This is a genomic window from Kerstersia gyiorum (assembly GCF_004216755.1).
Taxonomy (GTDB): domain Bacteria; phylum Pseudomonadota; class Gammaproteobacteria; order Burkholderiales; family Burkholderiaceae_B; genus Kerstersia; species Kerstersia gyiorum.
This window is the reverse complement of the sequence record NZ_SGWZ01000001.1, coordinates 228716-344058: the sequence shown is the minus strand read 5'-3', so window position 1 is coordinate 344058 and position 115343 is coordinate 228716. Positions and strand designations below refer to the sequence as shown.

The following is a 115343-nucleotide window of genomic DNA, read 5'->3' as shown; positions in this document are numbered from 1 at the left end:
GCGCAGCTCGACATCGAAGTAGCGCGCGAACTTGTGCCAGCAAATCTGCACCGGCCCGCAAATCAGGTTCGGCTTGTCCGTCGATTTGCCAGCCGCCAGGCGTTTCTTGCGCCAGGCCCATTTCAGCGCCAGGCCGCCCAGCATCGCCGCTTCGGAAGAACCGGTCGTCGAGCAGCCCATGGTATTGGCGGCATCGGGCGAATTCCATAGATCGGCGATCATGTGCACGCAACGTGCCTCGATCTCCGCCGTTTGCGGGTATTCATCCTTGTCGATCATATTCTTGTCGATCGACTCGTCCATCAGCTTGTGGATTTCCTCGTCTACCCAGGTCTGGCAGAACGTCGCCAGGTTCTGGCGCGAGTTGCCATCCATCATCAGCTCGTCATGCACCACCTGATAGGCGTGCCGGGGGGCATGTTCCTTCGCGGGAAACTTGTACTTCGGCATGGACACCGAAAGATCCGTGGATGCATACACATCATCCAACAGCGTTTCGCGCACCGCATTCTTGTCATGCAAAGGCATAGCAACCTCTCAGCAAAATGGATTGAAAACACTTATCGCCGAACATCCCCCGGCATCTGGCGCCGGGTACTGCGACAACGGTCAGCGGACTACTGAAACAGCCCGAGCGCAGGGCTACGCACCCTGCAACCTCCCTCCGGGCCAGGTGAAACAACGGACTTACAGGGAACTTTTGTAAATTTTTCCGTCCTTCATGATCAGCCTGAGCGATTGTTCCGGCTGCGTCAGGAAGTCCAGGCTGGTGGCAGGGTCGCCATCGACAACCAGCAGATCCGCCATGGCGTCCTGGGCCAGGACACCGACTCTGCCCGGGTAGCTATTGCGGTCGCCGGACAGGCCGATCAGTTCGCCGTTCTGCCCGGTGGCGATGCGCAAGGCCTCGAGCGGCGCATAGAAGCGCGTCATCTTGGCCAGCATGTGGCCATGGCGAGGCAAGGTCGAGGGTGAGAACAGGATGTCGGTGCCCCACGCGGTGTTGACCTTCAGGTGCTGGGCGAATTCATAGGCGCGTACCGTGCCCTGCGCCACCATTACCTGCTTGGCATGGCTGCGGGGGTCCGCATGCGGATTGGCGTCCTCGTCGCCCAGGAAAGGCTGCAGGCTCCACCAGACGCCGTTATCGGCCATCAGCCTGGCGGTCTTTTCATCGGTCAACTGACCGTGCTCGATGGAACGGACCCCAGCCTGGATGGCGCGCTCTATACCCGCTGCGGTATAGACGTGCACCATGACATAGGTGCCCCAATCCCGGGCGGCCGCCACGCCGGCGCGCAATTCCGCTTCGGTGAACTGCAGGCTTTCCAGGGGGTCGTACACCGAGGTCACGCCGCCGCCCGCCATAATCTTGAGCTGCGTCGCGCCCAGCATCAACTGCTCGCGCGCACGACGCAGCACGGCATCCGCGCCATCGGCCAGCACGGACATGCCGGCGCGTTCGCCATGGCTGGGCAGCCCTGCATTTTCCGTGATGTCGTAGCGCATGCGAAAGTCGCCATGGCCGGAAGTCTGGGAAATCATGGCGCCAGACGGGAAAATGCGCGGCCCGAACACCACGCCTTCGTCGATGGCGCGCTTAAGCGCGAAGCTGGGCCCGCCGGCGTCGCGTACCGTCGTGAAGCCGCGCATCAGCGTATTCTGGGCTTCACGCGCCGCGACCAGATGCAGATAGGCCACGTCGGCCATCATGGCTTCCATCTGCGATACTCCGCACAGGGTGGAATGCCAGTGCGCGTCGATCAAGCCGGGCATCACGACACGCCCGCCGCAGTCTATGATCTCGACATCGTCGCCCAGGGTCTCGCCGGCCGGGACAATGGCCTGAACCCGGTCCCCTGCAATGCGGATGTTCACGCCGTCCTGCAAGGTGGCGCTGATGCCGTCGAACAGGCGCAGCTTGGTCAGCACTATCGGCCGCTGGCTCAACCTGGGGCTATCGGAGAAAGCGCTATCCGCACGGAAGCTGAGAAAAGGCGCTGCGCTGGCGGCAGGGCCGCCCGAGGACGCCCGCTGCGTGAGGTCGGCTGCCATGCGCCGGTAGGCCCAGTGCGCCACGGCACTGACGCACCCGCATCGACACGATCGGGAATGGGATGCCTGGCGTCCCCCCAGCCTCGAGGAGAATCCACGCCCATTGAACGCATGCGACAAATACATCAGCCCAACTCCTTGTCTATTCAGGCCTTGCATTGCAGATGGCGGCGTCAGCCGGCGGGCGTGGCGCGCTCATGCGCGATACCATGCAGGCACCAAACGCTGCGCGAGGTACCCGGTATCCATGACGCCAACGGCAACACCGGTGATAAGCAACAAAACCATCCGTGACGTCTTATTTCAAAATCTGACACTATCTCCAGCTTATCCTTTATTACCTCGAAGTATCTTGACAGATTGTTTCAGCGCTTCCGGCGCCCCTTTCATGACGCAGCACACCTGTTCTTCCTCGCTTGCCGCGCAGCCGGCACAACCGCTTCTGCAGGACTATTCCCTGGAAATGACTGCCAGGGAAATCCGCTCCCTGGCAGACATCCGGACGCTGGCAACGCCCGGCACCAGGGTCAACATCACCTTCCTGCCCAATGAACAGGATGCCGACAGGCTGCGTGCCGCGTCCCTGGTGCATGCGCAGGGCCTGATTCCCGTGCCGCACCTGGCGGCGCGCCGGATTCGCTCGGATACCGAGCTGCGCACCTATCTGGCCCGGCTGCGCGAGCAGGCACCGGCCCGGCACACCTTCGTCATTGCCGGAGATCCGCCGCGCCCGGCGGGGCTCTATGAAGATGCCCTGGCACTGATCCAAAGCGGCCTGCTGGCCGAATACGATATCCGCCATGTCAGTATCAGCGGCTACCCGGACGGCCATCCCGCCATCCCCGCCGACGTCCTATGGCGCGCCCTGCACGCAAAGCATCGCGCACTGGCGCTACAGGGCCATGACTGCGAAATCATCACGCAATTCGGCTTCGAGGCCGCGCCCATCCTGAACTGGCTGGAGCGCCTGCGGCAAGAAGGCATAGAGGTACCGGTGCGGATCGGCGTGGCAGGGCCGGTGGGCGTGCACAAGCTGCTGCGTTACGCTGCCGCCTGTGGCGTGGGGGCTTCTGCTGGTATTCTGCGCAAGTACGGCGTCTCGCTGGGCCGTCTCTTCGATACGGCCGGCCCGGGCATGCTGCTGCAAGACTTGCAGACTGGGCTGGAGCCAGCCCGACACGGCGTCGTACGGCTGCATTTTTTCCCGTTCGGCGACATGGAAAAAACATTGCGCTGGATTCTTGCGCAGGCGGCCTGACACAGGCGCCAACCAGGCTTGCGGCCTGTCGCCAGGCCATCCGGCGGCGCGGTCCCGGTCTGCTGCCTGTCCAGGCCCGCGCGTTCCACCACCAAGGAGACAAAGATGACAAAACAATCACTTCCGCCCCTGGATCAGTTACTGATCAAGACGGCATGCCGCGAGCTGCTGTTGCATACGGCAGCGCTGGCAGACCAGGGGGATTTCCAGGCGATGGCGGCGCAGTTCAGCGCCGATGCCGTCCTGCAACGTCCCGGCGGCGAGCCGCTGCAGGGCCGCCAGGCCATCCTGGACTCCTACCTGGCCCGGCCCGCAGAGCGCATCAGCATGCACCTGATCCTCGGCACCCGTTTCCTTTCGGTCCAGGCGGATCGCGTCAGCGCCATCACCCAGGTCCAGCTCTGGAATGCCCTCTCGACCGATAGCCCCGGGCCTTTCGGCCGCCCCGCACGGGGACGGGAACTGGTCGGTCATTTCAATGATGAATTCCGCCTGGAGGACGGCGCCTGGAAAATCCAGCGCCGCGAGGCCGGCTTCGACCTGTTTCTGGATATTCCCTGAGCAGCCAGGGCCGTTGCGCCACCCTGGCGCCACGGCCCATCATGCAAGATGCCCCTGGACCTGCCGGCAAAGTGCCGCAGGTCCAGGGGCATCTTGCGTCTTGGCGCAGTCCTACGGCCCATCGGGCCGGAGACTTGCGCCACCGCTGTGATTTACACCGCAGCCAGGGCTTGCTCGAGGTCGGCAAGCAGATCGTCGATATGCTCGATACCAATGGACAGGCGCACGGTTTCTTCGCGTACGCCAGCCTTGGCCAGCTCGTCGGGGTTCAGTTGGCGGTGCGTAGTGGAAGCCGGGTGCGTCGCCAGCGACTTGGCATCGCCGATATTGACCAGGCGCGTGAACAGCTTGAGCGCATCCTGGAAACGGGCGCCGCCATCGCGGCCGCCCTGGACACCAAAAGTCATCAGGCCGGGAACGCGGCCCTTGAGGTATTTCTGCGCCAGGGCGTGATCCGGGTGATCTTCCAGGCCGGCATAGTTGACCCATTCCACCTTCGGATGCTGCTTCAGGAAGCGGGCAATGGCCAGTGCGTTATCAACGATGCGGTCCACGCGCAGTGCGACGGTTTCGATGCCCTGCAGAATCAGGAAGGCATTGAAGGGAGAAATCGCGGCGCCGGTATTGCGCAGCGGCACGACGCGCGCGCGGCCAATGTAGGCAGCCGCCCCCAGAGCTTCGGTATAGACCACGCCGTGATAGCTGACATCGGGCTCGTTGAGGCGGCGGAAGCGTTCTTTGTGCTCGGCCCAGGGGAACTTGCCGGAGTCGATGATCGCACCGCCCAGCGAGGTGCCGTGGCCCCCCAGGTACTTGGTGAGCGACTGCACCACGATGTCCGCGCCGTGTTCAATAGGGCGCAGCAGATAGGGCGACGGCACGGTGTTGTCGACGATCAGCGGCAGGCCGTGGCTGTGCGCCACTTCCGCAATGGCGGCGATGTCGGTGATATTGCCCAGCGGGTTGCCCACGGACTCGACGAAGATGGCCTTGGTGCGCTCGTCGATCAGGCTGGCGAAGGAAGCGGGGTCGGCGCCGTTGGCGAAGCGGGTCGTGATGCCCAGTTGCGGCAGGGTATGCGCGAACAGGTTATAGGTGCCGCCATACAGCGTGGAAGCCGAAATGATGTTATCGCCAGCTTCGGCGATGGTCTGGATCGCATAGGTGACCGCAGCCTGGCCCGAGGCCAGCGCCAGCGCAGCAATACCGCCTTCCAGGGCAGCCACGCGCTGTTCCAGCACATCATTGGTGGGGTTCATGATGCGGGTGTAGATATTGCCCTTGACCTTCAGGTCGAAGAGATCCGCACCGTGCTGGGTATCGTCGAAGGAATAGGCAACCGTCTGGTAGATGGGGACGGCCACGGCATGCGTGGTCGGCTCCGGCGTGTAGCCGGCATGGACGGCAATGGTTTCAAACTTCCAGTTATCGGACTGCTGGCTCATGAAGGATAGTCTCCGGTCTATGCGAACACGGCTGCCATCCCCGCCTCATCCCTGACAGGGTTTCAGGCGACAGCTGCCGTACAAACCCGCATCTTGCTCAAAGCCAGGCCAGATGGCAACCGAAAGTGCCATATATGTACATAACAATTTTTCATTAAAGCCCGGCAATCCTAGAATTTCTGGGAATATCGCTTATCCCAGCCCATCCAGGCGCTTTCGTATCATTGCCGCCATCCGGGCAATTCTCGTCATTGGTACCAGCCTGGCATCCGGCGCCAGCCAATGCGGCAGGCGCGGAAACTCACCTCAGCCAGCGCTGCCTACCGCCTGCGCAATACGCTGCAGGCATTCCCTGGCATCGCCATGAACGATCTGGATGCGGCAGGCCAGCATCAGGTTCAGCGGCAGGCCGAAATCCTCGATGACATACCCTTGTGCGTCGATAGGCCGGCCAGCCTCGTCGGGCTGCCCGGGAATCTGCGCCAGCAAAGGCCCGGTCTCGTGGGTATAGCCCCAGACCGGCTTGCCTTGCGCCACGGCATAGCCTGTCTCGAACACCGTACCGGAATCCGGCTCATGACCACGGAAAGGGTTGAGATTGGCCATGACCATGTCGGCCGAGTCGATCAGGGCGAGATTGGCCGCGCAAATCCACTGCGCCAGCGCCAGGCCAGACAGGTCCCCGGGCGCCTGGTTATCCAGCGGATACAGTCCTTCCAGCCCAAGGTCGGCACATGCGGCCTTGAGGCTCGCCCCGTGCACCAGGGCATCGGGACGGAACACATCGAAACCTGCGAGATAGATTTTCATCACTACGGTCCTGCATTGCCGGGCGAGACACAAATGCCTCCCGGCACGACATCATCAACGGTGATGATAGTTGCCGGCGGGCCGAGGCGGCGCGCTGCGCTCGTCCTTGTGGCGGAAATTGATACGGCCCTTGGTCAGGTCATACGGCGACATTTCCAGCGTCACCCGATCACCAGCAAGAATACGGATACGGTGCTTGCGCATACGTCCGGAAGCATAGGCGGAAACTTCAACGCCATTGTCCAGTGTCACGCGGTAGCGGCTGTCCGGCAGGACTTCGCCCACGACACCATTCAATTCAATCAGCTCTTCCTTGGCCATGGCAGGACTCCTTCAGAAATAAAACGACTGCGACGGGCGCGCTATCAGCGCAGCCTTTCCCGGCATCAACGGCAAATACAGTGTTCGGCCAATGGCTACGGAATGCAAGGCAACAAACCCTACACCCGGCTCCAGGCCGTCACAGGCAGAAGAAAGTGGAAAACACGCCGACACCAGGAACTGGCGGACCGGCGCGGCTGGCAAACCCACGCGTGCGGCAACATGCCGCTGTCTGGTCGTCGCGGCGGCACGGTCGCAGTCAGCGCCACCGGAACAGAAGCCGAACGCATCGCAAGAAATACCCGGGGACTGCTCGCAGACTGTATCAGTTCCCCCTGGATGAGCCAGGGGATACAGGCGGCGCCCGGGCGAGCGATGCTCGATCAGACAAAAAGAATGCTTTTCAGGGTAACACGATCACGTGAAAAGGGCCAGGCCCTGACCATCCACGGCCAGCCCGGCCACACGCCCGCACGCGTGGCCCCCTGCTGATCCCGGCCAGCTGCCCGTTGGCCGGGCCGCAGGCTGTTGTTATTGTCGCCCTCGTTACAGCCCTCGTTGCAGCCCTCGTTGCGGCGTTTGTCGCGGCACCTGCTTCCCCCGGCACGGCGCGCCATCAGGCCTGCTGGTAACGCCGGCGCCATCCCAGCGCGGCCAGCAGGGGCAACAGCCCCAGGGCCAGGGCGCCGCCGTTGCCGCCATCGGGCTCGGGCGCCGCGGCAGCCACGACAACCCGCACCGTGGACAGGGCATTGCCACCTTCGCCCGTGCAGCGCAGCGTGTAGTTGTGCTCGCCTTCGGCAGGCTGGATCGACAACTCGCCCGCCGCCGCCTGCTCACCGCTCCACGCACCACTGGCCTGGCATTGGGAAGCATCACGGACGCGCCAGCGCAGCATGGTGGTGGCGCCCGGCTCAAGGCTGGCAGCATCGACGGCAAACTGCTCGATCACCGCAGGCAGCGTGATGCGGACCTGCACGCTTGCGTTGGCATCCGCCCCCGCACCCCGGCAATCCAGGCGGAAGGAGAATTCACCACCGGCAGACGGTGTCACGGTTTCACTGCCACTGCCGGGCTTGTCGCCGCTCCAGTCACCTGAAGCCGTGCAATCCAGGGCATCGACGGTTTTCCAGTCCAGGGTAATGCTGCTGCCCAACGGTGCCACGACTGGCGTGGCCGTAAACGCCTGGATCACGGCATCGGCAGGCGGCACCACCTCCACCGTCGCACTTTCCTGCACGGTGCTGCCATCATGGCCTGTGCAACTGAGCGTGAAAGTATTGAATCCAGGCGTGGTCGGCGTGATCACCTCCGTACCGTTGCTGCCCCGCTCGCCTTGCCAGGCACCGCCCGCCGTGCAGGCCGCAACATTGTTGGCCGCCCAGGCCAAGGTGGTGTATTGGCCCAGGTCGATGCGGTCCGGCGCCGCGCGGAACAGCGTAATGACCGGGGGGTCGGCAGGCGGCACGTAACCGGTATCCACAGCATAAACGGAGCCCTGGTACACCCCGCCCCACTCCCCGGCCGTATTGCCATACAACTTGCCGTCGTGGCCCAGCGTCAGGTTAAACGGCGTCTTGCCATCTACATCCGCCTTGAAGGCATGCAGGGACTCGAAGCCACCGTTTGGCTCATCCATCCGGGTCGTGACGATACGGAACAGCGTCCCGTCGCCATGGGCGCCGCCCGCAGCCGTCGTGCCATATATATTGCCGTCGGGCCCGGTCACCAACCCGCCCGCTGCAATCTTGCCATCCTGGCTGGCCGCATCATCGAAGCCATGCAGGATCTGGAAACCGGTGCCGTCCTTGCGGATGCGGTATAGCGCGCCATTGTCATGCGGCCCCTGCATCGAAGTGCTGCCGACCAGCCAGGCGCCGCTTTCCGCCAGGCCTGCCGCATTGCGTGGGCTGCCATAGTCAGGAATGACAGACCGGTATTGGGCAGGCTGCCCCTGCTCGGCGGTGAAATGATGCAGCACCTGGAAGTCCGCCCCATTGGGCCGCAGACGGAAAATCGTGCCCACATTGTTGTCTCCCCCCTGGCCTGCCACGCCATAAAGCCAACCATCCGAACCAACGATGACTACCGCCGCATTGCTGCCAGTCTCCGGGGTCATCTGATGCACAACCGTGAACGCCGATTGATCAGCCGACAGCCGTTTGATTGCGCCTTCGCGCAAACCGGTACCGACGGAACTCCCACGATCCAGCACATACACGTTGCCGGCGGCATCCACCGCCATATTGCCGGTTGCCTGACTGATTTTTGCCGGCCGGTCCACCTGGGTCGGCGCCAGCACTTCCGAGGCCGTGCCACTCTCATCGAAACGGAACATCAGCCCCATGCTGGTACCGCCACCGATATAAGTCGCGCCGTAAATATTGCCATTCTGATCTGCGACCGTCGAGGTCGCCATATTCGGCAAGCCATACTGATGCGTCATGATGCCGTCAGGCAACGCGTATGTCGTGTAGCCACTGCCATCAACGGCCATTTCCCAGACCAGCCCTTCGGCCAGACCATGCAGCTTGCCGTCGCGGCCCAGATGCACGCTGCCAACCGTCTGTGAGGCGCCACTTTCATGCTTGAAGGCATGGAGATGCGTGACGCTGACCTGCTGCGCCTGCACCACCGATGCGCCCACGATCCATGCGCAGGCGGCAAGTGCGGCGCAGGCAATGCGTAATCTCGTCATATCAATTCCCTGTCTATATTTACTCGGACCTGCGGCGACTACCGGTATGGCGCGTGGCCAGCGGGTTGCGATTGCCCGTCAGACCCAGCAATGCCAGCAGCAGCAGCACGGGCCAGGCAAGCGCGCCGCCACCGTTGCCGGCTTCGATGTGTTCGCCGGTCGTCGGTACCACATTCAGATACTGGGCCGCTGTGAAACGCTGCGTCGGTTCGGCGGTATTGCGGCAGGACACGACATAGCGGTATTCGCCCGGCGTGGCGGGCATGACTTCCAGCTCACCGCTGGCCGGAATCGCACCCGGCGCCGGCCAATCGCCGCCGCCTTCGCAGTCATCCGCCTGAACCGTGGCCCAGCGGAACTTGGCCCATTGGCCAGCCACAATCGTGTGCGGCTCCGGAAAGTTCACCACGGTGCTGTCTTTATCACCCGAGGCGACCAGCGTGAAAGTCAGCATCGGCGCAATGGCGTCGCCAGGTGTGACGGCGAACAGCGTTCCCTGGTCGAATTCGCCACCGGTGTCGGTCACTCCATACAGACGGCCATCCGGCGCCAGCGTCAGGCCTCCCCCTGGCGCAGCCCCTTCCAGCAACTTGCCATTGGACAGGCCTGCCAGCATATGAATGACTTCATAGGTGCCATCGCCCTTCAGGCGGAAGATAGAGCCCGTCCTGCTGGTTGCGCTGGCCTGGTTCGAGCCACCACTCGGAAATACGCCATAGAGATTGCCATCGGCCCCCGGCGTCAAACCGATGGGCATGATGCCGCCGCCGGGGTCATTGACCGGCAGGACATAATCCGTCTGCGTCATGCGCCGCTCCGCCGCGAGATAGCGGTTGAACGTCGCGCCGAAGCCATCCTGCCCGGCGTGCTGGGCATTCAAATGCGTAAAAACAAGATCATCGCTGCCAGCCTGGCGGTACAGGTTGGTGATGTAGCTGCGGCTGTCCGTGCGCGCCAGGCGCGTCAGGACACCAGTCGTGCGATCCACTGCATACAACGTGTCGCCAGCGTTGGCGACGGCATGGTTGCCGACCTCATTGCTGAACGCCCCGAACAGTGATTTGCCATCCTCCGACAGCACCAGCGTCCCGCCCAGCCGGATGGTGCCGAGATCCAGGACGGGATCACGTTCCAGGGTATGCAGCAGCTGCACGCCCTGCTCCGGCACGAACGCGAAGATCGTGCCGTTGCCGGCAGCACCGCCACGCGCCGTGGTGCCATAGAACGTGCCGTCCGGCGCCAGTGTCAGTACCGATTGGGGATAGCTGCCGACCGGGCTGTCGGCGGCAGCAGGGAACGAAAACACGGTTTCTATGCCCTGACCGGGCCGGTAGCGCAACAGCTGGCCCGCCTGTTCCGCGCCGCCGAAGAACGTGTTCCAGTACCAGTCGCCCCGGGCGTCTTCCACGGGTGCCGAACACATCGACCCAAGATCGGAACCGCGGCTGACCGGCAGACTGCCGCCATTGGCCTGAACACTGCCCAGCTCTTCCTGGACGCCACTGGCAGGGTCATGCCGGTACAGGGCGCAACTGACGAGAAGACGAACACCGCCTTCCGCCGTGCCTGAAAATTTGATTTTCAGCCCGTAGAGTTTGCCGTCGCGCCCCAGCGTCGGGGCCAGTGAACCCGTCAGTACACTACTGGCAGATGTGTTGGCAGCGTCGAAGTGATGACGGACTTCGTAGACAGTGGGCGCCGCGCTGGCAGCACCCATGCCGCCCAGCAACAGCGCCAGGCTCAGGCCGGCTACGCGTCCGGACCGGCGGCAGGATGACGTCGTGTCATGCATGATGGGGTTTCCTTGTTTGCGCATGAAGTGCCGGCCTCCACCCCTGCAGGGTGAAACCGGCACAGCGGCGTTTGGTCAGAAGTTGTAGGTCAGAGAGCCTTTGATGCTGCGTCCCGGCGAAGGCAGGCCATTGAAGTTCATGGCGCCGATGTAATACTTGTCGGCGATGTTCTCTACGCTGATGCCCAGCTTCAGGTGGCGCGTGGCGTCGTAGCTGCCGAACAGGTCGACGATTTCATAGGGTTTCCAGTACACGCCGTCGTTGTACTGGTTGGCATCGGTCATGCCGCGGCGCGTGTCGGCACGCAGGCGTGCGCCCAGCACCAGCTTGCGCTCCAGCAGCCGCACGCCCACGGTGGCGGCAATACTGCGCTTGGGCGGAATGAACGGCGTGGTGACGTTGATATTGTCGCGGCCCGGGTCGCTGCTGCAAACGCCGGCATCGCAGAACAGCATGCGGTCGAACTGGTTGAAACTGAATTCGGCGAACATATAGCCCAGGTCCAGCTGGGCCTGCAATTCGACACCGCGCAGCGTGGCCCGGTCGATGTTGGCGAACTGGTACGAATAGGCGTAATCAGCGCGATAGCGGAAGGCATTGCGCAGGATGTAATCGTCATAGCGCGAATCGAAGCGCGCCACTTTCAGCCGCAGCTTGCCCTCGCTGGGCAACCAGTCGTCCATGATCAGGTTCAGGCCGAATTCGTGCGTACGCGCCACCTCGGGCCGCAGATAGGGATTGGGCAGGTGATAGATGCCCCATACCGCGCCCCCGCCTGCCGTTTCCGACAAGGTCGGCGCCCGCTGGCCTTCCGCATAGCGCGCGAAGAACTGCACACCCTCCACCGGAGTGATGCCCAGTGCAGCGCTGGGATTTACCCGGCCACCACTGCGGTTCAGTGACAGGGTGTTCACGCCCTGCCCCACGTAGCGCGAAGCATAAGTGCCTTCGGAACGCAGGCCGAAGTAGTCGGCACGCAAGCCGGCGTCGAGCTGCAGCCACTCGTGATAGGCCAGGCTCGCCTGCGCGAACCAGCCACCGATATTACGTTTGCCGTTGGCCGTCAGGCCTTCCCGCCCCAGACCGGTTCTCGGGTCGGTCGTCGCGCCGCTGGAATGTGTATCGGCCTTGTCCTGGTAAAACTCCCCGCCGACGTTCAGCGTCAGCAGGTTGTCGCCCAGCGGAAGACGCGCCGTATTGCTGATCTCGGTACCCACGGTATGCATGTCGTAATGCTCGCCGAACATCTCGTAGGACGTCCGGTTGGCCGCCCGCCAGAGGTTGGCGCGGACATCCCACCAAGGGTTGTCCACCGGATTCCACTGATAGCGCAGCGACAACGTATTGGCACTGACATGCTGCTCGGGAAAACCAAGTTCTTCATCCGCCGCAGCCCCGCGCGCCCAGCTGACGAATTCGTTGCGGTAATACGTCGCACCGGCCTCCAGGCTGTGTGCCGCATTGATCCTGTACTGCGCCTTGAACAGGCCTGACACCATGTCCTGATGGGTCAGCGGGACTTCGCTGCTGCAATCGTCGATGTCCTGCCCGCGCGAGTTGCAATACGGATAGCCATCTTCCGGCACACTACGCGTGCCGGTATGGTAGTTGTCGCTCTTGCGGCGCGATACGCCACCCGTCAGCGCCAGACCGCTATCGAGCCGGATGGCACCAGCCACCATGCCGGCGGTGTTGTAGCCATTATCGCCATGAATGACGCGCAGGCGCCCGCCCCGGCTGGCATCGCCCTCAAGCAGGTCATCGGCATTCAGGGTGCGCAGGTTCACCACGCCGCCCGTCACTCCGGCACCATGCATGCCGCCGGTAGGGCCTTTCTCGATATCCACGCCGCCCAGCAATTCCGGGTCGATATAGACGCGCGACATCTGCCCGCCGTAGCCAGCGTAGTTCGATGCATTCTGGCGCGTGCCGTCGACCATCATATTGATGCGGCCCGGCCCCTGAATGCCACGGATGTTGATGTTGTTGATGCCGGGGTCCTGGTTGCCATCCATGACATAGACACCCGGCTCGCCCTGGAAAATATCGCGGGCGCTGGTCACCGGCACGCGGTCCAGCGCTTCACGGGTCACGACGCCCACCGAACCCAGGGCATGGAAAATCTCGTCCCTGGGGTCATAGGCAGCACCGGTCACCTCCACCGCACCCAGCGTCGTCACCGCGCCCTGTGGCAAGCGCCGCAAGGTATAACCATCGGCCGTCGGGATGGCTTCCAGGCCAGTCCCGCGCAAGGCGTCGCTCAGGGCGGCAGCGCCATCCCGCGCGCCCTGCACGCCCGGACTATGCACACCACTCACCAGCGCGGCGGGATACATCAGCAAAATGCGTGCCTCGCTGCCCAGGCGGGTCAGCACGTCAGCCAGTTGCCCGGCAGGAATGTCGTAGTGGCGTTCCGCCGCGATACCAGCTTCCTGGGCGGAAGCTGGCGCTGGCGCCAACGGCGCCAGCATCAACAGCAACAGCGTCGTCAGCAGCGTGGGCTGCCAGACACCCGGCACGACACGCGCACGGGCCTTCCGTGTGGCCTGAAAACCTGAGTCCATCGTCGATTTCCCTCGTTCATGGAAAATTTAAGAATTTGCGTTCTCATCTTCCATGCCACTCAACCCGGGAAAAAAGAAAACAGATTTCGGCTGCTGTTACAAAATCGTGTTCAGGCCACGGACCGCCCCCCCGCCAGGGATGGCATGCCGTCAGGCGGCCACGCCTGGGCCGCGCGCATACGGATCGCATCGGGGTCGCATGCAGGCTGCATATAGGCTGCATATGAACCGCATATGGCAGGCCAGGCAACATGGCGGAAGGTCGGTCAAGAGGGTGTGCTGCGGCAATGGGAGTGCTGCGTTACCGCCCCTCAGGCACGGCCGTATGTTTTTGCCTTGCCTGCCGGCAACGGCTGCACACGGACCCAGTATCTGGTCCAGCGCCGGACCTGGACCGGCAGCACCTGCTGCAACATGGCCAGCACGCGGTCCGTGTCGTCCAGCGGGAATGTGCCGGAAACGCGCAAATGAGCCAGCTCAGGGTCGCAATCCAGCTGGCCGGGGCGATAGCGCCCCAATTCTTCGATGAAGTCCGGCAGCGGCATGTCGGCAACCAGCAACATGCCGTTGGACCAGGCTGCATCGGTTGCCGCCGCAGGCCGGATCTCGCCATAGACATCCGCGGCAAACCGCAGACTGTGTGACGCATGCACCCGGACCGGCATGTCCGGGGCGTCATGGCGCCGCACGTCAACAGCACCATCCAGAACGTGCAGCAAAGTGTCCTGCTCGTGCCGGACGGTAAAGCGTGTGCCCAACGCCTGCATCTCACCGGCGCGGGTCTGCACACGAAATGGCCGAGCGGGCCGAACGCTGTCCGGCGCGGTTTCCACCAGCAACTCACCGTGATCCAGCGCCAACAAGCGCTGCACACCATCGAACCTGACCCGCACCTGCGTCTGTGTATTGAGCATCAGGCGCGAGCCGTCGGCCAGGTATTGCTCAAGCCGCTCCCCGGTGGCGGTCTGCAGCCGCCCGGGAGCGCCGCTACCGGCAGAGAGCTGCCAGGCACCCGCCCCCGCCACGCCAAACGCAGCGATCGTCAGCAATTGCCGCCGCGTCGAACGCGCCGGCAGCAGCGTGGCGCGCCCGAGACCGGCAGGCAGGGCGCTGGTCTTACAGGCCAGGGCCTCTACCTTGCTCCAGGCCAGGGCGTGATCGGGGTGCGCACTCAGCCAGCGCTGCCAGGCCTCGCGCCTGGCAGGCGTGGCGTCAGGGTCCTGCAGGTCGACCAGCCATTGGGCTGCTTGCCTGCGCACCGTCATGGGAATCTCGGACATGGCTAATCCGCGAAACTGCAATGGGCGATGGCCCGCACCAGATCGCGGCGCACCGTGGGCAGCGACACGCCCAATTCCTGGGCAATGGCCGCCTGTGTCATGCCATCGACCTGCGCCATCAGGAATACCTGCCGGGCACGATGCGGCAGACCGTCCAGCAGACGGTCGATTTCCAGCAGGGTTTCCAGCACCAGGGCGCAGGATTCAGGGTCGGGGTGGCTGGGCACCGGTAACGCCGCCAAGGCGTCCAGATAGGCCTGCTCCACTTTGCGGCGCCGCCGCAGATTGGACAGCAGCCCCTGCGCGACCGTCATCAGGAAGGCACGCGGCTCGCGCATGCCGGCGATCTGCTCACGCGCCAGGATACGCACGAACGTATCATGCGCCAGGTCGGCGGCATCCGGGGAACTGCCGAGTTTCTTGCGCAACCAGGCATGCAGCCAGCCATGGTGGTCGCTGTAAAGGACATGCGCAGGCGAGGGGGCAGGAGCAGACATGGCTGGGCGGATGGACACCCGCCCTCGGGCAAGTATCAAGAATGAAAATTAACCTCATTTTAGTAAATGAGGTTACCCGCCAGCAAGCCCTGTGTCGCTTGCAGGCAGCAACCGGGTCACCCCGGCCGCCCCCTGCATGACTAGCGCCTTATTGGAACGACACGGTACGCGAGGGATGGATATCCAGCGCGTTGTCTTCCCAGCCCTTCAGCTTGGGATTGACCAGGTTGCGCGATGCATACTCGTACACCGGCGCCACGGGCCAGGCTTTCGCCAGGCGCGCTTCGGCCTGTTGCAGCAGGCCGCGGCGGCGCGCCGGGTCGCGCTCCAGGTTGGCCTGTTCGTACAGCTTGTTGAACTCCTCGTCGCTGAAACCGCCATAGTTGTTGGTTGGCGTGTAGAGCAGTTGCAGGAAGTTCTGCGGGTCATCGTAGCTGGACAGCCACGCAGCGCGGCCCACGTCGTAATCGCCAGCACGCAGGTTGGCATAGTGGACATTGGCTTCGGCGTTGTTCAGCTCGGCCTGCACACCCAGCGGCTTCCATTGCGCGGCCACCGCCACGGCAATGCGCTGATGCTCGCTGCCACTGTTGAAGCTCAGCCCCAGCTTGAGAGGCTTGTCCGGCCCGTAGCCAGCCTGGCGCAGCAGTTCGGCCGCCCGCTTGAGGCGGTCAGGATAAGGTTGCGCCAGCACCCTTTCGTACTGCGGCTCGTAGTTGTCCAGCCCGGTAGGCAGGAAGGAATTCAGCGGCAGCACGGCATTTTCCAGCAACTGCTGCGCAATGACCTCGCGGTTGATGGCCAGGCTCAGCGCCTCGCGCACGCGCGCATCGCTGGTGGGATGGCCATCGCGCAGATTGAATGACAGGTAGTAGCTGCCCAGGCGCGGCGACAAATGCGTGGCGGCCGGCACTTCCTGCTTCAGGAACTCATACTGCGACGCCGGATAATCGCGCAGCACATCGAGATCGCCCGCGCGGAACCGCGTAATGCCGCTGTCGCGATCTTCGATCGGGAAGAAAGTCACGCCATCAATCTTGACCTCGGCGGCATCATAGTAATTCGGGTTTTTCTTGGTATTGAGTTCGCTGCCGGTGATCCAGCGCGTCGGCACGAAGGGGCCATTGACGACGATGTTATCGACTTCGCTCCAGTTCTTGCCATGTTTTTCAATAGCCTGGCGCGGCAGCGGATAAAACACCGGCAGGACCAGCGTGCTGAGGAAATAGGTGGAAGGCTCCTTGAGCGTGACTTCCAGTTTCTTGCCGCCATCCAAAGCGCGCACGCCCAGGGCCTCGGGCTTTTGCTCGCCCTTGGCGATCGCTTCGGCATTGGCGATGGGGTACAACCGGTGCGCAGTACTGACCGCGTTCTGCGGGTCCAGCACATAGCGCCAGGAATAGACGAAGTCATCCGCCGTCAGCGGCGTGCCGTCCGACCATTTGGAGTCGCGCAGGTCGAAGGTATAGGTCTTGCCATCGTCGGACAGGGTCCAGGCGGTCGCGACGCCCGGCACCACTTTGCCGTCCGCGGACACCTCCACCAGGCCGGCGAACAGGTCGCGCAACACGTCTTCTTCCCAGACACCGCCGGTAATGCGCGTGGGGCTGAGCGACGCGGGGTCGCCGATGATGCCGACTTTCAGAGTTTGCGCCTGCAGGGGCGCAGCCAGCGCGGCCAAAGCCAGCGACATGGCGGCAAGGGAAAAACGTTTCATCAGTCACCTCGTGATCGCATAGTGTTAAACACGGACCCAGGCCAGCCATGCGTACACGCCGAAGACCCAACCGATAGGCCACGCAAGTTCTGATTAACGCATGTATGCCGGGCGCCGGCCAATACAATTTCCGACTATCTTTACCAGTCCTCTTTATAACTGGAATTCCTGCCGCACGAAAAAAGCCGGTGCGCCTGACGCCAGGCGCACCGGCTCATCCCGCGCTCGGGTGCGGCTATTCCTTGCGCTCGCGCCCCAGGCCCAGGTAGCTTTCGATCACCCTGGGGTCGCTGGCCAGTTCGCGGGCCGGGCCATGCAGACTGATCTCGCCGGTTTCCAGCACATAGCCGTAGTCAGCCACCTGCAGGGCGGCCCGCGCATTCTGTTCGACCAGCAGGATGGCCACGCCGGTGTCCCGCAAGCGGGCAATGATGTGGAAAATCTCGCGCACGATGCGCGGCGCCAGCCCCAGGCTGGGCTCGTCGAGCATCAGCAGCGCGGGCCGCGCCATCAGCGCCCGGCCCACGGCCAGCATCTGGCGTTCCCCACCCGACAAGGTGCCGGCCTGCTGCGCACGGCGCTCGCGCAAACGCGGAAACAGGTCGAACACCTCGTCAAGCGTGCCGCGCCAGCCGGCCTCGCGGGCACGGTAACGCCGGAACCCGCCCAGCAGCAGGTTATCTTCCACCGACATGCTGCCGAACAGCTCGCGCCGCTCCGGCACCAGGGACATGCCGACCGCCACACGGCGCTCCACCTGCCAACCGGAAACATCCTTGCCGTCGTAGCGCACCACGCCAGCCGCATGACCGGTCTGCGGCAAGGCGCCCATCACGGCATTGAGCATGGTCGACTTGCCGGCGCCATTGGCGCCGATGACGGTCACGATGCTGCCCCTGGGCACCGTCAGGGTAGCGCCAGCAAGCGCACCGACCTTGCCATAGCGGGCCGAAAGATCACTGACTTCAAGAATGGGCGCAGTACTCATTGCACACCTCCGCCAGCCGGCGCGCCCTGGATATCCTCGGGCAAATCATCATCAATACCGCCCAGATAGGCCTCCAGCACGGCCGGGTTCTGCTGCACTTCCGCTGGCAGGCCCTCGGCCAGCTTGGTGCCAAAATCCATCACCACCAGGTGGTCGGTCAGGCGCATCACAAAATCCATATCGTGTTCCACCAGCAGGATGCTCATGCCCTGGCTGCGCAGGTTTTCCAGCACCTGCGCCAACTCCTGCTTTTCCTTGTAGCGCAGGCCAGCCGCGGGTTCGTCGAGCAACAGCAGCACCGGGTCGCAGGCCAGCGCACGCGCAATTTCCAGGATGCGCTGCTGGCCCAGCGCCAGATTGCCCGCCTGTTCATACAGGTAGTCGCCCAGGCCCACACGCTTGAGTTGCTCGGCAGCTTCATGCAGCAATTGGGCTTCGCGATCGCGGTCGGTATGCAAGGCACCCGCCATCACGCTGACATCCGAGCGCAGGTGCGCGCCCAGCGCCACGTTCTCGAGCACCGTCATGCCCGGCAGCAGCTGCACGTGCTGGAAGGTACGGCCCACGCCCATGCGGGCGATGGTCCGCGCAGGCTTGCTGTCTATGCGTTCGCCCAGGAAGCGCACTTCGCCGCGCGTCAGGGGCAGGACCCCGCTGATGAGGTTGAACGTGGTGCTCTTGCCGGCGCCGTTCGGCCCGATCAGACCCATGATTTCCCCGGCGCGCACAGTGAAGCTGATGTCATTGACCGCCACGAGGCCGCCGAACTGCTTGCGGATGGCATCAACCTCCAGCACCACATCACCGGCCTTGGGCTTCTCACGCCGGGGCAATTCGGGCGCGGCCGGCGGCGGCGCCAGCTGGCGCTGCGAACGGCTGGCGCCGGTGATCTGGCCCCACCATCCTGCCAGGATGGGCCACAGGCCATCACGGGCATATTGCAGCATCAGGATCATCAGCACGCCAAAGACGATCATCTCGAAGTTGACGTTGGTGTCCAGCAGGCGCGGCAGCCAGTTCTGCAACTGGTCGCGCAGCAGCAGGATGACCGCCGCCCCCAAGATGGCGCCCCAGACATAGCCGGCGCCGCCGATCACTGCCATGAACAGGTATTCGATACCGTAGTTCAGGCCAAAGGGGCTGGGGCTGACGGCACGCTGCATGTGTGCATAGAGCCAGCCGGAAATGCAGGCCAGCAGCGCCGCCCAGACAAAGATCACGACTTTATAGCCGGCCGTGTTCACGCCCATGGATTCCGCCATGCCGGCGCCGCTCTTCAGCGCCCGGATGGCGCGCCCCGGACGCGAGGACAGCAGGTTGCGCGTCGCCCAGAGCGCCAGCAGCACGACGACCCAGATCAGGTAGTACATGTAGCGCCCATTGGCCAGCGATACGCCGAACAGGCTGATGGGCTCGATGCCGGCAATACCGTCGTGCTTGCCCAGCGCGTCGATGTTGCCGAACAGAAAGTACAGCGACAGGCCCCAGGCAATCGTGCCCAGCGGCAGGAAGTGACCCGACAGGCGCAGGGTGATCGCCCCCAGCAGCCAGGCGACGGCCGCTGTCAACAGCAGGCCCACGGGCAGCGTCAGCCAGGGCGACCAGCCATAGGTCACGGTGAGCAAGGCGGTGGTATAGGCTCCCAGCCCAACGAAGGCCGCCTGCCCGAAGGAAGTCAGGCCGCCCACGCCGGTCAGCAGCACCAGGCCGAGCACGACCAGGCTGGCCAGGCCGATGTAGTTGAGCTGGGTAATCCAGAATTCAGGCGTCGCGCCCAGCATGGGCAGCGCCGCCAGCAGCACGAGGAAGATGGCAAGAAGAATGCGGTTCATGGCCTTACTCCTCATCATCCGTGTGGTGGCTGGAAAGCGAGCGCCAGACCAGTACCGGAATGATCAGCGTGAATACGATTACCTCCTTGTAGGCGCTGGCCCAGAATGACGAGAACGCTTCCAGCACGCCGACCAGCAACGAACCGGCGGCAGCCACCGGATAACTGGACAGGCCGCCGATAATGGCGCCGACGAAGCCCTTCAGGCCGATCAGGAACCCCGTGTCGTAGTACACCGTGGTGATGGGCGCGATCAGCATGCCCGACATCGCGCCGATGGCGACGGCCAACGTGAAGGTGAGGCTGCCGGACATGCTCGTGCTGATGCCGACCAGGCGCGCGCCACGCCGATTCACTGCGGTCGCACGCAAGGCACGGCCGTACAGGGTCTTGCCGAAGAAAAGCCACAGCGCCAAGATCAGCACCGCGCAGGTACCGACGACGAACAGGCTCTGCGCCGGCACCGTGGTGAAGCCCAGGTCCACCATGCCGTTGACGAAGGCAGGCGTGCGCCAGCCTTCGGCCCCGAAGAACACCAGCGCCAGGCCAGTCAGTGCAAAGTGCACGGCCACGGACACGATCAGCAGCACCAGTACCGTGGCTTCGGCCAGCGGCTGGTAGACAATGCGATAGACCATGGACCCCATGGGCGTGACCAGCGCCAGCGTCAGCAGCATGTTCAGCCACAACGAATTGTCCGGCCCGGCGTAGCTGAGGGTGAGCCACAACAGCAGCAAGGGTAACGCCAGGAAAGTGATGGCCGAGCGTCCCAGGCCGGCATAGTTGCGCGTACGCGCACTGCGCAGCAATTCGAGGATGAACGCAAGGCCCCCCAGCAAGGGCAGCAGATAGGCGGTACCCGGCACGCGGCCGTCGCCCAGCATGGCCAGCGTCAGCGCGCCAAAGGCCACGAATTCGCCCTGAGGTATGAAAATGACGCGGGTGACCGCGAACACGAGAACCAGCGCCATGCCCAGCAGGGCATAGATAGCGCCGTTGACAATGCCATCCTGCAACAGGATCAGCGCAATTGTGGAATCCATCTAGAACCACCTTGTGAAGCCCGGTGGCCGGAATTTGTCCTGACCACCGTGAAAACGACGCGCCCTCCCCGTTTCCATCGCAGCCGGATGCTCCGGCCATGATGACGGTGAACAGCGCGGCAGATGCGAGTCGGCAGGACCGCCGGCGCCACACCTGTTCAGCCAGTGAAGCCCGGCAACCCGCGAGCCGCCTTGCTTCGCCACCCGGCAAGGCTGTCCCCCGACGGCCTTGCCGGCGCACCGCTGGCGCCCTGCCTGTTGTACCAGGCCGGGCGCCGGACGCACGATGCCTTACAGATCGGGCTGGTACACCCACTTGCCGTCTTCGACCTTGACGATCACGCGGGCGCGCTCGTCGAAGCCTGCATGGTCGGTCGGCGACATGTTGAACACGCCTTGCGACACCGGCAGGTTCTTGATGTTTTCCAGCGCATCGCGCAACGCGGCGCGGAACTCCGCCGTGCCAGGCTTGGCACCGCTCTTGAGTGCTTCGGGCACGGCCGCGACGATCAGCTGGCCGGCATCCCACATATGGCCGCCGAAGGTGTTCGTCGTGCCGGCGCCATGCGCCTGCTCATAGGCCTGGGTATAGGCCAGCGCGGTCTGCTTGACCGGATTGCTGTCGGGCAACTGGGCCGCCACCAGCAGCGGGCCGCTGGGCAGCAACATGCCATCGCAATCCTTGCCGCAGACGCGCAGGACGTCATTGTTGGCTGCGCCGTGGGTCTGGTAGATCTGGCCGCCGTAGTTGCGGGTACGCAATTCCTTTTGCGGCAGGGCCGACGGCGTACCGGCGCCAGCAATCAGGATGGCATCCGGACGCGCGCCGACCAGCTTGAGTACCTGGCCCGTCACACTGGTGTCGGTACGGCCGTATTTCTCAACTGCCGTCAACTTGATGCCCTTGGCTTCGGCAGCCTGCTTCATCACGTCCAGCCAGCCGTCGCCATAGGCGTCGGCAAAACCGATGAAGCCCAGCGTCTTGACGTTGGCCTTGACCATGGCATCGGCCAGGGCTTCGGCCATCAGCGCATCATTCTGCGGCGTCTTGAAGACCCAGCGGCGCTTGTCATCCTGCGGCTCGACGATCTTGGCGCTGGCCGCCACGCTGATCATGGGCACCTGGGATTCGGCCGCCACATCCACCATGGCCAGCGAACCCGGAGTGACGGACGTACCGACCAGCACGTCAACCTTGTCTTCGGACACCAGCTTGCGGGAGTTCTTCACCGACTGCGTGGTATCGGTCGCGTCGTCCAGAACGATCCATTCGATGGTCTGGCCAGCCACTTCCTTGGGCAGCAAGGCCACGGTATTGCGCTCGGGGATACCCAGCGACGCGGCCGGGCCGGTGCTGGAAACCGTCACGCCCACTTTGACTTGCGCGCCTGCGATCATGGGCAGGCTCAGGAAAATCGCGGCAGCCGCCGCATGCATAGTGAAAGGCTTACGCATGGTTTTGTCTCCTGTACCGGCTGTTTACCTCTGTTTCCGAAGGCAACCGGCTGTTTTTTGATGTTGTTAATAGGTTAATCAGGCCCACTGGGTTTGGGAAGCGATATTTGACGGAAAATCGCTCCATTCCTCCTATCGGAAACACCTAGATGGGATAAAGATGCGCGAGGACGGCAACGCTGGCAGGAATATGCATTCCGCTGGTTTTTCAGTTATTTATCATGCTGCATCCGCAGCATGGCCCATCCTTCAGACCGTACAGGACGGCTGGGTCTGGTATTCCAGCCAGAGCAGCCATTGCATGGCTGCTTCGCGTGAATTGCCACACATTTGCGCGCTCGGCATCAGCGAGGCACAGACAGCCGGACGGCCGGGCTGTCCAAAAATCCGGCAGCGCTCGCGCTCGTCGAGCTGTACGCAACGCACGCCGGCGGGCTTGCCTTGCGGCATGCCGGGAATCGGGCTGCTGATGGAGGGCGCGGTGCAACACGCGCCGCAATCCGGGCGACATTCCATGGTTATTGCTCCTGTCCGGAAACTCGGTGTTCCTGCGCGCCGTCGCGCCAGAACGCGGCAGCCAGCAGGGCCTTCGTGTAGGCATGCTGGGGCGCGGCAAAGATTTCGCTGGCCGTCCCCTGCTCGACCACTGCGCCGGCACGCATGACCAGCAAGGTGTCGGCCATGGCGCGGACCACGGCAAGGTCATGGCTGATGAACAGGTAGGACATCCGGTAGCGCTGCTGCAGGTCGCGCAGCAGGTCCAGCACCTCGGCCTGGACGGAACGGTCCAGCGCCGAGGTGGGCTCATCGAGCAACAGGAATTCCGGCCGCAGGATCACGGCCCGGGCGATGGCAATGCGCTGGCGCTGCCCGCCCGAGAACTCATGCGGATAGCGATTGCGCATCGCCGGGTCCAGACGCACGTCGCTCATGGCCTGGGCAATGCTGCGCTCGCGTTCCGCCCGGCCCAGCTGCGGCTCGTGCACACGCAGTCCTTCGCCGATGATATCGCCCACCGTCATGCGCGGCGACAGTGAACCAAAGGGGTCCTGGAACACTACCTGCATGCGCCGCCGCAACGGCCGCATCGCGGCAGGGCTCAGGCGAGCCAGGTCGGCCGTATCGAAACGCCGGGTGCCCTGCGCCGGCAGCAGGTTCAGCAAGGCCCGGCCCAGCGTGGACTTGCCCGAACCCGATTCGCCGACAATGCCCACGGTTTCCCCCCGGCGCACATCCAGGCTGACGCCATGCACCGCAACGAAGCGCTCCGGCCGGCGGAACAGGCCACGCCGCAGCGGAAATGCCACTTCGATATCGCGCGCTTGCAGCAATACCGGCGCATCGGGATCGACCGGCGGCTTCGTGCCATGCGGTTCCGCCGCCAGCAACATGCGCGTGTACGCCTGGCGCGGCTGGCTGAACACCCGTGCACAGGGCCCCTGCTCGACCATCTCGCCGCCACGCATGACGCAAACCGTATCCGCGACATGGCGCACCATGCCAAGGTCATGGGTAATCAGCAACACCGCCAGGCCCAGCCTTTGCTGCAAGTCGCGCAGCAATGCCAGGATCTGCGCCTGTACCGTGACATCCAGCGCCGTGGTCGGCTCGTCCGCAACCAGTACCTTGGGGCCGCAGGCCAATGCCATGGCAATAACCACGCGCTGGCGCTGGCCGCCCGACAACTCATGCGGATAGCTGCGGTAGCGCCGCTCCGGTTCCGGAATGCCGACCTGCTGCAATAATTCGATGACCCGCGCCCACGCCGCCTGGCCGCGCAGCGCGGTATGCCGATAGAGCGACTCACGGATCTGCAAGCCGATGCGCATCATGGGGTTGAGTGCCGTCATGGGTTCCTGGAACACCATGGCGATTTCGTTGCCACGCAGCTGGCGCATACGGGCTTCCGGCAATTTCAGCAGCAGTTCGCCCTGGTATTCGATGCGGCCGGTCAGGGCAGCGCTGTCGGGCAGCAGGCGCATGAGCGCATAGGCCGTCACTGATTTTCCCGAGCCGGATTCGCCCACCAGCGCCAGCGTCTGTCCGGCACGCAGGTCGAAGCCAACGGAACGCACCGCCTGTACCGGGCCGTCCGCCGTATTGAAGGTCACGCCCAGGCCACGCACCCGCACCAGCACGTCGCCCAACCCGTCCGCCGAAGACTGCGCTGCCCCACCGCAGGGCTTGCCCTCCCGATCAAGCATGCCTTCCATGGTTTCGTGCGCCTCCATCAGCGGCTGCGGGGGTCCAGCGCGTCGCGCAGACCGTCCCCGAGAAAATTGAGGCAGAACAGAGTCGTCGTCAGGAAAGCGGACGGCACCAGCAGCATCCAGGGCGCGCGCGCCATCATGTCCTTGCCCTCGCTGATGAGCGCTCCCCAGCTGGTCAGCGGTTCCTGCACGCCCAGGCCCAGGAACGACAGAAAGCTTTCCAGCAGGATGACCTTGGGCACCGTGAGCGTCAGGTAGATCATGACCGGCCCCAGCAGATTAGGAATGATGTGACGCAGGATGATGTCCCGGCTGCGTACCCCCAGCGCCTGGGCCGCTTCGACAAACTCGCGGCGCTTGAGCGACAGGGTCTGGCCGCGCACGATACGCGCCATATCCAGCCACTCGACCGCCCCGATGGCCACATAGATCAGCAGGATATTGCGACCGAACACCACCATCATCAGGATGACCAGGAACAGGAACGGCAAGGAATACAGGATGTCGACAAAACGCATCATCAAGGTATCCACACGCCCGCCGGCAAACCCGGCCACCGCTCCGTACAATACGCCGACCAGCAACGCCACGATGCTGGCCACCAGCGCCACCGACAAAGACACCTGGCCACCATAGAACGTGCGCGTGAGCAGATCCCGGCCATTGGCATCGGTACCCGCCAGGTGCCCGCTATCCCAGGAAGGCGGCGCGCGGAACGCGGCCCAATCGACTTCATCCAGTTGCCAGCCGGTCAGCCAGGGGCCGACCACGCATACCACGGCGATCAGGCACAGCAAGCCCAGGCTGACCATGGCCGCACGGTTGGCGCGCAAGCGCCGCCAGGCGTCATGCGCCAGGCTCCGGCCCACCGGCGCTGGCGGCAGCGCAGTGGTTTCCTGCGTGGAATCATTTGCCATCATATGCGTCAGTCCTCATAGCGTATCTGCGGATTGAGCAGGCCATACAGCAAATCCACCAGCAGGTTGAACAGCACGATCAGCACGCCGTAGAACACCACGACGCCCATGACCAGCGTGTAATCGCGGCTGAGCGCCGCCTGGACAAAATAGCGGCCGATGCCGGGCAGCCCGAAAATCTGCTCGATCACCACCGACCCCGTCACGATGCCCACCATGGCCGGCCCGAGATAGGACAGCAATGGCGCCAGCGCCGGGCGCAGGGCATGATGCAGCACCACCTCAATGGCCGACAGGCCCTTGGCGCGTGCCGTGCGGATATGCGGGCTGTTCATGGTCTCTATCATGCTGCCGCGCATCAGCCTGGCGATATACGCGACTTGCGGAATCGCCAGCGCCACGACGGGCAGCAGGATGTAGCGCCACTGGCCGTCCCCCCAACCTCCGGCCGGCAACCAACCCAGGGTCACGCTGAACAGCAGCGCCAAGACCGGAGCGACGACGAAATTAGGGATAGCAATGCCGGCCAGCGCCACCCCCATGACCGCATGGTCGGTCGCCCGGTTATGGCGCATAGCGGCCCAGATGCCCAGCGGCACACCCACCAACAGCGCCAGCGCCATGGCCCACAGCCCGAGGCGCGCGCTCACGGGAAAGCCGGTCGCGATCAGGTCATTGACGCTGCGGTCGCGATACTTGAACGAAGGCCCGAGATCGCCTTGCGCCAGGTTGCCCAGATAAAGGAAGTACTGCGTCAGCAGCGGCTGGTCCAGGTGATAGGCCGCCTTCAGGTTCGCCTCGATTTCCGGTGGCGCCTGGATGTCGCTGTCGAACGGCCCGCCGGGTGCCAGCCGCATCAGGAAGAAAGAGAGAGTAATGACGAGCAGCAGCGTGGGCACGGCCTGCAGCAACCGCCTGAAAATATAAAGAACCATGTACGTCGCCTTGAGGGAACCTGCCCAGGGCGTCGCCTGCCACTGGCGGCTGCCTGCCGCCAGTGCGGGCGCCAACGCCCCCTGGTTGGTTTTCCGCGCCAGCGTGCCTGGGGCCCTGTTGACACTTCTGCCTGGAAAACAGGGCCATTACACCACGAAGCGCAAACCCGGCGCAGCGCCAGCCATGCGTTGCCCGTACACGGCGCGGCAGGCCGGCGGCGGCTGCCAAACCGGATGCGCCCATATAAGTAGTTTCAGCTAAAATAAACCAAAAAATGTGAAGATAATCCTAGGATGACAAACATGATTCCTCTCCGGGAAAAACGCGCACTGGTTCTCTTCTCGGGAGGACAGGATTCGGCCACTTGCCTGGCATGGGCGCTGAGCCGCTATCAGCATGTCGAGACCCTGGGCTTCGACTACGGTCAGCGCCACCGGGTGGAACTCGACTGCCGTACCCGGCTGCGCACGCTCGTCGCCGACATGAATCCGGACTGGGCACCGCGCCTGGCGGAAGACCATCTGCTGCCGGTAGACTTTTTCCGGCACCTGGGCCAGACCGCCATGACGGATGACGTCGCCATCACCATGCAGGCTGATGGCCTGCCCAATACCTTCGTACCCGGGCGCAATCTACTGTTCCTGACGCTGGCGGCGGCCCTGGCCTACCGGCGCAACCTGAATGTGCTCATCGGCGGCATGACGGAAGCCGACTATTCCGGCTATCCCGATTGCCGCGACAACACCATGAAAGCCCTGCAAGTGGCGCTCAGCCTGGGCATAGACCGACAGCTCACCATCGAAACCCCGCTGATGTGGCTGGACAAGACGGAAATCTGGGATCTGGCCTGGCGCCTGGGCGGCGACGTGCTGGTGGAAACCATCCGCCAGGAATCCCATACCTGCTACCTGGGCACCCGCGACACCCTGCACAGCTGGGGCTACGGCTGCGGCAGCTGCCCGGCCTGCACCTTGCGGGCACGCGGCTATGTGCGCTGGGCGGCCAACCGGCTGGCCGCCTGACAACCACCGCGAGACGTCGCTGGACGCCGCTCAGGCAGCGTCCAGTTCCACCCAGTAGCCACTGATCAGTTCCGCCGGACGGCGCATGGCCTGCACGCGAGCCGACACATCCCAGGCGTCGAAACGCACGCAGAGGCCCGCATAGACGCCATGGCCTTCGCCGGCTTCCAGTATCCCGGGGGTTTCTATGCCTTCCCCGGCGCGGATGGCACTACCGGCGCGGATGTCATCCCCAGCCTTGATGCCCCAGCCGGCATCCAGGTAATCCGCCACGTCGATGCCTGCACCGGCAATCAAACCGCGCGTGATCTTCAGGGAACCCGCCACCGCAATCCTGCCGCCCACCTTGACGCCCTGCTGGCAAACCAGGCCGGCGCCGGCTTCAAGATCCGCCCCGACCTGCAGATCGCCGCCCACCTGGGCCTCGCCCGTCACATTGAAATCCCACTGCGCACGCAACTGGCCGCCGCATTGCAGCTTGCCGCCCACTTCCAGGCCCCAGCCGGCCTTCACATCCCCCGTCACGCGCATATCGCCCGCGCAGCGGATACCGCCCTCGGCCATGACATCGCCCCCCGCCTGCACGATATCCGCGCGGATGCTGCCCTGCGTGCGGATACTGCGTCCGGTACGCACGATCGCATCGACTTCTATGCCCTGGCGCACGATCAGGTCGCCCGCGAAAATCATCGCATTGGCTTCCACCGCGTCGACGCTGCGCACGGCATCTATGGGACCGAATTGATCCAGCAACCAGCAGGCGTCCTCGATGCGGCCCGCGGCCACCAGCGCATCAAGCAATTGCTGGTATTCCCCCTGCCCATTGTGATCACGGATGAACCAGCGATAGCCGGCGGCGCAGGGTTGCTTGGCTTTGACGAAATTCTTGGTGAGTTGCATAGTGCCCGTGCTGCCGCATCGCGCCTGTGCGAAATGGCAGCCCATAGATGTGCTTGCGAGAATAAGCGGCCCAGGCCCGGCATCCAGGCCGGCGGCAGCGAATCAGGGGAATGACGCCAGCAAGGCGCCACGGCAGGTCGCGCGTGGCGCGTCAGCCGGGCTTGGCACGGGCAAAGGTGGAGCGGAACGCCAGTTCCTGCGGGTCTTCCGGCCACCAGCGAGTTTGCGCAACAACGCCCGGCGTGAACCTGCCACGGCCGGCATAACGATGTTTGAACGAAGTCGAAGAGCGGCGAACCGCAAGCGCAGACACGGGAACCGGAAGAACGGAAAGAGGAAGACGGTGAACCGGAGGGCAGAAACTACACAGCCGCCAGAATTGCGCGGATGGGCAATGGGCGGCTGCTGCAGATGCGGATATCGTAGCAGGCTTGTGGATATCTTCACAAGCAAGCCTGGGAACTGACCGTGGCGGAGACGCCACTGCCAGCCCATGCCTGGCAGTGGCTGGCCGCCGGCCGCAAGCGGCCAGGCGCCTGCAAGGCTCAGGCCGGCAGCGGCCGGTGTCCGCTGCGACGGCGCTTCCACCACTGTGTTTGCGACACAATGGTGAACAGCAGCGCCAGTGCAATGCCCGCCGATAGCGGCGAAGTGACGAAACCCATCAGGAACTCTCCCGGGTTTTCACCGGCCGACAGCATGGCCTGGCGATATGAGCGGTCCATCAGCGGCCCCAGCACCATGCCGAGGATCACCGGCCCGACCTGGAAGCCGTAGATTTTCAGGAAATAGCCCAGTACGCCAAAGCCCAGCATCCAGTACACATCCATCGGGTTGTTGTTGATGGAGTAAGCCCCCACCACGGACAGCACCAGGATGATAGGCAGCAGGATACGCTTGGGCGTTTCGACCACCTTGGCAAACAGCTTGATGCCGGACAGCCCGAAAATGAGCAGGAAGATGTTGGCCAGCACGAGGCTGCCCACCGTGAACCAGAACAGGTGCGGCGTTTCTATCATCAGCATGGGGCCGGGCTTGAGGCCATGGATGTAGAGCGCCCCGATAATGATGGCCGTCACGGCATCGCCGGGAATGCCCAGCGTCAGCATGGGAATATAGGCCGCAGGAACGGCTGAATTGTTGGCGGTTTCCGGCGCGACAATCCCTTCGTAGGCACCTTGGCCGAATGGCACTTCCGGATTCTTCACCACCCGGCGGGCATGGTCATAGGCCATCAGCGCCGCAATATCCCCGCCCGCGCCGGGCAGGACGCCCACGCCTATGCCCACGGCAGAACTGCGCACCGTCAGCGGCAGGTACTTGCGGATCATTTTCCAGGGCGGAATGACCTTGCTGACATTCTGCTTGACCGTCTTCACATGCAATTCATGCAGCTGCGCCAGGATTTCCGCTACCCCGAAGAAACCGATCATCGCCGCGATGTAGGAAATTCCGGCGGTCAGTTCCAGGCTGCCGAACGTAAAGCGCGGTTGTGCCGTCAAGGGGTCCAGCCCCACCGAACCGATCAGCACGCCCAACGCTCCGGCGAACATGCCCTTGGACAGCGACCCGCCAGACAGGCTGCCCACCAGCAACAGGCCCCAGGCAGCCAGCAGCAGGTATTCACGCGGCCCGAAGGTCAGCGCGAACTCCGACACGACGGGCGCGGCAATGGCCAGCACGGCGATGGCGATGAAACCGCCGATCACCGACACGACCGTCGTCAGGCCGATGGCCAGCCCAGCCTCGCCACGCTTGGCAATGGGGTAACCGTCCAGCGAGGTGGCGATCTGTGCCGGACCGCCAGGAATGTTCAACAGGATGGACGCGCGCGAACCGCCATAGACACCGCCCAGGTAGATACCGGCGATCAAGACCAGGGCTTCATTCACCGGCCACTTGAAGGTGAAGGAAATCAGGATGGAAACGGCCATGGTGACCGACAGCCCGGGAATCGCACCAATGTAGATGCCCGCGAACGTGCCTATGGCTGCCATCATCAGCAGCTTGGGGTCCGTCCAGGAAATCAGGAAATATTGCAGAGCATCATTCATTTCAGGCTCCTTGCCACCAGGTTCCGGCCGGCAGGATGACGGAGAAGAGCGTTTCGAATACCAGATGGATCACGCCCAGGAATACCGCCGGAACCAGCAGCGTGATCCATAACCGCCGGCTGCCCAGCAGCAGCATGGTGCTTACCAGGAACAGGTAGGACGACGCCAGAAAGCCCATGCGCTCCATCAGCACCATATAGACCAGCATGGCCAGGCTGACCCACAGCACGACGGGCGGCAGTACCTTGCTGCGGAAGACCGCGACCACGGAGCCGCTGAACACCGGCTTTGCCTTGAAGGCGCGCCAGACGAATTGCAGCGCGCAGACCACCATCAGGAAAGCGGCAGCCATCGGGAACGAACCGGCGGACGCCAGCGATTCAAAGCCGGAAATCTCGTAGGCGTGCCACAACAGGAAGACTGCGAGTCCCAGCAGCAGGACGACGAATACCAGTTCGCCTGCCTGGCGTTGTGCTTGTTGCTTCATCAGATATCTCTCTTTTCCGGGCGACCAGACAAGACATCCGGCAAGCGTTCGATGCACTTGCCGGATGGGCTGCTGGCCTGTTGCCGGAACACAGGCGACAGCGCCCGCCAGGCATGGCGAGCACGGCCGCAAAGCCAGGCTCAGGGTTTCGGAATGCCCAGGGCTTCGGGGCTGGTTTTGGCAGCGCCGACCGAGTCATACAACCAGGCCGTGGTGGATTGCCACTTGTCGAGGAAATCCTGGGCCTCGGCGCCGCTCAGGTTCAGGACGCGCGTGCCGCGGTCCTCGTTGAACTTGAGGTAATCCGGGGACGCGGCAGCCTTGGCAAATGCATCGGAAAGCTTTGCCTTGACCGCGTCAGGCGTTTCCTTGCGGACGAATACGCCGTAGAACGGCCCCCAGGGCAGGTGCCGCTCCAGGCCAGCCAGCGCCGGTGCTTCGGTCATCGGAGGAATGTCGCCGAACGGTTCGGTGCGCAACACGCCCAGCGCTTTCAGTCGTCCGGCCTTGACGTGCTCCAGCACTGCGCCCGAGGCAATGAAGCCGATGTCGGCATGGCCCCCCTGCAGCGCCGCAATGGCAGGGCCGTCCCCGTCGAACGGCACCAGCGTCGTTTCAAACGGCGTGACATCGTTGATCATCGCGTTGATCGTAAACGGCACTGTCCCCTGGCCCGCGATGTACTGTTTGAGCTTCTTCGGGTTGGCCTTGACGTAGTCGAACAGCTCCTGCGTGGTATTGGCAGGCACCTTGGGATTGGCCACCAGCAGGATGGAGTCGTTGATCGACACGATATTGATCGGCGTGAACTCCTGGAAGTCGAATGGCGCCAGATTCAAGACGCGGAACAGCGCCTGGGGCTCGGCCGCCATCAGCACGGTATAGCCGTCGGGCTGCTGGCGCAGCACGAAGTTCGCCCCCACTGCGCCCGATCCGCCTGTGCGGTTCTGGATCACCAGCTTCTTGCCCAGTTCGTCCTCGGCCAGCGGCGCCAGCGCGCGCATGGCCACGTCGGTGGCACCCCCGGCCCCCCATGGCACGATGGCCGTAATGTCACGGCGCGGATAATCATCGGCCTGTGCCGGCGCAGCGGCCGCGCCCAGGATACCGGCCAGCGCAAATGCGCCCAAACAGCGTTTGAACATTGCCATTCCTCTCATCCCCTTTGCATGTAATGGCTCGCCGCCTGGATACCGATGGAAGCGGAACCTTGTTAATATTTGGAATTGGATTCTATTTGAAACAAGATTCACCCAAGCAACCATCCGGGATTGCCCTAATTCAGCGTATTTTCAGCTTGAGCGGATAGCGCCGCGTGCGGCGCTGCCGCCATCAGACTTCCGCCACACAGCCTTGCAAAACGCCGGACCGCATACGTAAGATGCCGTTTCTCCGCTGTGAGAAAGCCTTATTTGATAGGATCGTTGCACATGCTTCCCTCCCGCGACCGAGCCCTGCGAGTCGTCGAACTGCTGGCCCACGCCCCCGATGGGCTGCCGATGTCGGAAATCGCGGAAACCCTTGCCATCCCCAAAACAGCCATCCACAGGCTGCTGGGCGACCTGCAGCAGATGGGCTATGTCAGCCACCTGCATGATGGCCGCTTCTGCCTGACCGTGAAGATCATTTCCATCGCCCTGGATTACCTGGCAGCCACCGGCCTGACAGATGCCGTGCAACCCCCGCTGGACCGCATTGCGCAGCAAAGTGGCGAACTGGCCCGCCTGGCGCTGGTTAACGGTGAACAACTGATCTGGATTGCCAAGGCCCAGGGCGCGGGCCCCGGCCTGCGCTACGAACCAGGGCCCGGCTGCGTGGTGAACCTGTCGGCCACGGCAACCGGCCTGGCATGGCTGGCTACCCTGCCGGAAGACCAGGCACTACGGCTGATCGCCGAGCAGGGCCTGGCCCCCGAACCGGCCCAGGGGCCGTGCGCCCCCCGCTCCATCCAGGACGTGCTGGCACGCCTGGACATCGTGCGTACCCAGGGCTACGCCACCGTATGCGATGCCAACGAAAACGGCATGAGCGCGCTGGCCGTACCGGTCTTCGCCGCCGCCGGAGGCCATGCGCTGGGTTCGCTGTGCATTACCGGCCCGTCCTTCCGCTTCACCACCGACGAGATGCAGGCGCTGATCCCCGCCGCCCTGGATACCGCCGCAGCCCTGAGCCGGGCCAGCCGCGAATCACCCTTGATGGGCCGCGGACCGGCCTAGCCTTGCCCGCACGCGCCCGGGTACCTTCCACGCACTCGGCGCGCAAAAAAGAGGCCAGCCTCGCGGCTGGCCTCTTCATTCATGCAGGCAACGACATGCTTCAACCCTTGGCAGCCCGCCCTTCGGCAATGGCCTGGGCACGCAGGCGGTCGTATTCATCCTTGGGCACCGGCTTGGCGTCCGGCTCACCCAGTTCCTGACTGCGGATGCGATAGGTTTCACGCGCCGTCCAGGCTGCCATGGCTGCGATCACCGTCACGGCAAACGTGATGGAACCGACGATCATCGGAATACTGCGCGACTCGGGCGGAGCCACCATGGTGAACAGCGCAGGCAGCAGGGCCGAGATGGTCGTGCCAGTGTTCTGCGCAATCGCCATGGCCGACACACGGGTACGGGCCGGGAACAGCTCGGGAAAGAAGCTCGGGAAGATGGCGTTGTAACCCTGATAGACCACGCCCCACATCAACAGCGAGAAAGTAATGGCCAGCGGCACGCTCTTGATGCTGATGGCATACAGGTAGGCGAAAGCCAGCAGGCCGGACACCAGGGCACCGATGATGATAGGCGGACGGCGGCCGATACGGTCGGACAGGTTGCCCACGAACGGAATGATCAGGACAGCCAGACAGTTACCGAGCACGGGAATCCACAGGTAGACGTCCTTCGCGAAACCGATGCCATAGGCCGGCTGCACCGCGTAGGCGGCGCCGAAAATCGTGGCGATCACCGGAATGACGTTCATGAGCGCCATGCAAGCCACGCGCACCATGTCGCGCCAGTAGTGCTTGAAGGCCTCCACGATAGGCGCACGCGGCGGGGCGCCATCCTTGGTTTCTGCACGGAAGATCGGCGTTTCGGCAACCTTGCGGCGTATCACGTAACCCAGGATGATCACGACGAAGCTCAGCAGGAACGGAATCCGCCAGCCCCAGCTGTTAAAGGCCTCGTCCGGCATATAGTGCGCCAGCGGCAGGAAGACGGCAGCCGCCAGGATCTGACCAACCTGCACGCCCTGCAGCGTGAAGCTGGCAAAAAAGCCGCGCCGGCCGAAAGGCGAGTGCTCGAGAATCATGGAGCTGGCCCCGGAGATCTCGCCCGCCACCGCAAAGCCCTGCACCAGGCGCAGCAGCACCAGCAGCGTAGGCGCCAACAGGCCAGCCTGGTCATACGTCGGCAGCAAGCCTACGGCGATGGTCGAGAAGCCCATGAGGAACATGCACGTCAAGAGCACATTCTTGCGGCCCCGCGTATCTCCCCAGTGGCCCAGCACGAAAGCGCCGATGGGACGGGCGACATAGCCCACGCCATAAGTAGCCAGCGAAGCAACGATGGCGACCTTGGGGTCAGTACTAGGAAAGAAGATTTGCGGAAATACCAATGCCGCTGCCGTGGCATAGATGAAAAAATCGTAGTATTCGAGTACCGATCCCAGCCAGCCACTGGCCGTTGCACGGCGGGTCTGGACGGCATGCTCGGTATGCCCGGTGTCGCGTTTTGTCATATGTGCTCCTGTGTTCCACCCTCTCGAGGGCCGGACCTGCTGGTCAGTGCCAGCGTCTATACCCATTTTTATGCCAGGCCGGGGCTATGTCACGCCTGACAAAATCCGGAATAAGATTCCTATTTCCGGATTTTTCCTTATTATTGGAAATTGGAATTGGATTCTAAATTACAAAGCTTGCAGGAGGCTGAATCCGTTCCCAACAAATTCCACTATCAGTTATGCCGGGAATTCATCAGCGCGACTTCCGCCTGTGGATAAAAGTGTGAAGAACCTTGTCCGCAGACAACGCTGGAAGTCCGTACAGTATCCTGGCGCCATGCCAGCAACAGGTATCGGTCGCGCGCCGCTCCCATCCCGCCGGACAGGAAACGGCCGGTTCCGGCACTCGGCCCTGAACCGCTGCACCGGCCCCCAATGCATTGCGCCGGCAAGCCCGTTCCACCCGTTCCATGCTGGCCCTGCTCCCTCAGGATTTGCTATCGGGACTTACACCAAGGCCTGAAAACCCGCATGGAATATGGCTTTCTTTCGATATACCGGCCAACACCGCCAGTTGCCCCAGGCGCCGGAAGCTACCACTTGCAGCGGCCAGCCAATGAAGCCAGTTGTCCGGTCTTGCACGCAAAATGACGCATTGCCTGCACGATATTCATGGCTTCCAGGTGCTACCGGCACACGAAGAAAAAAGTTATCAACAGGCAGGGTCAGAAACGCAGCAATATCTGCCTGATCTGTGGATAACCTTACGGCAGGCAAAAAAAATGCCGACCCGTTGAAACGGGACGGCATATTCCAGGCGGGCCAGCTCAGTCTGTCTCAGCGCCGCTCTTATCCCGCAGCCCCGACATATAGACGCATCATTAGGAATGGCCGGGCTTATCCTGCGATAAGCCCGGCCATCGGCATAAGCTGCGCCCGCGCAGTACTGATCAGCGGGAGCGTTTCAGCGCGTAGGCACCATCTCCCAGCAGCGCCAGCGCCGCTGCCGCGACAGCCAGGAACACCGGATATTCCCAGCCCCCATTGGGATTGCTGAAGCTCCAGCCATTGGCAAAATGCACACTGGCCGCCGCGAACAGTTGCACAGCCGCCAGGGCGGCCACCCAACGCGGGAAGATGCCGAGGATGAGCGCAACGCCGCCAAGCAATTCAAACGCAGTGACCGGATAGGCCATCCAGCCGGGGAACCCCACCGATTCGAAAAATCCGGCCGTCCCAGGCAGCGTGAAAACCAGCAGCTTGGTCAGGCCATGGGCCAGATACATGGCCCCCAGGGCCAAACGCAGCAACAGGGCGGCGTACGGTGCCGTATTCAGTGCCACGGCGGTTTGTTGACGATCATTCATGATTTCTTCCTTGATGTGATTTTCCGGGGGCTCCGGCACCCTGCCGGCGCCCGCCTCTTGCTGCTCTTCCGCCGCCTGCGACGACAGACGTACCTGACTTACTTGCCTGCCGCACCGGCGACATTCACCAACGGCGCTCCCCAGGCATAGGATTCCATCGCCAGCACGCCATACGTAACACCGCCATCGAAAACCTGCGCCGCTTCGTCATCATCCGTCGCACCGGCCGCAATCAGCAGTGGCAGGAAGTGCTCTTCGGTCGGATGCGAGCGCACGGCGTCCGGTGCCAGGCGCCGGTAATCGGCCAGGCGGTCCCAGTTGCGTGCCTGTACCGCCGCACGCACCCAGCTGGTGAAGGCCAGCGCATACATCTCGGCATCACCGGTGCCGGATGCACCGGCCTCGCGCCTGATCTCATATAGATTATGGGTCAGGCTGCCGGAAGCCAGGATCAACACACCTTCATCGCGCAGCGGCCGCAAGGCCCGGCCCAGGGCCAGCGCTGCACGCGTATCCAGCGGATAAGGCATGGCAATCTGGAACACGGGCACATCGGCATTCGGGTACAGATAACGCAAAGGCACCCAGGCGCCGTGATCAAGACCGCGTGCTTCGTCCAGGCCGGTAGCGAAGCCCGCCTCACCCAGCAGGCCAGCCACCCGCGCCGCCAATTCCGGCGCTCCCTGGGCGGGATACTGCAAGGTATACAGTTCAGCCGGAAATCCGCCGAAATCATGGATGGTTTCCTGTTGCCGCGCAGCACTGATCAAAGCGCCCCCGCGGGTCATCCAATGCGGGGAAATAACCACGATGGCGACCGGACGCGGCATACTCGCCCCCAACGCCTGCAGTTGCGGGCCAGCCAGGCCGGGTTCCACGGCAAACGTCGGCGATCCGTGGGAAACGAACAGCACGGCTTGTTTGGCAGACATGATTCACTCCTTTGTCAGCCCGATGCCACTGGCCTTCTATGACAAGGCGCAACGTACCGGGCGGGTGGCAATCACCGGTGCAATCACCGGTGTCCTGGCGCTGCCGAAACAGGGTTCATACAGTGCAGGACCAATGAAGTGAATTGTAGATATGAAGAAACTGGCAATAAATATGCATTAAAACAATTCAATGTCTCTATTTTCGAGACAATTGTGCGTTTCAATCCCCGCTTTCCATGCCTGAGGAGGCAAGCTGTCAGCCGCGTGCCTGTGCCTACCATTGCGCGGCTGACGCCCCCCAGGAAGCGCCAGCCGCCAGGCAACCATCAGAGCGCCAGCGTCATCCAGCTGGCGCCCGTACCATACCCGGCCAGCTTGTCCGCAACAGGGCTGCCCGGCGTGACAGTCACGGGTTCGAATCCGTGGCGCGACCAGTAGCGGCAGGCATGGGCCAGCGATACCAGGGCAGCACGGCGCATGCCGGCCATGCGCGCCCATTGCCGGCCAAAGGCCAGCATGCTGCTTGCCACGCCGCGCCCGGCCATGCGGGGCGCAACCGCGCAATCATGCAGGAACCAGGTGTCCGCCGGCTGGGGCAGTGTCTCCAGCCGCGCATTGAGCGCCGGGGGCAGGCCTGCATCCCAAGGATAGGAAATCAGATAGCCGCACACTTGCGCATCATCGGCGCGCGCCACCCAGCAACTTGCCTGCGCCAACGCCAGGCGATTGGCATAGAAATCAGCATCTTCCAGCAGATCGGCGTCATAGACCTGCGCCTGCAAAGCCAGCACGGCATCCAGGTCTGCCAGACTCATGGTCTCGATCTGAACCGACATCATCACACTCCATAAAAAAACAAACCCCCATGCCGCCCGAGGCAACATGGGGGAGTCAAGTCCGCCGCACCAGGGGCGCGGCGGGATCTCGCGGGGATTACTCCTCGGGCGTTTCCGGATTGCTGGCGTGCAGCGACACGTTTTCGAACGGGTTGCCGCTGGGCGGCAGCGGATCGTCCTCGAACGGGTTGGCCAGCGCACGGGCGGCTTCGCGCTCTGCAGCCTCGAAGCTTTCCTTTTCCTTGCGAGCGCCGTGGTAAGCCAGGCCGGTACCGGCCGGGATCAGGCGACCCACAATGACGTTTTCCTTCAGGCCACGCAGGTCGTCGCGCTTGCCCATGATGGCCGCTTCGGTCAGCACCCGGGTGGTTTCCTGGAAGGAAGCCGCGGAGATGAACGAGTCGGTAGACAGCGACGCCTTGGTAATACCCAACAGCACGTTTTCGTAGGTAGCGGGGCGCAGGCCTTCCGCATCCATGCGATCGTTGGCGTTGAGCAGTTCCGAACGCTCGACCTGTTCGCCAGGAATGAAGTCGGTATCACCGGCATCGACGACATGCACGCGGCGCAGCATTTGGCGCACGATCACTTCAATGTGCTTGTCGTTGATCTTCACGCCTTGCAGACGGTACACGTCCTGGACTTCGTCGACGATGTAGGACGCCAGCGCTTCGATCCCTTGCAGACGCAGGATATCGTGCGGGTCGGCCGGACCGTCGACGATCATTTCGCCCTTGTTCACGACTTGGCCGTCGTGCACCAGCACCTGCTTTTCCTTCGGAATCAGGAACTCGTGCGCCACGCCTTCCATGTCGGTGATGACCAGGCGCTGCTTGCCCTTGGTGTCCTTGCCGAACGAAACCGTACCCGTGACTTCGGCCAGCAGACCGGCGTCCTTGGGCGAACGGGCTTCGAACAGCTCGGCCACGCGCGGCAGACCCCCGGTAATATCGCGGGTCTTCTGCGATTCCTGGGGAATACGCGCCAGCACTTCACCGATGGAAACGTCCTGGCCGTCGCGCACCGTGATCAGCGCGCCCACCGGGAACGAAATGTTCACCAGGTGATCGGTGCCGGGAATGCGGACTTCCTCATTCTGCTCATTGAGCAGCTTGATCTGCGGACGCAGCGCCTGCTTGCCGCCACGCGTTTTGGGCGTAATGACAACCAGCGTCGACAGGCCGGTCACTTCGTCGACCTGCTTGGCAACGGTCACGCCTTCTTCGATGTTCTCGAAGCGCACCTTGCCGACATATTCCGACACGATGGGGCGGGTCAGCGGGTCCCACGACGCCAGGCGCGTACCAGCCTGGATGACGTCGCCGTCACCCACCAGCACGGTGGCGCCATACGGCACCTTGTGGCGTTCGCGTTCGCGGCCGTTGTCATCCGAGATGACGATTTCACCGGAACGGGAGATCGCCACGCGCTCGCCCTTGACGTTGGTGACATAGCGCATGGAACTGGCGAATGCGACCCTGCCGCTCACCTTCGTTTCCACGCCGCTGGCCAGCGCCGCACGCGATGCCGCGCCACCGATGTGGAACGTACGCATCGTCAGCTGCGTGCCGGGTTCACCGATGGACTGTGCCGCGATGACGCCGACAGCTTCGCCGACGTTGACCAGCGAGCCACGGCCCAGGTCGCGGCCATAGCACTTGGCGCACAGGCCGTGACGGGTTTCGCAGGTCAGCGGCGTGCGGACCTTGATCTCGTCCACACCCACGGCGTCGATCAGTTCGACCGCATCTTCGTCCAGCATGGTGCCGGCCGGGATCACGGTTTCCTGGGTGTCCGGGTTGACGATGTCGATGGCAGCCACGCGGCCCAGCACGCGGTCGCGCAGGACTTCGATAACCTCCCCGCCTTCGACCAGCGCGCGCATGACGTAACCGTGCGAGGTACCGCAATCGTCACCGCGAATCACCAGATCCTGCGTCACGTCCACCAGACGGCGCGTCAGGTAACCCGAGTTTGCCGTCTTGAGTGCCGTATCGGCCAGACCTTTACGCGCACCGTGAGTGGAGATGAAGTACTGCAGTACGTTCAGGCCTTCACGGAAGTTGGCGGTAATGGGCGTTTCGATGATCGAGCCGTCAGGCTTGGCCATCAGGCCGCGCATACCTGCCAGCTGGCGGATCTGGGCAGCGGAACCCCGGGCGCCGGAGTCGGCCATCATGTAGATGGAGTTGAACGATTCCTGGCGCACTTCCTTGCCATGGCGGTCGATCACAGGCTCGGTGGCCAGCTGCTCCATCATCGCCTTGCCGACTTTATCGCCAGCCTTGCCCCAGATGTCCACGACGTTGTTGTAGCGTTCCTGCGCCGTCACCAGACCGGAGGAATACTGCTTGTCGATTTCCTTCACTTCGGCGCTGGCTTCGTCCAGGATCTTCACCTTGACGTCCGGGATCACCATGTCGCCCATGGCGATGGAGATACCGGCGCGCGTGGACAGGCGGAAACCCGACTGCATCAGCTTGTCAGCGAAGATCACCGTGGCGCGCAGGCCGCAGCGGCGGAACGACTGGTTGATCAGGCGCGAGATTTCCTTCTTCTTCAAGGCGCGGTTGAGCGACTCGAAAGGCAGGCCCTTGGGCAGGATCTCGGACAGCAGCGCGCGGCCGACGGTCGTCTGGAAGCGGCGCAGCACCGGCTGGAATTCGCCGTCCTCGTCCTTCACATACTCGTTCAGGCGCACGGTGATGCGGCTGTGCAGCTCGACTTCACCGTTGTCGTAGGCACGCTGGACTTCAGCGATGTCCGTCAGGAACATGCCTTCGCCCTTGCCGTTGATACGCTCGCGAGTCGCGTAATACAGACCCAGCACGATATCCTGCGACGGCACGATGGACGGCTCGCCGCTGGCGGGGAACAGCACGTTGTTCGAGGCCAGCATCAGGGTGCGTGCTTCCAGCTGGGCTTCCAGCGAGAGCGGCACGTGCACGGCCATCTGGTCACCGTCGAAGTCGGCGTTGAACGCCGCGCAAACCAGCGGGTGCAGCTGGATGGCCTTGCCTTCGATCAGGGTCGGTTCGAATGCCTGGATGCCCAGACGGTGCAGCGTCGGCGCACGGTTCAGCATCACCGGGTGTTCGCGGATGACCTCTTCGAGGATATCCCACACCACCGGTTCATGGCTTTCGACCATCTTCTTGGCTGCCTTGATGGTGGTCGTGAGACCCATCGCTTCCAGGCGGTTGAAGATGAACGGCTTGAACAGTTCCAGCGCCATCAGCTTGGGCAGACCGCACTGGTGCAGACGCAGCTGCGGACCCACCACGATGACCGAACGGCCCGAGTAGTCCACACGCTTGCCCAGCAGGTTCTGACGGAAACGACCGCCCTTGCCCTTGATCATGTCGGCCAGCGACTTCAGCTGGCGCTTGTTGGCGCCCGTCATGGCCTTGCCGCGACGGCCGTTATCCAGCAGCGAATCCACCGCTTCCTGCAGCATGCGCTTTTCGTTGCGCAGGATGATTTCCGGCGCCTTCAGTTCCAGCAGGCGCTTCAGGCGGTTGTTGCGGTTGATGACGCGGCGGTACAGATCGTTCAGATCGGAGGTCGCGAAGCGGCCGCCATCCAGCGGCACCAGCGGACGCAGGTCCGGCGGCAGCACGGGCAGCACTTCCATGATCATCCAGTCAGGCTTGATGCCGGACTTCTGGAAGCCTTCCAGCACCTTCAGGCGCTTGGAAATCTTCTTGATCTTGGCGTCGGACGAAGTGGCCTTCAACTCGCCGCGCAGCGTTTCCACTTCGCGGTCGATGTCGATGGAGCGCAGCAGTTCGCGCACGGCTTCCGCGCCCATCAGGGCACGGAAGTCGTCACCGTATTCCTCGGTCTTGGCGAGGTAATCATCGTCCGACATGATCTGGCCGCGCTTGAGCGGCGTCATGCCGGGTTCGATCACGCACCAGGCTTCGAAGTACAGCACGCGCTCGATGTCGCGCAGCGTCATGTCGAGCACCATGCCCAGACGGGACGGCAGGCTCTTCAGGAACCAGATGTGCGCGACCGGGCTGGCCAGCTCGATGTGGCCCATGCGCTCACGGCGCACCTTGGCCACGGTGACTTCAACACCGCACTTCTCGCAGATCACGCCACGATGCTTCAGGCGCTTGTACTTGCCGCACAAGCACTCGTAGTCCTTGACCGGGCCAAAGATCTTGGCGCAGAACAGGCCATCGCGTTCAGGCTTGAACGTGCGGTAGTTGATGGTTTCGGGCTTGCGCACCTCGCCGAAGGACCAGGAACGGATCTTTTCGGGCGACGCCAGGCCGACCTTGATCGCGTCGAACTGATCATCCTGCGAAACCTGTTTGAAAAGGTCGAGTAGCGCTTTCATTAGTTACGCTCCAAATCCATGTCGATGGCCAGGGAACGAATTTCCTTGACCAGCACGTTGAACGACTCGGGCATGCCGGCGTCGATGGTGTGATCGCCCTTGACGATGTTTTCGTAGATCTTGGTCCGGCCGTTGATATCGTCGGACTTCACCGTCAGCATTTCCTGCAGGGTGTAGGAGGCGCCATAGGCTTCCAGCGCCCACACTTCCATCTCCCCGAAACGCTGGCCACCGAACTGAGCCTTACCACCCAGCGGCTGCTGGGTCACCAGCGAGTACGGGCCGGTCGAACGCGCGTGCATCTTGTCATCGACCAAGTGGTGCAGCTTCAGATAGTGCATGTAGCCAACGGTGACGGGACGCTCGAACGGTTCGCCGGTGCGGCCGTCGATCAGCCACGCTTGCGTGCGGCTGTCGGTCAGGCGCAGCTTCTGCGCGATCTCGTCCGGATAGGCCAGACGCAGCATCTGTTCGATGTCTTCCTCGCTGGCGCCATCGAACACTGGCGTTGCCAGAGGCACGCCGTTCTTCAGGTTGTACGCCATCGTGATGATCTCATCATCCGTCAGGGTGTCCAGCGCGGCCGGCGTACCGGAACCGTTGTACACCTTGTCGAAGAAGGCGCGCAGCTTGGCCACTTCGATCTTGCGCTCGTCGGCCAGCATCTCGGCCACGCGATGGCCAAGGCCCTTGGCAGCCCAGCCCAGGTGAACTTCCAGCACCTGACCCACGTTCATCCGCGAAGGCACGCCCAGCGGGTTCAGAACGATGTCGGCCGGCGTACCGTCAGCCATGTGGGGCATGTCTTCCACCGGCAGGATGCGGGACACCACACCCTTGTTACCGTGACGGCCTGCCATCTTGTCGCCAGGCTGCAGGCGGCGCTTGACGGCCAGGTAGACCTTGACCATCTTCAGCACGCCCGGAGGCAGCTCGTCGCCTTGCGTCAGCTTCTTGCGCTTTTCTTCGAAGGCCAGGTCGAACTGGTGGCGTTTCTGCTCCAGCGATTCCTTGGCCTGCTCCAGCACCAGCGCATGTTGCTCGTCGGCCAGGCGGATGTCGAACCACTGCCAGCGATCGGTCAGGTCAGCCAGGTATTCCTTGCTCAGCACGGAACCCTTGGCCAGCTTGCGCGGACCGCCGTTGACGGTCTTGCCGACCAGCAGCTTCTCGATACGGTCGAAGGTATCGTTTTCGACGATACGCAGCTGGTCGTTCAGGTCCTGGCGATAGCGGCGCAGTTCGTCGTCGATGATGGACTGGGCGCGCTTGTCGCGCACGATGCCTTCACGCGTGAACACCTGCACGTCGATGACGGTGCCGACCATGCCGGACGGCACGCGCAGCGAGGTGTCCTTAACGTCGGAAGCCTTCTCGCCGAAAATCGCGCGCAGCAGCTTTTCTTCCGGCGTCAGCTGGGTTTCGCCCTTGGGCGTCACCTTGCCGACCAGCACGTCATCGGCACGGACTTCCGCGCCGATGTGCACGATGCCGGAATCATCCAGGCGGTTCAACTGCACTTCGGGCAGGTTGCTGATATCGCGGGTGATTTCTTCCGCACCCAGCTTGGTATCGCGCGCCACGACCGTCAGTTCCTCGATGTGCACCGAGGTATAGCGATCATTGGCAACAACGTTCTCGGAGATCAGGATCGAATCCTCGAAGTTGTAGCCGTTCCAGGGCATGAACGCGATCAGCATGTTCTGGCCCAGCGCCAGTTCGCCCAGATCGGTCGAAGCGCCATCAGCCAGCACGTCGCCACGAGCCACCAGGTCACCACGGCGCACGATGGGGCGCTGGTTGATGTTGGTGTTCTGGTTGGAACGCGTGTACTTGATCAGGTTGTAGATATCAACGCCGACTTCGCCAGCGATGTTTTCTTCATCATTGACGCGAATCACCACGCGCTCGGCATCGACGTAATCGACGATACCGCCACGGCGGGCCTGCACGGTCGTACCCGAGTCAACGGCGACGGTGCGCTCGATGCCGGTACCGACCAGAGGCTTCTCCGGACGCAGGCAAGGCACGGCCTGGCGTTGCATGTTGGCGCCCATCAGTGCACGGTTGGCGTCATCGTGCTCCAGGAACGGAATCAGCGAGGCAGCCACGGACACGATCTGCGACGGGGCAACGTCCATGTAGTGCACGTTGGCGCCGGACGTCATCATGGTTTCGCCATCTTCGCGGCAGGCAACCAGATCGTCGACGAAACGGTTTTCCTCGTCCAGGCGCGCGTTGGCCTGAGCGATGACGTAACGGTTTTCCTCGATGGCCGACAGATAGTCGATCGTGTCGGTCACGCGGCCGTTCTCGACCTTGCGATACGGCGTTTCCAGGAAGCCGTATTCGTTCAGGCGGGCGTACAGAGCCATCGAGTTGATCAGGCCGATGTTCGGACCTTCAGGCGTTTCGATGGGACACACGCGGCCGTAGTGGGTCGGGTGCACGTCGCGCACTTCGAAGCCGGCGCGCTCACGCGTCAGACCGCCCGGGCCCAGAGCGGAAACACGACGCTTGTGCGTGATTTCCGACAGCGGGTTGGTCTGGTCCATGAACTGCGACAGCTGGCTGGAACCGAAGAACTCCTTGATCGCCGCGGAAATCGGCTTGGAGTTGATCAGGTCGTGCGGCATCAGGTTTTCGGTCTCGGCCTGGCCCAGACGTTCCTTGACGGCACGCTCGACGCGCACCAGGCCGGCACGGAACTGGTTCTCGGCCAGTTCGCCCACACAGCGCACGCGACGATTGCCCAAGTGGTCGATATCGTCGATCTGGCCACGGCCGTTACGCAGCTCGACCAGCAGCTTGATGGTTTCAACGATATCTTCGTTGGTCAGCGTGGTCGGGCCTTCCAGCACGTTTTCGCGGTTCAGGCGGCTGTTGACCTTCATCCGGCCCACGCGCGACAGGTCATACGACTCTTCGCTGTAGAACAGACGGTTGAACAGGGCCTCGACGGCTTCTTCCGTAGGCGGCTCGCCAGGACGCATCATGCGGTAGATCGCGACGCGGGCGGCGTTCTGGTCCGCAGTGTCGTCGGTACGCAGCGTCATCGAGATGTAGGGGCCGCGATCCAGGTCGTTGGTGTACAGCGTCTGGATGGACGGCACGCCGGCGCTGCGCAGGTTTTCCAGCAGGCTCTCGGTGATTTCGTCGTTGGCGTTGGCCAGCACTTCGCCGGTATCCGGATCAACGATGTTCTTGGCCAGCACACGGCCCACGAGGAAGTCCTCGGGCACGGAAATCCACTCGATACCCGCCTTGGCGATATCGCGCAGATGCTTGGCATTGATGCGCTTGTCCTTCTCGACCAGCACCGTGCCTTCGCGGTCGGTGATGTCGAAACGGGCCACTTCACCCTTCCAGCGTTCCGGCACGAACTCCATCATGCCGCCTTCGCTCTTCAGGTCGAAGTGGTCGAAATCGAAGAAGTAGGCCAGGATGGATTCCGGCGTCATGCCGATCGCCTTCAGCAGGATCGACACCGGCATCTTGCGGCGGCGGTCAACGCGGAAGAACAGCAGATCCTTGGGGTCGAACTCGAAGTCCAGCCAGGAGCCACGGTAAGGAATCACGCGGGCAGAGAACAGCAGCTTGCCGGAACTGTGAGTCTTGCCGCGGTCGTGCTCAAAGAACACGCCAGGCGAACGGTGCAGCTGCGACACGATGACGCGCTCGGTACCGTTGATGACGAACGAACCGGTGTCGGTCATGAGCGGAATTTCGCCCATGTAGACTTCCTGTTCCTTCACTTCCTTGACTGTCGGTTTGCTCACTTCACGGTCGAGCAGCACCAGGCGGACTTTGGCGCGCAGCGGCGACGCATAGGTCAGACCACGTTGCTGGCATTCCTTGACGTCGAAGACCGGTTCGCCGAGCGTGTAGCTGACGAATTCCAGACGAGCCATCTGATTGTGGCTGACGATCGGGAAAATAGAAGAAAAAGCGGCTTGGAGGCCTTCATCCTTGCGTTCGGATGAGGACACTTCCGACTGCAGAAAAGTCCGGAAGGACTGCAGCTGCGTTGCCAGCAGATACGGCACGTTCTGAACGTCTTCCCGCTTGGCAAAATTTTTGCGGATGCGCTTTTTTTCGGTAAACGAGTAAGGCATGAGCACTCCGACTCGAGGTTGCATGGACCGTCAAACCACGGCCCCAGGTACGACTCCAGGAAATCCGACTGCGGGACAAAACCCAGCTGGCCAGATGGGTTTCCTGGAAACGCAAAAGCCCGGAGGAGGCACCAAGACCTCTCCGGGCAGCAAAACGCAGGTCTTACTTCAGTTCGACCTTGGCGCCGGCTTCTTCCAGCTTCTTCTTGGCGGCTTCGGCGTCAGCCTTGGCCAGCGCTTCCTTCACGGTCTTGGGAGCGCCGTCGACCAGGTCCTTGGCTTCCTTCAGGCCCAGGCCCGTCAGTTCGCGCACGGCCTTGATGACGCTGACCTTGTTGGCGCCGGCTTCGAGCAGCACGACGTCAAATTCGGTCTTTTCTTCAGCTGCGGGAGCAGCAGCGCCAGCAGCCGGAGCGGCCACAGCAACAGCGGCGGCAGCAGCCGACACGCCAAACTTTTCTTCCAGATCCTTGATCAGCTCGGACAGTTCGAGCACGGTGAGGCCAGCGATGGCTTCGAGGATTTCAGCTTTATTCAGTGCCATTTTCAAAGAACTCCAAAATTGGATAATGCCAGGGTATGGTTGTCGCTCAGTCGTTCAATTGATACCGACCATTTCCAGAGGGGAAGCCTGATCAGGCTTCGGCCTTCTGGTCGCGCACGGCCGCGAGGCCACGCACGAACTTGGTCGGCACTTCGTTGAGCGTACGGGCAAATTGCGTAATCGGGGCTTGCATGGTGCCCAGCAGCTTCGCCAGCAGCTCTTCACGCGACGGCAGGGAGGCCAGGGCCTTCACGCCTTCAACGTCGAGCACGCTGTTGGGCAGCGAACCGCCCTTGATGACCAGCTTGTCGTTGGTCTTAGCGAAGTCACTCAGCACCTTGGCGGCCGCAACCGGATCATTGCTGATGGCGTACATCAGCGGACCGGTCAGTTGCTCGGACAGAGGCTCGAAAGCCGTGCCGGCAACAGCGCGACGCACCAGCGTGTTCTTCAGAACACGCAGATAGACGCCCGATTGGCGCGCATTCTTGCGCAGTACGGTGACGGAGGCGACGTCCAGACCACGATACTCAGCGACAACGATCGACTTGGCTTCGACCAGCTCGGCCGAAACTTCTTCGATAACTGCCGCTTTCTCTTGACGATTGAGACTCACGGTTGAACACTCCATCAAAGGACACCAGGAAAATCCCGATGTCGTACCGAATGCGGCGAACCTGGACGAGTTCTTGAACTACAAGAAATCTTCCGTGGGACGCCGTCTACGCTGGAGACGCAGCTACCTGCATCATTAAATCCCCGGTTGACGTCCGTATCGCAAGCGATATGGCGGCTGCCGGGCATTCCAGCGGTCTTTGACAGCAGCATCCAGGCCCAGGGGGCCCGGATGAAGCCCAAAGTCTTTACAACAAACCTGCTATCAGGCGGCCGAAGTCAGCGAAGCGACTTCAACACGCGCGCCGCCACCCATGGTGGAGGACACGGCAACCTTGCGCAGGTAAACGCCCTTGGCGGCAGCGGGACGAGCCTTGTTCAGCGCGTCGATCAGGGCAGCCAGGTTGGTCTGCAGCTGAGCCACGTCGAACGAAGCACGGCCGATGGTGGCGTGGATGATACCGGCCTTGTCGGTACGGTATTGCACTTGGCCAGCCTTGGCATTCTTGACAGCGGTGACGACGTCCGGGGTCACGGTGCCGACCTTCGGGTTCGGCATCAGGCCACGGGGGCCCAGGACTTGACCCAGGGCACCGACGACACGCATCGTGTCGGGCGAAGCAATGACCACGTCGAAGTCGATCTGACCGCCCTTGATGCGCTCGGCCAGGTCTTCCAGGCCGACGATGTCGGCGCCAGCAGCCTTGGCGGCTTCCGCTTTTTCGCCTTGGGCGAAAACAGCGACGCGGACGCTCTTGCCGGTACCGGCAGGCAGAACCACGGAGCCACGGACCAGTTGGTCCGACTTGCGGGGGTCGATACCCAGCTGCACGGCCACGTCAACGGATTCGTTGAACTTGGCAGTCGCGGTTTCCTTGATCAGGGCCAGCGCGTCAGCGACGGGGTACAGCTTGGTGCGGTCGATCTTGGCACGCAGAGCAGCGGTGCGCTTGGAAAGCTTAGCCATATCAGATCACTCCTTCAACCGTAATACCCATGCTGGCAGCGCTACCGGCGATCGTGCGCACGGCGGCGTCCAGATCGGCAGCGGTCAGGTCAGGCGCCTTGGTCTTGGCGATTTCTTCAGCCTGGGCGCGCGTCAGCGTGCCGACCTTGTCGGTATGGGGCTTGGGCGAACCCTTTTGCACACCAGCGGCCTTCTTGATCAGAATGGTCGCGGGCGGGGTCTTCATGATGAAGGTGAAGCTCTTGTCCGCGTAGGCAGTGATGACCACGGGGATGGGCAGACCCGGCTCCAGGCTCTGCGTCTTGGCGTTGAACGCCTTGCAGAATTCCATGATGTTCAGACCGCGCTGACCCAGCGCCGGACCGATGGGGGGGGAAGGATTAGCCTTACCAGCCGGGACCTGCAGCTTGATAAAGCCGACGATTTTCTTCGCCATCTTTAACTCCAGACGGGTACAAACGTTTCCCAGGACGGGAAACTCCCCGAGGTTGAAAATCGGAAATGCCGCCAGACTGGCCGGCGGCTTCCGTCAGAAGCTCAGGTCTTTTCGACCTGGCTGAAATCCAGCTCGACCGGTGTGGCACGACCGAAAATCGTGACCGTGACACGGACCTTGCTTTTCTCGTAGTTGACGTCTTCGACGCTGCCATTGAAATCCGCGAACGGACCTTCTTTGACACGCACCATTTCGCCCACTTCGAACAGAATCTTGGGACGGGGCTTTTCACCACCCTCTTCCATTTGCGACAGGATGCCCTGGACTTCGCGCTCGGAAATCGGCGTGGGCCGGTTACCGGTGCCACCCAGGAAGCCAGTCACGCGAGGCGTGCTCTTCACCAGGTGCCAGGTTTCATCCGTCAACTCCATTTCGACCAGCACATAGCCCGGGTAAATACGGCGCTCGGTGATGGACTTCTGGCCGCCCTTCACTTCCACGACTTCTTCGGAAGGAACGAGGATGCGGCCAAAGGAGTTTTCCAGATCCGCACGCTGGATACGTTCCACCAGCGCACGATTAACACTTTTTTCCATGCCGGAATACACATGGACGACATACCAACGCTTGCTCATTACGCGTCCTTAGTTCCAGCCCATGAGGAGGTCATACAGACCCCACTGAATAATCTTGTCCACAAACCACAGCAGGATGGACATGACAATCACGAACGCGAACACCACGCCCGTCATCTGTACCGTTTCCTTGCGGGTCGGCCAGGTTACGCGGCGACGCACTTCCTCGTAGGAAGCTTGCGCGAAGGCACCGAAACGACGGCCCGGCTCACTGAACCAGGCGATGACAGCAGCCAGAACCAGCGAACCCAGGAAAACGGACACCCGCGCCACCAGAGGCTGCGCGCTCAGCGCCGAAAATCCGTAAATGCCAGCAGCAACGACCAGAACGGCCAAGACGAGCTTGACGCGATCAGCGGTACGGCTAACGGTTTCTACATTGGTATTGGACATTTTCTGACGCCGCGAGCCAGATAGGAGGAAACCACACATGGGAGTGTGGCAGGGGCAGTAGGAATCGAACCCACAACCTTCGGTTTTGGAGACCGACGCTCTGCCAATTGAGCTATGCCCCTACGATTACCTGGCAGCAAGACCACCCGGGAAATGGATAGCCTTATATATTACTACAAGACAGCAAAAAATGCAGCTGGCATTTTAACACCAGCTGCATTTACGAGACAACTTACTTGATGATGCTGGCAACGACGCCGGCGCCGACGGTACGACCGCCTTCACGGATGGCGAAACGCAGGCCTTCTTCCATGGCGATGGGGGCCAGCAGCTTCACAACGATGGAGACGTTGTCGCCCGGCAGAACCATTTCCTTGTCGGCCGGCAGGTCGATCGTGCCCGTCACGTCCGTGGTACGGAAGTAGAACTGGGGACGATAGCCGTTGAAGAACGGGGTGTGACGGCCGCCTTCTTCCTTCGACAGGATGTACACCTCGGCGGTGAATTCCGTGTGCGGCTTGATCGAACCGGGCTTGGCCAGCACTTGGCCGCGCTCGACTTCTTCACGCTTGGTGCCGCGCAGCAGGATACCGACGTTGTCGCCAGCCTGACCTTGGTCCAGCAGCTTGCGGAACATTTCCACGCCCGTGCAAGTCGTCTTCACGGTGTCGCGGATACCGACGATTTCGATTTCTTCGCCGACCTTGATGATGCCGCGCTCAACGCGACCCGTCACCACCGTGCCACGGCCCGAGATCGAGAACACGTCTTCCACAGGCATCAGGAACGTGCCGTCCACGGCGCGCTCAGGCGTCGGGATGTACGAATCCAGCGCTTCGGCCAGACGCAGAATGGCCGGCTCGCCCATTTCCGATTGGTCGCCTTCCAGCGCCAGCTTGGCCGAACCCTTGATGATCGGGGTATCGTCGCCCGGGAAGTCGTACTTGGACAGCAGCTCGCGCACTTCCATTTCGACCAGTTCCAGCAGCTCGGCGTCATCAACCATGTCGGCCTTGTTCAGGAACACGATGATGTACGGCACGCCAACCTGACGGCTCAGCAGAATGTGCTCGCGCGTTTGCGGCATGGGACCGTCAGCCGACGACACCACCAGGATCGCGCCGTCCATCTGCGCTGCACCCGTGATCATGTTCTTCACATAGTCCGCGTGGCCCGGGCAGTCAACGTGCGCATAGTGGCGCGACTTCGTCTCGTATTCCACGTGCGAGGTGTTGATCGTGATACCACGAGCCTTTTCTTCCGGCGCGTTGTCGATCTGGTCGTAGCCCTTGGCTTCGCCGCCAAATTGCTTGGACAGCACCGTGGCGATTGCCGCCGTCAGCGTCGTCTTGCCGTGGTCAACGTGACCGATCGTGCCGACGTTCACGTGCGGCTTGGTGCGTTCAAACTTACCTTTTGCCATGACGGACTCCTGCCCTGGAATAAGAAGCGTATGAGTGTTTAACAACGAAAGGAGAGTGGTGCCCATGACGCGGATCGAACGCGTGACCTCTCCCTTACCAAGGGAGTGCTCTACCACTGAGCCACATGGGCATTGATTCCACCGTACTTGCGACGGCGAAACAATCAACTACTGGAGCGGGTGAAGGGAATCGAACCCTCGTCGTAAGCTTGGAAGGCTTCTGCTCTACCATTGAGCTACACCCGCAATCACGAATCAGCCAGGCTGATCAGCCTCACTTGCCGAGGGCTTACGCGACTACCTTACCCGCTACATCAACGCCCGCTTCGTCCTTGAACGATTGTGCGGGCGCTTCAGCAAACTTGGTGGAGAGGGTTGGATTCGAACCAACGTAGGCGTTAGCCAACAGATTTACAGTCTGCCCCCTTTAACCACTCGGGCACCTCTCCGTAGAATTCAAAATTATGGACCTCTTCTTTACTAGTGTCAAGCGCTATCAACTAAAAAGAATAAAATAGTTGAAATCGTGCGCTGGCTACAACGAAATTGTCCTCACCAGCCCTGCCTGGGTCCAGGGCTGGCGCCCCGACGGCGAACCGGATAGGGCGCCAGCCGAGGCAGCCCCAGGCGGCCGCACGGCCCTCCAGATGGTTTACTTCAGCCAGTGCCGGCCGGCTTCTTCGACGCCCCCGCGCTTGTCGACCAGATCCCAGGCAAATTCCATCACGCGGATGTAATCCGGGTCATCCACCGGAAGCATGAAGCCCAGGTAGTTCTTGGGCGTCAGCGGCGTGTCGATGAATTGCGCGCTCAGGCGCGGGTCCGACTTGCTGTAGTGCAACGCTTCATAGGTTTCCGTGATCATCACGTCGCCCTTGCCTTCAGCAATCAGCGCAGGAATTTCCGCATTTTTGTCATGCGTGCTGATCTGGGCCTTGCCCAGGTTGGCCAGCACGAAAGCCTCGTTGGTCCCGCCGGGATTCTTGATGACCTTCACGCCGGGCTGGTTCAGGTCAGCCACCGACTGGTAGCGGCCGGCTTCACTGCTGCGTACCAGCGCGACCTTGCCGAAGGGCGCATAGCCCGGCAGCATCTCGACCTTGCCGATACGTGCGGCATTGCGCGTGATGCCGCCCACCGCCACATCGAAATGATTGGCCTGCAGGTCAGGCATCAGCTGGGGCCAGGAAGTCTGCACGTATTCCACCCGCAGCCCCAGTTCCTTGGCGATCTGCTCGATGACGTCGATATCATGGCCCTCGTAGCCGCCGTCGGCTGTCTTCATCGCAAAGGGCCGGTAATCGCCTGGCGTACCCACACGCAACACCTTGCTCTCCATGATGGCGTCCAGCCGGGGGCCGGCAGTCGCAGATGTACAAAGCGCCAGGCCGGCGGCAAGGCCGGCCAGAACTCGGGAAACTTGTCTCATGAGGCTACCCTCTGTTTTATTGTGGTTGTTGGAAAAATAAACGGCCCGGCCCGGCGACAAACGCCGAATCGGGCCGCTGGCCAGCGCCGCTCTTTATCAGTCGTTGCCGGCTTGGGCCCTGGCCGCCACCCGCGCCGCTGCGTTGAGCGCCCCGACGCCGGCATAACTGCCCAGGCGCTGTACGGCCTCGCAGAAGAAATGCCCTGCAATGTTATCGGTGTAGCAATGCAGGTACTCGCCGCCGGCATCCCGATCGTACAGCACACCGTGCTCGCGCAGTTGCGCCAGCAAGTCCGGCGCCAGATCCAGCCGGCTGGCCAGGTCGTCGTAATAGTTCGGCGACACGGGCGTAATGGCAACCCCTGCCGTCTTCCAGGCACGTACCGTCGCAAAGATGTCGTGGCTGGAAAAAGCCAGGTGATGCACCGCCACCCCGCCCTGCTGCTGGGCGGCCCTGGCGGTATCGGTGCTCAGGCTTTGCGAAACATTCAGCACCAACCTCAGACTGCCATCCGTATTGGCCGCAGTGGTAATGTCCACCAGGCCATAGGGGTCGGCAAACTGCAGGTTGTCTCCCTGGTTCAACCCCAGCACCGAGCGTGCAAACAAGGTCCAGGTATCGCGCTGGCCGACATTCATGCCCAGGGCCAGGTAATCCAGCCCGCTAATGGCGGCGGCCGAGCCGGCTTCCGCCTGGGATGCCTGCTCCAGCACGAAATCGGCCTCGAACAGGCCATTGGGCGCCAGGCTGGACGATACGAAATACACGACGATACCGCCCGGTGAAACAATCGCCGGCAATACCATTTCCCCCGCCCCCACCGGACTTTCAAAACGCGCGGATTGCAGGGCCTGGCCACGGCTGAGCGCGCCTACCGGGTCCTGCGTATACAGGCCCAGGGCACACACCGAGGCGCCGAAACTGCCAAAACGCTCGCGAGCAAAAGAGCCGGGCTGGGAATTGAGGATCAAGGCCACATCGCCCTGGCGATACAGGATGGCCTGCTTGGAGCGGTGCTTGCCGGCGCGCCGGAAGCCCATGCGTCCGAACATTTTCCCCAGCCCGGCCGCCGACGCTTCATCCACGGCAAACTCGACGAAACTCACGCCGGAAAATACAGGCGCAGGCGGCGGATTGAACAACTCGATGCGCGCCGCCGTTGCTTTCAACTTCTCGGGGTCTTCGTCCGCCTCGGGCCGGGCCAGGCGTTCGCGCCCCCAGCTTTCGAGATACAACAGCGAACGCATAGCATCCAGCGCAGTACGACGATTGGGCGTCTCGCGGAAGATGTCATTGAAAATTTCCAGTGACAACGGCCCGCTGTAGCCCGCCAGCAAGGTCTGCAGGAAGAAGTTTTCCACATCCAGCTGGCCCTGCCCAGGGAAGCAACGGTGATGGCGGGCCCAGTCTATGACATCCAGCGTCAGCAGCGGTGCGTCGGCCATCTGCAGGAAAAATATCTTGTCGCCGGGGATGGCCGCAATGCCGCTGGGATCGTCCTTGAGCGACAGCGTATGGAAACTGTCCAGTATCAACCCCAGATGAGGGTGCGCCGCGCGCTGCACGATATCCCAGGCCTGCCCGTACAGTTTGACGTGGCGCCCCCAGGAAAGCGCCTCATAGCCGATGCGCAGATTGCGACGTGCAGCACGGTCCGCCAGAAGCGCCAGCTGGTCTGCGGCCAAGGCTGGATCATCGATGGCATGGGGTGAGGTATTGGAGCAGCACAGCACCAGCCCGCATCCCATTTCCTGCATGATGTCGAACTTGCGTTCGGCACGCTCCAACCCACGCTGCAACAACTCGGCCGGCATGGCCTCGAAATCCCGGAATGGCTGGTAGAGATCAATCGTCAGGCCCAGGTCAGCAGCCATGTTGCGCAGATCGCGCGCCGAGCCATTGAAATGAATGAAATCGTTCTCGAACAATTCGATGCCATCGAAACCGGCTGCGGAAATGGCTTCCAGCTTTTCCCGCAAGGTTCCGCTCAGGGAGACGGTTGCAATCGATCTACGCATATTGGGTTTTCTCTACAACGACAGCCGGCAACACTCGCCCGAACGGGAATTACTTGTCCTGCAAACGCACCAGGGCCTGAATGGCCAATGCGTAGCCATCAACGCCCATGCCGACGATGATGCCGCGCGCCGCGGGCGAAATATAGGAATGGTGGCGGAACGATTCCCGTGCATGCACATTGGAGATGTGCAGTTCGATCAGGCGCACGGCAGCGCCCTTGATGGCATCGTGCAGCGCAATGGAAGTATGCGTATAGGCACCAGGGTTCATCACCACCCCAATGCAACGGCCGGCAGCAATCTCGCGGCCCACTTCCTGAATCCAGTCGACCAGCACGCCTTCATGGTTGCTCTGGCGGCACTCGACCTCCACCCCCAGCTTCGCGCCCTCCTCGCGGCACAGGCGCTCGACGTCAGCGAGCGTTTCATGGCCATAGACGGCAGGTTCACGCGTACCCAACAGGTTCAGGTTGGGGCCATTGATAACAAGGATGCTTGCCATGAGTGAAATCCAGAATCCAGTGAAGGAAAAATGAAAAGCCCAGGCCCGGAGACCGGGCGCAGTCCGGCGCCAGTGCACATGCCGTTATCGGAAAGCCGGATCGCCAACGGATGCCGGTCCTGGCCGGCGCCTGGCGCGTAAGCATAGCGTCTGGACCAGGCGCGGCAATAAGCGCTGGCAGCGCTGGCGCAGAACCAGATGCAAAATCAGGAAACAGGCCAGTGTAATAGCTACCCAAGCGAATATAATTACCAAATTCATTAATTCAAAAGACACGAATCATGAATAATGAACCAGCCCTTATGGATCTGCGTGTTTTTTCCATCGCGGCCCGCCTGGGTAGCTTCGCCGCAGCCGCCAAGGACATCGGGAAGTCGCCCGCCTATGTCAGCAAGCGTATCGCCATACTGGAACAGCAGCTGGGAATCCGCCTGTTCCATCGTACCACCCGCCGCATCCATATCACGGAAGAAGGCGAGATGGTTTACGACTATGCGCGCCGCATCATAGAAAACATGACGTCCATGACGGAGCTGGTTGCCAGCAGCAAGCTGGAGCCATCCGGCCTGCTGCGCATCGCCACCAGCATGCGCCTGGGACGCCATCATGTCGCACACATTCTGGCCATGCTGGAAGAGCGTTATCCCAAGCTGGAAATCTGGCTGGAACTGCTGGACCGCCACGTCGATATCCTGGAAGAAGGCTATGACATCGATATCCGTGTCGGCGATCCCAAGCAGCCTCACCTGATCGCGCATCGCATCACCCCCAGCCGCCGCATCCTGTGCGCCGCGCCTTCCTACATTGCCAAGCGCGGCATGCCCCAGAGCCTCGCGGATCTTGCCCAGCATGAATGCCTGGTGTTCCGCGACCGCGAACAGGCATTCGGCGTCTGGCGCCTGCACGGCCCCAAGGGGCTGGAAACCGTCAAGGTCAATGGCCGCTATGGTTCCAACCACAGCGACGTCGTGCGCACCTGGGGCATCCGGGGGCTGGGCATTTTCATGCTCTCGGTATGGGATATCGCGCGCTACATCGAAGACGGCAGCGTTATCCAGATACTGCCGGCCTATCAGGAATTCGCGGATGTCTGGGCCACCACCAGCAACCGATCAGCCAACTCCGCCAAGGTGAAAGTCGCCATCGAGTTTCTCAAGGAACAACTTTGCGACGGGCCCTATGCCCTGAATACCCGCGTCGTTCCCTGATACGCCCGAAGTCAATAAACGCTGGCCCCGGGTAATGGCCTCGTATGCCCTGCGCGACTCGGCCTGCTCATGCCTTTAGCATGCAGCGCCGGCTCACTGGAGAAAATGCTGCTGGATGAGCTCGCGCTGGCGCGTTTCCGCCAACGCCAGCATCAACAGGATGCGCGATTGCGGCGCATCGTAAATGCCTGCAGCAACAAAACCCAGCGCATCATCATCCACTTCAGCGGCACGCGTCACCCAGCCATCGAGGCACCGGCGCGAACGCACCACCACAGCCCCCCGCTCTGCCGCTTCGGCCAGAACAGCCAGGCAGGCACCAGACGCATTGCCATTGCCTACCCCTGCCAGCACCCATCCGTCCCATCCCAGCTCCGTGCAGGCACGGACCTGCTCCGGCTCCATACCTGCATGGGCATAGATCACGCCCACCTTGGGCCAGGCCCCGGCGCTGGCAGGCAAACTGTAGCGGCGGCTTGCAGGCGCGGCCACGCCAGGCGTCCAGCGAATATGATCCCCGATAAACGTGCCCAACGGACATGCGCCAGGTGAAGCGAACGCCACCAGGCCACTTGCCGATATTTTCCTGAGCCACTGCGCCGCATGGACATTGCCATTGAACGCAACCAGCACATTGCCTGCGCTGTCTGGCACGGGTTGTGCAGCCAGCAACAAGGCGTGACGCAGATTCACCGGACCATCGGCATCCGGCGCATCAGCCGGACGCATGGCGCCAGTCAGGACCACAGGAAAAGGGACTGCCAGCACGCGCGACAGGAAGAAGGCAGTTTCTTCCATCGTATCGGTACCGTGGGTCACCACGACCCCATCAAAACCGCCTGACACGGCAGCAGCCTCGATACGACGGACCAGGCGCAGCCATATTGCCTGGTTCATATCCTGGCTGCCTACGCTGGCGATATCTTCCACGTCGATATGCAAACCGCTGCCATCCAGCCCGGAATGCGCCAGCAATTCCTGGCCCTCGATCTGCCCTGCCCGGTAGCCTCCGCCGGCAGTCTGGCGACCCGCGATAGTACCGCCAGTGGCCAACACCAGAAGCCTGCGCATGGAATCAGGCATCCAGCACGCTGCCCAGGCCTTGCTTCTCCAGCAAGGAAGACAGGTGATCCCAGCCATGGAAATCAATGACGATCTTGCCGCGTTCGCGCGCGCCGAGTTTGAGCGTCACCTTGGTACCAAGTTGGTCCGACAGTGCCTCTTCCAGGCGCAGCACATCCCGGCTGGGAGACTGGCGCGCACGCCGGGCATCCGGAATGGTGCCATCATCTTCCTGCAGCGTGCGGGCAACCAGCTTTTCCGCTTCGCGCACGGTCAGGCCCTTGGCCACGATGAAATTCGCCAACTGGATCTGTCGCGCGGCATCCAGCGACAACAAGGTCCGCGCATGCCCCATGTCGATATCGCCCGCCAGCAACATGGTTTGCACCGGGCCGGCCAGGTTCAGCAAACGCAGCAGATTACTGGTGGCAGAACGTGAACGGCCGATTGCCTGGGCAGCCAGCTCATGCGTCAGCCCGAACTCGTCGAGCAGACGTCGGACGCCATGAGCCTCTTCCAAAGGGTTCAGGTCCTCGCGCTGGATGTTTTCCACCAGCGCCATGATGGCAGCATGCTCATCCGGCACCTCCCGGACCAAGACCGGTACCTCCGCAAGCCCGGCAATGCCTGCAGCGCGGAAGCGGCGTTCACCGGCAATGATTTCATACTTGCCTGCGTTTTCACCTGTCAGGGGCCGCACCAGTACCGGCTGCATGATGCCCTGCTCGCGAATAGATGCCGCCAACTCATTCAAGGCACCTTCATCCATACGCGTGCGCGGCTGATACTTGCCAGGCACCAACTGGGCCAGGGCCAGCACAGACGGCGCCGTGCTGGCCCTGGCGGCCGGTTGTGCAGCCGCCTCGGTGATGGCCGCCAGAGCAGGTATATCGCCGCCCAGCAGCGCATCCAGGCCGCGCCCCAGCCCTCGGCTCTTCTTGGCTGCCGCAACAGCCTTGGACGCGGGTTTCGCAGCAGCCTTGGCTGCAGCCGCCGGACGAGCCGCGGCACGCTTGGCGGGCGCTTTCGCCACCGTTTTCACTGCACCGTTCTTCTCAGCTTTGCTGGCCATCCTCAACTCCTGTTTAGCTCTTCGCGTTCACACGCTTGATCATTTCTGCACCGAAGGCCACATAGGCCTTGGCACCACGCGAGTTGCGGTCATAGACCACACCAGGCAGGCCGTAACTGGGCGCTTCAGCCAGACGCACATTGCGCGGAATGACGGTAGTGAATACCTTATCGCCAAAGTGCGATACCAATTGCGCCGAAACTTGCTGCTGCAGTGTGACACGTGGATCGAACATGACCCGCAGCAAACCAATCAGGCGCAACTCGGGGTTGATGTTGTGATGCACCCGCTTGACGGTATTCACCAGATCGGAAAGTCCTTCAAGCGCGAAGTATTCACACTGCATCGGAATCACCACGCCATTGGCGCAGGCCAGCCCGTTGAGCGTCAGCAGGGACAAGGTCGGCGGGCAGTCGATCAGAATGAAGTCGTAATCGCCAGACACCTGCGCAAGGGCCTGCTTGAGGCGCTGCTCGCGGTCGCTCATTTCCATGAGATCCATCTCGGCGCCAGCCAGTTCACGGTTGGAAGGCAGGACGTCATAGCCGCTGTCGCCAGCCGAGACAATGGTTGCCTTGATATCAGCCGTTCCGATCAGCACCTGGTACAGCGTTTCATTCAGCGTATTCTTATCAACGCCGCTACCCATGGTGGCATTTCCCTGCGGGTCCAGGTCAACCAGCAGTACCTTCTTCTTGTGCTGCGCCAGGCCTGCGGCAAGGTTGATGGCAGTGGTAGTCTTGCCTACCCCGCCTTTCTGGTTGGCGATGCAGAATATTTTCGCCGCCCGGACTTTCTTCACTGTTTTCATTCAACGATTTCCTTGCTGGAACGAGTGGCAAACGCAGGCATCGCAGCCTGGGCGCTGGCACCACCATCATGGGGAGCCTGCGGCTCTGATTGGAGACTTCCTTGTGCTGTGCCCTGATCGGCCATGGAGGACATGCCGCGAGCGGCCTGTAGCCACAGCAGGCAACGCTCACCCTCCAGTTCCGGTACCGTCAGCGCTTCCGTTCTTTTGACCAGCCAATCGCCCTTGTCCTCCAGGGCTCTGATTTCTTCGACAGGTATTTTGCCTTTCATCGCCACCATGTAGCCACCATCACGTACATGATGGCCGGACCAGCTGGTGAAATCCACAAGCGAAGCAAAAGCCCGAGAGATAACGATATCGCATGCCTGGGCCGGCAAGCTTTCGATGCGGGCATGTCGGGATGACAAGTTCGCGAGTTTCAGCGTACCAGAGACCTGCCGGATGAACGCTGTTTTTTTCTCTACGGCGTCAACACAGACGACATTCCAGTCCGGCCTCATGATGGCCAGCACCACGCCGGGCAAACCGCCACCGGAACCGACATCCATGATGGACAGGGATTGACTGCCAGCATGACGGATCAACGGTGAAACCACACTCAGGCTGTCGTACAGATGCTGCACCAGCATTTTCTGAGGATCGCGGATAGCCGTCAGGTTGTAGGTCTTGTTCCACCGCGCCATCAGTTCGATATAGCGGCACAGGGTTTCTGCCTGGAGCCCGGTGATATCCAGCCCCAGTGCGCGTCCAACCGCAATCACCTGCCCAGCCGTTCCCGCAGACAGACTCATGGACACCATTACTGTTTCTCCGCTTTGTTCTTCTGGTAATGCATGCGCTTGAGATGCACCATCAACAAGGAAATGGCGGCAGGCGTCACACTGGATATGCGGGCTGCCTGCCCCAGCGTGGCCGGGCGAGCTTCGCGCAGGCGTTGCCGGACCTCAAAGGACAGGCCCGACACAGCGTCATAATCCAGTTCAACAGGGATAGGCTGGCTTTCATAGATAGACAGACGACGAATCTCATCCTGCTGTCGATTGATATAGCCCTCGTACTTGACCTGGATGGATACTTGCTCGGCTTCGTCTTCGGTCAAGGGTTCGGCCGGCGCAAAGGCAGTGCCATCGGCAGCAGTCACAGCCATCAAACGTTGATAGTCCACATCAGGGCGACGCAACAATTCTGCCAGCGTGTATTCCTTTTCAATGGGCTTGCCCAGCAAGGGCTCGGCAATTTCTGGCGTGAGGATGCGAGGAGTAATGACCGTCTTGCGCAGCCGCATTGTTTCACGTGAAACAGCGTCGCGCTTGTCGGAAAAACGCTGCCAGCGTTCATCATCAACCACGCCCAGGCGTCGCCCGATTTCGGTCAAGCGCATGTCGGCATTATCTTCCCGCATACTCAGGCGATACTCGGCCCGCGAGGTAAACATGCGATAGGGTTCCGTCACCCCGCGGGTAACGAGATCATCGACCAACACGCCAAGATAGGCTTCATCACGGCGAGGAACCCACGCCTCTTCCCCTTTCACCTTCAGCGACGCATTGATCCCGGCCAGCAGCCCCTGGGCCGCAGCTTCTTCGTAGCCAGTTGTGCCGTTGATCTGCCCGGCAAAAAACAGCCCCTGTATATGTTTGCTTTCCAAACTGGCATGCAAACCACGCGGATCGAAGTAATCGTATTCGATAGCGTAGCCAGGACGCAGGATATGCGCATTTTCCAGACCAGGCAGGCTATGCACCAAATCCAGCTGAACATCGAAAGGCAGGCTGGTAGATACGCCGTTAGGGTAATACTCGTTTGTGTCCAGACCCTCGGGTTCCAGGAATACCTGGTGGGAATCCTTGTCAGCGAAACGATGGATTTTGTCTTCTATCGACGGGCAGTACCGTGGCCCGATTCCTTCGATCACGCCGCTGTACATCGGCGAACGATCCAGACTACCACGGATGATGTCATGCGTCCGGCTATTCGTATGCGTGATCCAGCAAGGCAACTGCTGCGGATGCAAGCCAGCATTTCCGAGATAGGAAAACACCGGTATGGGATTGCTATCACCGTCTTGCCTTTCCAGACGTGAAAAATCAATACTCCGACCATCGATGCGTGGCGGCGTGCCAGTCTTCAAGCGCCCTTGGGGCAACTTCAGTTCCTTCAGCCGTTGCCCCAGGGTAATAGCCGGAGGATCACCTGCACGGCCGGCGGAATAATTGCTCAGGCCAACATGAACCAGGCCGTTCAGGAAAGTGCCAGTAGTCAGCACCACACTTCGTGCACGAAACTTGATGCCAAGCTGGGTAACCGCTCCCACAACCTTGTCACCTTCCACCATCAAATCGTCCACTGCTTGCTGGAACAACCACAGGTTGGCTTGATTTTCCAGGCGATAACGTACGGCACGCCGGTATAGCACCCGATCTATCTGCGCACGTGTGGCGCGGACAGCCGGCCCCTTGGAACTGTTCAATGTGCGGAACTGGATGCCTGCTTCGTCGGCACAGATCCCCATGATGCCACCCAGGGCATCAACTTCCTTGACCAGGTGTCCTTTACCTATACCACCGATAGAGGGATTGCAGGACATCTGTCCAAGAGTCTCAATATTGTGCGTCAGTAACAGCGTGGCACAGCCAGCACGAGCGGCAGCCATTGCCGCTTCAGTGCCAGCATGGCCTCCGCCCACGACAATCACGTCAAATTCGGTGGGGTAGAACATGGCGACAAGCATCCTAAAAAAATAATTATAGACGCGTCGCTCGTAACGGGTGTTTCACGTGAAACATAAAAACAAAAATATCGGGCCCACCCCTAGGTATGCGGCAAATAGCCAACACGCAGCAACAGTGGCCGGCCCTTTCCTGCTGTACCCAGCAAGTACAGATAATTATTGCTTTTCGTGGCTACAGTGTTGCGTACGTGACTCCCCCTAACCCTAAGTGGGTCCCAAAAGCCACTGCAACGGTTCTGTATCGGTAAGTGAAAACTTTTGGCGAGAAATCGAGAAAAGCTGCTACAGCAAGCCGAGCTATTGAAAATGGCAGCATTCACGCAAGAAAAATTTCTTGGCAATGCAGATACACACACATCAAGCTATCGATGATGTTTCACGTGGAACAACCGATGTGAAAGATGGCAAGTAACCACATTCCTGGGCACTGACCGATACCTGCTGTTCTTGAGCAGAAGAACCCCTGGTATCGATATCGATCGCTAGGTTTAGGTTTCACACACTAACCCGGAAGACATGCGCCTGAATCAGGAACGTAATTCTCCGGCAAGCCTTGGGCGCCAAAATAAAAAACCCATGTCCAAGAGAACATGGGTTTGCATAGTGAACCAGTCTCCCTAATGGGCAAACGGTTCAAAGTGACACGTCAGAGAGGCTGAATATTTTCTGCCTGAAGACCCTTGGGGCCGTCCTTGACATCAAATTCAACCGCTTGACCTTCATTCAAGCTGCGATAGCCGCGGCCTTGAATGGCGGAAAAATGGGCGAATACATCGCTACCACCAGCATCGGGCGTAATGAAACCAAATCCCTTTTCCGCGTTAAACCACTTCACTTTGCCCGTTTGAGCCATGATAAGTATCCTGATTAAAAAATATATACAACAAACCAATGCTTTTATATAGGAAAGCCCCATATAAAGTCAGACCCAATAAGCATCGAATTGGGAACGGGTTTAAAACGGCTGACAACATCAGCAAACGCAGAATACAGAGAATATAAATAAAAATCCACTCCGCGTTTTCCCGAATATAGCATTAATCTTTGCGGTGACGCGTCATAAATTGACGATTTATTATTTCACTATATGAAATACCGTGATAACAGTCAAGAATTGAAATTAACTTGAAATAGTTATTACGGTATTCAGCTGCTGTTGTTCATACAGCGGGTGCTGAACCAACCATATCCTTAACTTGCACAGTTTTGCCGAGGCACCTGTTCTTTCTTGTTTTGTATATATCTTTATATATAACTGATGGTTAATGATGGGTGTCTGTGGATAACTATACGAAGATGATATTTATCAATTAAATCATCATCTTAAGGCTTCATTCTGGCTGTTGCTAAGTCACTTGGCAGCCTGTTCATCGATTCTGGATAGAATTTTCATCCTTGCGTTTTTCGTCAGTTGTCCAGAATCGATGAACGGGTTGTCAACAGGCTTTTCCCCAAGATGAGTGATGCATGTTTGATCTATCTCAAATAAATCGAATAGAGAATGACCTGTCTTGCTTTTTATGTGTGTCATCAATCGAGTAACACTCAGGTAATACAGCGGACATTGAAATACCTGTTTTGAGGTTGGAGTGATTCATGAAAAGCTGAAGACATGAATAAAGGTATTCGTAACGGGTTGAAAAAATATCAGTGGCTTCATTGGAACGAATGCTTTGCCATCGGTGGGTCAACATCGTTGGTGTTCCAGATCTGAAACGCATGCATGTACATGTCTTGTGTGGTGTCGATGACTGTTATGAGCTTTTCCTGGCTGTGTAAAGGGGCTCGCAGGGGCCGAAAAGACAGGGTGTTGTTGTTTATAAATGTTTATATATATAGATGGTAATAATGGATAAGGCCTGGGGATATGTGCATCGTTGGGTGTTATTCCAGTAAAAACAATGACTTGGATGCCGTTATCGATGTGCGCAACTTTATGCATAGGTCTGGCATGAAAAGTGGATGGATTTTCGGATAAGGCATCGATGCCGAGTTATCCAGAATCGATGCACAGCTTGTGCACGGACTTGTTCAGCATCCAGCGCCCTGGCAAGCCATTTGGGGCAGCAGGCCGCATTTTTCTGGTGGCAGCCGTCCCCACATAGGTCTGTTGCGCCGGCACTGGCGCGGTCATGCTGACGTCATCGGCCACGGATATAACTTCGGGAGGACAACCGGTGGTTGGTCCCCGCATGGGCCGGCCGCCGGTTGGGTGCTTGATGAAAGGCGGCGAGGCTTATGAAAATCGCGGTAGCCGGGACTGGCTATGTTGGCTTGTCCAATGCAGTGTTGCTGGCGCAGGCCAACGAAGTGATGGCCTACGATATCGATGCAGGCAAGGTCCAGGCCATCAACCAGGGCCGCTCCCCGATCGAAGACCCGGATATCAGGGACTTCCTGGCAAGCAGGAAGCTATCCCTGCGCGCGACGAGCGATGCCAGCGAGGCATTCCGGAGCGCCGACTACGTGATCGTGGCGACACCCACCGATTACGATCCCCATACCAATGGTTTCGATACCCGCAGCGTCAAGCAGGTGGTTCGGACAGTGCTGGGGTGCAACACGGCCGCTGAAATCATCATCAAGTCGACGGTACCCGTGGGCTTTACTGCAGGGCTGCGCCAGGAATTCGGGTATGAGCGCATCACTTTCTCGCCAGAATTCCTGCGCGAAGGACGGGCGCTGTACGACAACCTGCATCCGTCCCGCATTATCGTGGGCGCGCGTACCGATGCTGCCCGTCAGTTCGGACGTTTGTTACGCGAAGGCGCGAGCCGCAAGGATGTGCCGGAGCTCTATACCGATTCCACTGAGGCCGAGGCGATCAAGTTGTTCGCCAATACCTACCTGGCCATGCGTATCGCATTTTTCAACGAGCTCGATACCTATGCCCAGATCAAGGGCCTGGAGACACGGCAGATCATTGAAGGGATAGGCCTGGATCCCCGTATCGGGATGTATTACAACAATCCGTCCTTTGGCTATGGTGGATACTGCCTACCCAAGGATACCCGCCAGTTGCTGGCTAATTATGCCGATGTACCCAACTGCCTGATGCGGGCCATCGTAGACGCCAATACCATGCGCAAGCAGTTTGTGCTGGAAACGGTCCTGGCGCGCCGGCCGACGTGCGTAGGGGTTCACCGCCTGGTCATGAAGGAAGGAGCGGACAATTTCCGCGAGTCGGCGGTGCAGGATATCATCCGCGGCCTGCAGGCTGCCGGCGTATCAGTCCTGATTCACGAACCCAAACTGGTTCAGGACAGCTACATGGGATGTGAAAACGAACCCATGCTTGCGCGCTTCAAGGCGCGCAGCGATGTGATCGTGGCCAATCGATGGTCGGAGCAACTGGCTGATGTCGCCGGCAAGGTCTATACGCGCGACGTATTCGGATTGGACTAGAGATATATCCAGATTTCTGGTGCGGTATGGCACGTCTTTTCTTCACTTTGAATGTAACGGAAGCGCCTCAAAGTGTTGTCAATTTGCAGAATCCTGTGATTCTGAACCAAAACTATCGCCGTTTCGTATCGTCATTCATAGCGGTCTTTTACAATTAGTGACTATGCGCAGATTGGCATGATCGCCAGGAAAATCTTCGTTTTTTTGTGCAGACTGGCGTTTACATGTGATTTATTGTTACTTTTATAGTAATTTTGCAATGATTTGCATGGTTTTAACGTCATGAATGATGGAAATAAGGAAATAACGTCGATAATTCCGTGAAGGTTGTCCTGGTAATCAGGTGAACTTTGACGGGCTGGCATCAGACACGATGGGCGATCAAGCGCAAGCATGGAAAGCATGCTGCTTTGATGGCCGCTTCATGGCAGCCTCGCAGGGGCTTCCCTTTCTTCGCAGGATTCGTTGCTGAAGAAAACGTTGCTGCCATAAACGCTCCAACACCGCGTGGCGCAACGTGCCATGTGGCCAGATGCAACGATACAGAAGAAGGTTAGGCGAGATGGAAGCTAAGTTCGTCCAGTATTTCAGGGAATTGCAGTCGGAGGTCTCGGTACGTCCGCTGCTGGAAGCTTTTGGCAATGCGTTGTCTGAACAGCTTGGTGTCGCTGACGCCAGGGTGTTTGCACGGCGGGTGGGCCAGAGCTTCGCCGAGTCCCAACCGTTGGGGGAAGCGACAACGCTGGATGCGTTGCAGAATCAGATGAATCTGTTCTGGTCCCAGCTCAAATGGGGGCAAACTACGCTCGAGGAAACTGCCGGTGCGTTGCGCATCGTGCATCGGTTTTCGCCGCTGGTTGCCGCCCTGGGAGAAAAAAGCGCTTCGTGGAGCCCCGCCTTCCTGGAAGGCGTTTATCAGCAATGGTTCCTTTCCCTGCGGCTGGATCCGCGCCTGATGGTCAAGCAGGCGTCCGACATAGATGTGACCGGCAGCGTTGAATTCCGGCTGGAGCGTGCGGCGCAACAAGCGCCTGCCCGTTCGCCGGGCTTGTTTCGCTGAGGCAGCGGTTGCAGTGCAAAGAGGCAAGTCGACTTATGAAAGATACCAACGACGTAAGCAAACTGTTCGAGGAAATTGGCGGCAGTGCCAAAGCCTACAGGGAAATCAACCGCGCCGAGCGCGCGGGTGAGGCATTGGCTCGTTGGCCGCTGCTGTCTTCCCTGCAAGAGGACATTGCTAAGTCGGGGTCGCCCGAGGACGCCTCTTTGCTGAGTATTCCACTGGGCCGCCGGCAGGAGCCGCAGTTGCCCCGCGTCGTGCGCGAGGATGGCGCCGCTGCCCGGCTGGCTGAAGCTCCCTTGGCTGAAATGACGTCTCCGGTTGCCGCCAGGCCTTCACCCTTGGGCGCCTGGGCCGCTCCGGAAACGGAACCGCAGCCCGGGCTGCGCCAGGCTGTCTGGGCTGCCGAACCCGAATTGCGGCAACAGCCTGCTTCGGTGTTGGCCGCAGCCAGCGAGCCGGTTGCCCAGGAGGTGGAACCGGATGCGCGTGCTGCCGGTTTTTCCCTGGCCGCCAAGCTGGCGTTGCGCCAGGAAGAGGCCGTGACTGCACCGGTCAAGGCTGGTGCGCCGGCTAGGCCCCAGGGAAATGGGCTGCAGGATGTTTTTTCACGCATTCTTGGCGATGTTGACAATGGCATGGGTGCGGCTACCCGCAGTGAACCTGCCCTGCCCGCTGCTTTCCTGAATGCTGCAGGCCCCGTATCACAGGGGGATGGCCTGCGTAACGTTTTTCAGCGGGAGCCGCAGGCTTCCCGGAATGACAGCGATGACGCGCAGCCCCAGGGGCAAGCGTCGTTTTTGCTGGCGCAACGGTTGAATCGCTTATGAAGATAGTCTCTGTTGTATCTCCCAAAGGGGGGGTAGGCAAGACAACCGTCACCGTCAACCTCGGCGTTGCCCTGCAACGGGCAGGACACCAGGTGTTGCTTGTCGACATGGACCCGCAAAGCGCCCTGCGTTTTCACCTGGGCGTAGACCTTTCGGTTCCCGATGGACTGGCAACCGCTGCGTTGTCGCATCGGCCCTGGCGCGATGTCTGTCTCAGTACCGAGGCGGGGGTTGCCCTGCTGCCGTTCGGCTACATCGAAGATGGTGCACGTGAACTGCTGGAAGCGGAAATGCAGCATGGCGGCGATTGGCTGCGTACCCGGCTGGCCCAGATGGGTCTGCAAGATGATGCGGTCGTGCTGCTGGATACGCCGCCGGGTGCGTCCGTCTACATGCGCCATGCCCTGCAGGCCTGCCATGCGGCAGTCGTGGTGACGCTGGCCGATGCCGCCAGTTATGCCACCTTGCCGAGCATGGAGCATATGCTGGAGCAGTACTGCGAGCATCGGGCCGATTTTGATACGGCTGGCTACCTGGTGAATCAGTTCGACGCTGCCAATCAGCTGGCTCAGGACGTTACTGGCCTGATGCGCCAGAATTTTGGCCGTGCCGTGATCGGGGTCGTGCACAAGGATGCCGCAGTGAGCGAGGCCATCGCCTGTCGCCGCAGTGTTCTGGACTATGCCCCTCACAGCCAGGCGACCAATGATTTCCTGGAATGCGCGCAATGGCTCAACGGCCGCTTGGCTGCGATCCAGCCTGAATGAATGGAAGTTTGACGCATGAACGCGACTCCGTCTTCTCACGATAAACCCAGCACCCCGAGCCTGGCCGACAGGCTGTCGGCGTGGGGTGAACGGGCGGCGGATCTGCCGTTGTGGAACAGCCGACCGGTCCGCTACGCGATTGTGGCGCTGTCGGTCTTCCTGTTCTATCTCGTCATTACCGTGCCGCTGTCTCTGGGGCAGCAGGCGTTTTTCGCAGTGGCGAGCATCACGTTGTCGCTGCTGTTGCGTCGGGTACCGGGCCGCATCGCGCTGTTTGCGATGATCATGCTGTCGATTGCCGCGTCGCTGCGGTACATGTATTGGCGGCTGACTTCCACGCTGGGGTTCGAGCATATCCTCGATATCATCTTCGGCTTTACGCTGCTGATCGCTGAGCTGTATGCGCTGGTGACCCTGTTGCTGGGTTACTTCCAGTCGGCCTGGCCGCTGCACCGCAAGCCAGTGCCCCTGCCGGACGATGTTTCGCAATGGCCGACGGTGGATATTTTCATCCCGACGTACAACGAACCCCTGGCCATCGTGCGCCAGACCGTGTTCAACGCCATGGCCCTGGACTGGCCGCGCGACAAGATAAAAATCTATGTGCTCGATGATGGGCGCCGGGAAGAATTCCGCGAGTTCTGCGCCGAAGCTGGTGTAACGCACGTAACGCGCAACAATAATTTCCACGCGAAGGCCGGCAACATCAACGCTGCGCTGGAACATACGACGGGCGACTACATCGCAATTTTCGATTGCGATCACATTCCGACGCGCTCTTTCCTGCAGATCACGATGGGCTGGTTCCTCAAGGACCCGAAGCTATCGATGATCCAGACCCCCCACGTGTTCTATTCGCCCGATCCCTTCGAGCGCAATTTGCAGACGTTCCGGGTGACGCCCAACGAAGGCGAACTGTTCTACGGATTGCTGCAGGATGGCAATGACCTCTGGAATGCGACCTTTTTCTGCGGTTCGTGCGCGGTCATCAAACGTGCCCCGTTGCTGGAAGTCGGCGGTATTGCCGTGGAAACGGTGACGGAAGATGCACACACGGCGCTGAAGATGCAGCGCCTGGGCTACAACACCGCCTACCTGGGAATTCCCCAGGCAGCCGGGTTGGCGACGGAAAGTCTGTCCGGCCACATTGGCCAGCGTATTCGCTGGGCGCGCGGCATGGCGCAGATCTTCCGCATGGATTGCCCCTTGTTGGGCAAGGGGCTGAAGCTGGCCCAGCGGCTTTGCTATACCAATGCGGCACTGCATTTCTTCTATGGTTTGCCGCGGCTGATCTTTCTGACGGCGCCCCTGGCGTATCTGCTGTTCGGCATTCACGTTTTCAATGCCTCGGCGCTGATGATTACTGCCTATGCCGTGCCGCACATTTTGCTGGCTACGGTGACCAACTCTCAGGTGCAGGGGAAGTTCCGGCATTCCTTCTGGAATGAAGTCTATGAGTCCGTCCTGGCCTGGTACATCCTGCGGCCAGTGCTGGTGGCCTTCTTTATCGATCCCAAACTGGGCAAGTTCAACGTGACGGCCAAGGGCGGCGTGATCGATAAGGCCTATTTCGACTGGACCATGGCCAAGCCCTACCTGGTGTTGCTGGCGCTCAATCTGCTGGGTGTGGGCTTCGGCGTTTATCACCTGGTCACCGGCGCCAGCTTCGCCGAGCACGGCGTGACGGCGACATTGACCATCAACCTGTTCTGGATCGTCTACAACACGCTGCTGCTGGCCGCCTGCGTGGCGGCCGCCAGCGAGACCAGGCAGGTACGGGAAAGCCACCGTGTGTCGATGCGGATCAAATCCATGCTCAAGCTTGCGTCGGGCGGCACGATTGCCTGCGAAACGGTCGATTTTTCCCAGGGCGGCCTGGGCATCCGCTTGCCGGATGACGTCGATGTGCCCTTGCATGAACGCCTGATGGTGTCTATTTACCGCAACGATGAAGAAGCCACCCTGCCCGCCAAGGTTGTGTTCAGTCGCGGCCGCAATATTGGCTTGCAGTTCGTGGACCTGACGCCGCAGCAAGAGGTGGAATTTGCCCGTATGACGTTCGCGCGTGCAGATATCTGGACCACGTTCTGGGGCAAGCTCAAGCGCGACAAACCCTTATCTTCGCTGGCCTCGTTGTTGCGGGTCAGCATGAGGGGCATTGCCCTGCTGTTCATCCATTCCAAGAATATGTTGGTCGATCTGGTGAAGGGAAACCGGGTCGAAACCAAGCGCACCAAGCTGGAAACCGGTGATTGAGCATCATCGTCGCCCGTCCGAATGTTTACCTGCCGCAGGCCCATCGCCCATGTCTATGAAATTTGATTCACGCAGCAATGTCCGCCGTCTGTTGGCCACCATGGCGCTGGCGACAGCGTCGCTGGCCGCTCAGGCCCAGCAGGGACCCTTTGTGCCGCCGACCGTTGCGGAGGATGCCGCCACGCCGGTTGCCCGTGCGGTTTCCAGCACGCGCACGAAGACCTACAAGCTGACGCTGAAGGACCTGGGCCTGCTGTATCCCATGCAGTTGCGTGGCGTGGACGGTATCAACAGCGTGCCGTTTTCCGTCCGTTCCGATGAAGTCATCGTCGGCGCGAAGGTCGACCTGTCGTATACGTATTCCCCTGCACTGCTGCCGGACCTGTCGCACTTGAAGGTCATCGTCAATGACGACGTCATCGATACCATTCCCGTGCCCAGGAATACGGCGGGCCAGGCGCTGGACCGCCAGATACCGATTCCTGTGCAGAACTTCGCCGACTACAACCGCCTGGCGGTGCAGTTGATCGGACACTACACGCTGGAATGCGAAGACCCGCTGAATTCGACCCTGTGGGCCAATGTCAGTAACAACAGCGTGCTGACACTGGATGTCATCCCGGTGGCGCTCAAGAATGACCTGAGCCTGCTGCCCTTGCCGTTCTTCGACCGGCGCGACATCAATATGCTGGACCTGCCGTTCGTGTTCCCGGAAATGCCTGATAACGGCGTGCTGGAAGCTGCGGGGGCGACGGCGTCCTGGTTTGGCGCGCTGGCATCCTATCGTGGTGCGCGCTTCAACGTTGCACGCAGCGTGCCCGAGCAAGGCAATGCCGTCGTCTTCATGACGGGCCGCGAGCGCCTGGCTGGCGTTTCCGTACCGTCCAATATCAGCGGCCCTACGCTCTCGGTAGTGACCAACCCCAGGGACAGCACGGGCAAGCTGCTGCTGGTGATGGGCCGGGACAGCAATGAAATCAAGCTGGCCGCCCAGGCGCTGACGCTGGGTGGCGTGTCCTTGTCCGGACAGACGGCAACCATTACGTCCATCGACCAGGTCAAGCCGCGCCTGCCCTACGACGCGCCCAACTGGCTGCGCTCCGACCGTGCGGTGAAGTTCGGTGAACTGGTGACCGAACTCGACGAGCTGCAGGTCAGCGGCTATTCGCCGGATCTCATCCGGGTTGATTTCCGCTTGCCGCCGGATCTGTTTGCCTGGCGCGACAAAGGGATTCCGGTAGATCTCAAGTACCGCTATACCCCGCGCATGTCGTCGCACAAGGCCAGCCTGAACGTCAATGTCAGCGATCAGTTCCTGAAGTCCTATCCGCTGGCCGCAGCCGGCCAGGTAGGGGAAAGTTCGCTGGATCGGTTGGTGAACCGCATCCTGCCGGCAGATGGTCAGCCGGTTCAGGAACAGTTCGACATTCCGTTGTTCAAGCTGCCGTCGCGCGCGCAGCTGCAGTTCCACTATTACTACGATCCGTTGAAAGAGGGCAGCTGCCGCGACGTTGTGCTGGATAACGTCAAGGGCAGTGTAGAGCCGGATTCGACCATTGATATTTCCGGCTTCTCGCACTTTATCGCCATGCCGGACCTGGCGGCTTTCAGCAATACCGGTTTCCCGTTCACGCGTCTGGCGGATCTTTCGGAAACCGTGGTGGTCATGCCGGAGAAGCCCGGGGTTTCCGATTTCTCCGCTTACCTGACGCTGATGGGCCGCATGGGGGAATCCACGGGCTATCCAGTGGTGGGTGTGACGGTGGCGCAGGGCAATAACCTTGGCATCCTGCAGGATCGCGATTTGCTGGTGTTGGGCAATAGCGCGAACCAGCCGCTGCTGCGTGAATGGGCTGCCCACATTCCGGCCGCCGAAGATGGCAAGGCCAGTCGGTTCGGTATTGCGGATTTCGTCAACGATGCCCTGGCCTGGTGGAACCGTGACGGGGAAGCGGTGCGGCGCGATGTGAACGCCAATCTGTCCTATCGCAGTGATTCCACCGATGGCGTTATTGCCGGTTTCGAATCCCCGCTCAGTGCAGGCCGCAGCGTCGTGCTGGTCTCCAGCGGCCGCAACGGGACCGTGCAGCAGACGGCGGAAGCCCTGCTGGATACCGACCTGATTCCGAAGATCCAGGGCAGCCTGGTTGTCGTGAAGGACAAGGACGTGGTCAGCCTGCTGGCCGAACCCAGCTATTACACGGGCAGCCTGCCGTTCCTGCTGCACATCCAGTGGTATCTGTCGTCACGGCCATTGTTGATGTTGCTGCTGGCACTGGGCTGCGCCCTGCTGCTGGCCTTCCTGATCTATGCCGTTTTGCGGGCGAAGGCCAAGGCCAGACTGAAGGGAGATTGACCATGAGCGCGGGCCATCGTGTTGGGCGTGCCCTGGCGGGCGCGATCGGGCAGGACGGAAGCCCTGCCACGGCAGGGACAGGCCGGCGCCATTTCCTGGGCCAGGGGCTTGTCCTGGCGGCCTTGCCATGGCTGGCAATGCCGCCGGCAGCCCGCGCCCAGGCAGCGGCAGGCGCAGGCTGGCCGCTGTGGCAGCATTTTGCGGAAACCTTCGTTCAGGCGGATGGGCGAGTGGTGGATTTCAGTGTGCCGCAGATGCATTCGACATCTGAAGGCCAGTCATACGGCATGTTCTTTGCGTTGGTGGCGGGCGACCAGGCGCGTTTCGATGCCATCTGGAACTGGAGTGTGGCCAATCTTTTCGAAGGCGGCGTGGATGAACGCCTGCCAGCCTGGCAGTGGGGACGCAGGGAAGATGGTACCTGGGGCATCCTGGACCCGAACTCTGCCTCGGATGCCGATCTCTGGTTTGCCTATGCGCTGCTGGAAGCTGCGCGCCTGTGGCGGCGCCCGGCGCTGCGCAAGCCTGCCGAGCAGTTGCTGGCGAATGTGCGGAAAAAGGAAGTTGCCACCTTGCCGGGTCTGGGCGAGATGCTGTTGCCCGGCCCGACGGGTTTTGCTTATCCCGAACAAGGGGTATGGCGGCTCAACCCCAGCTATCTGATGCTGCCGCAACTGCGGCGGCTGGCGGGGGCTGACCCGACCGGCCCGTGGCGTGGTATCGCCAACAATTCCATGACCCTGTTGCGGCAGTGCTGCCGGCAGGGTTTCATTGCTGATTGGGTGGCTTACCAGGCGAGTGCGCCGGATGGCGGCATGTTCATCCTGGACCCCTACAAAGGCGACCTGGGCAGCTATGATGCCATACGGTGCTACATGTGGGCGGGCATGACTTCGCCCCGGGACCCGTTCTTCCAGGAGGCGCTTGATGCGCTGGGGGGAATGCGGCGGGTCCTGGCATCACGGGAGTGGCCGCCGGAACAGGTGCGTGCGCTGACTGGCGAGGTGTCAGGCGATGGCCCGGTAGGTTTCTCGGCCGCCTTGCTCCCCTACCTGCGGGCCTTCAAGGATGAACCGGCCTACCAGCGCCAGTGGCAACGGGTGCAGCAGCAGATTCCGCAGGCCGATGGCACTCCCGCGAACTTCCCGCCCTACTACGATATGGTGCTGGCATTGTTCGCATTGGGCTGGGTGGATCAGCGGTATCATTTTTCGGCCGATGGCACTTTGGTCCTGGCCCGGAAATAAGCCAGCGCCAGCACCGCGTCTATAGTGTCAGATCAATCCCTCTTTCTTTGAGCGTATGACGATGTCTGTCAAGAACAAACCCAGGAAAAACAGGCGTGCCACCGGCTTGGCCAGTCGCCTCTGCGTTGCAGCCGTCCTTGGGTATGCCGTGCCCGGAATGGCGCAGCAGGCCACGGATCCGGTGCAGGTGCTGATAGAGCAGAGCCGCTATTGGCAGGGCCGCCACGATACTGTGCGAGCCAAGGAAAGCTGGGAAAAGCTGTTGCGCATCGACCCGACACAACCGGATGCGCTGGCGGGTATGGCTCAACTCGCGTTGGATGACAATGATGTGCCCCTGGCCGAAGATTATCTGCGCCAGTTGCGCAGCGCCCACCCGCGCAGCGCCCTGGTGCGTCAGTTGGAACAGAGCATTCAGCTGGCTGGCAGCCGTGGCCAGCTGGAAGCGGCGCGCAACCTGGCGCAACAGGGGCGCGTGGAAGAAGCCGCCAACGAATACCGTCAGGTGTTTGGCGGCCAGGCGCCCAGCGGCGAACTGGCCATGGAGTATTACCAGGCACTGGGCGGCAGCGCCGATGGCTGGGAAGAAGCCCGGCGTGGCTTCGAGCGGCTGGCGCAGGCCAACCCCAATGATCCGGTCAAGGCCCTGGCGCTGGCGCGTCATCTGACCTACCGCAACTCTACCCGTGCCGAAGGCATACGCCGCCTGTCAGAACTGACGCGTCAGCCCGCCGTGCGCGATGAGGCCCGCCAGGCCTGGCGTCAGGCGCTTGAATGGTTGGGCGGCAGTCCGGCCGACGTGCGTATGTACAACGCCTACCTGTCCGCCTATCCGGATGACCAGGGCATACGCCAGAAGGTGGCAGAGGCTGGCCGTGAGCGCCAGCAGTCGCAGCAGGCGGCGCAGCGCGTCAACCGCGATCCCTACCGCGACCGCACGACTGCCGGTTTCCGCTTGCTGGACCAGGATGACCTGGTCAATGCGGAAATCGAATTCAAGTCCGTGCTGGGCGCGCGCCCCAATGATGCCGATGCCCAGGGCGGGCTGGGGCTGGTGCGTCTCAAGCAGAAGAATTTCGAGGAAGCCCAGGTCTTGCTTGCCCAGGCATCCAAGCGTGGCAACGCGGGGCGCTGGAAAGAGGCCCTGGATAGCGCAACGTATTGGTCCCTGGTGCGGGGGGCCGACAAGGCACGCGCCGACAATCGCCTGTCCGAGGCGCAGCGCCTGCTGACCCAGGCCGTGCGCATAGACCGCCAGGAACCCACTGGTCAGAATAATCTGGCAGATGTGCTGTACATCCAGGGAGATTATCCCGCTGCCGAAACACTGTACCGCAACGTTCTCAAGCAGACACCGGACCAGCCGGATGCCTTGCGTGGCCTGATTACCGTGTTGCCGCAGGTCGGCAAATCCGAGGAAGCCATGCAGTTGGTGGCTCGGCTGACACCGGAACAGCAGGAAGGCATGGGCAACCTGGGGGCGCTGCGCGCCGAGGAAGCCATGCGGCAGGCACGTCTGGCCTTGCAGCAGAACGATGTGCAAAGCGCCAAGGTTGCACTGGAACGCGCCATTGCGAATGACCCGACGAATCCGTGGATACGGCTTGAACTGGCGCGGCTCTATATGGACATCGGCCAGGCCGAGCAGGCCCAGGGCCTGATGCAGGCCTTGCTGAGCAGCGGAACGCCGACCGCGGATGCCTTGCATGCCTGCGCCCTGTTTGCCGCTGCCCAGGAAGATTGGCGCACGGTATTGCAACTGCTGGAGCGCGTGCCGGGCAACGAACGCAATACGGATCTGGCCAACCTGCACAAGCAGGCCTGGGTTCATGAACAAAGCAAGCGTGCCCTGGCGCTGGCCGGGCAAGGCCAGCAACAGCAGGCTGAACAACTGCTTTCGGAGCTGCGCGGCGTGGCCGGGCGTGACACGGATTTATTGGGGGTGATTGCCAGCGCCTATGCCGATGTCGGTCAGCCGGCTGTGGCGACGGAACTGCTGCGCCAGGCCATCGTGGGGTCGGTCGCGCCGCCGCCCGGCTTGTGGCTGCAATACGCAGCGGTGTTGTTGAAGACTGGGCAGGATGCGGAATTGGCGGGCATTTTGCAGCAGTTGTCGTCGCAGCCGTTGTCGCGTGCCGACCAGGCCAGCTTCAAATCCCTGCGTGATGCCTATGTGGTGCGCCAGGCGGATGCCTTGCGACTGTCCGGTGACCTGGCAGGGGCTTACGACGTGCTGCAGCCCCTGTTGCAGGAACAGCCCGTCAGCAAGGATGCCCGCAGCGCGTTGGCGCGCATGTACGCTGACAACGGCGACTACAACGATGCATTGGCCATCTATAAGGACGAGCTGGAGATCAATGCGGCAGACGTGCCAACCTTGCTGGCGGTTACCATGGTGGCCGAGCAGGCCAAGGATTACCGTTATGCGGAATCCGCGCTGAAAAACGCGCTCAAGCAGGCGCCTGATGATTATGACGTGCTGTCTACGGCCGCACGCTATTACCGTTCCCGGGGCAAGAATTCCCAGGCAGTCAAATACTACGACCAGGCTGTCGCCGCGCAGCGGCGTGGCAATTCGGGGTCAGCGGCGGGCAATCGCTTCGCGAATGCCCAGGGCGGTACCGGCGGCAATCCGTTCCGCCGCGGCGCTGCGGCAACGGCGATGGCCGTGCCGGCTCCCGGCTATAACCAGGGCGCGCGGACTGGCGGCGCGCCTGCCTTCCAGGGCGTGCCCTATGCTGCCGGCGCAGCCTATATTCCGCCGCCGGTGCAGGCTGGTGCTGCCGTGGCAGGTAACCCGGGCTGGAATTATGGTGCGGGCGGCCAGGCCCAGGCAGCTGCGCCTGCGGCAAGCCGTGCGGCCAGTGCCCCGGGTACCCGCAACCTGCCCGCCAATGCCGCCGTTGCCCTGCCGGCGCAAGCGGCACGGGCGGCACAGGCGCCATCCCAGGTGCCGGCATCGCAGCCACTGGCCATGAATAATGCCCCGGCGATGGCACCGGCCGGCGCCTATGGTGCTTATGGTTCCTATGGCGCATCCGCCGGCCAGGGGCAGGATTCAGGCTGGCAATACGACGAAGCGCCCGGCGCAGCGCCGGTTGCCGCACGACGGCCGCGCTCGTTGAACGAAGAGTTCGAAGAACTCAAGCAGGAGCGCACGCCAACCATTGCCATGGGAGTATCGACACGCCAGCGCGATGGCGAAAAAGGCCTGGGCAAGATGGACGAATACAGCGTTCCCATCGAAGCCAGCATGCCCTTGGGCGACGGCAAGATTTCCGTCAACGCCACGATGGTCAGCATAGACGCCGGCACGCCGGAAACGGCGCGCAGCCTGGCGACCTATGATGCCAGCAGCCGCTTTGGCGGGGGCCCGCAGGCGGCCTATGAGTCCTATCTGATCGCGGAATCCGGCGGCCGTCCGGTTTCGCCTGGTTCTCAGAGCCAGGAAGGGGTCGGCCTGGCGCTGAAGTATGAAAATGATTACCTGAAGGCTGATATTGGCGCGACGCCGCTGGGCTTCCAGGAGAACAATATTGTCGGAGGCCTGTCGGTCCAGGGGCCGCTGGGGGACGAGTTCGCCTACAAGGCCACGGCATCGCGCCGTCCGGTCACGGATAGTGTGCTGTCCTATGCCGGTACCAAGGACGAGCGCACTGGCGACAAATGGGGGGGCGTCGTGGCAACCGGCGGACGGGTGGATCTGACCTACGAACCCGAGCCCGGCTATGGTTTCTATGGCTATGGTTCGTATCATTACCTGACTGGTCACAACGTGGCGAGCAACACGCGCATCGAGGGCGGCGGCGGCATGTACGTGCACCTGATGGACGAAGAGGATGCGCGCCTGACCACCGGTGTGAACGTCACCGGCATGGGCTATGGCAAGAACCGGCGCTTCTTCACCTATGGCCATGGAGGGTACTTCAGCCCGCAGAACTTCGTATCCGTGTCCGTGCCGATAGACTGGTCGCAGCGTACCGAGCGGCTCAGCTATCGGGTGGCCGGCAGCATCGGCCTGCAGCACTTCAAGGAAGACCCGGCCAACTACTTCCCGACCAGCAGCGCGCGGCAGCTGGCTGCCTACGAGGCGGCGCAGAACATGGCATCGCTGGCAGACCTGAGTGACGACGCGGCCCGGGCGCGCTATGCCGGACAGTCCAAGACTGGCGTGGGATACAACTTCTCCGGGGCGATGGAGTACCAGGTGGCGCCACAGCTTTTCTTCGGCGGCCATCTTGGGCTGGATAACGCCAAGGACTATCGCCAGTTCACCGGCGGCCTGTATCTGCGCTATGCCTTCGAGCCGCAGAATCGTCCGCTGGCGTTGCCGGTGGAACAGATCCGGTCAATCTATAGCGATTGAAGCCGCGTCACCGAAAGCAGTAGGCATTTTCTTGTGAAAACTCAGTCCCGCCGTCGCTCATGCAACCGGACGGTGGGACACAGCAAAATCTGGAGTCAATGTGAGCGGACTGGAAATTTTCCGTATGGCAGCAAGCCGAAGCGCCGCCCTATCCCTTTGCGCCTTCGCGCTGGCTGCTTGTGGTGGCGGCGATGGCGATGACAGCGATATCGGCGAAGGGCCTATTTCAACCACGAGCCAGTATCCTGCCGGCGTCTGGTCGGGCAAAAGCGGTGATGGCCAAACGATGTTCGGTATCGTCGACCCCGGCAGTGCGGGCGTGACGGGCAGCAACGGGAATTTCTTCTTTGCCCGTGGCGGTACCGATGAAACCGGCTATGACGGCCTGTACGGTAACTGGACGCAGTCCGGTGGCCGTTTCTCCGCCACCAATGCCACGTATTACATGCGCCCTGCCGTTTCCACCGGCACAGGTTCGTTCCGCTCCATTGCGTCGGTGACGGCAACGGTCGCGGGACGCACCACTGCCGCCTGGAACACGGATTCCGGCACCATGGACGGTCGCTTTACCTCGCCCTATTCCGCGTCGACGTTCATTACCTTCGGCATGGAATACGACAACCTGCTGTCGAGCCAGGATTCGAACCTGTTGATCACCAACGGCATTCAGGGGGCATATCGCGGCGATACTTCTGATGGTGGCGGCTGGGCCCTGTATGTGGACTGGGCAGGCCGCTTGAGCGGTCGCAGCGGCAACTGCCGTTTTTATGGCATGGTGACGCCTCGTAGCGACGCGGCCAATTCCGGTGCCACCAGCCCGTTCTATTCCGTCAGCATGACGCTGTACAACGACTTCGGTTCTACCACCAGCAATACCTGCGAACAGGCAGGCAATGCGCTGACGGGCACTGCCATCGTGCGCTACGACGACAGTTACCAGAAATCCGGCATCTGGCTGGCAACGCGCCTGGGCAATATCAATACCTATATTCTGGACGGTACTTACCTCAAGCCGGGCAATACTGCAGCGATTCCCCGCACGTTCAATACCTTTGCCAGCAATACCGCGAGCGCCGCGACCAACCCGATAGGCTCATGGAGCGGTACGGACCCCTTCACCGGCCAGGCCGTCAACATGGTGGTGCTGCCCAATCATGAATATTTGATGTACCGGGGCAGTGGTGATGGCGACGTGCTCTACAGCATCACGCGCCTGGGCATGGAAGGCAGCAATGGCCAGTTCTATGCCGACGACGCGCTGTTCTGGCGCCGCTACAACGATACGATCTACAGCGGCATTCATTTTGCGGGCACGCTGCGTAACGAGAACGTCGGCAATACGGTCAAGCTGCGTGGCCTGTACGATGATCCGTCCAATAACTTCTCGTCGACGGCAATTCGCGGCCTGCCGACCGCCACGGAAATGAGCTATGTGCAGCCGCCGCAGGAAACCGGCACTGAATTGTTCCAGGCGGTACGAAACGGTGGCCGCTATGAAGGGGAAGGCGGTTGGCTGTCGTTCGGCAGCCGTCCGGTGCTGACGTCGCTGACAGTAGAGGAAATCATGACGACCAATGACGATGACGAGCCGGTCGGGACTGGCCGCTATCGTATCGTCGGTGATGCGACCAAGGGTTGCAAGGCGGTGGCGTTGTTGAACAACCAGCCTTCCAGCGAAGCCAAGAACATGTTCGGCGTGGATAGCCTGCAGTATTCCGACGTGACCGAAGGCAGCTGCTCTTACAAGGGTCACCTGGCGCAGAACGGCGTATTGATCGTCGATACCGTTACTACCTCCGGCGGCAAGCTGGTGGCAAAGGACATCCGTTTGCTGGTGGCAGCCAACGACGGCTTCACCATCTTCAAGGCAGCGCAGAAGAACTGAGTGCCGGCTGGGCATATGCGGCCGGCTGATGAAGTGAAAACAGCCTGGAGGCCACGCCTCCAGGCTGTTTTTTGTCGCCGGGCCTCCCCAAGACAACTCCCTCCTGGGGGCAGCAAGCCGAAGGTGCAGCGTTAGGGACAGTTTTTGGTAGCCGGCCGGGCTGGTGGCGGGCCCGCCCGTCTGGCAGTAATCAATCCTGGTCCAGCCGCTGCACCGCCAGATGCAAGTCCTCCAGTTTGAACTCTTGCCGCTTCGGCAGCACGAATTGCAACAGCCAGACCACGGCGACCGGCACCAATGCGGCCAGCAGGAAGGATTCCAGCAGCGTGTTCATGTTGCTGCTGGGTGACGGGAAATAGGTCAGGCCAGCCGCCAGGCCGGCCAGGGTGCCCAGCGTGGCGGTGCGGCCGTCGTGGCGGCGGCTGTAGAGGCCATAGAACACCGGGAATGCGGCGGCGGCGCACAGCAGGTCTGCCAGCAGGAACAGGTACAGCACGCTATAGCCTTGCGCCGAGACAATCATCACGGGAATGGCCAGCAGCATGATGAGCCAGCGGGCCAGGCGCAGCAGCGTAGTCGTGCTGGTATTGGGGGCCAGGCGTTTGACATCCACGGCAATAATGCTGGAGACCGCGCTGATCACGGTATCGGCGCTGCTCATGACCAGCGCCAGCCCCAGCGGGATGAGCGCAATGGCGAACCAGAGCGGCACATCCGGCATGATAATGGTGAAGAGCGCGATCGAACTATCGCCCTGGGGGTGGTAGGCGACGAAGGCCAGGCCGAACAGGCCCATCACGAAAATGAAGGGCACCACCAGCACGCCGCCCAGCAGGAAACCGCGCCGCATGGACGGGATATCCTTGGCGGAATAAACACGCTGCCAGTTGCCCTGGTGGAAGATGCCGGTCAGCAGGATGGCGACGAAGAACGTGACGCCTGCCTTGAGGCCGGTGGCGTTGGTCAGATCCAGCAGTTGCGGCGCCTGCTGGCGCAGTATCTCGGCCGTGGCGCTGATGCCGCCCGTGGCCTTCCAGCCCAGCCACAGCATGACCAGTAACAGCGGCACGATGATGACGATCTGCACCTTGTCGGTAAAGATGGAGGCGCGCAAGCCGCCATAGGCCGTATAAAGCAGCGTGAAGCCCATGACGATGGCCGCAGTGACCCACAGCGGGATGGGGGCGAGCAGCGTGACCAGCTTGGCGATGGCCGTGATTTCCGCCGTCAGCGAGATGAACATATAGAACAGCATGATCAACAGCGTCAGCACGTACATCGGACGGCCATAGCGCACGATCAGGAACTCGGTCAGCGTGTGGCCGCGCGGGCTGAGTTCACGCATGCGCTGGCCCAGCGGAATCATGATCAGTCGTGGGGACATCGAGCCCAGGGCATAGCCGATCACTGCGGCCAGGCCCCCCCAGGTGGCAGCTTGCGGGGGCGAGAACAGAATCCAGGCGCCCAGCGAGGAGGCCATCAGCGTCAGGATGGTGGCAAAGGAACCCTGGCTGTTGCGAGCGACGATGAAGTCTTCCAGGTTATCGCGTTGGCGGCGGGCATAAACCACACCGGCCAGCGCATAGAGCGCCGAGAAACCCAGCAGCCAGGCCAGGGTGGCGTTTTCAGTGAGCATGACAGCGCATCTCCTGCGGCGATCCTTCAGGATGGCCGCAAAATCTGGCTGCGCGCAAAAAGGGGAATAGGCGTGTACCGGAAAGGCACAGCAACCCGGCGCGCAACCATGGGTTGAAGAAGCGGACAGGCGCGCGCGTGGGCAGACTCCCTTCCCTTCGCCGGCATGATCCGGATCAGGTTCTAAGGGTCACCGCGATACAGCGGAATCTCAGCCCATTGAGTGGGCCCCCCCAGGAACGCTGGCAAGCGTAGAGGGCTGGGGGGGATTTGTCAATGAATGATAGGCGTTCTTGTGCTTACTGGAAGAGCATTTCCAGGGATGGGGCATCCAGCACTTGATCAGACCAGCGTTCGATCTCAGTTGTGCTGGCGGTTTCCAGCCTGGCCAGGGCATTGCTGTGCAACGGGCCGAAGCGGCGTTCGAGCAGGCGTTTCAGCATGAGGGCCTGGCCTTTATGGCGGCCGATCCCCTCGCCTTCCAGGCGCGCATAATCCAGTGCATCCTGCTCATCAATCAGCGCGAGTTCGCGACGTTCGGCGGCCAGGCGCAAGGCTTCGTCGGAGTACATGCCCTGCAGGTGCTTCAAGGCATCCTGTACAGGAGGGTGGGTAATCTGGCTCATACGGTCTTCATCCAGGTTATGGCGCAGGCAGGCAACCCAATCGGGCAGCGCTGAGGGATAGCCGTGCAGCCGTTCTGCCTTGGGCAATTCGATTATATGTACTTGCATGGCCTGGCCCAACTGCACGCCGGGATGACGGGTATCGCGCAGGGTGAAGTGCCAGTCGGCCTGCTGTGGGTAGTCAGGGAACAGTTCATGGTCCAGCAGGCTGATACCGATGGCGGGCCGCAAGTGACGGTAGTCGCGGCCATGCTGGAGCTGATCGGAGAGATTGCGCGCCAGATAATAGACGTTGCGTTCGGGCCAGTGCAGGTAGCGCCTCAACTGCATTTCAACCATGAAGCGGTGGCCGTTTGCGTCCTGCGCCAGGATATCTAGCACGATCTGTTTGCCATCAAGGTCTTCCGGCAGGATAGAAGGGTTGAGCACTTCCACGACCTGGATAGGCGCTGCGTGGTAGCGCACCGCATTGATCAGGTCGGAGAGCAAATCGAGCCGGCGCGAGAACAGCATCTTGAACACGAGGTCGTTATTCAGGGCCAGGCCAGTACGTTGGGTGGATGGGCGACCGCCTGCGTTTCCAGGAACGACGTGTGCAGAGACCGACAATTCAGAAAAGCCCGACGGAGTGTGTGGAAAAAACATGCCTGATCCTGTGGCTTCGATGAAACGAAAACAGGAAACAGTCTGCGCCGGGACCGGCTGGCGGAAAATGCGCAAAGTCCGCCCGGTGAAATCCCCCCTGGATGAATCCGGGCACCAGACAGTCCTAATGGACTGCCTGGTGCCTGGCGAATCCGAGCGGCATGCAGGCTACTTGGTACAGAAGCGTCAGCCTTGGCGCTAGCGTGCTGCATAGGCGAATTATCAATGTAGTGTGATATCCGGATTCATGCCGCGTAGATGGTGTTGCGATGCCATGCCTTTACACTTCTGCGAGTGCCGCCATCCCCAGGAACGGCACAGGCTAAGGAACCCAAGCAACAGGAGCAGTGTGTAATGAGCAAGACCCGTATCGCAGTCGCTGGAGCTGGCTATATCGGCCAGGCACATATGGACAGCATCCGGCGCAATGCCGATTGCGAATTGGTGGCTGTGATCGACCCTGCCCCTGCTGCGCAGGAACTCGCAAGCATGGCGGGGGCACGCTGGTTTGCGTCGCTGGAAGACATGCTGGCGCAGGCAAGGCCGGATGGCGTTATCCTGGCCACCCCCAACCAGTTGCACCTGGCGCATGCCAATGAGTGCCTGGACGCCGGCCTGCCCATCCTATTGGAAAAGCCGGTGACGGCCACCGTGGAAGAAGGCGAAGCCCTGATGCAGCGCGTGGAAGCCGAAGGCGCCAAGGTGCTGGTGGGTCATCACCGCACGCATAGCCCCATCATGGCGCAGGCACGGGAAATCGTGCAATCCGGCCGCCTGGGCCGCCTGGTTTCCGTCATGGGCAGCGCGCAGTTTTTCAAGCCGGACGAATATTACGCCAGCGCGCCCTGGCGCAAGGAACCCGGCGCGGGTCCGGTGCTGCTGAACATGATCCATGAAGTGCACAACCTGCGCATGCTGTGCGGCGAAATCATTGCCGTGCAGGCCTTCGCATCGAACGCGGTACGCGGCTTCGCAGTGGAAGACACGGCAGCCATCAACCTGCGTTTTGCCAATGGCGTGCTGGGTGTGTTCATGTTGTCGGACACGGCTGCCAGTGCCCGCAGCTGGGAACAGACCAGCCAGGAAAACCCGGCCTACTCCAGCTATGGTGACGAAGACTGCTACACCCTGGCCGGCACCATGGGTTCGCTGGCCGTGCCCACCATGCGCATGAAAACCTATGCGCGCGAAGCCGACCGGTCGTGGTGGAAACCGTTTGACGTCTCCGAAGAAGCCGTCCGCCGTGGCGACCCCATTGACTTCCAGCTGGCCCACTTCGCGGCCGTGGTGCGCGGCGAAGCCGAGCCATTGGTGACGGTGCGCGACGGCGTGCAGAACCTGCGCGTGACCGAAGCGATCATTCAGGCGGCAGCGACGGGGAAGGTGGTGAAGCTGGGGTGATGGGCTAGGTGTGTTTGGGACAAGGAACGCCTGTGCATAACTCTGTGTATAGGTTCTGTATGGCCTGTGAGTATTTTGTGTGTGGCTATAGCGTAGATCGCGCTTGATCAGAAGATTTTGGAGACGCCTAGCATTGTGCGGCTTTTTTCAAATGTGTAGGCATGCGGGATCGTGCTACGGTTTTTCCGGTACTCATAGCTGAAAGTGGGCGTCAGTCCGTGCCAGGAAAGGTAGGGGGCGGTGAGTCCGACGTAGATACCATTTTCATTGTCCCGCTGACGCCGCCCACCGAAGAAAGCATTCGAACTTTCTGCTTCTTTGTGCCGGAAGGTATAGGCGATATTGAGCGTTATCTGGTTCTGGAAAGACTTGAAAATACCAACGCGTGCAATTTTTTCACGATAGGCAAAAACCTTTTGTTTTGCATCGTTATCACGCCACATCAGATTGCCGTACAGTTGTGTGCTGGGGTGCAGCCAATACACACCGAACAACGAAATACCTTGATAGTTCCCCTGAAGATAAGAGAAGTTGTGGGAAAAGTGCCTGTTCTTGTATTCGTAGCTCAATTCTGCCAGTGCGCGAGGCGTGAGTTGGCGGCGGAAGCTCGCACGCATGCCGAATGCATGGTACGCCTTATGACCTCCTTCGTTGTCGTACTCAAAAGACGGCAACACCTGGATTTGATTATGCGCTGAATTGAACTGATAACCCAGATAGTTGGTGGATACGAAATTGTCGTAGCTGTTCTCATGGTAGTAATGGTTGCCGTAGTTGATGCTGCGGAACAAAATGTTATGGTGTCCGGCGAGGGACCAGAGCTTGTCCGCACTGGCTTCATAGTAGAGACCACTGTCCCCTTTTTTTGCGACGGGGATATTCGTGTGACAAGCGCCGTCAAAAATCATGGCGCAAGAGTCAACGTAAGTAGAAGCCTGATTCAGGTTATCTTCGTGCACCCATGAGGCAGATAGCGATACGTGCAGCTGCTGACGTTCCTCTATGGCCTTGGTGTACTGGTCGATATATTGTCGGATGTCATCGGGGTGCGCCTGCGTTTTTAGTTGGCGGAACACGATGCCGGCATCGTGCAGCCGATTGTCCGTGTACAGGACTCGCCCCAGGTCCAGACTGCCTCTGGAAAAATAAGGGTTGGTTTCCAGGACTTTGCGGTATTGATCGACGGCGTGGTTGTAGTCGCCGCTGGCTGCAAGCCGGCTGGCTGAGACAAAGTCAAATAATGCCGGGTCATGGTGGGGTACTCTGGCGTACTGGCTCAATAACCTGCTGGCGCCGAACCAGTCCTTGTGATTAACAGCTTTGAGTATTTCAAGCGTCAATCGTTGCAGACGACCTTCGGGGGTCAGTGTCATGGCATCTATGGCCGCCTGGTAGGCTTCGCTGGCCTGAGAGTCTGTGTCGTCAGGCAGCAGCTGTTGTTGCAAGCGTTGAGAATTCTGTTCGGACTGCATCCAAAGCCGGTCGCTGGTATCTTGTTGTGCGTAGGTGCTAACGCAGTAAGACAGGCAGCAAAAAACCATGACTCGGGTAACGGAAAGATAGGACATGGGCGGGCCGGGTTGTAAAGCAGAAACGGAACCTGTCCGCATGAACAGGTTCCGGGAAAGCACATCCGCTGTGCTTGAAGGGGCTATTGCGTAAAGACTGACAGGTCAGTTACGCAGTCTGCTTACTTCTTCGTGGCACCGAAAGAGGCAACGAAGCTGTCGGCGCTGTTGCTGCCGCTGGCCACGCCAGCCAGGGAGCTGGTATCGCCCGAGCTATAGAAGTGGCCCTTGGTCGTACCGTCGATGATGTAGCCCACTTGTGTATCAACATAAGAGGCCTGGCCGGAGAAAGTACCTGCCGAAGCGTCGATGTTGGTCGCGCTGACATCCAGGCCGGCCAAGCCGTCCGCCCGTGCCAGTTCTCCGTGCAGGCTTTGGTAGTTGGCTTCCAGGGTCAGCGTACCCGTCAGCGTGGTGGGCGCAACGGATGCTGCGCGCGAAGCCAATGCGACAAAGCCTGCCGCCGCGTACTCCGTCTTCGCCACTGGCACGACGAAGCCGATGTTGTCACCTACCTCGAAGGCGGTGTCAACGCGCGTGGACGTGTTGTCTGCATGATCGGTGGCAATACCGTAGTACACCTGCCTGGCCGAGGCATTGACCTTGCCCCAATTGAAGTTGGTCGAGATGACAGGACCTGACGGGTCATCGGCGTGTGAGTAGCCATTCAGTCGGTATTGGCTAAATGTCTTGCCATCCGTGGTGATGCTACCGTTGGGGCTGAAATTGTTGATGCTTTGTAGGCTGATGATGTAGTAGCCCGCTGGACGAGACGGATCATTGAAGCCAATCCCGGGGGCATCCAGCGGGCCGTGGAAACCCGTCAAGGTAGACCCGCCGACGCGCAAGGGGGCCTGGTTGTCAGGCAGGTCGCTGGTCGTGCTGCCGACGCTGTTGAATGGGGGAACCGTTTGTGCCTGGGCGGCACCAAAGATGGCGATCAATGCACTAGCAAGAATGACATGCTTCATGAACTGCTCCTGAATGAAAAGCCTGTGTGATCCACAGGCAAACCTCATCTGCCTTTACCGGTCGATAAAGGCGCAGCGCTTTACATAGCGTGGTGCCAGCAAGGGCTACAGGAAGTTCGTTGTTCCATGAGTATGATTCGTTGACGGGTTAGAAGGTGATCGGGTATTTAGGGGGCTTGCCTGTGCAGCAAGCCCGCCATGGATACTTATTGATTGATACCTATCCGGAACTCAAATCCTGCGCGTTCCTTGATCTTGAAAGAGGTAAGGAATTTATATTCTTTCAGGATGGCAAGCTGTGCATCGCGTTCGGCGGTATCGCTGCTACGCAGGGCGGCAATAATGGCTGGTTCATTATCCAGTGTTGGGCGCACCAGGCTGAAATCCAGGCTATCGCCTTTTTTGATAATCAACCCTTCTTCGATTCCCATGAGTTTGGCTTGCAAACCGCTGGTGTTTGACTGGTTGACGACATCTGTGATGGTGTAGTCCTGGTCAACCGCTGTCAGTCGATAGTTATCCAATGAGCTGGACTGGGTAAGGAGTTGTGCCAGGTCGCGATTAGGTTTTTGCGGGAAAAATATTTGTGTTTCCTGTGTCATGCCAAACCGAGTCGTTAGGCGTTGTAGTAACAGACTGGGATAGCTGCTTTTATTTGCCACCGTTTGGAAGACAAGACGCTTGGTGTCACTGTTATCTATGTCATCACTGACAATAAATTCCATTTCATAGTCGCCCGGCTTGTCTGCAATGAAATTGGTATGATTGCCGAAGTTGACTAGACCGTTGATAGGGGTATTGCGATCGCTCTGCGATAACAATATTTTGCTTCCCTCCGGCCTTTTGGTCACAGTGGCCAGTCCCATCAGCGGACTATCATTGTCCGGGTCTACTGCATGGAATATTGCACTGATAGCCTTTGCGTCGTTCACAAGCAGAACAGCCTGACCGTCTGCGATTGGCGTACCGCCTACCGTGGTCGTACCGTCAGAACCAATACCCCATTGCGTGATGATAGGAGCATGGTTCTTTTTCTTGGCAAAAATGCTGATTCGGGAATTGCTGCTTTCTTTGGAAGTCAGTTTGCCGTCGGATACTTGCAGGTCAGCAATATAAAGCCCGGGCTTATCTGCCTTGAGTTTGGCAACTTTTTTGTTTGCATCCTGTAGCTCAGCCGTGCTGTCATCGGGTTTGAGTGCCAAGGTCCAGAGATAAGTCAGCTGATCCCCATTTTTGTCCCTGCTTTGGCTGCCGTCCAGTTCAGCGGTGTCATTGATCAAGATTTTACTGAACTCGGTCTGGGCGATAGCTTCCGGCGCGACATTGGCAGCAGGTTTGATTATCAGTGTCTTTCTGTCCACGGCGCTATCCAGCTTGCCGTCGTTGACTTGCAGTTCGATTTCCCATGTGCTTTGCGAAGCAGACGAAATATAAATTGACGGATCTGTGCTGAGGAAGATATCTCCAGGAGTGGCAGTATTCCAATAGCGCCAGCGATAATTTAGCGGATCTCCGTCAATATCATAGGAAGTATTGCTCACGGCGCATATTTGGTAATTTGGATATGGGCCACCTTCTTCGCATTCGTAGGAATTGCCAGCGTTGATACGAGCAACAGGTGCATGGTTGGTCGTATCTCCAGACCGTTTTGAAACTTTTATGGCTACTTCTTTGCTTGACATTACACTGTCGTCATATACATAAAAGACGATGTTGTAAATGCCGACTACATCAGGGGAAAGTTGGGCAATAGATTTGTTCGCATCCAAAATCTTTGCCGTTGATCCAGCGGGCCAAGCACTGCTAGTAACATTAGCTACGCTGTTAGGGATGATCCAATGATATTTCAGCTCATCCCCATCCGGGTCATGACTACCGCTGCCATCCAGGGTGATCGTGTCCCCAATGAATGCAGTCTCGGGGACATTGAGCACGGCAACCGGCGCACTATTGCCATTATTGACTTTGATCAGTGTTTCGACCGTGGTGCTGGTTCTCTGTCCGTGAGTCACAGTCAGACTGACACGATACGCACCATTTTTCTCAGCAAAAAAACTTGTTTCACGGCTATTAGGATCGCTCAGTATGGTTTGAGGTGTGCCCTGAGGCTGTTCAACTATCGTCCACTGATACTGGAGTCCGTTGTGGTTCTCTCCGTGCGGCGCCAAACTTTTCTCGCCATTGAGCCGGACGACGCTGCCTTGCAGAACGGTTTGCTCCGCCGGATCAATGATGGCTACCGGGTTAGGGTTGGTTGCGGTAATCGTCAGGTTGGCGGCATCACTTCCTGCCGTGCCGTCGTTAACGATCAGGGTTGCTTGGTATTCTCCAGGCTGATCGGCGAGAAAAGAGCTTGTAGCGGAGTTTTGACCGGAAAGGTCGGCATGGCTGCCGGCTGGCTTGTTCAGCAGTGCCCATTGATAGTTCAGCGTGCCGTTATTGGGAGAGGTGCTGGCGCTGCCATCCAGGGTAACTGTGGTACCCATAGAGACGGTGGTCGCGTCTGCCTTGATGACGGCACTGGGTTTTTGTGCCGTGTTGTTGTCATCGCTACCATCACTGCCTCCGCCGCCGCATGCGGCCAACAGCATGGCTGTGGTGCCCGTCAAGGCAGCCAACAGTTTTTTAATCGGTATGAATGTCATTGGGTTCTGTCCTTTGAAAGCGTGTCAGGCTTACGCTGCGCAGTAATGCTCAGAATGGAAATTCGCGGAAAAATGATTGTGGGAGGCGATGTTGAAGAGTCATCTTTTTCCAAGACTTACATTTGTAGGGTGATGCCTAATCTGGCAGTTCGGCCGGGTGCAGGAATCAGCCCCAGCCCCAAGGCATCCAGGTAAAACCTGTCGGTGAAGTTGTCGATATTGAAGTCAATGGATACGGTTTCATTGACTTTGTAGTTGGCGAAGAAATCAAAGACTTTGTATGAATGCCAAGGGATGATTTTCAAGAAGCCATGCGCGGTATCATCATTGAATTCAGGTGCGTTGGTGCGTTGCCCCATGAAGGTGCCACGAGCACCCAGCGTCAGTTTTTGATCGAACAACCGCGTTCCCAACGTGAGGCTGGCATTCCATTTTGGTGGAACCATATTGTTCAGATAGCTGCCGGCAATGCCATAGTCATTGCAGATATTCACGCGGTAGCTGCCTCGGTGGCAGATTTCTATCTTGTTGTATTTGGTCGCTCCGAATGCAGTGAAGATCACGCCAGCGTCATAGTCGCCGGAAATTTCCATGCCATGAAATCTGGCACCTTCAATATTGCGCATGACCATTGAGCCAGCGTCATTGCCAAACTCCCAGACATTCTTGTTGGTACGGGTCAGGTAGTCTTTTGTGTAATTACGGAAATAGGCTGTCTTGAGACGCAGGCGATCGGTACTGGTGAGCAGGCCACTGGCGAGGAAGTTCACGCCGATTTCCTTGTTGGTCGCCCGTTCTGGCTTCAAGGGGATGTCTGGGACGGATTCGAACGAGAAGCCGCTGGTGCTTTCAAACAAGCTCGGCATACGCATGGCTTTCGCATACCGGCCGTAGAGTTGAAAGCCGGTCAGGGGTTCCCATGTCAGGCTGATGATAGGCGTGCTGCCGCTGGAACGATTACGGTTTTCCAGAGGGTCACATTGCCCGTCGCCGTCGGTATCTACGCAATAAGGATTGCTTGGGCTGTACACCTGAATGGGTTTGTCGTCATGGGATTTGAAGCGGCTATACCGCAGCCCTGCGTCCAAGGTGAGGCTAGAGACGGGTTTGTATTGCCAGGCAACGAAGGCGCTGTATTCGCGGCGGTCGCCATTGCGTCCGGCCAGCCCACGGAAGTCTTCCGTCAAGGCTGTCGTGTGCACGTCTTCCCACTGGGTGGCGATACCGTAGCGCAGCTGGCTGTCGCCGAGCCAGCCCCAAGAGAAGGATGAGGTATTACTCAGGTCCAGGCCTGTGCGTTTATAGGTTTCCCGTTCGTTGTTGTACAGATCGACTTCTGTAGTGCTTGGACTGTTGTTCGTCGCCTTGGTGCGCGTGTGCCAGAGATTGGCGCGCAGGTCGAACCAGCTGTTGTCTGCGGGCACCCAGCGGTAGCGGCTGGTAAGGGTGTTGGCGACAACATCGCTATTGCGAGGTTGTGTGATCGGTATGATGTTTTCCAGACGGAAAAGATTGCCGGGCATGAGTTCGCTATACACACTGCTGTACCGCAGCCAGCTCAACTCAAGATCCTGATCGGCAGGTAGGTAAACTTTGGCTTTCAGCAGTCCCGATTTGCTTTCGTAGTTGGTGCCAGGAATACGCTCTCCAGCTTCGAAGCGGGTAGCCCCCTGGATTTTTGGGTAGACCTCGGTATAGAACGTACCCCGTCTCTTGGTATCGGAAAGATCCATCCAGGCGCTGGGGCCATGTGTGCCCGCAAAATAGTTGCCTTGATGACGCTGGGAGTACGCAGCAATCAGGTCGATGTGATCCAGTCGTTGGGCGAGAGCGAAACTGCCGGCCCAGCTTTTTGGATGAAGCGGCCCTGGACGGTCAAAATTTTCCGGATTGCCCCACTCGGTGGGTAGGGCATATTCCCCACTGCAAATCGTGGGGTTTACGCAATCCGTGCGATACACCGGCTTTGCGCCGTGAAAGTTGCCGGTGAATAGCCCTGCTGGTGTTCCTGGCTCGATAGCAGAACCACTGTTATTCCCTATTGTCTGTCCCCGCACCCGCATGCCGAAGCTTTCGCCATCCTTGACGATGTCGGCGGCGTCCAGGGTGCGCATGGTGACCAGGCCGCCGGTGGCGCCTGTGCCTTGGGCGCTCATGACCGGGCCTTTTTCGATGGTAATGCCGCCGATCAGGTCTGGGTCAACGTAGCTGCGTGAAATGACGCCGGAGTAGCCGCGGTTGACGGTGGTTTCCTGGCGCGCGCCATCGACGAGGATGGGAACCCGTCCCTGCCCCTGCATGCCGCGGATGTTGATGTCCAGGCCGCCGGAGTTGCGGTTTTCGCCGACCAGCACGCCGGGCACGCCCTGGAAGATGTCGCCGACCGAGGTGCCACGAAAGCGTTCGATGTCGTCGCGGGTGAGGACGCTGGCGGACAGGGCGCTCTGGTAAGGCATGTCCTTGGCGTCCTGTGCCTGGCCGATGACTTCCACGCTGCTGAGTTCGGCCACGCCACGGCCATTGTTTTCAGGGCGGGCACGCAGGCGCCAGCCGCCTTCCGGGGTGGCGACGGCTTCTAGGCGGGTGCCGGCCAGCAGCAGTGTGAGCGCTTCGGCAGGACGATAGCTGCCGTGTACGCCCAGGCTGTGCTCGCCAGCGGTCAGTGCCGGGTCTACCGTGACCAGGCTGCCAGAGGTGCGCCCGAACTGGATCAGCGCCTGGCTCAGCGGGCCGGCGGGAATGGCGTAGTTAACGCGGGCAGGGTCGGCCTGCGCCACGGCCTGGGCGGCATGGGCATTATGAATCGGCCACAAGGGCTGGGATAGCAGGCCCAGCAAGGCGCAGCATAGGAGAGTCCGTGTCATGCGAGGCTGGCTGGTGGCCAGGATGCGGCACGGGCGGAAGGGACGGCACAAGGACATGAACAGTTCTCAAGCAAAAGGACGGCGCAGATTCCATGTTCGGATCTGCTGCTTACACAGGACTTAACGCTTGAGAATGAAATCGGTTCGCGCTTGTTACATAATTATTTGAAAACCTGCGGCAGCAGTAGCCTGCCCAGGGCGGGATGGTGAGCGCAGCCGGACCTGCGCCGGCCGGCAAAGCAGGCCGAAATCAGGCGCGTGGCACCACGCTGATCCAATAGCGGCTTTTGCGCTGGATGCGCACCGGCAGGAAGCGCGGCAGGCTGGCCAGGATGCGATCGGTGTCCTGCAACGGGAACGTGCCGGTAAGGCGCAGGGCTGCCACGTCGGGATGGCACCGCAGCCAGCCATTGCGATATCGGCCCAGCTCATCAAGAAAGTCATCAAGCCGCATGTCTTCGGCAGCCAGGATGCCATCGACCCACGCAGCGGCCGTGTTGGGCAGGGCCGCCGCGTGGGTCGCTCCCTGGCGGTTGAAGCTGGCACCCTGCCCGGCTTCCAGGCGCGTGGTGCGGTCAGGCGCGTCTGCCGGGTAGAGTTCTACCGCGCCGGCCAGCACCTGCACGGCCGTACGGTCGGTTTCCGGGTTGCTGCGCACGGTGAAACGGGTGCCGATCGGCATGACCCGCCCTTCGGCGGTGATGACGGCAAAGGGCCGCTGGCGGGCATCCGGGGCCGTGGCAATGTGGATTTCCCCCTGGTGCAGAAGCAGGGTGCGAGCGGTATCGTCATAGCGGATATCGACGGCAGTCCCGGTGTTGAGCAGCATTTGGGTGCCGTCAGGCAGGGTAACCTGGCGCTGGCCGCCGGTGGGCGTGCGCAGGTCGGCCTGCAGGATATGCCACTGGTTCTCCAGGGGCCGGCGCTGCCATGCAGCCAGCAACAGCAGGCAAGATAGCCCTATGCCGCCTTTTTTCAGTACCTGCCTGCGCCTGTCGCGGCGCAGTACCTGTTCAACCGCGCTGCTTGCGGCCTGCCCGTCGATCTGCTGGCGGCGCCGGCTGAAATCGGCGTCCAGCGTACAGATGCGCTGCCATGCAAGTTCGTGGTCCGGGTGCTGGGCGCGCCAGCGCTGACAGGCGGCGCGGACATTGGCGCAATCATCGCAGCGCAGCCGGATCAGCCAGTCGATGGCGGTTGCGACGATGGCTTCGTTGGGCTGCGAGGGGGCGCTGGGCAGGTAGAGTGAGGCGCGCATGGTTCAAATGCCGTAGGCAATGCGATAGCACTGCAGGTAAGCCTTGCTCATGTCCCGTTTGACGGTACTGAGATGCAGCCCCATGCGTTCGGCGATTTCCGGGTAGTTCAGGCCTTCGAGTTGCGCCAGCAGGAAGATGCGCCGCGTGCGCGGCTCGAAGGCTTCCACCATGGTGCACAGCGCTTCCAGCGTTTCGAGCAGGATGCAGCGGGCTTCGACAGACGGCGCATATTGATCGGGTTGGGCGGCCAGGGCTTCCAGATAGGCGCGTTCCAGCCGTGCGCGCCGGTGGCGGCTGACGACCAGGTTGTCGGCCACGACGGTAAGGTACGACCGCGGCGCCTCCAGCACGGGGGCCAGGTCGATGCGCATCAGGCGCAGGAAGGTGTCCTGTGCCAGATCTGCCGCGGCATCACCGTCGCGTCCCAGTTTGCGTCTCAGCAGCGATACCAGCCAGCTGTGATGCGCATGATAGAGATCTGACAGGGTCTGCTGGCGCAGCGAATCAATGGGTGTCATGGCAGTATTCGCAAAGGGAAGCCAACGCTGCATATTAAGATACATGAAAATAAGATACGATCTCAACATTATTTGATACGGTAGTGCGGGTACTGCAACGGTATTTTCTTTCTTTGCCTTTCCCTCAGCGGGATCACTGGCTTGCCGCCGAGGATCGGCGGCCTGTTGATAAGCCTGTGGAATTGCCTGTGTATTCCCTGTTGGCAAGGCTGTGAAAAGGCTGTGGACAGGCCGTGTATGTGTATAAGCTGTGGGCAAGTTTGCGGCAGGCTGCGGCGACGGGACTTTTCTGGGTACAGGCCTAAAAAAGCGGCAGCCCGTGCTTGCAACGGGCTGCCGCTTTCGATTGCGGACAGCTGGCCCTGGCTCGGGAGCAGCGCCGGCTCAGCAGGCCGGCTTGGCCAGCCCCAGGTGATCGCGCAAGGTGCTGCCTTCATATTCCGTGCGGAACAGGCCGCGTTTTTGCAGCACTGGGACCACATGTTCGATGAAGTCCTCGATGCTGGCGGGCAGCGCTGGCGGCATCAGGTTGAAACCATCGGCGCCTTCGTTGCGGAACCAGTGTTCCATTTCGTCAGCGATGCTTTCAGGGGTGCCGATCATGGTGCAGTGACCGCCGCCGGCAGCCAGGCGGCCCAGCAATTGGCGCAGGGTGGGCTGCTCTTTTTCGATGATGCGCAGGATGGTGCCATAGCGCCCCTTGGGCCCGGGGAAGGTCTCCAACGGAGGCAGGGGAGGAACGGGGGCGTCCAGTTCCCAGTTCATGCAGTCCTGGTAGATGAAGGTCTCGAGCTGGCGCAGGGAGGCTTCGCTGGGCAGCAGTTCATCCAGCGCGCGCTGTTTGGCACGGGCCTCCGCTTCGGTCGAGCCGACATAGGTGACCAGGCCCGGCATGATGGGCACGTTTTCGGTGCGCCCGGCCTCGCGTACGCGGCGCTTGATGTCCCGGTAGTACGATTGCGCCGCAGGCAGGTCATAGGCGACGGCGTAGATGGCTTCGGCGCGGCGCGCCGCCAGGTCCCTGCCCTGATCCGAGGCACCGGCCTGGAACAGGACCGGATGGCGCTGTGGCATTGGCGGCACCGTCAGCGGGCCGTCGACCAGGAAATGCTTGCCATGGTGATTGACGGGCCGGACTTTGCCGGCATCGGCGAAATCGCCCTGGCGGTCGAATTTCAGGGCGTCGGTATCCCAGGAATTCCACAAGGCCAGCACGGCATCGACGAATTCCTCGGCGCGTTCATAGCGCCATTCATGCGGCGGCATGGCTTCGTAGCCGTGATTGCGGGCTTCGGTGTCGAACATAGACGTCACCACGTTCCAACCGATGCGGCCGCCGGAGATATGGTCCAGCGAAGCTACCATGCGGGCGGCATGGAACGGCGTGAAAAAGGTGCTGGAAACTGTGCTGATGAGGCCGATGCGCTCCGTGGCGCGGCTCATGGCAGACAGCATGGTCAGCGGTTCGAGGAACCAGTAGGGGCCGTCTGCCACGTTGCCGGCGGCCTGGCCATCCGCAAAGAATACGGCATCCAGCTTGCCGCGTTCGGCCAGTTGCGCCAGCGCTTCGTAATAGCGGATATCGCCCATGCGTTCGACCGACGAAGCCGGGTGGCGCCACGCTGCGCGGTGGTGGCCGCAGCCAAGAATGAACAGGTTCAGGTGCATCATGATTCGTGCCGGCCTCAGTTTTTTACCAGGCCGCCATCGACCACCAGGTTCTGCCCGGTGATGGCGCGGGCCCAGGGCGATGCGAAGAACAGTACGGCATCCGCCAGTTCGGCAGGTTCAGTGACACTGCGCAGCGGGGTGTTGGCGGCAATCAGGTCGAACACGGCCTCCGGGGTGGCGGACGAGGCATCGGTCGTGCGCAGCAAGCCCCCGGAAACCATATTGACGGTGATACCGTCCGGGCCCAGGTCTTGCGACAGCGTGCGGGTGAAGGCCAGCAAGGCCGCCTTGGCGGCGGTGTAGTCGTGGTAAGGCACCACCGGATTCTGCACGAGATTGGTGCCGATATTCACGATGCGGCCGAAACGCGCCGCGCGCATGCCGGGCAAGGCGACCTGGGTGGTGTTCAGCGAGCCCCGCAACGCGCCTTCGGCCTGTTGCTGCAACTGTTCCCAGGTAAGTTGGTCTGCGTGTGGCCGCGCGTCGCCGTTGAAGCTGAAGCTGGGCAAGGCGTTATTGATGACGGTGGTGATGTTGCTGCCAAAATGCGCCTGGGCCTGCTCGAACAGTCGGCGCACCGCTGCGGGATCGCGTACATCTGCCTGCAGCGCCAAGGCTTGCTGCGGAGCGCTGGCGGCCAGGGTTTCGGCTGCCGCACGGCTATTGTGGTAATTGATGACAACCTTGGCGCCTGCGGCCAGGAAGGCCTGGCTGATGGCTGCACCCAGCCCGCGCGCGCCGCCCGTGACAAGGACGATCTGCTGGTCTAGGCTGGGAGCCGTATTGTTGTGGTGGGGCATGGCCCTCTCCTCCGGAAAGGGCGAAGAGGACGACGGCGTGGGGCCCGCTGGGCCGGATGCGCCTGGACATCCCTTCGCCAGTGTGAACTGGATCAGGTTCTACGGGTGTCATCTCAGCCCCTGTCATCGCCAGGGACACCCCGTGTCGCATAGTCCATCAACATAGCATGGAACAGGGACAGCGCGAAATTCGCCGCACATGCAAGCCCGGCATATAACCCGTGCCGCAGCGGTTAAAACGCCGCCGGGTCTTTCCCCGGCGCCGGCAGCCCGCTACGATGGATGCGCGTTGTTGCTGATTTCCCATTCCCTCTTTCGGATCCTTCCAGGAGTTTGCCGATGTCTGCTTCTATTGATACTGATTCCACGTCTGTGCCCTTGTCCGAAGCCGCCCAGGCCCTGGCCGATGCCGTGCGCACCCGGTATGCCACCAAGGCCTACGACGCCACGCGGCGCCTGTCTCCGGAAACCGTAGATGCCTTGTTGACGCTGCTGCGCTACAACGCTTCGTCCGTCAATTCCCAGCCCTGGCATTTCGTGGTGGCGGCCAGTGACGAAGCCCGGGACCGTATTGCGGCCCGGCTGGAAGGGAACTTTGCCTACAACGCCGGCAAAGTGCGCGATGCTTCCCATGTCGTTATTCTGTGCGCCCGGGAGCGCATGGATGAAGAGCATCTTGCCGGCATCCTGAAGCAGGAGCAGGAAGACGGCCGCTTTGCCAGTGACGAAGCGCGTGAAAATCAGCGTAAATCACGCCTGTCCTATGTGAATCTGCACCGCTACGATTTGAAGGACGAGCGCCACTGGATGGAAAAGCAGGTCTACCTGGCCACTGGCGCCCTGCTGCTGGGCGCTGCCACGCTGGGCGTGGATGCAACACCGATCGAAGGATTCGATTTCCGTACCATAGACGAGGAATTCGGCCTGCGCGCCCAGGGCTACAGCAGCGTTGTCATGGTCGCGCTGGGTTACCACAGCGACGCGGATTTCAATGCGCAGTTGCCGAAATCGCGCTTGCCCCGAGAGCAGGTGTTCACGTTGCTCTGACCGCTGTTGGGATGCCTGGTGCGAGATCGGTCAGGCTGGCAGAGCTGTTGGTGGGTCTGCTGCTGGAATGAAAAAACGGGCTGGAGATATTCTCCAGCCCATTTTGCTACAGGGACGCCTTGGACATGCAAGGCGCCTTTCAATTCGATCAGCTGTTGGCTGCCTTGGAGGCTGCCTGGTTGATCTTGCGGGTGATGACCCATTGCTGGGCAATGGACAGGGCGTTATTGACGCACCAGTACAGCACCAGACCTGCCGGGAAGAAGAACATCATCCCGCCGAACACCAGCGGCATGATCATCATGACCTTGGCCTGGATGGGGTCCGGAGGCGTGGGGTTCAACTTGATCTGCACGAACATGGTGAGCATCATGACGGCAGGCAGGATGAAGAAGGGGTCCGGCGCGGCCAGGTTGTGCACCCACAGAATCCACGGCGCATCACGCATTTCCACGCTGGCCAGCAGTACCCAGTAGAGGGCGATGAACACGGGGATCTGCACCACCATGGGCAGGCAACCGCCCAGCGGGTTGATCTTCTCGGTGCGGTACAGCTCCATCATGGCGGCGTTCAGCTTGGCACGGTCGTCGCCGTACTTCTGCTTGAGCGCCTGCAGGCGCGGCGCCACATTCTTCATGCGGGCCATGGAGCGGTAGCTTGCCGAAGCCAGCGGGAAGAACAGCAGCTTGATCAGCACCGTCAGCGCGACGATGGACCAACCCCAGTTGTGCAGCAGGCTGTGCAGCCAGGTCAGCAGCACGAACAGCGGCTTGGCGATGATGGTCAGCCAGCCGTAGTCCACCACGAGGTCCAGGCCAGGCGCGACTTCCGACAGCGCTTTCTGGTCCTGCGGGCCCACCCACAGCTGGGCATCCATGCTGGCGGAGGCGCCCGGTGCAACGGCGCCCAGCGATTCGATGGTACGGGCGGCGTACAGGTTGGGCTGGATTTGCACCAGTTCGTTCTTGCGCAGCGTGCCTTGCGGCGGCACCCAGGCCGTGACGAAGTAGTGCTGCACCATGCCGATCCAGCCGTTATTGGTCTCGCGCTCGTACTTGGCCTTGCTCTTCTCGATGTCGGAGAAGGTCACCTTCTGGAACTTCTCGGCGTCGGAGTAGACCGCCGGGCCGGTAAAGGTGCTGTAGAAGCTCGAGGTATTGGGCGGATTGTTGCCGTCGCGGGTGATCTGCAAATACAGCGAGGGCGTGATCGCCTGCTCGGATCGGTTGATCACTTCATGGCGCACGTGGATGTCGTAGCGGCCTTGCTGCAGCGTATAGGTCTTGCGCAGCACGGCACCGCCGGACTCGGCCTCGAAGACCACGATTTGCGAACCGTCGGCAGCCTGGGTATGGCTGACCAGCGAGAACGGCGTCAGGTGGTTGGGGAACGGCGTGCCATTGGCGCTGCCGACTGCACCGGTCTGGACCACGTAATAGTTGCCCTGGACGTTGTCCAGCAGCATTTCAGGACGGGTCTCGTCTTCGGAGTCCTGGAACTTCAGCAGGGCGCCGCGCACGATCTGCGCGCCATTCAGGTCGAAGTCCAGGCGCAGCACGCCGTTGTCGATCGTGAAAGGCTTGCTGTCGGTGGCTGCTGCAACCGGAGCAGCGCCCGGCAGGCTGGCAGTGGCCGGCGCGGCAGGCGGTGCGCTGACAGGGACGCTGGCGTCGGCAGGCGTGGCAGGCGCCGAAGCGTCAGGAGCCGCTGCCGCCGTTTCGCTCTGAGAAGGCGAAAACAGCGAAGGCTTGCCGTTGTGAACCTGCCAGTTATTCCATAACAGCAGCAGCGAGAACAGGAAAATCATCCACAGGATGGTACGTCGGATATCCATTGGCGCATGCAGAAAGGGTGGGTGCGAATCGCAGCAAAGCGTGCCAGTTTAACGTAGCTTGATGCCTGGGCAGGCCTTTATGGCGGACTTTGTGCGGAAGATGCCGGCTCATTGCGTGCCGGGGCGGCATCCGGCACTGCGCCGGATGAATGGGAGACGGCATCCTGGGACGGATCGGGCGCATGACAGGAGCAGTGCCCATGTCCGTGGCGCGGGGGAACCGGGTCCAGGCCGCCGTGCGACCATGGGTTGCAGCGGCCGATGCGGCGTATGGCCATCCACAGGCCCTTGAGGGCGCCATGGGTTTCGATGGCTTCGATGGCATAGGCCGAACAACTGGGGGTGAAGCGGCACTGCCGGCCGATCCAGGGGCTCAGGAAGAAACGGTAGAACCTGATCGGTGCAATCAGGAGTTTCTTGAGCATGGGACGGCTCGCTGGAAATGCGCGTCAGCCTCTGCGCGTACCTGCCGCTTGAGCTCGCTCAGCGAAACGGCGGGCGCCTTGCTATGCAGGCGCACCACGAAATCCCGCGGCGGCAGTTGCTGGCGCAGATGTCGGAACGCCTCGCGCACGACCCGCTTGATGGCATTGCGCGTGACTGCCCGGGCAGCATGGCGCTTGGGTACCACCAGGCCGAGCCTGCCCTGGCCAGCCGATGAATCCACCGACGTCAGGACGAGCAAAGCCCCCCGCGCCACCCGTCTGCCCTTGAGCGCCGGAGCGAACTCTTCAGGGCTGTGCAGTCTGGCTGAGGGGGGAAAGCTGGCGGAAAGCTCCGCTGCGAATCGGGCTGGCGCGGCCTGGGCCGCTGCGCAGTCAGCGCCGCGAGGCGCGCCGGCCATGCCGGCTTGCGTCACCTTAGACGGCGAGGCGCTTGCGGCCGCGCGCACGGCGTGCATTGATGACAGCGCGGCCAGCACGCGTCTTCATGCGGACACGGAAGCCGTGGGTGCGCTTGCGGCGGGTAACGGAAGGCTGGAAGGTGCGTTTCATGGTCGGAACCTAAAAAGAGCAGCGGCCGGATTGAAGGAAAACACCCATGGAAACCGGCAGTCTGGAAAATGGAATTCGGAAAAGCCCACTATTTCAGCAAAGAATGCGTTGGGAGTCAATGGGTTGGTGGCTTTTAGGCTGGGGGCTGTTGTTCGAGTGATGCGTTGCCCTGCCGCAGATACCTGTTGCGTCAGGGGATTTGCCTTGAGTCCCGGGCGGCGGACGGGTTGCGGCGGGCCAGGCGGACAGGCCGTCAGGACGCAGTTGCTCATTTATTGAGCCTTGGCGCATTTTTTCGCTGCGGTGGCGTTGGCTGGCCATGGCGCCGGGCTGAATTTTTCGCATCGGCGCGGCCGCGGATTGGGAAAATCAATGACAGGTCGATGATTTACGAGAGGGGCCGGAATCTTGCGCCCAAGGCTGGCATGGGGCGGGATTGCACGGTAAAAACACTGGCGGCAAACCTTATCCAAAGGAAAGCCACTGCCCTATGCACATCATCCTGTGGATAACTTCGTCGTGACGCGCTAGAATCGAGGTTTGGATCGCAAATGAAATGAACGAATTCTGGCAGACCTGTGTCCAGCGCTTGGAGCAGGACCTTCCCCCTCAGCAGATCAGTGCATGGATACGCCCTCTTGCGCCTATCGCGTTCGAGGAAGAGACATCCTTGCTGCGTATTGCCGCGCCCAACCGCTTCAAGCTGGACTGGGTCCGCAAGAACTTTTCCACACAGATTGAAAGCCTGGCCAGTGACTGGTTTCAGCGCCCTGTGCAGGTGCAGTTCGAGCTGGCGACCAATACGGCACGCGCGCCCCTGGCCGCACGGCCATCGTCGGGTGCACCTGCGCCTGCGGGAGCCGTCCATGCCGCCCCGGCGGCAGCACCGGCTCCGGCGCCTGCTGCGCCACGCGTGGAGACGGTGGATCCGGCCTATGAGCGCTCGCGCCTCAATACCGAACTGACCTTCGACAACTTCGTGACCGGTAAGGCCAACCAGCTGGCGCGTGCCGCTGCGTTGCAGGTCGCAGAGAACCCGGGGGTGTCCTACAACCCGCTGTTCCTGTATGGCGGCGTTGGCCTGGGCAAGACCCACTTGATACACGCCATCGGCAATGCCATGGTGCAGGCCGGCACGGGCGTGCGGGTGCGCTACGTGCATGCCGACCAATACGTGTCGGACGTCGTGAAGGCCTACCAGCGCAAGGCGTTTGACGAGTTCAAGCGCTATTACCACTCGCTGGACCTGCTGCTGATCGACGATATCCAATTCTTCTCCGGCAAGAACCGCACGCAGGAAGAGTTCTTCTACGCCTTCGAGGCAATGGTGGCCAAGCGCAAGCAGATCATCATTACCAGCGATACGTATCCGAAGGAACTCTCCGGCATCGAAGACCGCCTGATTTCGCGTTTCGATTCCGGCCTGACCGTCGCCATCGAGCCGCCGGAACTGGAAATGCGCGTCGCGATCCTGCTGCGCAAGGCCGATACCGAAGGCATGCGCATGCCCGAGGAAGTGGCGTTCTTCATTGCCAAGCATCTGCGCAGCAACGTGCGCGAACTTGAAGGCGCTCTGCGCAAGGTGCTTGCCTATGCGCGTTTCCACGGTCGTGAAGTGCTGACGGTGGAAATCTGCAAGGACGCCCTGAAGGATCTGCTGTCCGTGTCCAACGGACAAATCACGGTGGAGAATATCCAGAAAACCGTAGCAGATTATTACAAGATCAAAGTGGCAGACATGTATTCCAAGCGTCGTCCTGCCAATATCGCCATGCCGCGCCAGGTTGCGATGTACCTGGCCAAGGAGCTGACCCAGAAGAGCCTGCCGGAGATCGGTGATCTGTTCGGTGGCCGGGATCACACCACTGTCTTGCATGCAGTGCGTAAAATCTCGGAAGCCCGCACAAAACAGGCCGAACTCAATCACACCCTGCACGTATTGGAACAAACTCTGAAAGGATGATCATGCAACTGGTCCAGACATCGCGCGACACCCTGCTCAAGCCGCTGTCCGTGGTGGCCGGCATCGTCGAGCGCCGCCACACTTTGCCCATTCTTGCGAACATCCTGCTGCGCAAGGAAGGCGAGCGCGTCTCCTTCATCGCCACCGATCTCGAAGTGCAGATTACGACCCATGCCGATTTCGGCGTCGGTCCGGAAACGGCTGCGACGACGGTAGCCGCACGCAAGCTGGTCGACATCCTGCGCGCCCTGCCGGGCAGCGATGAAGTCCGCTTCACCCAGAAAGACAACAAACTGACGGTTCAGGCCGCCAAGAGCCGCTTTGCGCTGCAAACCCTGGCGGCAACCGAATACCCCACGCTGGCGCAGCCGGAAAAGTGGGATGTGTCCCTGAGCCTGCCGCAGAAGACTCTGCGCCACCTGTTCAACATGGTGCATTTCGCCATGGCCCAGCAAGACATCCGCTATTACCTGAACGGCATGCTGCTGGTGTTCGAACCGGGCCAGGTGCGCGCCGTGGCCACCGATGGTCACCGCCTGGCGCACTGTGCCACGGGCGCCGATGGCATCGAGGCACGCCAGGAAGTCATCGTGCCGCGCAAGACGGTGCTGGAAATGCAGCGCCTGCTCGATGACAGCGATACGCCGGTCCAGGTGGATGTCGCCGCCGGACAGATCCGTTTCCGCTTTGGCGATATCGAACTGGTATCGAAGCTGGTGGAAGGCAAATTCCCCGATTTCACCCGGGTGATCCCCACCTCCTACACGCGCCACTTCACGGTCAACCGCGAATTGCTGCTGGGTAGCCTGCAACGTGCCGCTATCCTGACGACCGACAAGTTCAAGGGTGTGCGCCTGCAGTTGAGCGACAACCTGCTGAAGATTTCGGCCACCAACGCCGAGCAGGAAGAGGCCCAGGAAGAACTGGACGTCGATTACACGCATGAAGCGCTGGACGTCGGCTTCAACGTGACCTACCTGCTGGACGTGCTGTCCAACGTGAAGACCGAGACCGTGCGCTGGTCCGTCATGCCGGATTCCAATGCTTCGGCCCTGATCACGCTGCCTGACGACGAGCAGTTCAAGTACGTCGTCATGCCCATGCGCATCTAGGCGCGACAGGAACAGCGCGCGCCCATGAGGCGCTGCGCGTTCCCCTGCCCTGCGCCCTGGCCGGCGAGCACTCGCCGGTTGCAATTTCCTTGTATTCGAGACTATGTCAGATCAACAGCAGAATTCCGCCAACAACGCCGGCTACGGTTCCGACTCGATCAAGATGCTCAAAGGCCTGGAGGCCGTGCGCAAGCGCCCGGGCATGTATATCGGCGATACCTCCGACGGCACAGGCTTGCACCATATGGTGTTCGAGGTGGTGGACAACGCCATCGACGAAGCACTGGCGGGCTATTGCGATGACATCGTCGTCACCATTCATTCGGACAACTCGATTTCCGTGTCCGATAACGGTCGCGGCATCCCGACGGATATCCACAAGGACGACGAATACGGCCGCAGCGCCGCTGAAATCGTCATGACCGAGCTGCACGCCGGCGGCAAGTTCGACCAGAACTCCTATAAGGTGTCTGGCGGCCTGCACGGTGTCGGCGTGTCCTGCGTGAATGCCTTGTCCGAGTGGCTGCGCCTGACGATCTGCCGCGACGGCAAGCGCCACGAAATCGAATTCCGCCGTGGCGAACGCGTGGCCCCGCTGGCCGTGGTCGGTGATACCGACCAGCGCGGCACGACGGTACGCTACCTGGCCGACAAGGAAATCTTCAATAACATCGAGTACACCTACGAGATCCTGTCGCGCCGCCTGCGCGAGCTGTCGTTCCTGAATAACGGCGTGAAGATCCGCCTGGTGGATGAGCGCCAGGGCAAGGAAGAAAACTTTGCCTTCTCGGGTGGGGTGCAGGGTTTCGTGCAGTACATCAACCGCAGCAAGACGGTGCTGCACCCGACGGTGTTCGCCGTGTCCACGGAGTCGGCAGCCGGTGGCACGCTGGTCGGCGTGGATGTCGCCATGCAATGGAACGACAGCTACACCGAGACCGTGCTGTGCTTCACCAATAACATTCCGCAGCGTGATGGCGGTTCGCACCTGACCGGCCTGCGCGCCGCGATGACGCGCGTCATCAACAAATACATCGCCGATAACGAGCTGGCCAAGAAGGCCAAGGTCGATACGTCCGGCGACGACATGCGTGAAGGCCTGGCCTGCGTGCTGTCGGTGAAGGTGCCCGAACCCAAGTTCAGCAGCCAGACCAAGGACAAGCTGGTCTCCAGCGAAGTGCGTCCTGCCGTGGAAGATGCCGTGGCACGGGAGCTGGAAACCTGGCTGCTGGAGCATCCGGCCGATGCCAAGGCGCTGTGCGGCAAGATCATCGAAGCCGCCCGCGCCCGCGAAGCGGCTCGCAAGGCGCGCGAAATGACGCGCCGCAAGAGTGTGCTGGAAGGTGCCGGCCTGCCCGGCAAACTGGCCGATTGCCAGGAAAAAGACCCCTCGCTGTGCGAACTCTACCTGGTGGAGGGTGACTCCGCAGGCGGCTCGGCCAAACAGGGCCGCGACCGCAAGTTCCAGGCCGTGCTGCCGCTGCGCGGCAAGGTGCTGAACGTGGAAAAGGCGCGCTTCGATCGCCTGATCGCCAGCGAACAGATCGCTACGCTGATCACTGCGCTGGGTACCAGCATCGGCCCCGATTTCAATATCGACAAGCTGCGCTACCACCGCATCATCATCATGACGGACGCGGACGTCGATGGCGCGCACATCCGCACGCTGCTGCTGACGCTGTTCTACCGCCAGATGCCCGAGCTGGTGGCGCGCGGCCACGTCTACATCGCCCAGCCGCCGCTCTACAAGGTGAAGGTTGGCCGTGACGAGCGCTACCTGAAGGACGATATCGAGGAAGCCCAGTTCATGCTGCAACTGGCGCTGCGCGATGCCGAGCTGATTCCTGCTGCAGGCGCCGCCCCCATTACCGGTGCGGCACTGGAAAACCTGGCCAACCAATACGTGCTGGCCGATACCGTCATCGCCCGCCTGTCGCGCCGCTTCGACGAAGCCACGTTGTCGGCCATCGCCGAAGGCGTGAGCATCAACCTGGCGGATGAAGCCCAGGCCCAGGCTTCGGCACAGCGCTTGCAGGAAGCCTTGCTGGATCCGCGTGATCCGGAAGCGGTGTCGGTCGTGGCCGACAAGGATGCAGACAGCGGCCGCTCGCGCCTGCAGGTGCTGCGCCGCCACCATGGCAACGTGCGCGTCAGCGTGCTGGATGGCGATTTCCTGGCAGGAAGCGATTATGCAGCGCTGGCCCGTGCCGGCCAGACCTTCCTGGGCCTGGTGGGCGACGGTGGTGTGATTGCGCGCGGCACGGGCGAAAAACGCAAGGAAGCGCCTGTCGACGATTTCCGCGACGTCATGCAGTGGCTGCGTTCAGAAGCCGAGCGCGGCCTGAGCAAGCAGCGCTACAAGGGCCTGGGGGAAATGAATCCCGAGCAACTGTGGGAAACGACCATGGACCCGACGGTACGCCGCCTGCTGCGCGTGGAAATCGAAGACGCCATCGCTGCGGACGAAATCTTCACCACCCTGATGGGCGACAACGTCGAACCGCGTCGCGACTTCATCGAGAAGCACGCGCTGATGGCCGGGAACATCGACATCTGATTCCCGGGCGGGGCCGGTGTTCTGCCGGGCCCGTCTTCGGGTCGCTCGCGGATACGTCCCGACGCAGCCGCTGCAAATTTCACACCCCCTTGAGATGCCTGGTCTCAAGGGGGTTTCATTTGGCTGTGATGGATGCGCCTGCCGGACATAAGGCAGGCATATGGACTGGCATGGTGGCCGCCCCCCCAAGGCACCTGGGCTGCGTTTATGATCATGGAGGAATTCCTCCATGCCATCAGAAAGGACACCAGACATGACAGCAGTGCTTAACGAACAGGGCCAGCCGCTGGGCCGAGAACTTCCTGGTTGGCAGCCCCGCCCCCTGCCGGCAGGGAAAGTGCTGGAAGGACAATATTGCCGGCTGGAGCCTGTCGATGCCGGACGCCACGCCGAAAGCCTGTCGCAAGCCTATGCCGCTGCCGGGCCGGGCGCCTGGACTTACCTGCCGGCGGATCCGCCCAGCGCCCCCGCGGATGTCCACGCCTGGTTGCAACGCCTGGCCGATGCGGTCACCGAACGCTACTATGCCATTGTCGATCTTGCCAGCGGCCAGGCGCTGGGTAGTGTTGCGCTGATGCGCATGGACCCGGCCAATGGGGTGATCGAGGTTGGTTCGGTGACCTATTCCCCAGCATTGCGCCGCACCCGCGCCGCCACCGAAGCGCAGTATCTGCTGATGCGCCATGTGTTCGACGACCTGGGCTACCGGCGTTACGAATGGAAGTGCAATACGCTGAATCAGCCGTCCCGCGCTGCCGCGTTGCGCCTGGGCTTTACCTTCGAAGGCATTTTCCGGCAGGCTGTGGTGCAGCGCGGGCGTAGCCGGGACACCGCCTGGTTTTCCGTCCTGGATGGAGAATGGCCACTGCTGTCCCGGGCGTTCCAGGCCTGGCTGGCCCCCGCCAATTTCGATGCCGACGGCCGCCAGCGGCGTTCGCTGGAAGCCTTGCGCTTGGCTGGGGAAGGCACCGCTGCAGAAATGTAACTTATAGGTAAAAAGTCCCGGTTGCCATAGTGTGAACGGGTACTTTTACATCTTCCTCGATCCGTCACGGGCAGCGCCCCCGTGTTGGGACGAGTCTTCTTCTATTCCGACGCCGAGAGCGCCGTGGCGATGTGCGTGAGCGCACGGCGCCCATCTCGCCTGGGCGCACTCTCTACCGCCTGGCGGCTGTACGCTATGACGACCCGAATTCCCGCCCCTTCCGCTCTTCCCTTTGCGCCCGGCCGGCGATTGTCTGCCATTCTCAGGCCCGCCGCATGGCTGGCCGCCTGCCTGTGGCTAGGAATAGGCGGGAGCAGTGCCGCACATGCCGATGGCCGTTGGTATGCAGGCTGCACCCGCGCAGGGGAAGCCAACTATTGCTACCGCCCCTACGCCGAAGGGCTGGCCGCTGTGCAACTGGGGAATCTGGATGAACATCGGCCTGCCTGGGGGTACCTGAATGCCGCGGGCGAGCTGGCCATTGCACCGGCCTTCGAAGATGCCGCGTCGTTCCAGAACGGCCTGGCAGCGGCGGCGCAGGATGACAAGTGGGGTTATATCGACAACACCGGGGCCTGGGTCATCGCGCCAGAATACGAAAGCGCGACCGGCTTCAACGCCGAGGGCACGGCCATCGTCGAGACCAATGGCCGCGTCTTGCTGATAGACCGGGCAGGCAAGACCATCAAGACCTTTCCGCTGGGAACACGCAGCCGGGGCTTTCGCCCGGGGCAGACACTGGCCATGGCGGAACAGGAGTCTGCACCGCTGGCCTGGAATATTGCGTCGGGAAAACTGTTGACCGCGCCGGATTCCGTCGGCGCCCTTGAAACCAGCTATTCCCGTGACACCTGGACCAGCACGCAATGGCTGGCAGCACAGGCCCGGCAGGCGGACTACCAGGGCAAGTGGGGCCTGCTGAAGCTGGACGGCAGCTGGCTGGCGACGCCGGATGTACTGAAATCCTTGCTGGCGCCGGTATCCGATGGCCAGTACGTCGCGGTCAGCCGGGCCGCCGGCTACCAGTGGCAACTGGCTGACCTGCAGGGCAATGTCCTCAAGGACACCCTCTATGCCAAGCTGGATATCCTCGCGCCCGGCTACTGGTTGGCCGTCCATGAACAGGGCAGCGAGCTGCTGGGCCCCGACCTGGAAACGCTGGGCCGCTGGGACGGCCGCGATTTACATGTGCAGCGCGAGCCCGATTGGGATTTCGCAGTGGTCAGCGATGGCAAGGAGATTCATATCCTCAACGATGGCCAGCCGGCAGTCACGCTGCCGCTGGCCCATCGTTCCGTTCGTGTCTTCGACGACCGTATCTGGGTCTTCAGCGACAGCCCTGATGGCGACGCCAGTTACGGCCTGGGCGAATCCGGCGTGCTGGCGCAACTCTATGACCGGCAAGGCCGGGCGTTGCTCGCGCTGGCGCAATCCGGAACCACCGGGGAGGCTGCGCCGGTGGCCACGGCCAATGCAACCGATGCCAGCCCCGGCCAGCCGGAAAGCGCCGGGCCGGCAGCCATCATCCGCCAGCCCGTCACCCGGGCGCAACTGGATGCCTACTCGGTCCGTATCCTGGCCGATACCCGCCAGCGTTCGCTCGGTGCAGACCGCTCCCACTGGCCCCTGGCCATTCTCAAGCCCAGGAAGTACGACAGCCCGCTGACGCCAGCCATCCTCACGGCTGGCGGTGAGATCGTGAGCGCTGCGGACTGGCGTGATGTGCAGGCATACGACGAAGGCGGCCCCTTGCTCGTGAGTTTGCAAAACCAGCACACAGGTGCCGTGGATGCGCAGGGGAATTGGCTGGTACCGCCGGAGTACCGTGATATCGAAGCGTTCCAGGGCGGGTATGCCCGTGCGTTGCCTGACGACAGCAGGCAGGGCTGGCGCCGTGCCGTGGTGATCGACCTGACGGGCCGCCGTATCGAGTTGCCCGCCAAGGTGGCCGAAGGCCTGGCCCGCGTCGACCACGGGCTGGTGACCTACCGCGCCGAAAGCAGCGGCGGCCAGGAACGCATGTTCCTCTGGGACATTGCTGCAGGGCGCGACGTCAGCCCCGAAGGTTTCCAGGAATTGCAGCCGTTCACCGACGGCTATGCCAGCGCACAGCAGAAAGGCAAATGGGGCTTGCTGAACCTGCGCGGCCAGTGGGTCGTGCCCCCTTCCCGGCAGTATTCCCCTTCCGTGCAGCAGCAGCCCGGCGGGCTGCTGCTGGTCAGCGAGGAAGGCGATTCTTCACTGCAGCGCCTCTACCGTCCGGATGGCCGCCAGGTCGGGCCACTGCTGAGCCGGGAAGTTCGTGCCCTGGGCCCAGGGCAGTTCCAGGTGACGCTGGCCGACGACAATGCCGTCGGTATTCTCGATACGGCCACCGGGAAAGTCACCGTATTGCCCGATCGCTCCACCCATAATCTGACGGGCGGGAGCGACAAGACCTGGCTGCTGGCGCGTGGCGACTACCGCCAGGGAGCCATCGACGCTCGCGGCAATTGGCGCATCAAGCCTGCCCTGTCCGAATTCAACCCGTTCTTCGTCCGGCCCTCGGGCCTTGCCCGCGCTGTTGGCACTGGCAAGGGTGTGTTGTTCGACGAGCAGGGACGGCACGTCCTGCCCGCCCTGGGCGATGCGCGGCCGCTGAATGGCATGGACCGCTTCGTGCAATACGACCGCGAAGGACAGAGCCTGCTGCTTGACCGCAACGGCAAGGAAATCACTCGCGTCGAAGGCCCCTACAGCCTCGAAGCCGACCAGGCATCCGAAGGCCTGCTGCCCTACAGCGAGCGTGGAAACAGCAAGTACGGCTTCCTGGATGCCAATGGCAAGCGTGTCATCGGCGCTTATTTCGATACGCTTGGTGCCATGAAAGACGGCCGTGCCGTGGCCTTGCGCAGGGACAGGGCCGGCAAGGCCTTCGGCTATATCGACCATAGCGGCCGCTATGCCATCCTGCCGGAATTTACCTGGGCCACTGACTTCAGCGAAGGCCGGGCATTAGTGCTGCGTGACCGCCTGGTGCAGTACATAGACACCAGCGGTGCTGTCATTGCCTATATCGGCATCCTCTGCCGCCATGTTGCAGTGATTGCGCCAGATGACCGCGTGCTTTGGCCGGCTGCCGATAAATTGCAGTGCCTCGAAAAGGAAGGGGCAGCAGAGCCTGCAAGCGGGGATGTGCCACCGCAGGAACCCATACCCATTCCGGCTGCGGTCCCTGTTCCTGCAGCCCCTGCCGTCGCATCCTGACCGCAGGCCCGCCACCGGCTGAAAATTGCGGTGTGCCGCCGCCAGGCGGCAACACGCCAGACTGAGATCACAGACCATGTCATACCGGATTCCCCTCGCTACTTTCCTGCTGCTCGCGTTGGGCGCCACGCCGGCCCAGGCGCAACAGGACACCTCGGCATCGTGCGTGCGCCCTGGGCCGCAGAATGTCTACATCCAGCGCGCAGACCTGGACCAGATTGCCGGTGAAAACCGTTGCATCCAGGACCTGAGCGAAGGCCTGGCGGCGGTCATTCTGTATGTTCCCGCTCAGCGGGATGTCTACAACGATGCGGGTGCGGCCGATGGCCTGGTGGGCCACCGCTGGGGCTATATCGATGCGCAAGGCAAGCTGGCCATCGAACCCCGGTACGAGGACGCCCGGCCGTTTCGCCACGGCTTGGCTGCCGTCAAGGAAGATGGCCTGTGGGGCTATATCGATAAAAGCGGTCAATGGGCGCTGTTGCCACAGTGGGAACAGGCAGGAAACTTCAGCCTGGCTGGCGTGGCCGTGGTGCAGGCAAACGGCCGCACGGGGCTGATAGATACCAGCGGCGCAAGCGTGGCGCCCTCCGGGCTGGGCCGCAACGTTTCCACCATCGAACTCGATGGCGGCAGCCCGACGCGTGCCATCATCGACTACCGGCGCGAGTATCTCTCCGCGACAGGCGTGCGCCGCTACGTCGACGGAAACCAGCGCGTACTGGCGCAGCTGGGCAATGGGCCTTTCTATGTCGCGACCAGCGATGGCGAGCATCAGGGCCTGTTAGATGCAGACTGGCGCTGGGTGCTGCGCCCGGAATACGACGAGATCATCGCGGCGCTGCCGGATGGCGTGGGTGCTGTCCGCAAGGGCGAGGCTTGGTATTTTCTCGATAGCCAGACCGGCAAGGCTGGCAGCGAGCGCTATCGCCACTTGGAAACCCTGCGCGACAACTTCTGGCTGGCCTTGCCGGAAACAACGGAGGACGCCTTTGGCAGCAACCCCAGCTACCAGTTGCTCAATGCCCAGGGCAAGGTACTGCTGCCAAGCATTGCGCAGCTTGCCCTGAGCAATCTGACTTTCGCAGGCAAGGTGCTGCTATATCGGACAGCCGACACGCTTACCGCTTATCCCACGGGTGGGCAGGAACCACTGGTATTGCCTGTTAGCTGGCAGCCCAGGGAAACCTATGGTGATTACCTGCTTTTCTACGATGAAAACGAGACGCTGGCCGGCATCGTGACGCCTGCCGGCCAATTGCAGAAAATCGCCAGCTCAGACCCCCTGTCCCAGGTCCGCGAGGTCGATGTACAGGCGGATAGGCTATGGCTTTTCGGTGAACAGCAGCGGGTACTCAACATCATCGATAAGCAAGGCAGGCGGTTGTTGAACGACACGGCGCGCGAAACGCTGGCGAACAGCAGCTACCGCCTGCTGCCGCTGACCATGGAAAACGCGCCACTGGCGATCCTCACGACCGGCTATTGCCATTGTGAGGAAGGCGGTGCCGGACTGGTGCTGAACGATGGCAGGGCCGTGCGTCACCCTGACTGGACGGAAGTCATCCTGCTGCATGAAGAAGCAGACCTGGAGACGCTGGAGAACATCGAGGATCTCCGCTTTGCCGCCGTCAGCGAAAACGGCATGGTCATGCTGGATGCGCAGGGCAATCCAGTGCAAATGGAACCCTTGCAGCATATTGCCCCCTTCCGCCACGGCTATGCGCTGGGCTACGCCAAGGGTGTGGCATATCTGGTGCAAGCCGATGGCAAGCGCCTGGAACTGCCGGATTATTTCGACGTACGTATCGTCGGCCCCAATCGCATGGCGATCGTCATGGAAGCTGCGGAAGGCTCGCTGTGGGGGCTGGACGAAATTCCCTACTATCGCCAGTTGGTTGCGCCGCAGTTCCTGGAAATCGGCAATTTCCAGGATGGGCTGGCGCCCGCCCGCAGCGCCGAAGGTGTATGGGGCCTGATCAACGAGCAAGGCAATTGGGCCGTCCAACCCGAATATGACGAAGTCGCCCGCGAACGTTCCGGTTATTGGCTGCTGCGGCGCAGAACCGACGACAAAAACTACAGCTATGACTGGCCTGCGGTTGTCGTCAGCCGGGCCGGCAAAATATTGACGCCGCCGCTGCGCTCCTTGCAGGTTCAGGAATACGGCAATGGCTATGCCATGGTGGGCAATAGCCTGGACTCGTGGATCGTTGGCCCGGATGGATCGGCTTTTCGTGCGGGAGCCGCCGATATCAGCCAGATCGGTGACTGGCTGGAAGTCCGCCGCGACGCCGAAGCCGGCGTGCTGGATGGCAAGGGCAACTGGGTCGTGCCGCCCGCACCGGTCTTCCTGAGCCAGGTGCGTGACCAGCGCGTCATGCGCCGCACGAATGAAGGCAGTGAATTGCTGGATGCCTCCGGCAAACAAGTGGCCAGCCTGGGAGACAGCAACTGGCAATGGCTGCCCGGCTCGCGTTATCTCGCCGGCCTGGGATATGACGAAGAGCGCGAACCTGTCACGCGCTTTGCCGACGCCAATGGCAAGATCGTCGCGACCGTCAAGGGCCATGCACTGGGCTTCGACGGCGAGCGCATCATCACTGCCAACAAGGACGGCGCTTACCGCTGGCTGGACAAAACCGGTCAGCCTGTCGGGGAAGCACATCATATGCTCGGCATGCTGCACGACGGGCTGGCCGGCGCCATGGGGCCGGATGGCAAGCATGCCGGTTATGTGGACAACCAGAGTACCTACCGCATTCCTCCTGCTTATCTGGCCGTCAGCCGGTTCCAGGATGGCCGGGCGGTGGCGTCCACGGCGCAGGCGTCGTACCTGCTCGATACCTCGGGACGCCCGCTGGCCTGGGTGGCCGACGAATGCGGCATGCGGATATTGCGCAATGCCGCAGGCAAGGCGATCTGGCCGGCCGAGCAGAGTTTGTCTTATTGTTATTGAACGATGGTCCTGGCCGGGAAGTTTTCCACAACCGCCTGTGGAAAACTTCCCGCATGGCCTGTCGGGCCGCTATGCGTCCTGGAGACAGCTGAAACAAGTACTCGTTGTGTTTAACAACCTGAAAGCGGAGAATCTGACATACTGGAAACGATGATTGTTGTAGACCGTTCAAGGAGAACGACATGATCCGTAAAGGTATGTTTCGCTTGGGCGCCGTCGTCTTGCTGATGGGATCGCTGGCGGCATGTTCAACCTGGGATGGCATGAGCAGCCGGCAGAAAAGTGCCGTAGGCGGCGCGGCCATCGGTGGCGCTGCGGGCGCTGTTATCAGTGATGGCGGACTGCTGGGAACAGTGGGCGGCGCAGCCATCGGCGGCGTGGTCGGCGACCAGGTCGGCAAGCACAACGACAAGAAATAGGCGGCAAAGGCCGCCATAGCCAAAGCCCGGCGTCATGCCGGTGCTGTCACACCCGCACGGGCCTTGTCCGTGCGGGTGTTTTCATTTCCGGTGCAGCACGCTTGACCTTTCCATGATGGGAAGGTTCATCATTTCAAGCATCACGGATACCCGTGCCTCACCATGCGGCGGCGCGCCGCATTCATCCAAGGAGTATTGCCATGCAAGAGTTCCAGGTTCCGCGCATGAAATGCGGCGGCTGCGCGACCGCCATCACCGCAGCGATCAAGGCCGTGGACCCCAGGGCCGTGGTCGAGGCAGACCCAGCCAGCAAGCGCGTCAGCGTGGAAAGTACCGCCAGCGAGGCCGAATTGCGCACGGCGCTCGAAAACGCCGGCTATCCGGCGCAATAATCCCAGGCATCCAACCCCCTTCGGGATTCACTGATCGACGCCTGGCGGGGCATTTAGGGCCCAGGGAGGGGATGGCAGCGGCTAACTGCTGCATTCTTCTCCCCTGGGATCTTTTCCTCAGGCCCCGCGCAAGGCGGACTGGAAGGCATCCCGCAGGGTCAGGACCTGCTTGCGGATGTCCGCCAGCTTGCCATCCAGCCCGGCAATGCCATCCTCCTGTTCCGACAGCATGGCGGCATAACGCTGCCCCAGGGTGCTATCTGCCGGCACGGCAGCGAGGTTCTCCCGGATGCGGCCCTGGTTGGCGACGGCTTCTTCCCGCGCCGCCAGGATTTCCTGTTCTTCGGCCTGCGCCGCATGCCACTGCTGGCGCATCTCGGCCAGCTTCTTCAGGCGCGCCGCCGTCGCGGCATCAGGAACGCGGCCCGACCAGGCCAGCAAGGTGTCCGTGTCGGCATTCAGCAACGCCAGCTGTTCGGCCCATGCGCGCTCAGCCGTTACTTCCACCGTTTTGCTTGCACCGGCCGCCAGATCGGCCTTCAAGCGATAGTTGGCCGCGGTCTGGCCGGCCAGCGCAGGCGAAGACACGGTCCAGCCGGCCAGGCGCGGATGTTCGATCAAGACAGTGCGGGAACCGTCGCTGGCGCCCTGTATTTCATAGCGGGTGAGCTGGCGATCAATATGGCGCGCCGTCAGGACGCCATTGTCCAGCGTGACGGACGCGATTTTCTCTTCCGGCTGGCTATCGGTGCGCACAGTGACCTTGCGGTCCTCGGCAAACAGCAGCAAGCGGCTTTCCCCTGCGGGAATGCCTGCAAGTTCTGCGTCGCCAGCATGGGCGCCCTGCGGGTCATAGACCGTCACCAGGCCGGGCGGCAATGTTGATTTCGTCTCGTTTTTCAGTTCCAGGCCGCTGATGGGGTGCAGGTTACCCGGCCGGTAGATGGCCAGCATTTCGGCCGGAATGGGTGCATCCAGCAAAGGCAACACCAGCGAAGCGCCTTTGGATGCATCGACCTTGCCGGGCAAAGTGAAACTGACATGGCTCAGGCTTTCCTGTGCCTGAG

The 115343-nt window shown here is 61.3% G+C and carries 83 protein-coding genes, 4 tRNA genes, 2 pseudogenes and 2 riboswitches (2 of these 91 running past the window's edge); of the genes and pseudogenes, 25 read left to right on the top strand and 64 right to left on the bottom strand.

From position 1 onward, the window contains the following. Nucleotides 1–528 carry the beginning of a glutamate decarboxylase gene (gene gad / locus EV679_RS01445; RefSeq protein ID WP_130486368.1) on the bottom strand. It extends 873 nt beyond the left edge of the window, so only the first 528 of its 1401 coding nucleotides appear in the window; it begins with the start codon at nt 526–528; its stop codon lies beyond the left edge, outside the window. Nucleotides 529–687: 159 nt separating this feature from the next. Beyond that, the gene (locus EV679_RS01440) at nt 688–2055 is read right to left on the bottom strand and encodes a metal-dependent hydrolase family protein (RefSeq protein WP_130486367.1); all 1368 of its coding nucleotides are present in this window, start codon (nt 2053–2055) and stop codon (nt 688–690) included. A gap of 388 nt (nt 2056–2443) precedes the next feature. On the opposite strand from EV679_RS01440, the gene EV679_RS01435 reads away from it, so the two are divergent. Then, nucleotides 2444–3313, top strand: coding sequence for a methylenetetrahydrofolate reductase (locus EV679_RS01435; protein ID WP_130486366.1), 870 nt, complete (start codon nt 2444–2446; stop codon nt 3311–3313). A 105-nt stretch (nt 3314–3418) separates the two neighbouring features. After that, on the top strand, nt 3419–3874 hold the full coding sequence (locus EV679_RS01430; protein WP_130486365.1) for a nuclear transport factor 2 family protein: 456 nt from the start codon (nt 3419–3421) through the stop codon (nt 3872–3874). Nucleotides 3875–4026: 152 nt separating this feature from the next. On the opposite strand, the gene EV679_RS01425 is transcribed toward EV679_RS01430, so the two are convergent. The 3 genes from EV679_RS01425 to infA all read right to left on the bottom strand — a co-directional run bounded on the left by EV679_RS01425 (nt 4027) and on the right by infA (nt 6450). Next, nucleotides 4027–5319, bottom strand: coding sequence for an O-acetylhomoserine aminocarboxypropyltransferase/cysteine synthase family protein (locus EV679_RS01425; RefSeq protein WP_068373297.1), 1293 nt, complete (start codon nt 5317–5319; stop codon nt 4027–4029). 306 nt (nt 5320–5625) lie between these two features. After that, entirely contained in the window at nt 5626–6132 is a 507-nt protein-coding gene (locus tag EV679_RS01420) for a nucleoside 2-deoxyribosyltransferase (protein WP_130486364.1), read from the bottom strand. 51 nt (nt 6133–6183) lie between these two features. Then, a complete protein-coding gene (gene infA / locus EV679_RS01415; protein ID WP_068373303.1) occupies nt 6184–6450 on the bottom strand; it encodes a translation initiation factor IF-1 in 267 nt (88 codons plus the stop codon). A gap of 102 nt (nt 6451–6552) precedes the next feature. Here infA and EV679_RS01410 point away from each other — a divergent pair, with 102 nt between their 5' ends. Further along, nucleotides 6553–6942 (top strand): hypothetical protein, encoded by a 390-nt coding sequence (locus tag EV679_RS01410; protein ID WP_130486363.1) that lies wholly within the window; start codon nt 6553–6555, stop codon nt 6940–6942. 124 nt (nt 6943–7066) lie between these two features. Here EV679_RS01410 and EV679_RS01405 read toward each other — a convergent pair whose 3' ends face one another. The 14 genes from EV679_RS01405 to oppB form a co-directional block, all read right to left on the bottom strand. Beyond that, on the bottom strand, nt 7067–9148 hold the full coding sequence (locus EV679_RS01405) for a choice-of-anchor tandem repeat GloVer-containing protein (protein WP_130486362.1): 2082 nt from the start codon (nt 9146–9148) through the stop codon (nt 7067–7069). Nucleotides 9149–9167: 19 nt separating this feature from the next. Continuing rightward, nucleotides 9168–10964 carry a choice-of-anchor tandem repeat GloVer-containing protein gene (locus tag EV679_RS01400; RefSeq protein WP_130486361.1) on the bottom strand — a complete coding sequence of 599 codons (1797 nt, stop codon included), beginning with the start codon at nt 10962–10964 and terminating at the stop codon, nt 9168–9170. Between the two features lie 51 nt (nt 10965–11015). Next, on the bottom strand, nt 11016–13505 hold the full coding sequence (locus tag EV679_RS01395; RefSeq protein ID WP_068373316.1) for a TonB-dependent receptor: 2490 nt from the start codon (nt 13503–13505) through the stop codon (nt 11016–11018). Nucleotides 13506–13816: 311 nt separating this feature from the next. After that, a complete protein-coding gene (locus EV679_RS01390) occupies nt 13817–14785 on the bottom strand; it encodes a FecR domain-containing protein (protein ID WP_068373319.1) in 969 nt (322 codons plus the stop codon). Between the two features lie 2 nt (nt 14786–14787). Then, nucleotides 14788–15282 carry a sigma-70 family RNA polymerase sigma factor gene (locus EV679_RS01385; protein ID WP_068373322.1) on the bottom strand — a complete coding sequence of 165 codons (495 nt, stop codon included), beginning with the start codon at nt 15280–15282 and terminating at the stop codon, nt 14788–14790. A gap of 148 nt (nt 15283–15430) precedes the next feature. Beyond that, nucleotides 15431–16999 carry a peptide ABC transporter substrate-binding protein gene (locus EV679_RS01380; protein ID WP_068373325.1) on the bottom strand — a complete coding sequence of 523 codons (1569 nt, stop codon included), beginning with the start codon at nt 16997–16999 and terminating at the stop codon, nt 15431–15433. A 235-nt stretch (nt 17000–17234) separates the two neighbouring features. Beyond that, on the bottom strand, nt 17235–17987 hold the full coding sequence (locus EV679_RS01375) for an ABC transporter ATP-binding protein (protein ID WP_068373328.1): 753 nt from the start codon (nt 17985–17987) through the stop codon (nt 17235–17237). Then, complete coding sequence (locus tag EV679_RS01370) at nt 17984–19819, bottom strand: branched-chain amino acid ABC transporter ATP-binding protein/permease (RefSeq protein ID WP_068373332.1); 1836 nt, start codon at nt 19817–19819, stop codon at nt 17984–17986. Before EV679_RS01370 ends, EV679_RS01375 begins: the two co-directional genes overlap by 4 nt. A 4-nt stretch (nt 19820–19823) precedes the next feature. Then, nucleotides 19824–20861, bottom strand: a complete 1038-nt coding sequence (locus tag EV679_RS01365) for a branched-chain amino acid ABC transporter permease (protein WP_068373335.1) — start codon at nt 20859–20861, stop codon at nt 19824–19826. Nucleotides 20862–21152: 291 nt separating this feature from the next. Beyond that, complete coding sequence (locus EV679_RS01360) at nt 21153–22316, bottom strand: ABC transporter substrate-binding protein (protein ID WP_068373338.1); 1164 nt, start codon at nt 22314–22316, stop codon at nt 21153–21155. Between the two features lie 249 nt (nt 22317–22565). Further along, complete coding sequence (locus EV679_RS01355; protein ID WP_130486360.1) at nt 22566–22832, bottom strand: YkgJ family cysteine cluster protein; 267 nt, start codon at nt 22830–22832, stop codon at nt 22566–22568. 2 nt (nt 22833–22834) lie between these two features. Beyond that, nucleotides 22835–24520 (bottom strand): ABC transporter ATP-binding protein, encoded by a 1686-nt coding sequence (locus tag EV679_RS01350; RefSeq protein WP_083969698.1) that lies wholly within the window; start codon nt 24518–24520, stop codon nt 22835–22837. A 26-nt stretch (nt 24521–24546) separates the two neighbouring features. Beyond that, complete coding sequence (locus EV679_RS01345) at nt 24547–25443, bottom strand: ABC transporter permease subunit (RefSeq protein WP_068373440.1); 897 nt, start codon at nt 25441–25443, stop codon at nt 24547–24549. A gap of 8 nt (nt 25444–25451) precedes the next feature. After that, on the bottom strand, nt 25452–26378 hold the full coding sequence (gene oppB / locus EV679_RS01340; protein ID WP_127775455.1) for an oligopeptide ABC transporter permease OppB: 927 nt from the start codon (nt 26376–26378) through the stop codon (nt 25452–25454). Between the two features lie 303 nt (nt 26379–26681). Between oppB and queC the strand changes: the two genes are divergently transcribed. Continuing rightward, a complete protein-coding gene (queC, locus tag EV679_RS01335) occupies nt 26682–27401 on the top strand; it encodes a 7-cyano-7-deazaguanine synthase QueC (protein ID WP_130486358.1) in 720 nt (239 codons plus the stop codon). A 30-nt stretch (nt 27402–27431) separates the two neighbouring features. Here the strand turns inward: queC and EV679_RS01330 are convergent, their stop codons facing one another. From EV679_RS01330 to EV679_RS01315, 4 genes are all read right to left on the bottom strand, one after another. Continuing rightward, nucleotides 27432–28301 (bottom strand): hypothetical protein, encoded by an 870-nt coding sequence (locus EV679_RS01330; protein WP_068373349.1) that lies wholly within the window; start codon nt 28299–28301, stop codon nt 27432–27434. A 545-nt stretch (nt 28302–28846) separates the two neighbouring features. Beyond that, the gene (locus EV679_RS01325) at nt 28847–30355 is read right to left on the bottom strand and encodes a tripartite tricarboxylate transporter permease (protein ID WP_068373352.1); all 1509 of its coding nucleotides are present in this window, start codon (nt 30353–30355) and stop codon (nt 28847–28849) included. Nucleotide 30356: 1 nt separating this feature from the next. Next, nucleotides 30357–30842 (bottom strand): tripartite tricarboxylate transporter TctB family protein, encoded by a 486-nt coding sequence (locus EV679_RS01320; protein WP_130486357.1) that lies wholly within the window; start codon nt 30840–30842, stop codon nt 30357–30359. A 140-nt stretch (nt 30843–30982) separates the two neighbouring features. Then, on the bottom strand, nt 30983–31987 hold the full coding sequence (locus tag EV679_RS01315) for a tripartite tricarboxylate transporter substrate binding protein (protein ID WP_068373446.1): 1005 nt from the start codon (nt 31985–31987) through the stop codon (nt 30983–30985). 285 nt (nt 31988–32272) lie between these two features. Between EV679_RS01315 and EV679_RS01310 the strand changes: the two genes are divergently transcribed. Then, entirely contained in the window at nt 32273–33058 is a 786-nt protein-coding gene (locus EV679_RS01310; protein WP_068373359.1) for an IclR family transcriptional regulator, read from the top strand. A gap of 100 nt (nt 33059–33158) precedes the next feature. Here EV679_RS01310 and EV679_RS01305 read toward each other — a convergent pair whose 3' ends face one another. The 20 genes from EV679_RS01305 to aroQ form a co-directional block, all read right to left on the bottom strand. Continuing rightward, nucleotides 33159–34562: an MFS transporter gene (locus tag EV679_RS01305; RefSeq protein ID WP_068373362.1), complete on the bottom strand. Its 1404-nt coding sequence runs from the start codon at nt 34560–34562 to the stop codon at nt 33159–33161. Between the two features lie 932 nt (nt 34563–35494). Then, nucleotides 35495–35911, bottom strand: a complete 417-nt coding sequence (locus EV679_RS01300; RefSeq protein ID WP_127775458.1) for a DoxX family protein — start codon at nt 35909–35911, stop codon at nt 35495–35497. 98 nt (nt 35912–36009) lie between these two features. Further along, complete coding sequence (locus EV679_RS01295; RefSeq protein WP_130486356.1) at nt 36010–36843, bottom strand: dioxygenase family protein; 834 nt, start codon at nt 36841–36843, stop codon at nt 36010–36012. A gap of 326 nt (nt 36844–37169) precedes the next feature. Beyond that, a complete protein-coding gene (locus EV679_RS01290) occupies nt 37170–37685 on the bottom strand; it encodes a GNAT family N-acetyltransferase (protein ID WP_372726424.1) in 516 nt (171 codons plus the stop codon). Between the two features lie 91 nt (nt 37686–37776). Next, nucleotides 37777–42027, bottom strand: a complete 4251-nt coding sequence (rpoC, locus tag EV679_RS01285) for a DNA-directed RNA polymerase subunit beta' (RefSeq protein ID WP_130486355.1) — start codon at nt 42025–42027, stop codon at nt 37777–37779. Further along, nucleotides 42027–46142 carry a DNA-directed RNA polymerase subunit beta gene (rpoB, locus tag EV679_RS01280; RefSeq protein WP_130486354.1) on the bottom strand — a complete coding sequence of 1372 codons (4116 nt, stop codon included), beginning with the start codon at nt 46140–46142 and terminating at the stop codon, nt 42027–42029. The genes rpoC and rpoB overlap by 1 nt, the downstream gene beginning before the upstream one ends. A 163-nt stretch (nt 46143–46305) precedes the next feature. After that, nucleotides 46306–46686: a 50S ribosomal protein L7/L12 gene (rplL, locus tag EV679_RS01275; RefSeq protein ID WP_068373374.1), complete on the bottom strand. Its 381-nt coding sequence runs from the start codon at nt 46684–46686 to the stop codon at nt 46306–46308. Between the two features lie 91 nt (nt 46687–46777). Then, nucleotides 46778–47302: a 50S ribosomal protein L10 gene (gene rplJ / locus EV679_RS01270; protein WP_127775461.1), complete on the bottom strand. Its 525-nt coding sequence runs from the start codon at nt 47300–47302 to the stop codon at nt 46778–46780. A 264-nt stretch (nt 47303–47566) separates the two neighbouring features. Next, nucleotides 47567–48268, bottom strand: a complete 702-nt coding sequence (rplA, locus tag EV679_RS01265; protein ID WP_127775462.1) for a 50S ribosomal protein L1 — start codon at nt 48266–48268, stop codon at nt 47567–47569. A 1-nt stretch (nt 48269) separates the two neighbouring features. Further along, nucleotides 48270–48704 (bottom strand): 50S ribosomal protein L11, encoded by a 435-nt coding sequence (rplK, locus tag EV679_RS01260; RefSeq protein WP_068373384.1) that lies wholly within the window; start codon nt 48702–48704, stop codon nt 48270–48272. 101 nt (nt 48705–48805) lie between these two features. Beyond that, entirely contained in the window at nt 48806–49339 is a 534-nt protein-coding gene (gene nusG / locus EV679_RS01255) for a transcription termination/antitermination protein NusG (protein WP_068373387.1), read from the bottom strand. Nucleotides 49340–49348: 9 nt separating this feature from the next. Beyond that, complete coding sequence (secE, locus tag EV679_RS01250) at nt 49349–49732, bottom strand: preprotein translocase subunit SecE (RefSeq protein ID WP_068373390.1); 384 nt, start codon at nt 49730–49732, stop codon at nt 49349–49351. Between the two features lie 46 nt (nt 49733–49778). Continuing rightward, nucleotides 49779–49854: transfer RNA gene (locus tag EV679_RS01245), tRNA-Trp, on the bottom strand. A gap of 110 nt (nt 49855–49964) precedes the next feature. Beyond that, a complete protein-coding gene (tuf, locus tag EV679_RS01240) occupies nt 49965–51155 on the bottom strand; it encodes an elongation factor Tu (RefSeq protein ID WP_068375540.1) in 1191 nt (396 codons plus the stop codon). Between the two features lie 56 nt (nt 51156–51211). Next, a tRNA-Thr gene (locus EV679_RS01235) sits at nt 51212–51286 on the bottom strand. A 41-nt stretch (nt 51287–51327) separates the two neighbouring features. Beyond that, nucleotides 51328–51401, bottom strand: a tRNA-Gly gene (locus EV679_RS01230). Nucleotides 51402–51518: 117 nt separating this feature from the next. Beyond that, nucleotides 51519–51604: transfer RNA gene (locus tag EV679_RS01225), tRNA-Tyr, on the bottom strand. A gap of 203 nt (nt 51605–51807) precedes the next feature. Continuing rightward, nucleotides 51808–52584 carry a transporter substrate-binding domain-containing protein gene (locus EV679_RS01220; protein ID WP_130486353.1) on the bottom strand — a complete coding sequence of 259 codons (777 nt, stop codon included), beginning with the start codon at nt 52582–52584 and terminating at the stop codon, nt 51808–51810. A 96-nt stretch (nt 52585–52680) separates the two neighbouring features. Beyond that, on the bottom strand, nt 52681–54603 hold the full coding sequence (locus EV679_RS01215) for a bifunctional sugar phosphate isomerase/epimerase/4-hydroxyphenylpyruvate dioxygenase family protein (protein ID WP_130486352.1): 1923 nt from the start codon (nt 54601–54603) through the stop codon (nt 52681–52683). 49 nt (nt 54604–54652) lie between these two features. Beyond that, nucleotides 54653–55105, bottom strand: coding sequence for a type II 3-dehydroquinate dehydratase (gene aroQ / locus EV679_RS01210; RefSeq protein WP_130486351.1), 453 nt, complete (start codon nt 55103–55105; stop codon nt 54653–54655). A gap of 281 nt (nt 55106–55386) precedes the next feature. Here aroQ and EV679_RS01205 point away from each other — a divergent pair, with 281 nt between their 5' ends. Next, nucleotides 55387–56313, top strand: a complete 927-nt coding sequence (locus EV679_RS01205; RefSeq protein ID WP_068373466.1) for a LysR family transcriptional regulator — start codon at nt 55387–55389, stop codon at nt 56311–56313. Nucleotides 56314–56406: 93 nt separating this feature from the next. Here EV679_RS01205 and EV679_RS01200 read toward each other — a convergent pair whose 3' ends face one another. The 6 genes and pseudogenes from EV679_RS01200 to EV679_RS01175 form a co-directional block, all read right to left on the bottom strand. Then, nucleotides 56407–57384, bottom strand: a complete 978-nt coding sequence (locus EV679_RS01200) for an asparaginase (protein WP_165389927.1) — start codon at nt 57382–57384, stop codon at nt 56407–56409. 4 nt (nt 57385–57388) lie between these two features. Then, a complete protein-coding gene (locus EV679_RS01195) occupies nt 57389–58447 on the bottom strand; it encodes a ParB/RepB/Spo0J family partition protein (RefSeq protein WP_130486349.1) in 1059 nt (352 codons plus the stop codon). Nucleotides 58448–58460: 13 nt separating this feature from the next. After that, the gene (locus tag EV679_RS01190; RefSeq protein WP_130486348.1) at nt 58461–59258 is read right to left on the bottom strand and encodes a ParA family protein; all 798 of its coding nucleotides are present in this window, start codon (nt 59256–59258) and stop codon (nt 58461–58463) included. Nucleotides 59259–59392: 134 nt separating this feature from the next. Further along, nucleotides 59393–60061: pseudogene (rsmG, locus tag EV679_RS01185) on the bottom strand (16S rRNA (guanine(527)-N(7))-methyltransferase RsmG); the annotation flags it as partial. Next, complete coding sequence (gene mnmG / locus EV679_RS01180; protein ID WP_130486347.1) at nt 60061–61980, bottom strand: tRNA uridine-5-carboxymethylaminomethyl(34) synthesis enzyme MnmG; 1920 nt, start codon at nt 61978–61980, stop codon at nt 60061–60063. The gene mnmG and the pseudogene rsmG, both read right to left, overlap by 1 nt. Before the next feature lie 658 nt (nt 61981–62638). Continuing rightward, on the bottom strand, nt 62639–62845 hold the full coding sequence (locus EV679_RS01175; RefSeq protein ID WP_068373478.1) for a cold-shock protein: 207 nt from the start codon (nt 62843–62845) through the stop codon (nt 62639–62641). Between the two features lie 1385 nt (nt 62846–64230). Between EV679_RS01175 and EV679_RS01170 the strand changes: the two genes are divergently transcribed. The 9 genes from EV679_RS01170 to EV679_RS01130 all read left to right on the top strand — a co-directional run bounded on the left by EV679_RS01170 (nt 64231) and on the right by EV679_RS01130 (nt 80164). After that, nucleotides 64231–65397 carry a nucleotide sugar dehydrogenase gene (locus tag EV679_RS01170; protein ID WP_068373481.1) on the top strand — a complete coding sequence of 389 codons (1167 nt, stop codon included), beginning with the start codon at nt 64231–64233 and terminating at the stop codon, nt 65395–65397. A 562-nt stretch (nt 65398–65959) separates the two neighbouring features. Continuing rightward, nucleotides 65960–66457 (top strand): cellulose biosynthesis protein BcsD, encoded by a 498-nt coding sequence (gene bcsD, locus EV679_RS01165; protein WP_068373483.1) that lies wholly within the window; start codon nt 65960–65962, stop codon nt 66455–66457. 35 nt (nt 66458–66492) lie between these two features. Continuing rightward, the gene (gene bcsP, locus EV679_RS01160; RefSeq protein ID WP_130486346.1) at nt 66493–67287 is read left to right on the top strand and encodes a cellulose biosynthesis protein BcsP; all 795 of its coding nucleotides are present in this window, start codon (nt 66493–66495) and stop codon (nt 67285–67287) included. Continuing rightward, nucleotides 67284–68054 carry a cellulose biosynthesis protein BcsQ gene (gene bcsQ, locus EV679_RS01155; RefSeq protein ID WP_068373490.1) on the top strand — a complete coding sequence of 257 codons (771 nt, stop codon included), beginning with the start codon at nt 67284–67286 and terminating at the stop codon, nt 68052–68054. Before bcsP ends, bcsQ begins: the two co-directional genes overlap by 4 nt. Before the next feature lie 15 nt (nt 68055–68069). Beyond that, a complete protein-coding gene (gene bcsA / locus EV679_RS01150) occupies nt 68070–70310 on the top strand; it encodes a UDP-forming cellulose synthase catalytic subunit (protein WP_130486345.1) in 2241 nt (746 codons plus the stop codon). A gap of 49 nt (nt 70311–70359) precedes the next feature. After that, on the top strand, nt 70360–72666 hold the full coding sequence (gene bcsB / locus EV679_RS01145) for a cellulose biosynthesis cyclic di-GMP-binding regulatory protein BcsB (protein WP_130486344.1): 2307 nt from the start codon (nt 70360–70362) through the stop codon (nt 72664–72666). Nucleotides 72667–72668: 2 nt separating this feature from the next. Continuing rightward, nucleotides 72669–73913: a cellulose synthase complex periplasmic endoglucanase BcsZ gene (gene bcsZ, locus EV679_RS01140; RefSeq protein WP_130486343.1), complete on the top strand. Its 1245-nt coding sequence runs from the start codon at nt 72669–72671 to the stop codon at nt 73911–73913. Between the two features lie 157 nt (nt 73914–74070). Continuing rightward, a complete protein-coding gene (locus tag EV679_RS01135; protein ID WP_165389926.1) occupies nt 74071–78279 on the top strand; it encodes a cellulose biosynthesis protein BcsC in 4209 nt (1402 codons plus the stop codon). A gap of 124 nt (nt 78280–78403) precedes the next feature. Further along, nucleotides 78404–80164 carry a hypothetical protein gene (locus tag EV679_RS01130; RefSeq protein ID WP_130486341.1) on the top strand — a complete coding sequence of 587 codons (1761 nt, stop codon included), beginning with the start codon at nt 78404–78406 and terminating at the stop codon, nt 80162–80164. A gap of 190 nt (nt 80165–80354) precedes the next feature. Here EV679_RS01130 and EV679_RS01125 read toward each other — a convergent pair whose 3' ends face one another. Both EV679_RS01125 and EV679_RS01120 read right to left on the bottom strand, forming a co-directional pair. Further along, nucleotides 80355–81800: a sodium:solute symporter family protein gene (locus EV679_RS01125; RefSeq protein ID WP_130486340.1), complete on the bottom strand. Its 1446-nt coding sequence runs from the start codon at nt 81798–81800 to the stop codon at nt 80355–80357. A 135-nt stretch (nt 81801–81935) separates the two neighbouring features. Continuing rightward, a riboswitch (TPP riboswitch) is annotated at nt 81936–82044 on the bottom strand. A gap of 54 nt (nt 82045–82098) precedes the next feature. Then, entirely contained in the window at nt 82099–83070 is a 972-nt protein-coding gene (locus EV679_RS01120) for an Rpn family recombination-promoting nuclease/putative transposase (RefSeq protein WP_130486339.1), read from the bottom strand. Between the two features lie 354 nt (nt 83071–83424). Between EV679_RS01120 and EV679_RS01115 the strand changes: the two genes are divergently transcribed. Further along, a complete protein-coding gene (locus tag EV679_RS01115) occupies nt 83425–84471 on the top strand; it encodes a Gfo/Idh/MocA family protein (RefSeq protein ID WP_130486338.1) in 1047 nt (348 codons plus the stop codon). A 107-nt stretch (nt 84472–84578) separates the two neighbouring features. Here the strand turns inward: EV679_RS01115 and EV679_RS01110 are convergent, their stop codons facing one another. From EV679_RS01110 to EV679_RS01075, 8 genes are all read right to left on the bottom strand, one after another. Then, nucleotides 84579–86039, bottom strand: coding sequence for a surface lipoprotein assembly modifier (locus EV679_RS01110; protein WP_165389925.1), 1461 nt, complete (start codon nt 86037–86039; stop codon nt 84579–84581). Nucleotides 86040–86161: 122 nt separating this feature from the next. After that, a complete protein-coding gene (locus EV679_RS01105) occupies nt 86162–87010 on the bottom strand; it encodes a hypothetical protein (RefSeq protein WP_130486336.1) in 849 nt (282 codons plus the stop codon). A 206-nt stretch (nt 87011–87216) separates the two neighbouring features. Continuing rightward, nucleotides 87217–89655 carry a PKD domain-containing protein gene (locus EV679_RS01100; RefSeq protein WP_130486335.1) on the bottom strand — a complete coding sequence of 813 codons (2439 nt, stop codon included), beginning with the start codon at nt 89653–89655 and terminating at the stop codon, nt 87217–87219. A 116-nt stretch (nt 89656–89771) separates the two neighbouring features. After that, nucleotides 89772–92519, bottom strand: a complete 2748-nt coding sequence (locus EV679_RS01095) for a TonB-dependent receptor (protein ID WP_165389924.1) — start codon at nt 92517–92519, stop codon at nt 89772–89774. Nucleotides 92520–92769: 250 nt separating this feature from the next. Beyond that, nucleotides 92770–93777, bottom strand: a complete 1008-nt coding sequence (locus EV679_RS01090; protein ID WP_068373531.1) for a FecR domain-containing protein — start codon at nt 93775–93777, stop codon at nt 92770–92772. 3 nt (nt 93778–93780) lie between these two features. Beyond that, nucleotides 93781–94296, bottom strand: coding sequence for a sigma-70 family RNA polymerase sigma factor (locus tag EV679_RS01085; RefSeq protein ID WP_068373745.1), 516 nt, complete (start codon nt 94294–94296; stop codon nt 93781–93783). Between the two features lie 384 nt (nt 94297–94680). Continuing rightward, the gene (locus EV679_RS01080) at nt 94681–95967 is read right to left on the bottom strand and encodes an LLM class flavin-dependent oxidoreductase (protein WP_130486333.1); all 1287 of its coding nucleotides are present in this window, start codon (nt 95965–95967) and stop codon (nt 94681–94683) included. Nucleotides 95968–95981: 14 nt separating this feature from the next. Then, a complete protein-coding gene (locus EV679_RS01075) occupies nt 95982–96767 on the bottom strand; it encodes a 3-oxoacyl-ACP reductase (protein ID WP_130486332.1) in 786 nt (261 codons plus the stop codon). A 52-nt stretch (nt 96768–96819) separates the two neighbouring features. Then, nucleotides 96820–96920: riboswitch (TPP riboswitch) on the bottom strand. Between the two features lie 186 nt (nt 96921–97106). Between EV679_RS01075 and nfsB the strand changes: the two genes are divergently transcribed. After that, entirely contained in the window at nt 97107–97814 is a 708-nt protein-coding gene (nfsB, locus tag EV679_RS01070; RefSeq protein ID WP_083969703.1) for an oxygen-insensitive NAD(P)H nitroreductase, read from the top strand. A gap of 148 nt (nt 97815–97962) precedes the next feature. Here nfsB and yidC read toward each other — a convergent pair whose 3' ends face one another. The 4 genes and pseudogenes from yidC to rpmH all read right to left on the bottom strand — a co-directional run bounded on the left by yidC (nt 97963) and on the right by rpmH (nt 100643). Continuing rightward, nucleotides 97963–99648, bottom strand: a complete 1686-nt coding sequence (gene yidC / locus EV679_RS01065) for a membrane protein insertase YidC (RefSeq protein ID WP_068373540.1) — start codon at nt 99646–99648, stop codon at nt 97963–97965. A 185-nt stretch (nt 99649–99833) separates the two neighbouring features. After that, nucleotides 99834–100073: pseudogene (yidD, locus tag EV679_RS01060) on the bottom strand (membrane protein insertion efficiency factor YidD); the annotation flags it as partial. Next, complete coding sequence (gene rnpA, locus EV679_RS01055; RefSeq protein ID WP_083969718.1) at nt 100055–100492, bottom strand: ribonuclease P protein component; 438 nt, start codon at nt 100490–100492, stop codon at nt 100055–100057. The gene rnpA and the pseudogene yidD, both read right to left, overlap by 19 nt. Nucleotides 100493–100508: 16 nt before the next feature. Continuing rightward, the gene (gene rpmH, locus EV679_RS01050; RefSeq protein WP_068373545.1) at nt 100509–100643 is read right to left on the bottom strand and encodes a 50S ribosomal protein L34; all 135 of its coding nucleotides are present in this window, start codon (nt 100641–100643) and stop codon (nt 100509–100511) included. Nucleotides 100644–101199: 556 nt separating this feature from the next. On the opposite strand from rpmH, the gene dnaA reads away from it, so the two are divergent. The 8 genes from dnaA (at nt 101200) to EV679_RS01010 (ending at nt 114276) form a co-directional block, all read left to right on the top strand. Then, nucleotides 101200–102606: a chromosomal replication initiator protein DnaA gene (gene dnaA / locus EV679_RS01045; RefSeq protein WP_068373549.1), complete on the top strand. Its 1407-nt coding sequence runs from the start codon at nt 101200–101202 to the stop codon at nt 102604–102606. A gap of 2 nt (nt 102607–102608) precedes the next feature. Next, nucleotides 102609–103718 carry a DNA polymerase III subunit beta gene (gene dnaN / locus EV679_RS01040; RefSeq protein ID WP_068373552.1) on the top strand — a complete coding sequence of 370 codons (1110 nt, stop codon included), beginning with the start codon at nt 102609–102611 and terminating at the stop codon, nt 103716–103718. 103 nt (nt 103719–103821) lie between these two features. Then, entirely contained in the window at nt 103822–106275 is a 2454-nt protein-coding gene (gyrB, locus tag EV679_RS01035; protein WP_068373555.1) for a DNA topoisomerase (ATP-hydrolyzing) subunit B, read from the top strand. Between the two features lie 253 nt (nt 106276–106528). Continuing rightward, the gene (locus EV679_RS01030; RefSeq protein WP_068373558.1) at nt 106529–107260 is read left to right on the top strand and encodes a GNAT family N-acetyltransferase; all 732 of its coding nucleotides are present in this window, start codon (nt 106529–106531) and stop codon (nt 107258–107260) included. An 81-nt stretch (nt 107261–107341) separates the two neighbouring features. After that, nucleotides 107342–110506 (top strand): WG repeat-containing protein, encoded by a 3165-nt coding sequence (locus EV679_RS01025; RefSeq protein ID WP_130486331.1) that lies wholly within the window; start codon nt 107342–107344, stop codon nt 110504–110506. Nucleotides 110507–110582: 76 nt separating this feature from the next. Continuing rightward, complete coding sequence (locus EV679_RS01020; RefSeq protein ID WP_130486330.1) at nt 110583–113465, top strand: WG repeat-containing protein; 2883 nt, start codon at nt 110583–110585, stop codon at nt 113463–113465. Between the two features lie 182 nt (nt 113466–113647). Then, the gene (locus EV679_RS01015; protein ID WP_068373566.1) at nt 113648–113884 is read left to right on the top strand and encodes a glycine zipper 2TM domain-containing protein; all 237 of its coding nucleotides are present in this window, start codon (nt 113648–113650) and stop codon (nt 113882–113884) included. A gap of 200 nt (nt 113885–114084) precedes the next feature. Next, nucleotides 114085–114276, top strand: coding sequence for a heavy-metal-associated domain-containing protein (locus tag EV679_RS01010; protein ID WP_068373568.1), 192 nt, complete (start codon nt 114085–114087; stop codon nt 114274–114276). A 117-nt stretch (nt 114277–114393) separates the two neighbouring features. On the opposite strand, the gene EV679_RS01005 is transcribed toward EV679_RS01010, so the two are convergent. Next, nucleotides 114394–115343, bottom strand: partial view of a DUF4139 domain-containing protein gene (locus EV679_RS01005; RefSeq protein ID WP_130486329.1) — the 3' end only. 1102 nt of this gene lie beyond the right edge of the window; 950 of the gene's 2052 nt are visible here — the last part of the coding sequence; its start codon lies beyond the right edge, outside the window; it ends in the stop codon at nt 114394–114396.

Excerpts from the sequence above, each read along its gene's own strand:
- EV679_RS01440 (WP_130486367.1), bottom strand. The coding sequence starts at position 2,055 with ATGGCAGCCGACCTCACGCAGCGGGCGTCCTCGGGCGGCCCTGCCGCC.
- EV679_RS01435 (WP_130486366.1), top strand. The coding sequence starts at position 2,444 with ATGACGCAGCACACCTGTTCTTCCTCGCTTGCCGCGCAGCCGGCACAA.
- EV679_RS01430 (WP_130486365.1), top strand. The coding sequence starts at position 3,419 with ATGACAAAACAATCACTTCCGCCCCTGGATCAGTTACTGATCAAGACG.
- EV679_RS01425 (WP_068373297.1), bottom strand. The coding sequence starts at position 5,319 with ATGAGCCAGCAGTCCGATAACTGGAAGTTTGAAACCATTGCCGTCCAT.
- infA (WP_068373303.1), bottom strand. The coding sequence starts at position 6,450 with ATGGCCAAGGAAGAGCTGATTGAATTGAATGGTGTCGTGGGCGAAGTC.
- EV679_RS01410 (WP_130486363.1), top strand. The coding sequence starts at position 6,553 with ATGCAAGGCAACAAACCCTACACCCGGCTCCAGGCCGTCACAGGCAGA.
- EV679_RS01405 (WP_130486362.1), bottom strand. The coding sequence starts at position 9,148 with ATGACGAGATTACGCATTGCCTGCGCCGCACTTGCCGCCTGCGCATGG.
- EV679_RS01400 (WP_130486361.1), bottom strand. The coding sequence starts at position 10,964 with ATGCGCAAACAAGGAAACCCCATCATGCATGACACGACGTCATCCTGC.
- EV679_RS01395 (WP_068373316.1), bottom strand. The coding sequence starts at position 13,505 with ATGGACTCAGGTTTTCAGGCCACACGGAAGGCCCGTGCGCGTGTCGTG.
- EV679_RS01390 (WP_068373319.1), bottom strand. The coding sequence starts at position 14,785 with ATGTCCGAGATTCCCATGACGGTGCGCAGGCAAGCAGCCCAATGGCTG.
- EV679_RS01385 (WP_068373322.1), bottom strand. The coding sequence starts at position 15,282 with ATGTCTGCTCCTGCCCCCTCGCCTGCGCATGTCCTTTACAGCGACCAC.
- EV679_RS01380 (WP_068373325.1), bottom strand. The coding sequence starts at position 16,999 with ATGAAACGTTTTTCCCTTGCCGCCATGTCGCTGGCTTTGGCCGCGCTG.
- EV679_RS01375 (WP_068373328.1), bottom strand. The coding sequence starts at position 17,987 with ATGAGTACTGCGCCCATTCTTGAAGTCAGTGATCTTTCGGCCCGCTAT.
- EV679_RS01370 (WP_068373332.1), bottom strand. The coding sequence starts at position 19,819 with ATGAACCGCATTCTTCTTGCCATCTTCCTCGTGCTGCTGGCGGCGCTG.
- EV679_RS01365 (WP_068373335.1), bottom strand. The coding sequence starts at position 20,861 with ATGGATTCCACAATTGCGCTGATCCTGTTGCAGGATGGCATTGTCAAC.
- EV679_RS01360 (WP_068373338.1), bottom strand. The coding sequence starts at position 22,316 with ATGCGTAAGCCTTTCACTATGCATGCGGCGGCTGCCGCGATTTTCCTG.
- EV679_RS01355 (WP_130486360.1), bottom strand. The coding sequence starts at position 22,832 with ATGGAATGTCGCCCGGATTGCGGCGCGTGTTGCACCGCGCCCTCCATC.
- EV679_RS01350 (WP_083969698.1), bottom strand. The coding sequence starts at position 24,520 with ATGCTTGATCGGGAGGGCAAGCCCTGCGGTGGGGCAGCGCAGTCTTCG.
- EV679_RS01345 (WP_068373440.1), bottom strand. The coding sequence starts at position 25,443 with ATGGCAAATGATTCCACGCAGGAAACCACTGCGCTGCCGCCAGCGCCG.
- oppB (WP_127775455.1), bottom strand. The coding sequence starts at position 26,378 with ATGGTTCTTTATATTTTCAGGCGGTTGCTGCAGGCCGTGCCCACGCTG.
- queC (WP_130486358.1), top strand. The coding sequence starts at position 26,682 with ATGATTCCTCTCCGGGAAAAACGCGCACTGGTTCTCTTCTCGGGAGGA.
- EV679_RS01330 (WP_068373349.1), bottom strand. The coding sequence starts at position 28,301 with ATGCAACTCACCAAGAATTTCGTCAAAGCCAAGCAACCCTGCGCCGCC.
- EV679_RS01325 (WP_068373352.1), bottom strand. The coding sequence starts at position 30,355 with ATGAATGATGCTCTGCAATATTTCCTGATTTCCTGGACGGACCCCAAG.
- EV679_RS01320 (WP_130486357.1), bottom strand. The coding sequence starts at position 30,842 with ATGAAGCAACAAGCACAACGCCAGGCAGGCGAACTGGTATTCGTCGTC.
- EV679_RS01315 (WP_068373446.1), bottom strand. The coding sequence starts at position 31,987 with ATGTTCAAACGCTGTTTGGGCGCATTTGCGCTGGCCGGTATCCTGGGC.
- EV679_RS01310 (WP_068373359.1), top strand. The coding sequence starts at position 32,273 with ATGCTTCCCTCCCGCGACCGAGCCCTGCGAGTCGTCGAACTGCTGGCC.
- EV679_RS01305 (WP_068373362.1), bottom strand. The coding sequence starts at position 34,562 with ATGACAAAACGCGACACCGGGCATACCGAGCATGCCGTCCAGACCCGC.
- EV679_RS01300 (WP_127775458.1), bottom strand. The coding sequence starts at position 35,911 with ATGAATGATCGTCAACAAACCGCCGTGGCACTGAATACGGCACCGTAC.
- EV679_RS01295 (WP_130486356.1), bottom strand. The coding sequence starts at position 36,843 with ATGTCTGCCAAACAAGCCGTGCTGTTCGTTTCCCACGGATCGCCGACG.
- rpoC (WP_130486355.1), bottom strand. The coding sequence starts at position 42,027 with ATGAAAGCGCTACTCGACCTTTTCAAACAGGTTTCGCAGGATGATCAG.
- rpoB (WP_130486354.1), bottom strand. The coding sequence starts at position 46,142 with ATGCCTTACTCGTTTACCGAAAAAAAGCGCATCCGCAAAAATTTTGCC.
- rplL (WP_068373374.1), bottom strand. The coding sequence starts at position 46,686 with ATGGCACTGAATAAAGCTGAAATCCTCGAAGCCATCGCTGGCCTCACC.
- rplA (WP_127775462.1), bottom strand. The coding sequence starts at position 48,268 with ATGGCTAAGCTTTCCAAGCGCACCGCTGCTCTGCGTGCCAAGATCGAC.
- rplK (WP_068373384.1), bottom strand. The coding sequence starts at position 48,704 with ATGGCGAAGAAAATCGTCGGCTTTATCAAGCTGCAGGTCCCGGCTGGT.
- nusG (WP_068373387.1), bottom strand. The coding sequence starts at position 49,339 with ATGAGCAAGCGTTGGTATGTCGTCCATGTGTATTCCGGCATGGAAAAA.
- secE (WP_068373390.1), bottom strand. The coding sequence starts at position 49,732 with ATGTCCAATACCAATGTAGAAACCGTTAGCCGTACCGCTGATCGCGTC.
- tuf (WP_068375540.1), bottom strand. The coding sequence starts at position 51,155 with ATGGCAAAAGGTAAGTTTGAACGCACCAAGCCGCACGTGAACGTCGGC.
- EV679_RS01220 (WP_130486353.1), bottom strand. The coding sequence starts at position 52,584 with ATGAGACAAGTTTCCCGAGTTCTGGCCGGCCTTGCCGCCGGCCTGGCG.
- EV679_RS01215 (WP_130486352.1), bottom strand. The coding sequence starts at position 54,603 with ATGCGTAGATCGATTGCAACCGTCTCCCTGAGCGGAACCTTGCGGGAA.
- aroQ (WP_130486351.1), bottom strand. The coding sequence starts at position 55,105 with ATGGCAAGCATCCTTGTTATCAATGGCCCCAACCTGAACCTGTTGGGT.
- EV679_RS01205 (WP_068373466.1), top strand. The coding sequence starts at position 55,387 with ATGAATAATGAACCAGCCCTTATGGATCTGCGTGTTTTTTCCATCGCG.
- EV679_RS01200 (WP_165389927.1), bottom strand. The coding sequence starts at position 57,384 with ATGCGCAGGCTTCTGGTGTTGGCCACTGGCGGTACTATCGCGGGTCGC.
- EV679_RS01195 (WP_130486349.1), bottom strand. The coding sequence starts at position 58,447 with ATGGCCAGCAAAGCTGAGAAGAACGGTGCAGTGAAAACGGTGGCGAAA.
- EV679_RS01190 (WP_130486348.1), bottom strand. The coding sequence starts at position 59,258 with ATGAAAACAGTGAAGAAAGTCCGGGCGGCGAAAATATTCTGCATCGCC.
- mnmG (WP_130486347.1), bottom strand. The coding sequence starts at position 61,980 with ATGTTCTACCCCACCGAATTTGACGTGATTGTCGTGGGCGGAGGCCAT.
- EV679_RS01175 (WP_068373478.1), bottom strand. The coding sequence starts at position 62,845 with ATGGCTCAAACGGGCAAAGTGAAGTGGTTTAACGCGGAAAAGGGATTT.
- EV679_RS01170 (WP_068373481.1), top strand. The coding sequence starts at position 64,231 with ATGAAAATCGCGGTAGCCGGGACTGGCTATGTTGGCTTGTCCAATGCA.
- bcsD (WP_068373483.1), top strand. The coding sequence starts at position 65,960 with ATGGAAGCTAAGTTCGTCCAGTATTTCAGGGAATTGCAGTCGGAGGTC.
- bcsP (WP_130486346.1), top strand. The coding sequence starts at position 66,493 with ATGAAAGATACCAACGACGTAAGCAAACTGTTCGAGGAAATTGGCGGC.
- bcsQ (WP_068373490.1), top strand. The coding sequence starts at position 67,284 with ATGAAGATAGTCTCTGTTGTATCTCCCAAAGGGGGGGTAGGCAAGACA.
- bcsA (WP_130486345.1), top strand. The coding sequence starts at position 68,070 with ATGAACGCGACTCCGTCTTCTCACGATAAACCCAGCACCCCGAGCCTG.
- bcsB (WP_130486344.1), top strand. The coding sequence starts at position 70,360 with ATGTCTATGAAATTTGATTCACGCAGCAATGTCCGCCGTCTGTTGGCC.
- bcsZ (WP_130486343.1), top strand. The coding sequence starts at position 72,669 with ATGAGCGCGGGCCATCGTGTTGGGCGTGCCCTGGCGGGCGCGATCGGG.
- EV679_RS01135 (WP_165389926.1), top strand. The coding sequence starts at position 74,071 with ATGGCGCAGCAGGCCACGGATCCGGTGCAGGTGCTGATAGAGCAGAGC.
- EV679_RS01130 (WP_130486341.1), top strand. The coding sequence starts at position 78,404 with ATGGCAGCAAGCCGAAGCGCCGCCCTATCCCTTTGCGCCTTCGCGCTG.
- EV679_RS01125 (WP_130486340.1), bottom strand. The coding sequence starts at position 81,800 with ATGCTCACTGAAAACGCCACCCTGGCCTGGCTGCTGGGTTTCTCGGCG.
- EV679_RS01120 (WP_130486339.1), bottom strand. The coding sequence starts at position 83,070 with ATGTTTTTTCCACACACTCCGTCGGGCTTTTCTGAATTGTCGGTCTCT.
- EV679_RS01115 (WP_130486338.1), top strand. The coding sequence starts at position 83,425 with ATGAGCAAGACCCGTATCGCAGTCGCTGGAGCTGGCTATATCGGCCAG.
- EV679_RS01110 (WP_165389925.1), bottom strand. The coding sequence starts at position 86,039 with ATGTCCTATCTTTCCGTTACCCGAGTCATGGTTTTTTGCTGCCTGTCT.
- EV679_RS01105 (WP_130486336.1), bottom strand. The coding sequence starts at position 87,010 with ATGAAGCATGTCATTCTTGCTAGTGCATTGATCGCCATCTTTGGTGCC.
- EV679_RS01100 (WP_130486335.1), bottom strand. The coding sequence starts at position 89,655 with ATGACATTCATACCGATTAAAAAACTGTTGGCTGCCTTGACGGGCACC.
- EV679_RS01095 (WP_165389924.1), bottom strand. The coding sequence starts at position 92,519 with ATGACACGGACTCTCCTATGCTGCGCCTTGCTGGGCCTGCTATCCCAG.
- EV679_RS01090 (WP_068373531.1), bottom strand. The coding sequence starts at position 93,777 with ATGCGCGCCTCACTCTACCTGCCCAGCGCCCCCTCGCAGCCCAACGAA.
- EV679_RS01085 (WP_068373745.1), bottom strand. The coding sequence starts at position 94,296 with ATGACACCCATTGATTCGCTGCGCCAGCAGACCCTGTCAGATCTCTAT.
- EV679_RS01080 (WP_130486333.1), bottom strand. The coding sequence starts at position 95,967 with ATGATGCACCTGAACCTGTTCATTCTTGGCTGCGGCCACCACCGCGCA.
- EV679_RS01075 (WP_130486332.1), bottom strand. The coding sequence starts at position 96,767 with ATGCCCCACCACAACAATACGGCTCCCAGCCTAGACCAGCAGATCGTC.
- nfsB (WP_083969703.1), top strand. The coding sequence starts at position 97,107 with ATGTCTGCTTCTATTGATACTGATTCCACGTCTGTGCCCTTGTCCGAA.
- yidC (WP_068373540.1), bottom strand. The coding sequence starts at position 99,648 with ATGGATATCCGACGTACCATCCTGTGGATGATTTTCCTGTTCTCGCTG.
- rnpA (WP_083969718.1), bottom strand. The coding sequence starts at position 100,492 with ATGGCCGGCGCGCCTCGCGGCGCTGACTGCGCAGCGGCCCAGGCCGCG.
- rpmH (WP_068373545.1), bottom strand. The coding sequence starts at position 100,643 with ATGAAACGCACCTTCCAGCCTTCCGTTACCCGCCGCAAGCGCACCCAC.
- dnaA (WP_068373549.1), top strand. The coding sequence starts at position 101,200 with ATGAACGAATTCTGGCAGACCTGTGTCCAGCGCTTGGAGCAGGACCTT.
- dnaN (WP_068373552.1), top strand. The coding sequence starts at position 102,609 with ATGCAACTGGTCCAGACATCGCGCGACACCCTGCTCAAGCCGCTGTCC.
- gyrB (WP_068373555.1), top strand. The coding sequence starts at position 103,822 with ATGTCAGATCAACAGCAGAATTCCGCCAACAACGCCGGCTACGGTTCC.
- EV679_RS01030 (WP_068373558.1), top strand. The coding sequence starts at position 106,529 with ATGACAGCAGTGCTTAACGAACAGGGCCAGCCGCTGGGCCGAGAACTT.
- EV679_RS01020 (WP_130486330.1), top strand. The coding sequence starts at position 110,583 with ATGTCATACCGGATTCCCCTCGCTACTTTCCTGCTGCTCGCGTTGGGC.
- EV679_RS01015 (WP_068373566.1), top strand. The coding sequence starts at position 113,648 with ATGATCCGTAAAGGTATGTTTCGCTTGGGCGCCGTCGTCTTGCTGATG.
- EV679_RS01010 (WP_068373568.1), top strand. The coding sequence starts at position 114,085 with ATGCAAGAGTTCCAGGTTCCGCGCATGAAATGCGGCGGCTGCGCGACC.